Source organism: Bhargavaea cecembensis DSE10 (assembly GCF_000348905.1).
Taxonomy (GTDB): domain Bacteria; phylum Bacillota; class Bacilli; order Bacillales_A; family Planococcaceae; genus Bhargavaea; species Bhargavaea cecembensis.
The window spans coordinates 112,211-221,688 of sequence record NZ_AOFT01000003.1 but is presented as its reverse complement, the minus strand read 5'-3'; the positions used below and the strand labels follow the sequence as shown (position 1 = coordinate 221,688).

Annotated in this window: 129 protein-coding genes, 4 tRNA genes, 1 pseudogene and 3 riboswitches (2 of these 137 running past the window's edge); of the genes and pseudogenes, 95 read left to right on the top strand and 39 right to left on the bottom strand. The window is 54.5% G+C overall.

The features are described 5' to 3' along the window. The 6 genes from C772_RS04670 to C772_RS04645 all read left to right on the top strand — a co-directional run. Window positions 1–34, top strand: partial view of an AAA family ATPase gene (locus C772_RS04670; RefSeq protein WP_008297823.1) — the 3' portion only. It extends 1,124 nt beyond the left edge of the window; 34 of the gene's 1,158 nt are visible here — the last part of the coding sequence; its start codon lies off the left edge, out of view; it ends in the stop codon at window positions 32–34. 11 nt (window positions 35–45) lie between these two features. After that, complete coding sequence (locus tag C772_RS04665; protein ID WP_008297822.1) at window positions 46–1,452, top strand: vWA domain-containing protein; 1,407 nt, start codon at window positions 46–48, stop codon at window positions 1,450–1,452. A 68-nt stretch (window positions 1,453–1,520) separates the two neighbouring features. After that, entirely contained in the window at window positions 1,521–1,955 is a 435-nt protein-coding gene (locus C772_RS04660; protein WP_008297821.1) for a YugN family protein, read from the top strand. 193 nt (window positions 1,956–2,148) lie between these two features. Next, window positions 2,149–2,253: riboswitch (SAM riboswitch) on the top strand. A gap of 250 nt (window positions 2,254–2,503) precedes the next feature. Continuing rightward, window positions 2,504–3,724, top strand: a complete 1,221-nt coding sequence (locus C772_RS04655) for an acyl-CoA dehydrogenase family protein (RefSeq protein WP_008297820.1) — start codon at window positions 2,504–2,506, stop codon at window positions 3,722–3,724. A gap of 31 nt (window positions 3,725–3,755) precedes the next feature. Continuing rightward, window positions 3,756–5,054 (top strand): MFS transporter, encoded by a 1,299-nt coding sequence (locus C772_RS04650; protein ID WP_152419692.1) that lies wholly within the window; start codon window positions 3,756–3,758, stop codon window positions 5,052–5,054. A gap of 72 nt (window positions 5,055–5,126) precedes the next feature. Beyond that, on the top strand, window positions 5,127–6,485 hold the full coding sequence (locus C772_RS04645; protein WP_268743599.1) for an LLM class flavin-dependent oxidoreductase: 1,359 nt from the start codon (window positions 5,127–5,129) through the stop codon (window positions 6,483–6,485). Between the two features lie 208 nt (window positions 6,486–6,693). Here C772_RS04645 and C772_RS16050 read toward each other — a convergent pair whose 3' ends face one another. Continuing rightward, a complete protein-coding gene (locus C772_RS16050; RefSeq protein WP_008297817.1) occupies window positions 6,694–7,581 on the bottom strand; it encodes a restriction endonuclease in 888 nt (295 codons plus the stop codon). 158 nt (window positions 7,582–7,739) lie between these two features. Further along, entirely contained in the window at window positions 7,740–8,126 is a 387-nt protein-coding gene (locus tag C772_RS04635) for an FAS1-like dehydratase domain-containing protein (RefSeq protein ID WP_035001486.1), read from the bottom strand. A 156-nt stretch (window positions 8,127–8,282) separates the two neighbouring features. On the opposite strand from C772_RS04635, the gene C772_RS04630 reads away from it, so the two are divergent. The 8 genes from C772_RS04630 (at window position 8,283) to C772_RS04595 (ending at window position 16,827) form a co-directional block, all read left to right on the top strand. After that, window positions 8,283–9,389 (top strand): D-TA family PLP-dependent enzyme, encoded by a 1,107-nt coding sequence (locus tag C772_RS04630; protein WP_008297812.1) that lies wholly within the window; start codon window positions 8,283–8,285, stop codon window positions 9,387–9,389. A 99-nt stretch (window positions 9,390–9,488) separates the two neighbouring features. Further along, a riboswitch (SAM riboswitch) is annotated at window positions 9,489–9,600 on the top strand. A gap of 70 nt (window positions 9,601–9,670) precedes the next feature. Next, window positions 9,671–9,778, top strand: a riboswitch (SAM riboswitch). An 83-nt stretch (window positions 9,779–9,861) separates the two neighbouring features. Further along, window positions 9,862–10,854, top strand: coding sequence for an aliphatic sulfonate ABC transporter substrate-binding protein (locus tag C772_RS04625; protein ID WP_035001395.1), 993 nt, complete (start codon window positions 9,862–9,864; stop codon window positions 10,852–10,854). 7 nt (window positions 10,855–10,861) lie between these two features. Next, a complete protein-coding gene (locus C772_RS04620) occupies window positions 10,862–11,695 on the top strand; it encodes an ABC transporter permease (protein WP_008297808.1) in 834 nt (277 codons plus the stop codon). 29 nt (window positions 11,696–11,724) lie between these two features. Beyond that, window positions 11,725–12,453 (top strand): ABC transporter ATP-binding protein, encoded by a 729-nt coding sequence (locus tag C772_RS04615; RefSeq protein ID WP_008297806.1) that lies wholly within the window; start codon window positions 11,725–11,727, stop codon window positions 12,451–12,453. A 14-nt stretch (window positions 12,454–12,467) separates the two neighbouring features. Further along, the gene (gene acsA / locus C772_RS04610; RefSeq protein WP_008297804.1) at window positions 12,468–14,162 is read left to right on the top strand and encodes an acetate--CoA ligase; all 1,695 of its coding nucleotides are present in this window, start codon (window positions 12,468–12,470) and stop codon (window positions 14,160–14,162) included. Between the two features lie 120 nt (window positions 14,163–14,282). Then, complete coding sequence (locus tag C772_RS04605) at window positions 14,283–15,098, top strand: MetQ/NlpA family ABC transporter substrate-binding protein (protein ID WP_008297802.1); 816 nt, start codon at window positions 14,283–14,285, stop codon at window positions 15,096–15,098. An 11-nt stretch (window positions 15,099–15,109) separates the two neighbouring features. Then, window positions 15,110–16,159, top strand: coding sequence for a methionine ABC transporter ATP-binding protein (locus tag C772_RS04600; protein WP_008297801.1), 1,050 nt, complete (start codon window positions 15,110–15,112; stop codon window positions 16,157–16,159). A gap of 2 nt (window positions 16,160–16,161) precedes the next feature. Beyond that, window positions 16,162–16,827 (top strand): methionine ABC transporter permease, encoded by a 666-nt coding sequence (locus C772_RS04595; protein ID WP_008297799.1) that lies wholly within the window; start codon window positions 16,162–16,164, stop codon window positions 16,825–16,827. On the opposite strand, the gene C772_RS16630 is transcribed toward C772_RS04595, so the two are convergent. Then, window positions 16,824–16,973: a hypothetical protein gene (locus tag C772_RS16630; RefSeq protein WP_160162834.1), complete on the bottom strand. Its 150-nt coding sequence runs from the start codon at window positions 16,971–16,973 to the stop codon at window positions 16,824–16,826. The two genes, C772_RS04595 and C772_RS16630, sit on opposite strands and share 4 nt — an antisense overlap. Before the next feature lie 109 nt (window positions 16,974–17,082). Here C772_RS16630 and C772_RS04590 point away from each other — a divergent pair, with 109 nt between their 5' ends. After that, window positions 17,083–17,532, top strand: a complete 450-nt coding sequence (locus C772_RS04590) for an HIT family protein (RefSeq protein ID WP_008297796.1) — start codon at window positions 17,083–17,085, stop codon at window positions 17,530–17,532. Continuing rightward, on the top strand, window positions 17,529–18,341 hold the full coding sequence (locus C772_RS04585; protein WP_008297795.1) for a protein phosphatase 2C domain-containing protein: 813 nt from the start codon (window positions 17,529–17,531) through the stop codon (window positions 18,339–18,341). The genes C772_RS04590 and C772_RS04585 overlap by 4 nt, the downstream gene beginning before the upstream one ends. 302 nt (window positions 18,342–18,643) lie before the next feature. On the opposite strand, the gene C772_RS04580 is transcribed toward C772_RS04585, so the two are convergent. Then, a complete protein-coding gene (locus C772_RS04580) occupies window positions 18,644–19,246 on the bottom strand; it encodes an HD domain-containing protein (protein WP_008297794.1) in 603 nt (200 codons plus the stop codon). Between the two features lie 361 nt (window positions 19,247–19,607). On the opposite strand from C772_RS04580, the gene C772_RS04575 reads away from it, so the two are divergent. The 4 genes from C772_RS04575 to C772_RS04560 all read left to right on the top strand — a co-directional run bounded on the left by C772_RS04575 (window position 19,608) and on the right by C772_RS04560 (window position 19,995). Then, window positions 19,608–19,679 (top strand) — tRNA-Glu (locus C772_RS04575). Window positions 19,680–19,687: 8 nt separating this feature from the next. After that, window positions 19,688–19,771 (top strand) — tRNA-Tyr (locus C772_RS04570). Window positions 19,772–19,831: 60 nt separating this feature from the next. Then, window positions 19,832–19,906, top strand: a tRNA-Gln gene (locus tag C772_RS04565). A 16-nt stretch (window positions 19,907–19,922) separates the two neighbouring features. Next, window positions 19,923–19,995 (top strand) — tRNA-Lys (locus tag C772_RS04560). A gap of 46 nt (window positions 19,996–20,041) precedes the next feature. Here the strand turns inward: C772_RS04560 and C772_RS04555 are convergent. Continuing rightward, window positions 20,042–20,731 carry a zinc metalloprotease gene (locus C772_RS04555; protein ID WP_407637183.1) on the bottom strand — a complete coding sequence of 230 codons (690 nt, stop codon included), beginning with the start codon at window positions 20,729–20,731 and terminating at the stop codon, window positions 20,042–20,044. 162 nt (window positions 20,732–20,893) lie between these two features. On the opposite strand from C772_RS04555, the gene codA reads away from it, so the two are divergent. Together codA and C772_RS04545 are read left to right on the top strand one after the other, a co-directional pair. Further along, the gene (gene codA, locus C772_RS04550) at window positions 20,894–22,153 is read left to right on the top strand and encodes a cytosine deaminase (RefSeq protein WP_008297792.1); all 1,260 of its coding nucleotides are present in this window, start codon (window positions 20,894–20,896) and stop codon (window positions 22,151–22,153) included. A 27-nt stretch (window positions 22,154–22,180) separates the two neighbouring features. Further along, a complete protein-coding gene (locus C772_RS04545) occupies window positions 22,181–22,756 on the top strand; it encodes a GNAT family N-acetyltransferase (RefSeq protein WP_008297791.1) in 576 nt (191 codons plus the stop codon). A 48-nt stretch (window positions 22,757–22,804) separates the two neighbouring features. Here C772_RS04545 and C772_RS16720 read toward each other — a convergent pair whose 3' ends face one another. After that, window positions 22,805–22,960 (bottom strand): hypothetical protein, encoded by a 156-nt coding sequence (locus C772_RS16720; protein WP_200858838.1) that lies wholly within the window; start codon window positions 22,958–22,960, stop codon window positions 22,805–22,807. Window positions 22,961–23,058: 98 nt separating this feature from the next. Here C772_RS16720 and C772_RS04540 point away from each other — a divergent pair, with 98 nt between their 5' ends. Then, complete coding sequence (locus C772_RS04540; protein ID WP_008297789.1) at window positions 23,059–23,766, top strand: DNA alkylation repair protein; 708 nt, start codon at window positions 23,059–23,061, stop codon at window positions 23,764–23,766. A 50-nt stretch (window positions 23,767–23,816) separates the two neighbouring features. On the opposite strand, the gene C772_RS04535 is transcribed toward C772_RS04540, so the two are convergent. Continuing rightward, window positions 23,817–24,275 carry a VOC family protein gene (locus C772_RS04535; RefSeq protein WP_008297787.1) on the bottom strand — a complete coding sequence of 153 codons (459 nt, stop codon included), beginning with the start codon at window positions 24,273–24,275 and terminating at the stop codon, window positions 23,817–23,819. Between the two features lie 155 nt (window positions 24,276–24,430). Here C772_RS04535 and rocF point away from each other — a divergent pair, with 155 nt between their 5' ends. The 5 genes from rocF to C772_RS16505 all read left to right on the top strand — a co-directional run bounded on the left by rocF (window position 24,431) and on the right by C772_RS16505 (window position 27,949). Further along, the gene (gene rocF, locus C772_RS04530; protein WP_008297785.1) at window positions 24,431–25,336 is read left to right on the top strand and encodes an arginase; all 906 of its coding nucleotides are present in this window, start codon (window positions 24,431–24,433) and stop codon (window positions 25,334–25,336) included. A gap of 219 nt (window positions 25,337–25,555) precedes the next feature. Continuing rightward, window positions 25,556–26,119 carry an RNA polymerase sigma factor SigW gene (gene sigW, locus C772_RS04525; RefSeq protein WP_008297782.1) on the top strand — a complete coding sequence of 188 codons (564 nt, stop codon included), beginning with the start codon at window positions 25,556–25,558 and terminating at the stop codon, window positions 26,117–26,119. 12 nt (window positions 26,120–26,131) lie between these two features. Then, entirely contained in the window at window positions 26,132–26,776 is a 645-nt protein-coding gene (locus tag C772_RS04520) for an anti-sigma factor family protein (protein WP_008297780.1), read from the top strand. A 290-nt stretch (window positions 26,777–27,066) separates the two neighbouring features. After that, window positions 27,067–27,450 (top strand): hypothetical protein, encoded by a 384-nt coding sequence (locus tag C772_RS04515; protein ID WP_008297779.1) that lies wholly within the window; start codon window positions 27,067–27,069, stop codon window positions 27,448–27,450. Window positions 27,451–27,538: 88 nt separating this feature from the next. Then, window positions 27,539–27,949 carry a hypothetical protein gene (locus C772_RS16505; RefSeq protein ID WP_008297777.1) on the top strand — a complete coding sequence of 137 codons (411 nt, stop codon included), beginning with the start codon at window positions 27,539–27,541 and terminating at the stop codon, window positions 27,947–27,949. Window positions 27,950–28,120: 171 nt separating this feature from the next. On the opposite strand, the gene C772_RS04505 is transcribed toward C772_RS16505, so the two are convergent. After that, on the bottom strand, window positions 28,121–29,707 hold the full coding sequence (locus tag C772_RS04505) for a SulP family inorganic anion transporter (RefSeq protein ID WP_008297775.1): 1,587 nt from the start codon (window positions 29,705–29,707) through the stop codon (window positions 28,121–28,123). 326 nt (window positions 29,708–30,033) lie between these two features. Between C772_RS04505 and cdaA the strand changes: the two genes are divergently transcribed. The 9 genes from cdaA (at window position 30,034) to C772_RS04460 (ending at window position 41,235) form a co-directional block, all read left to right on the top strand. Continuing rightward, complete coding sequence (gene cdaA / locus C772_RS04500; protein WP_008297773.1) at window positions 30,034–30,870, top strand: diadenylate cyclase CdaA; 837 nt, start codon at window positions 30,034–30,036, stop codon at window positions 30,868–30,870. Further along, window positions 30,863–32,254 carry a CdaR family protein gene (locus tag C772_RS04495; RefSeq protein WP_008297770.1) on the top strand — a complete coding sequence of 464 codons (1,392 nt, stop codon included), beginning with the start codon at window positions 30,863–30,865 and terminating at the stop codon, window positions 32,252–32,254. The genes cdaA and C772_RS04495 overlap by 8 nt, the downstream gene beginning before the upstream one ends. 38 nt (window positions 32,255–32,292) lie before the next feature. Continuing rightward, window positions 32,293–33,642 (top strand): phosphoglucosamine mutase, encoded by a 1,350-nt coding sequence (gene glmM / locus C772_RS04490; RefSeq protein ID WP_035001390.1) that lies wholly within the window; start codon window positions 32,293–32,295, stop codon window positions 33,640–33,642. Between the two features lie 110 nt (window positions 33,643–33,752). Continuing rightward, entirely contained in the window at window positions 33,753–34,520 is a 768-nt protein-coding gene (locus C772_RS04485; RefSeq protein WP_008297766.1) for a hypothetical protein, read from the top strand. A gap of 173 nt (window positions 34,521–34,693) precedes the next feature. Beyond that, on the top strand, window positions 34,694–35,788 hold the full coding sequence (locus C772_RS04480; protein WP_008297765.1) for a carbohydrate kinase: 1,095 nt from the start codon (window positions 34,694–34,696) through the stop codon (window positions 35,786–35,788). Then, on the top strand, window positions 35,785–36,702 hold the full coding sequence (locus tag C772_RS04475; protein WP_008297763.1) for a pseudouridine-5'-phosphate glycosidase: 918 nt from the start codon (window positions 35,785–35,787) through the stop codon (window positions 36,700–36,702). Before C772_RS04480 ends, C772_RS04475 begins: the two co-directional genes overlap by 4 nt. Window positions 36,703–36,969: 267 nt before the next feature. Then, window positions 36,970–37,536: a TetR/AcrR family transcriptional regulator gene (locus C772_RS04470; RefSeq protein WP_008297761.1), complete on the top strand. Its 567-nt coding sequence runs from the start codon at window positions 36,970–36,972 to the stop codon at window positions 37,534–37,536. 68 nt (window positions 37,537–37,604) lie between these two features. Continuing rightward, window positions 37,605–40,697 carry an MMPL family transporter gene (locus C772_RS04465; protein ID WP_008297759.1) on the top strand — a complete coding sequence of 1,031 codons (3,093 nt, stop codon included), beginning with the start codon at window positions 37,605–37,607 and terminating at the stop codon, window positions 40,695–40,697. 106 nt (window positions 40,698–40,803) lie between these two features. After that, window positions 40,804–41,235, top strand: coding sequence for a VOC family protein (locus C772_RS04460; protein ID WP_008297757.1), 432 nt, complete (start codon window positions 40,804–40,806; stop codon window positions 41,233–41,235). Here the strand turns inward: C772_RS04460 and C772_RS04455 are convergent. Continuing rightward, window positions 41,213–41,638 carry a hypothetical protein gene (locus tag C772_RS04455; protein ID WP_008297755.1) on the bottom strand — a complete coding sequence of 142 codons (426 nt, stop codon included), beginning with the start codon at window positions 41,636–41,638 and terminating at the stop codon, window positions 41,213–41,215. The genes C772_RS04460 and C772_RS04455 overlap by 23 nt on opposite strands. A gap of 108 nt (window positions 41,639–41,746) precedes the next feature. Between C772_RS04455 and C772_RS04450 the strand changes: the two genes are divergently transcribed. Genes C772_RS04450 through C772_RS04440 form a run of 3 tightly spaced genes read left to right on the top strand, consistent with a single transcriptional unit; the run spans window position 41,747 to window position 43,686 of the window. Then, a complete protein-coding gene (locus C772_RS04450) occupies window positions 41,747–42,613 on the top strand; it encodes a nucleotidyltransferase domain-containing protein (RefSeq protein WP_008297754.1) in 867 nt (288 codons plus the stop codon). Window positions 42,614–42,626: 13 nt separating this feature from the next. After that, complete coding sequence (locus C772_RS04445; RefSeq protein ID WP_008297752.1) at window positions 42,627–43,247, top strand: HAD family hydrolase; 621 nt, start codon at window positions 42,627–42,629, stop codon at window positions 43,245–43,247. 37 nt (window positions 43,248–43,284) lie between these two features. Then, complete coding sequence (locus tag C772_RS04440) at window positions 43,285–43,686, top strand: VOC family protein (RefSeq protein ID WP_035001387.1); 402 nt, start codon at window positions 43,285–43,287, stop codon at window positions 43,684–43,686. A 19-nt stretch (window positions 43,687–43,705) separates the two neighbouring features. Here the strand turns inward: C772_RS04440 and C772_RS04435 are convergent, their stop codons facing one another. Continuing rightward, window positions 43,706–44,137, bottom strand: a complete 432-nt coding sequence (locus tag C772_RS04435) for a hypothetical protein (protein ID WP_008297749.1) — start codon at window positions 44,135–44,137, stop codon at window positions 43,706–43,708. A 206-nt stretch (window positions 44,138–44,343) separates the two neighbouring features. Between C772_RS04435 and C772_RS04430 the strand changes: the two genes are divergently transcribed. From C772_RS04430 to C772_RS04420, 3 genes are all read left to right on the top strand, one after another. Next, on the top strand, window positions 44,344–44,973 hold the full coding sequence (locus C772_RS04430; protein WP_008297747.1) for a LysE family translocator: 630 nt from the start codon (window positions 44,344–44,346) through the stop codon (window positions 44,971–44,973). Window positions 44,974–45,034: 61 nt separating this feature from the next. Then, entirely contained in the window at window positions 45,035–45,445 is a 411-nt protein-coding gene (locus C772_RS04425) for an HIT family protein (protein WP_008297745.1), read from the top strand. Continuing rightward, window positions 45,442–45,966 (top strand): GNAT family N-acetyltransferase, encoded by a 525-nt coding sequence (locus C772_RS04420; RefSeq protein WP_008297743.1) that lies wholly within the window; start codon window positions 45,442–45,444, stop codon window positions 45,964–45,966. The genes C772_RS04425 and C772_RS04420 overlap by 4 nt, the downstream gene beginning before the upstream one ends. Before the next feature lie 146 nt (window positions 45,967–46,112). Here the strand turns inward: C772_RS04420 and C772_RS04415 are convergent, their stop codons facing one another. Both C772_RS04415 and C772_RS04410 read right to left on the bottom strand, forming a co-directional pair. Then, complete coding sequence (locus tag C772_RS04415) at window positions 46,113–46,610, bottom strand: GNAT family N-acetyltransferase (RefSeq protein WP_035001480.1); 498 nt, start codon at window positions 46,608–46,610, stop codon at window positions 46,113–46,115. A gap of 141 nt (window positions 46,611–46,751) precedes the next feature. After that, on the bottom strand, window positions 46,752–47,192 hold the full coding sequence (locus C772_RS04410; protein WP_008297736.1) for a YtoQ family protein: 441 nt from the start codon (window positions 47,190–47,192) through the stop codon (window positions 46,752–46,754). Between the two features lie 123 nt (window positions 47,193–47,315). Here C772_RS04410 and C772_RS04405 point away from each other — a divergent pair, with 123 nt between their 5' ends. Both C772_RS04405 and C772_RS16625 read left to right on the top strand, forming a co-directional pair. Continuing rightward, window positions 47,316–48,209, top strand: coding sequence for a hypothetical protein (locus C772_RS04405; RefSeq protein ID WP_008297734.1), 894 nt, complete (start codon window positions 47,316–47,318; stop codon window positions 48,207–48,209). Between the two features lie 4 nt (window positions 48,210–48,213). Further along, the gene (locus tag C772_RS16625) at window positions 48,214–48,372 is read left to right on the top strand and encodes a hypothetical protein (RefSeq protein WP_008297731.1); all 159 of its coding nucleotides are present in this window, start codon (window positions 48,214–48,216) and stop codon (window positions 48,370–48,372) included. 127 nt (window positions 48,373–48,499) lie between these two features. On the opposite strand, the gene C772_RS04400 is transcribed toward C772_RS16625, so the two are convergent. The 3 genes from C772_RS04400 to C772_RS04390 form a co-directional block, all read right to left on the bottom strand. Further along, the gene (locus C772_RS04400) at window positions 48,500–50,917 is read right to left on the bottom strand and encodes a heavy metal translocating P-type ATPase (protein ID WP_008297730.1); all 2,418 of its coding nucleotides are present in this window, start codon (window positions 50,915–50,917) and stop codon (window positions 48,500–48,502) included. A 52-nt stretch (window positions 50,918–50,969) separates the two neighbouring features. Continuing rightward, window positions 50,970–51,176 (bottom strand): copper chaperone CopZ, encoded by a 207-nt coding sequence (copZ, locus tag C772_RS04395; protein ID WP_008297728.1) that lies wholly within the window; start codon window positions 51,174–51,176, stop codon window positions 50,970–50,972. 188 nt (window positions 51,177–51,364) lie between these two features. Further along, on the bottom strand, window positions 51,365–51,811 hold the full coding sequence (locus tag C772_RS04390; protein WP_008297727.1) for a CopY/TcrY family copper transport repressor: 447 nt from the start codon (window positions 51,809–51,811) through the stop codon (window positions 51,365–51,367). 177 nt (window positions 51,812–51,988) lie between these two features. On the opposite strand from C772_RS04390, the gene C772_RS04385 reads away from it, so the two are divergent. The 4 genes from C772_RS04385 to C772_RS04370 all read left to right on the top strand — a co-directional run bounded on the left by C772_RS04385 (window position 51,989) and on the right by C772_RS04370 (window position 54,610). Beyond that, on the top strand, window positions 51,989–52,216 hold the full coding sequence (locus C772_RS04385; protein ID WP_008297725.1) for a DUF896 domain-containing protein: 228 nt from the start codon (window positions 51,989–51,991) through the stop codon (window positions 52,214–52,216). A gap of 101 nt (window positions 52,217–52,317) precedes the next feature. Then, window positions 52,318–53,217, top strand: a complete 900-nt coding sequence (gene uvsE, locus C772_RS04380; RefSeq protein WP_008297722.1) for a UV DNA damage repair endonuclease UvsE — start codon at window positions 52,318–52,320, stop codon at window positions 53,215–53,217. A 172-nt stretch (window positions 53,218–53,389) separates the two neighbouring features. Further along, entirely contained in the window at window positions 53,390–54,133 is a 744-nt protein-coding gene (locus C772_RS04375) for a class I SAM-dependent methyltransferase (RefSeq protein WP_008297720.1), read from the top strand. Between the two features lie 15 nt (window positions 54,134–54,148). Next, on the top strand, window positions 54,149–54,610 hold the full coding sequence (locus C772_RS04370) for a hypothetical protein (protein WP_008297718.1): 462 nt from the start codon (window positions 54,149–54,151) through the stop codon (window positions 54,608–54,610). A gap of 87 nt (window positions 54,611–54,697) precedes the next feature. Here the strand turns inward: C772_RS04370 and C772_RS04365 are convergent, their stop codons facing one another. The 4 genes from C772_RS04365 to C772_RS04350 form a co-directional block, all read right to left on the bottom strand. After that, a complete protein-coding gene (locus tag C772_RS04365; protein ID WP_008297716.1) occupies window positions 54,698–55,066 on the bottom strand; it encodes a hypothetical protein in 369 nt (122 codons plus the stop codon). Next, the gene (locus C772_RS04360; protein ID WP_008297715.1) at window positions 55,063–55,815 is read right to left on the bottom strand and encodes a class I SAM-dependent methyltransferase; all 753 of its coding nucleotides are present in this window, start codon (window positions 55,813–55,815) and stop codon (window positions 55,063–55,065) included. Before C772_RS04360 ends, C772_RS04365 begins: the two co-directional genes overlap by 4 nt. Next, a complete protein-coding gene (locus tag C772_RS16040; protein WP_008297714.1) occupies window positions 55,799–56,353 on the bottom strand; it encodes a DUF5412 family protein in 555 nt (184 codons plus the stop codon). The genes C772_RS04360 and C772_RS16040 overlap by 17 nt, the downstream gene beginning before the upstream one ends. A 141-nt stretch (window positions 56,354–56,494) precedes the next feature. Beyond that, complete coding sequence (locus C772_RS04350; RefSeq protein WP_008297713.1) at window positions 56,495–57,703, bottom strand: MFS transporter; 1,209 nt, start codon at window positions 57,701–57,703, stop codon at window positions 56,495–56,497. A 328-nt stretch (window positions 57,704–58,031) separates the two neighbouring features. On the opposite strand from C772_RS04350, the gene C772_RS04345 reads away from it, so the two are divergent. The 5 genes and pseudogenes from C772_RS04345 (at window position 58,032) to C772_RS04330 (ending at window position 60,017) form a co-directional block, all read left to right on the top strand. Next, on the top strand, window positions 58,032–58,511 hold the full coding sequence (locus C772_RS04345; protein ID WP_008297712.1) for a DUF2975 domain-containing protein: 480 nt from the start codon (window positions 58,032–58,034) through the stop codon (window positions 58,509–58,511). A gap of 36 nt (window positions 58,512–58,547) precedes the next feature. Then, window positions 58,548–59,039: a DUF2975 domain-containing protein gene (locus tag C772_RS04340; RefSeq protein WP_035001384.1), complete on the top strand. Its 492-nt coding sequence runs from the start codon at window positions 58,548–58,550 to the stop codon at window positions 59,037–59,039. A 12-nt stretch (window positions 59,040–59,051) separates the two neighbouring features. Next, window positions 59,052–59,258 carry a helix-turn-helix domain-containing protein gene (locus tag C772_RS04335; RefSeq protein ID WP_008297710.1) on the top strand — a complete coding sequence of 69 codons (207 nt, stop codon included), beginning with the start codon at window positions 59,052–59,054 and terminating at the stop codon, window positions 59,256–59,258. Between the two features lie 137 nt (window positions 59,259–59,395). After that, window positions 59,396–59,488, top strand: a pseudogene (locus C772_RS16815) (helix-turn-helix domain-containing protein); the annotation flags it as partial. A gap of 52 nt (window positions 59,489–59,540) precedes the next feature. Further along, a complete protein-coding gene (locus C772_RS04330) occupies window positions 59,541–60,017 on the top strand; it encodes a DinB family protein (RefSeq protein WP_008297709.1) in 477 nt (158 codons plus the stop codon). A 191-nt stretch (window positions 60,018–60,208) separates the two neighbouring features. On the opposite strand, the gene C772_RS04325 is transcribed toward C772_RS04330, so the two are convergent. Continuing rightward, on the bottom strand, window positions 60,209–60,775 hold the full coding sequence (locus C772_RS04325; RefSeq protein WP_008297707.1) for a recombinase family protein: 567 nt from the start codon (window positions 60,773–60,775) through the stop codon (window positions 60,209–60,211). 222 nt (window positions 60,776–60,997) lie between these two features. On the opposite strand from C772_RS04325, the gene C772_RS04320 reads away from it, so the two are divergent. The 3 genes from C772_RS04320 to C772_RS04310 are packed head-to-tail and all read left to right on the top strand — an operon-like array spanning window position 60,998 to window position 64,208. Next, a complete protein-coding gene (locus C772_RS04320; RefSeq protein ID WP_008297705.1) occupies window positions 60,998–62,203 on the top strand; it encodes an acyl-CoA dehydrogenase family protein in 1,206 nt (401 codons plus the stop codon). Between the two features lie 55 nt (window positions 62,204–62,258). Then, on the top strand, window positions 62,259–63,320 hold the full coding sequence (locus tag C772_RS04315; RefSeq protein ID WP_008297703.1) for a catechol 2,3-dioxygenase: 1,062 nt from the start codon (window positions 62,259–62,261) through the stop codon (window positions 63,318–63,320). 45 nt (window positions 63,321–63,365) lie between these two features. Beyond that, window positions 63,366–64,208 (top strand): alpha/beta fold hydrolase, encoded by an 843-nt coding sequence (locus C772_RS04310; RefSeq protein ID WP_008297702.1) that lies wholly within the window; start codon window positions 63,366–63,368, stop codon window positions 64,206–64,208. Between the two features lie 42 nt (window positions 64,209–64,250). Here C772_RS04310 and C772_RS04305 read toward each other — a convergent pair whose 3' ends face one another. After that, a complete protein-coding gene (locus C772_RS04305) occupies window positions 64,251–64,628 on the bottom strand; it encodes a VOC family protein (protein WP_008297701.1) in 378 nt (125 codons plus the stop codon). A 36-nt stretch (window positions 64,629–64,664) separates the two neighbouring features. Continuing rightward, entirely contained in the window at window positions 64,665–65,030 is a 366-nt protein-coding gene (locus C772_RS04300) for a VOC family protein (RefSeq protein WP_008297700.1), read from the bottom strand. Window positions 65,031–65,329: 299 nt separating this feature from the next. On the opposite strand from C772_RS04300, the gene C772_RS04295 reads away from it, so the two are divergent. From C772_RS04295 to C772_RS04270, 3 genes are all read left to right on the top strand, one after another. After that, window positions 65,330–65,692: a hypothetical protein gene (locus C772_RS04295; protein ID WP_152419689.1), complete on the top strand. Its 363-nt coding sequence runs from the start codon at window positions 65,330–65,332 to the stop codon at window positions 65,690–65,692. A gap of 774 nt (window positions 65,693–66,466) precedes the next feature. Next, window positions 66,467–66,760, top strand: coding sequence for a hypothetical protein (locus tag C772_RS04280; protein ID WP_008297696.1), 294 nt, complete (start codon window positions 66,467–66,469; stop codon window positions 66,758–66,760). A 281-nt stretch (window positions 66,761–67,041) separates the two neighbouring features. After that, complete coding sequence (locus C772_RS04270) at window positions 67,042–67,296, top strand: hypothetical protein (RefSeq protein WP_035001383.1); 255 nt, start codon at window positions 67,042–67,044, stop codon at window positions 67,294–67,296. Between the two features lie 105 nt (window positions 67,297–67,401). On the opposite strand, the gene C772_RS04265 is transcribed toward C772_RS04270, so the two are convergent. After that, a complete protein-coding gene (locus C772_RS04265; protein WP_235046372.1) occupies window positions 67,402–69,225 on the bottom strand; it encodes a helix-turn-helix domain-containing protein in 1,824 nt (607 codons plus the stop codon). Between the two features lie 293 nt (window positions 69,226–69,518). Between C772_RS04265 and C772_RS04260 the strand changes: the two genes are divergently transcribed. The 6 genes from C772_RS04260 to C772_RS04235 all read left to right on the top strand — a co-directional run bounded on the left by C772_RS04260 (window position 69,519) and on the right by C772_RS04235 (window position 73,990). Then, window positions 69,519–69,998: a flavin reductase family protein gene (locus tag C772_RS04260; RefSeq protein WP_008297690.1), complete on the top strand. Its 480-nt coding sequence runs from the start codon at window positions 69,519–69,521 to the stop codon at window positions 69,996–69,998. Window positions 69,999–70,014: 16 nt separating this feature from the next. Next, window positions 70,015–70,842, top strand: a complete 828-nt coding sequence (locus C772_RS04255; protein ID WP_008297689.1) for an FAD synthetase family protein — start codon at window positions 70,015–70,017, stop codon at window positions 70,840–70,842. Window positions 70,843–70,853: 11 nt separating this feature from the next. Continuing rightward, a complete protein-coding gene (locus C772_RS04250; RefSeq protein ID WP_008297688.1) occupies window positions 70,854–71,630 on the top strand; it encodes a 2-keto-4-pentenoate hydratase in 777 nt (258 codons plus the stop codon). Between the two features lie 115 nt (window positions 71,631–71,745). Beyond that, entirely contained in the window at window positions 71,746–72,558 is an 813-nt protein-coding gene (locus C772_RS04245; protein ID WP_008297687.1) for an undecaprenyl-diphosphate phosphatase, read from the top strand. A 220-nt stretch (window positions 72,559–72,778) separates the two neighbouring features. Beyond that, window positions 72,779–73,111, top strand: a complete 333-nt coding sequence (locus C772_RS04240) for a hypothetical protein (RefSeq protein WP_035001380.1) — start codon at window positions 72,779–72,781, stop codon at window positions 73,109–73,111. Between the two features lie 120 nt (window positions 73,112–73,231). After that, window positions 73,232–73,990 (top strand): M28 family metallopeptidase, encoded by a 759-nt coding sequence (locus tag C772_RS04235; protein ID WP_008297686.1) that lies wholly within the window; start codon window positions 73,232–73,234, stop codon window positions 73,988–73,990. Between the two features lie 260 nt (window positions 73,991–74,250). Here the strand turns inward: C772_RS04235 and C772_RS04230 are convergent, their stop codons facing one another. Continuing rightward, the gene (locus C772_RS04230) at window positions 74,251–74,628 is read right to left on the bottom strand and encodes a VOC family protein (RefSeq protein ID WP_008297685.1); all 378 of its coding nucleotides are present in this window, start codon (window positions 74,626–74,628) and stop codon (window positions 74,251–74,253) included. A 156-nt stretch (window positions 74,629–74,784) separates the two neighbouring features. On the opposite strand from C772_RS04230, the gene C772_RS04225 reads away from it, so the two are divergent. Together C772_RS04225 and C772_RS04220 are read left to right on the top strand one after the other, a co-directional pair. Then, on the top strand, window positions 74,785–75,243 hold the full coding sequence (locus C772_RS04225; protein ID WP_008297683.1) for an SRPBCC family protein: 459 nt from the start codon (window positions 74,785–74,787) through the stop codon (window positions 75,241–75,243). A gap of 18 nt (window positions 75,244–75,261) precedes the next feature. Continuing rightward, on the top strand, window positions 75,262–75,657 hold the full coding sequence (locus C772_RS04220; RefSeq protein WP_008297680.1) for a VOC family protein: 396 nt from the start codon (window positions 75,262–75,264) through the stop codon (window positions 75,655–75,657). A gap of 79 nt (window positions 75,658–75,736) precedes the next feature. Here C772_RS04220 and C772_RS04215 read toward each other — a convergent pair whose 3' ends face one another. Then, on the bottom strand, window positions 75,737–76,663 hold the full coding sequence (locus tag C772_RS04215; protein WP_008297679.1) for a DUF5655 domain-containing protein: 927 nt from the start codon (window positions 76,661–76,663) through the stop codon (window positions 75,737–75,739). 297 nt (window positions 76,664–76,960) lie between these two features. Between C772_RS04215 and C772_RS04210 the strand changes: the two genes are divergently transcribed. Continuing rightward, complete coding sequence (locus C772_RS04210; protein ID WP_008297678.1) at window positions 76,961–77,287, top strand: nucleoside triphosphate pyrophosphohydrolase; 327 nt, start codon at window positions 76,961–76,963, stop codon at window positions 77,285–77,287. Next, window positions 77,280–79,718 (top strand): DEAD/DEAH box helicase family protein, encoded by a 2,439-nt coding sequence (locus C772_RS04205; protein ID WP_008297676.1) that lies wholly within the window; start codon window positions 77,280–77,282, stop codon window positions 79,716–79,718. The genes C772_RS04210 and C772_RS04205 overlap by 8 nt, the downstream gene beginning before the upstream one ends. 31 nt (window positions 79,719–79,749) lie before the next feature. Here C772_RS04205 and C772_RS04200 read toward each other — a convergent pair whose 3' ends face one another. After that, window positions 79,750–80,262, bottom strand: coding sequence for a hypothetical protein (locus C772_RS04200; RefSeq protein WP_008297675.1), 513 nt, complete (start codon window positions 80,260–80,262; stop codon window positions 79,750–79,752). Window positions 80,263–80,501: 239 nt separating this feature from the next. Here C772_RS04200 and C772_RS04195 point away from each other — a divergent pair, with 239 nt between their 5' ends. After that, on the top strand, window positions 80,502–80,690 hold the full coding sequence (locus C772_RS04195) for a hypothetical protein (protein ID WP_008297674.1): 189 nt from the start codon (window positions 80,502–80,504) through the stop codon (window positions 80,688–80,690). 83 nt (window positions 80,691–80,773) lie between these two features. On the opposite strand, the gene C772_RS04190 is transcribed toward C772_RS04195, so the two are convergent. After that, on the bottom strand, window positions 80,774–82,885 hold the full coding sequence (locus tag C772_RS04190; protein WP_008297673.1) for a catalase: 2,112 nt from the start codon (window positions 82,883–82,885) through the stop codon (window positions 80,774–80,776). Between the two features lie 186 nt (window positions 82,886–83,071). Here C772_RS04190 and C772_RS04185 point away from each other — a divergent pair, with 186 nt between their 5' ends. The 6 genes from C772_RS04185 (at window position 83,072) to C772_RS04160 (ending at window position 88,977) form a co-directional block, all read left to right on the top strand. Next, entirely contained in the window at window positions 83,072–84,337 is a 1,266-nt protein-coding gene (locus C772_RS04185) for a flavin-dependent oxidoreductase (RefSeq protein ID WP_008297672.1), read from the top strand. Further along, the gene (locus C772_RS04180) at window positions 84,330–84,623 is read left to right on the top strand and encodes a Dabb family protein (RefSeq protein WP_035001375.1); all 294 of its coding nucleotides are present in this window, start codon (window positions 84,330–84,332) and stop codon (window positions 84,621–84,623) included. The genes C772_RS04185 and C772_RS04180 overlap by 8 nt, the downstream gene beginning before the upstream one ends. Window positions 84,624–84,659: 36 nt before the next feature. After that, complete coding sequence (locus tag C772_RS04175) at window positions 84,660–84,965, top strand: monooxygenase (protein ID WP_008297668.1); 306 nt, start codon at window positions 84,660–84,662, stop codon at window positions 84,963–84,965. A 135-nt stretch (window positions 84,966–85,100) separates the two neighbouring features. Continuing rightward, the gene (locus C772_RS04170) at window positions 85,101–86,660 is read left to right on the top strand and encodes a spore germination protein (protein ID WP_008297667.1); all 1,560 of its coding nucleotides are present in this window, start codon (window positions 85,101–85,103) and stop codon (window positions 86,658–86,660) included. Beyond that, window positions 86,657–87,748: a GerAB/ArcD/ProY family transporter gene (locus C772_RS04165; protein WP_008297665.1), complete on the top strand. Its 1,092-nt coding sequence runs from the start codon at window positions 86,657–86,659 to the stop codon at window positions 87,746–87,748. Before C772_RS04170 ends, C772_RS04165 begins: the two co-directional genes overlap by 4 nt. Further along, a complete protein-coding gene (locus C772_RS04160) occupies window positions 87,745–88,977 on the top strand; it encodes a Ger(x)C family spore germination protein (protein ID WP_008297663.1) in 1,233 nt (410 codons plus the stop codon). The genes C772_RS04165 and C772_RS04160 overlap by 4 nt, the downstream gene beginning before the upstream one ends. 98 nt (window positions 88,978–89,075) lie before the next feature. Here the strand turns inward: C772_RS04160 and C772_RS04155 are convergent, their stop codons facing one another. From C772_RS04155 to C772_RS04140, 4 genes are all read right to left on the bottom strand, one after another. Then, window positions 89,076–89,279, bottom strand: coding sequence for an alpha/beta-type small acid-soluble spore protein (locus C772_RS04155; protein ID WP_008297662.1), 204 nt, complete (start codon window positions 89,277–89,279; stop codon window positions 89,076–89,078). Between the two features lie 73 nt (window positions 89,280–89,352). Beyond that, window positions 89,353–90,279: a DsbA family protein gene (locus C772_RS04150; RefSeq protein WP_008297660.1), complete on the bottom strand. Its 927-nt coding sequence runs from the start codon at window positions 90,277–90,279 to the stop codon at window positions 89,353–89,355. Beyond that, entirely contained in the window at window positions 90,279–90,620 is a 342-nt protein-coding gene (locus tag C772_RS04145) for a winged helix-turn-helix transcriptional regulator (RefSeq protein WP_008297659.1), read from the bottom strand. The genes C772_RS04150 and C772_RS04145 overlap by 1 nt, the downstream gene beginning before the upstream one ends. Window positions 90,621–90,873: 253 nt before the next feature. After that, a complete protein-coding gene (locus tag C772_RS04140) occupies window positions 90,874–92,340 on the bottom strand; it encodes a SulP family inorganic anion transporter (RefSeq protein WP_008297655.1) in 1,467 nt (488 codons plus the stop codon). A 123-nt stretch (window positions 92,341–92,463) separates the two neighbouring features. Here C772_RS04140 and C772_RS04135 point away from each other — a divergent pair, with 123 nt between their 5' ends. The 8 genes from C772_RS04135 (at window position 92,464) to fosB (ending at window position 96,857) form a co-directional block, all read left to right on the top strand. After that, a complete protein-coding gene (locus tag C772_RS04135; RefSeq protein WP_008297653.1) occupies window positions 92,464–93,018 on the top strand; it encodes a recombinase family protein in 555 nt (184 codons plus the stop codon). 193 nt (window positions 93,019–93,211) lie between these two features. After that, entirely contained in the window at window positions 93,212–93,520 is a 309-nt protein-coding gene (locus C772_RS04130; RefSeq protein WP_008297652.1) for an ArsR/SmtB family transcription factor, read from the top strand. A 25-nt stretch (window positions 93,521–93,545) separates the two neighbouring features. Continuing rightward, window positions 93,546–93,968 (top strand): arsenate reductase (thioredoxin), encoded by a 423-nt coding sequence (arsC, locus tag C772_RS04125; protein WP_008297651.1) that lies wholly within the window; start codon window positions 93,546–93,548, stop codon window positions 93,966–93,968. After that, window positions 93,965–94,246: a hypothetical protein gene (locus C772_RS04120; protein ID WP_008297650.1), complete on the top strand. Its 282-nt coding sequence runs from the start codon at window positions 93,965–93,967 to the stop codon at window positions 94,244–94,246. Before arsC ends, C772_RS04120 begins: the two co-directional genes overlap by 4 nt. Then, window positions 94,246–94,464 carry a hypothetical protein gene (locus C772_RS04115; RefSeq protein ID WP_008297649.1) on the top strand — a complete coding sequence of 73 codons (219 nt, stop codon included), beginning with the start codon at window positions 94,246–94,248 and terminating at the stop codon, window positions 94,462–94,464. The genes C772_RS04120 and C772_RS04115 overlap by 1 nt, the downstream gene beginning before the upstream one ends. 4 nt (window positions 94,465–94,468) lie before the next feature. Continuing rightward, window positions 94,469–95,761 carry an FAD-dependent oxidoreductase gene (locus tag C772_RS04110; RefSeq protein WP_008297648.1) on the top strand — a complete coding sequence of 431 codons (1,293 nt, stop codon included), beginning with the start codon at window positions 94,469–94,471 and terminating at the stop codon, window positions 95,759–95,761. 13 nt (window positions 95,762–95,774) lie between these two features. Beyond that, on the top strand, window positions 95,775–96,248 hold the full coding sequence (locus C772_RS04105) for a GNAT family N-acetyltransferase (RefSeq protein WP_008297647.1): 474 nt from the start codon (window positions 95,775–95,777) through the stop codon (window positions 96,246–96,248). 186 nt (window positions 96,249–96,434) lie between these two features. After that, window positions 96,435–96,857, top strand: coding sequence for a metallothiol transferase FosB (fosB, locus tag C772_RS04100; protein WP_008297646.1), 423 nt, complete (start codon window positions 96,435–96,437; stop codon window positions 96,855–96,857). A gap of 44 nt (window positions 96,858–96,901) precedes the next feature. On the opposite strand, the gene C772_RS04095 is transcribed toward fosB, so the two are convergent. From C772_RS04095 to queF, 3 genes are all read right to left on the bottom strand, one after another. Then, window positions 96,902–97,438 carry a VUT family protein gene (locus C772_RS04095; protein ID WP_008297644.1) on the bottom strand — a complete coding sequence of 179 codons (537 nt, stop codon included), beginning with the start codon at window positions 97,436–97,438 and terminating at the stop codon, window positions 96,902–96,904. Then, window positions 97,435–98,136 carry a 7-cyano-7-deazaguanine synthase QueC gene (queC, locus tag C772_RS04090; protein ID WP_008297642.1) on the bottom strand — a complete coding sequence of 234 codons (702 nt, stop codon included), beginning with the start codon at window positions 98,134–98,136 and terminating at the stop codon, window positions 97,435–97,437. The genes C772_RS04095 and queC overlap by 4 nt, the downstream gene beginning before the upstream one ends. 87 nt (window positions 98,137–98,223) lie before the next feature. Further along, window positions 98,224–98,724 (bottom strand): preQ(1) synthase, encoded by a 501-nt coding sequence (gene queF, locus C772_RS04085; RefSeq protein WP_008297641.1) that lies wholly within the window; start codon window positions 98,722–98,724, stop codon window positions 98,224–98,226. Between the two features lie 410 nt (window positions 98,725–99,134). On the opposite strand from queF, the gene C772_RS04080 reads away from it, so the two are divergent. The 3 genes from C772_RS04080 to C772_RS04070 all read left to right on the top strand — a co-directional run bounded on the left by C772_RS04080 (window position 99,135) and on the right by C772_RS04070 (window position 100,871). Further along, complete coding sequence (locus C772_RS04080) at window positions 99,135–99,878, top strand: pirin family protein (RefSeq protein ID WP_008297640.1); 744 nt, start codon at window positions 99,135–99,137, stop codon at window positions 99,876–99,878. 122 nt (window positions 99,879–100,000) lie between these two features. Beyond that, the gene (locus C772_RS04075; RefSeq protein WP_008297639.1) at window positions 100,001–100,318 is read left to right on the top strand and encodes a PadR family transcriptional regulator; all 318 of its coding nucleotides are present in this window, start codon (window positions 100,001–100,003) and stop codon (window positions 100,316–100,318) included. After that, window positions 100,305–100,871: a DUF2812 domain-containing protein gene (locus C772_RS04070; protein WP_008297638.1), complete on the top strand. Its 567-nt coding sequence runs from the start codon at window positions 100,305–100,307 to the stop codon at window positions 100,869–100,871. Before C772_RS04075 ends, C772_RS04070 begins: the two co-directional genes overlap by 14 nt. A gap of 47 nt (window positions 100,872–100,918) precedes the next feature. Here C772_RS04070 and C772_RS04065 read toward each other — a convergent pair whose 3' ends face one another. After that, the gene (locus C772_RS04065; RefSeq protein ID WP_051059396.1) at window positions 100,919–101,272 is read right to left on the bottom strand and encodes a DUF3817 domain-containing protein; all 354 of its coding nucleotides are present in this window, start codon (window positions 101,270–101,272) and stop codon (window positions 100,919–100,921) included. A gap of 128 nt (window positions 101,273–101,400) precedes the next feature. On the opposite strand from C772_RS04065, the gene C772_RS04060 reads away from it, so the two are divergent. Next, window positions 101,401–102,138: an SDR family NAD(P)-dependent oxidoreductase gene (locus tag C772_RS04060; protein ID WP_008297635.1), complete on the top strand. Its 738-nt coding sequence runs from the start codon at window positions 101,401–101,403 to the stop codon at window positions 102,136–102,138. 46 nt (window positions 102,139–102,184) lie between these two features. Here C772_RS04060 and C772_RS04055 read toward each other — a convergent pair whose 3' ends face one another. After that, window positions 102,185–103,141, bottom strand: a complete 957-nt coding sequence (locus tag C772_RS04055) for an arsenic resistance protein (RefSeq protein WP_008297634.1) — start codon at window positions 103,139–103,141, stop codon at window positions 102,185–102,187. 197 nt (window positions 103,142–103,338) lie between these two features. After that, window positions 103,339–103,599 (bottom strand): hypothetical protein, encoded by a 261-nt coding sequence (locus C772_RS04050; RefSeq protein ID WP_008297633.1) that lies wholly within the window; start codon window positions 103,597–103,599, stop codon window positions 103,339–103,341. A gap of 183 nt (window positions 103,600–103,782) precedes the next feature. Between C772_RS04050 and C772_RS04045 the strand changes: the two genes are divergently transcribed. The 3 genes from C772_RS04045 to C772_RS04035 all read left to right on the top strand — a co-directional run bounded on the left by C772_RS04045 (window position 103,783) and on the right by C772_RS04035 (window position 106,901). After that, the gene (locus C772_RS04045) at window positions 103,783–105,357 is read left to right on the top strand and encodes an amidohydrolase (RefSeq protein WP_008297632.1); all 1,575 of its coding nucleotides are present in this window, start codon (window positions 103,783–103,785) and stop codon (window positions 105,355–105,357) included. A gap of 130 nt (window positions 105,358–105,487) precedes the next feature. Next, complete coding sequence (locus C772_RS16035) at window positions 105,488–106,708, top strand: phosphotransferase enzyme family protein (protein WP_008297631.1); 1,221 nt, start codon at window positions 105,488–105,490, stop codon at window positions 106,706–106,708. 4 nt (window positions 106,709–106,712) lie between these two features. Then, on the top strand, window positions 106,713–106,901 hold the full coding sequence (locus C772_RS04035; RefSeq protein WP_008297630.1) for a hypothetical protein: 189 nt from the start codon (window positions 106,713–106,715) through the stop codon (window positions 106,899–106,901). A gap of 128 nt (window positions 106,902–107,029) precedes the next feature. Here C772_RS04035 and C772_RS16300 read toward each other — a convergent pair whose 3' ends face one another. After that, the gene (locus tag C772_RS16300; protein WP_152419688.1) at window positions 107,030–107,185 is read right to left on the bottom strand and encodes a YfhE family protein; all 156 of its coding nucleotides are present in this window, start codon (window positions 107,183–107,185) and stop codon (window positions 107,030–107,032) included. Between the two features lie 87 nt (window positions 107,186–107,272). Here C772_RS16300 and C772_RS04030 point away from each other — a divergent pair, with 87 nt between their 5' ends. Together C772_RS04030 and C772_RS04025 are read left to right on the top strand one after the other, a co-directional pair. Beyond that, window positions 107,273–107,470 carry a YwbE family protein gene (locus C772_RS04030; protein WP_008297628.1) on the top strand — a complete coding sequence of 66 codons (198 nt, stop codon included), beginning with the start codon at window positions 107,273–107,275 and terminating at the stop codon, window positions 107,468–107,470. Between the two features lie 144 nt (window positions 107,471–107,614). Continuing rightward, a complete protein-coding gene (locus C772_RS04025) occupies window positions 107,615–108,232 on the top strand; it encodes a hypothetical protein (RefSeq protein WP_008297626.1) in 618 nt (205 codons plus the stop codon). A gap of 440 nt (window positions 108,233–108,672) precedes the next feature. Here C772_RS04025 and C772_RS04020 read toward each other — a convergent pair whose 3' ends face one another. After that, entirely contained in the window at window positions 108,673–108,861 is a 189-nt protein-coding gene (locus C772_RS04020; RefSeq protein WP_008297624.1) for a hypothetical protein, read from the bottom strand. Window positions 108,862–109,034: 173 nt separating this feature from the next. Here C772_RS04020 and C772_RS04015 point away from each other — a divergent pair, with 173 nt between their 5' ends. Then, window positions 109,035–109,478: the 5' portion of a substrate-binding domain-containing protein gene (locus C772_RS04015; protein WP_008297622.1), read on the top strand. Its footprint extends 702 nt past the window's final position; 444 of the gene's 1,146 nt are visible here — the first part of the coding sequence; it begins with the start codon at window positions 109,035–109,037; its stop codon lies beyond the right edge, outside the window.

The following is a 109,478-nucleotide window of genomic DNA, read 5'->3' as shown; positions in this document are numbered from 1 at the left end:
CCAGGATACGTCCGGGATCTACTACAGAATGTGAGGTGATTCCGGATGAGGGAGACGAAAGCCGAACAGAATGTGTCTGTACTGAACACAGACGCGTTCGACAAGAGGCGATTCAAGGAGATTCTGGAGATGTCACAGGGTCTCCGAGAGCTCAGGGATGAAGCGGTCATGCCGAGTTTCGAGCCGCTGCTTGGGGACATCTGGGCTTCCCTGTACAAAATGAAGCCGGCACTTACTGATGAAGAAGTGACAGGATCCCTTGCGGCCAACAAACAGGTCATGCAGGCGATCATGGCCGATCCGTCCTTTGAGTCGTTTCGGCATTTCACCCGCCTAAATGACTGGGCTTCCGCGATCAGCACGCTCAAAACCGGTGAAAAGGCCCACCAATGGCTCGTCCGGCAGACCGAAAAAGACCGGATCCTGAGGGAGCAGCTCCGGAATGTCCGGGAACAGTTCAACCGGCAGCAAGACCAGCCTAATCCGGAAGCCCTCGCGGAAAGCCTGGAAGAATTCAATGAAAAGCTCAAGCAGACGATTGAATTCAATCTGGAAAGCTTCCGGCAGTCGATGGACCAGGCTCGGGACGAGGCCCAGCAGGGCGGAGAATGGCTGAAGTCCCTTCTTGGCGGAAGCCGCGCGGGAAGCGGCGATGCGGAACTGAGAAAAGTCCCTTTGCGCGACAAGATCTACCTGGCGGAGAAAATCTCAACCGACCGCAGGCTGAAGGAAATCGCGGACTGGGCGGGGCGCTTTAAGCAGACAGCCCGGAAAAAGCAAAAGGCAAAGCAGACCGAGTCGGTGGCCAGGCAGGGCGTCACGACCGGGATTGACGTCGAGAATTTGCTTCCGGTCGAACTCAGCCTCTATACGCATCCGATGACGAAAATGGATTTCCTCCGGCGCTTCTCGGAAAGGCAGACGATGCAATTTGAACTGAAAGGACCCGAACCTCTCAATAAGGGCCCGATCGTCATCTGCCTGGACCAGTCGGACAGCATGAGGGAGCTGGACACACAGTCAAAAGGGTTTGTCCTTGCCTTGATGTCGATTGCGAAAAGACAGAAGCGGGACCTGTGCCTGATCTTGTTTTCTTCACAGGTCCGGCAGTTTGAATTCAGCAAAGGCGACATCGGAGCGTCCCAAATTGTCAAGCTCGCCGAGGCCTTTCTGGGAGGCGGGACAAAATTCGAACTTGCCCTCGGTGAAGCTTTGGAGGTCATCGGCGAAAGCCGCTTTAAAGAGGCGGACCTTGTGTTTGTCACGGACGGTGAAGATCAGGTAACGGATGAATTCCTGGAGCGGTTCAACCAATTAAAACGCGAGAAGGCCTTCCAGGTGCTGTCTATGCTCATCGGCACCAATCCCGAATCGGTCGAACCGTTCACCGACCGGGTGGTCCAGGTCAGTGATTTCAACGAAGAAGGCAGCTTTACTGCCTTTGAAGTGTAAGCTGAACGGGTATGCTCTCCTCTCCTTTTGTAAATGCTGAAAAGGAACAACTCAGAGGAGGAGACAGCATGCTGAAGCTTCAGACACAACTTGAAGGGCAAGTGGCATCTTACGGCATTGTGAGCGACTGCATTCGTGATCTCGGCTATCATATGGGCGGAAACTGGGACTATGACCATGGCTGCTTTGACCATATCCTTTGCCAGGAAGGCGGCGAAACCATCTATGTCCGGCTTCCGTTCGTCGTCGTGGACGGCCAGCTGGACCACCCGTTTGCCACCATCCGGTTCGGAACACCATACGTGATCAAGCACGTGGTGCATCTTGGGCTGGAACATGACGGAAGTTCCCTGCTGGATGCAACCGGTTTTAGCCAGTTCCAGAGTCCGGTGGACAAAGACGGGAACATCACGAATAAAAACAGGTGGATTCATGCGGGAGAAATGGCTGTAGAAGATCTCATGGACTGCATGCATTCGCAGGGATTGCTGAAAACGAGCTGAAAAGCAGTGTCCGTTTTGAACATAGCTTGCAATAGTCCTCGGGTCTGGCTTGGCCATTTTAACCCATACCATTTGAAAATCCGGCAATCTGAATAGGTAATTTGTGCTGAATTTTCAAAAAAGGTTGATTTCCATATTTCACCTTGTTATGATCGGATTATCAACGAACCGACCGACAATTGAATAAATGCCTTTCTTATATAGAGAAGTGGAGGGACTGGCCCTGCGAAGCTTCAGCAACAGACTCAATTTGAGAACTGTGCTAATTCCAGCAGCATCTAATGCTGAAATATAAGAAGAGAATTAAATTGATGACGCTGTAAAACAATCCTCTTCTTATTCTGAGAAGGGGATTTTTGTTTGTTCAATTTGGGGAGGTGCGAATAATTTGGAGGGATTTTTATAATCATAAAACCTACTATTCCTATAGGTTTATAAAATTTTTTTCTCGGGCGTGAAAGGAGGAAATTTGTATCGTTAATTGGCTTGGAGAAGTATTGGGCACTGTAATCTGATCAAAGTAACAACCAACAAAAGGGGGAGTCAACATGAGTTATTTGGAGGGCACAGGGAGTTTGTCAGGTTCTTTAGACTTGGTGAAAGCACCGGACGTGCTGTCGAAGGAGTTTGAAGAATTAATAGGAGCGATTGCGGCGGATTTTCAGAAACGGAATGCAAGTGAAGAGCGTGAGCATCCTTTTGAGGCAATCCGTTTGGTAAAGGAATATCGTTTGGGGGCTATTCAATTACCTGAAAACGAAGGGGGCACTGGTGCTTCGTTTGTCGATCTGTTCAAGACAATTATCAGGGTGGCTGAAGCTGATCCGGACGTTGCCCATATCTTGCGTTCGCATTTCCTATTTGTAGAAAGTTTGCTTCAGGCACCGGATACCGCATTGAAAGAGCGTATGTTACTGGAAGTCCGTCAGGGAGCGTTGTTTGGCAATGCATATACCGAAAACTCCAAGCATGCTGCCGGAGGCGGCATCTATAACACAAGACTGACCAGGGATGGGAACCGCTATGTTTTGAACGGTGAGAAGTATTTCAGTACAGGAACCTATTACTCGGATTATACAGTTGTCCTTGCAATGTTAGGGGAAACACCCCGACAGGTGATTGTTCCTGTCACAAGAAAGGGTGTTTCGATGCTGGATGATTGGGACGGGTTTGGCCAGAAGTTTACAGGCAGCGGAACGACAAGGTTTGAGAATGTATCTGTAGATGAAAGTGAAATATTTGTTACCAGTGGGGAAACAGAAAAATATCAGGCACTGCCACAACTGTACCTACAGGGCATTGTTGCCGGCATCCTAAGAAATATCGTAACGGATTCAGTGGAGCTGATCGGAAAAAGAAAGCGTGCCTTCTTCCACTCCAATTCAGATGACCTTAAACAAGATGTGCAGCTTCAGGAAGTGGTCGGCAGACTTTCAAGCTATGCGTTTGCAGCGGAATCGATTGTGCTTGCCGCAGCAAAAAGTATTGACGACGTTTCGTTGGCGGGTACCGATTCCCTCATTGCGCGGCATTCATCTTCCTTGAAAGCGGCGCAAGCCAAGATCGCGATTGAGGATTTCGCACATAAGGCGGCAACCCTGCTGTTTGAAGCCGGAGGAGCTTCTGCTACCAGACAATCAGCGAACCTCGATCGGCATTGGCGAAATATCCGCACGCTTTCATCCCATAACCCGACTCTGTACAAAGCAAGAGCGATTGGAAATTATCACATCAATCAAGTCCTCTTACCGGAAAATGTTTATTTCTGAGCAGGTCGGAGTTGCAGGTTAAAACAATTGATTGGAGGCGAAGGCTATAAAACCAAAAACCGCATTATCTGGCCGCCGTTTATTCGGTTATCCCGTCAGGCTGTTGATCGGATTGCTGGCCATCCTCATATTTATGGCAGGGGATGGAGTTGAACAGGCGTTTCTATCCAAATATATGGTCGACTTAGGTTTTAGCATTGACCAGTCGGCTTTGGTCTTCAGCATTTACGGTATTACTCTTGCGCTCGGTTCCTGGCTGGCAGGCGTTCTCTCAGAAGCCTACGGACCGAGACGGATTATGTTAGCAGGATTGGTAATTTGGGTTTTGTTTGAAATCGGCTTTCTCGTATTCGGTCTGGGACAGCAAAACCTTCTAATGATTTTGCTGATGTATGGCATACGTGGTTTTGGATATCCATTGTTTGCTTTCGCGTTTATCGTTTGGGTGGCCTACATTACCGAGGAGCATAAGCTGGCAACAGCAATGGGATGGTTCTTCTTTATGTTTTCCGGAGGTATCGGATTTTTGGGCGCGTTTTATCCCAGCATCGTGATAGATGTATTTGGATATATGGGTACCCTGTGGTCGTCGCTCATATGGATCATTCTTGGCGGAGTGATTGGAATCTTGGCTGTTGATGATAAGGACATTGACGGTAACCCGATCGGGGGAAAAGATTCAAGGCAAACCATTTCAGTACTTTCCAAAGGCATCACGATTTTGTGGAAGCGGCCGAAAGTGGCTGCGGGCGGAATTTTGCGCACGATCAACACATCGGCATGGTACGGGTATGTAGTCATTTTACCGGTGTTTTTCACCTCTGTTTTACAATTCGAAACCTCGCAGTGGTTACTGATCTGGTCGGTCTGTTCTCTCAGCAACATGGTATTCAACGTGATTTGGGGAATGATTGGGGATAAGGTCGGATGGTTGTTTGTAGTGAGATGGTTTGGGTGTGTCGGATCGGCAATTGCTTGTGTTGTCTTTTACTATGTTCCGCTCGCATACGGAAATCATTTCGGTGTGGCCATGGGCGTTGCTGTTTTCTTCGGTTGCGCAATCGCCGCCTTTACCCCATTGTCGGCGATTTTGCCTTCATTGGCTCCTGAAGACAAAGGGGTCGCCATGTCTATTTTGAACTTGGGGGCTGGGCTCAGTTCGTTTGTCGGACCAGTCATTGTTGGAGTGGCCAATGCCGCATTTGGAATGGAGGGAGTGGCTTGGGCATTTGGAATCCTTTATCTCACAAGTTTTGCCTTGACACCGATGTTGAAAACGGATGCCCAGGTTCAGTCGAAATCTGCCGGCCGGACGGCCATTGCCCGATAAATAAGGAACTGTGAATCATTGCGTATAAATCATATCGGAGGAGATCTTTTGACGACAAATAAGAGGATATACTTGAATGCTTTTGACATGAATTGTGCCGGTCACCAATCCCCTGGACTCTGGAAACATCCGGATGACGAGTCACATCGTTATACCGACATGGACTACTGGATGGAACTCGCGCAAATTTTGGAACGCGGACGTTTTGATGCCGTTTTTCTCGCTGATGTATTGGGAACTTATGATGTTTATCAAAATTCTCGGAATGCAGCTGTGCGGCAGGCAGCACAAGTTCCATTAAATGACCCAATGTTTGTGGTCCCGCTGATGGCGAGCGTGACCAAACACCTGGGGTTCGGAGTAACAGCCTCCACAAGTTATGAACATCCGTACAGCTTTGCCCGCAAGATGTCCACGTTGGACCATTTGACAAATGGCCGAATCGGCTGGAATATCGTGACTTCATATTTAAACAGCGCTGCGGTCAACTTAGGATTGGATCGACAAATCAGCCATGACGAACGCTATGAAATTGCTGAAGAGTATTTGGAGGTATGCTACAAATTGTGGGAGAGTAGCTGGGAGGACGACGCTGTCATCCGTGATGCAGAAAAAAATCTCTACACGGACCCCGAGAAGGTTCATGATATTCAGCATGAAGGGAAACACTTCAAAGTGCCTGGCGCACATCTGAGCGAGCCTTCTCCGCAGAGGACCCCCGTAATTTATCAGGCCGGCGCATCTTCACGGGGCCGCAAATTTGCAGCACAGCATGCGGAATGTGTATTTATCAGTGTACCGACTATTTCAATTGCAAAAAGTTACGTCGAAAAACTTCGTGCGGAAGCAGCAAGCTTCGGTCGGAATCCCAACGAAATCAAGGTGTTGTGTCTGTTTACCCCGATTGTCGGAAAGACACAAACTGAAGCTGAAGAAAAGTTTTTATCTTATCAGAAGCATGCAAGCTACGAGGGGGCACTTGCCTTATTTGGAGGCTGGACGGGGATCGACTTCTCGGATTACGAACCCCAAGAAAAACTTCGGTTTGTCAAAAACGATGCGATACACTCTGCGATCGAGACATTCACCAAGATCGATCCGGATAAGCAATGGACCGTTGAAGAGGTAGCCAAGTTCGTCGGTGTGGGCGGCATCGGCCCGGTTGCGGTAGGCACACCTGAAAAAATAGCCGACACGATGGAACAGTGGATCAATGAAGCCGGCGTCGACGGATTCAATATTGCCTATGCAGTGACACCCGGAACATTTAAAGATTTTGTCAACGATGTGGTTCCTGTTCTGCAAGATCGTGGCCTGGTTCAAAAAGAGTACGGAGGCCGTACACTACGAGCCAACCTCACAGGAAAAGACCGGCTCCCTAAACATCACCCGGGCAAATCCAACCTGAAAGAAACCATACCGGCACAATAAATCGGACAAGTGATGCCAGCTTGAAGGTGATTAAGAGATTGCCTGTTTAATGTGAGCTTACTAAAAAACGCCCGTCCCGAGAGGACAGGCGTTTTTTATGCTTTTCGGGCGTCCTTAGTGTACTTTCCCGAGACGATGGTGTACTTTCACAATCAATGTTTGCAAAAACCATATCGCACAGTTACTGCGCGTTAATATGGTGGTGTTTTCAAGCGCTCTTATCTTTGTCTCGGTAGTCAAGCCGGAGGAAACGAGGAGTTTTCCTTCGGGCTTTTTTATTATGGTACTCCTGAATTAATTTCTGTAGGCCATCACGGTCAACCAATTCAACTTGATTTGATTTTGCGGATATCTCTGCTTTTTTGCTGAAATAGCGATTAGTGATTACTATCTTTCTTTGCACTTTCCATTGCCCCGCTCCTCCACAAACTTCATTAACTGCCGCAACCCCAACGGTTTTCCCTTCACCATAACACTTTGCCTGAATACCGGTTTTAACCTTTCCTTTTATAGTGATTAAGTCAATTCCATAATCAGTATGGGGAGTGATTTCAACATAATGGTCCAAGCCATCAAATAATTCGGAAAGGAAGACTTCAAATTCTGTTCCTGACATCTGGTCGATTTCTACAAGGGAGAAATGTTCAATCTTTTGGTTTTTATTGGAGAAGAGTGATGATGGAAGCATTGATTTCATGTTCTTAATGGCCATTTTTACTTTGTTAACGGCTACGTAAAGCAGACAAATGAAGTATACGGGAATTAACAACCACAATAATTTAAATGCTATTCCCACCATCGTGGTTGCCAAAAAGGTATAAAGGGCCAGGATTGATTTTTCTCTTAATTTCCAGTACTCAACATGGCGTGTACGACGAAAAGATTTGTGTAGCCCGAATAAGAAAAATAACACAACATTAACTGAAACCAAGGCAATACCAAATACAAGGAGTTGGATTATTTCATATTGGCTGATTCTTATTTCATAAGCTACCCACATACCAAATATCATAATGAAAACTCTTTGAAGGTTTGTCATCTGAATTTTGGATGTAAAAGCATCTGTGCTCTTTCTTCTTCCACGTTTCTTTTTCATTTTTGGACTCCCTTCCCTCTGTTGTTAATAGGGTGTCCAAAATGAAATGCTGACCGTACAAGTAAAGTTCTGGAAAATGAACGGGTAAGATAGGGGCTCGATCGCAATCAAAAAACTCCGGTGCATTTCCGGAGTCACCTTGTTATCGAATGTTCAATTTAATCCCCCGTCAAAATCACTCCACCAAAACTCCCGCCGAGTACCTGCTTCCCATGCTGGTTTTCGCAGCGGAATGTCGCGTAGATCGTGGTTTTCCGTTCATCCTTCTTTTCCAGCTGCTCGATGGTGACGTCACAGACAATCGTGTCTCCGGTGAATACGGGCCGGAAGAATTCGAAGTTCATCGTGCGGGCGAGCACGTTATTGTCGCCGCCGACTTTCGTGGGCAGTGTCGCAGTCAGCAGTCCCTGGACGATGAGCCGATCGAGCTCATCGGGCTGGACGTGGTGGTCGCCTTCATCCTTCGAGACTTTCGTGAACAGCTCCACGTCTTCCTTGGTAAATGTCCGCTCGAATCGGATCACATCCCCCGCTTTGATCCCCATCTTTGTTTCCCCGATCTCCCTCATGCATGATTCCCCCTTCAGTTTACTGGCGTTCCTTGTAAAGAATTGTAGCAGTCCGGGGCGGTCCATTGCCAAGGGCTACATGTTTGCGAGACAATGTTAATAGACTATTTTAAATAAAAAGGAGGAAGGGACATGAATGTCAAGGAGCTGGACACGCCGGCACTGCTGATAGACCAAGAAATTCTTCTCGAAAATATCCGCTCGATGCAAGCATATGCCGATGCAAACGGAGTGAAACTGCGGCCCCACACGAAGACGCACAAGATGCCGGTTGTGGCCAAGATGCAGGAAAAAGCGGGTGCATCGGGCATTACTGTCGCCAAGACCGGAGAAGCGGAAGTGATGGCGGCGCGGGGTCTGAACAATATTTTCATCGCCAACCAGGTCGTCGGCAAGACGAAGCTCGAGCGAGTCCGGAAACTAGCGGAGACCATTGATATCTCATTCGGGGTGGACAGCCCGGTCCAGATCAGACAGATCGAAGAGGTGTTCCGGGGCGCACAAAAGCCGGCACAGGTGCTTGTGGAGATCGAAGTAGGCGAGAAGCGATCGGGGGTCATCGAAGAGGCTGATTTTCACGAGCTCCTAAAAGAAATCCGCAGCAGTGAACACGTCCGTTTCCGCGGCGTCTTTTCTCATGACGGCCATACGTACAAGGCGGAAAGTGCGGAACAGTGCCGGGAACTGTTCGAAGAAGCATCGGCACGGACGCTGCGGTTCGCGGAGATCGCACGGGAAGCGGGGATGGAGCCGGAAACCGTGAGCATCGGTTCGACGCCGCCGTTCCTGCTGGGTTTCAACATCCCCGAGGGCATTACGGAGATCCGGCCCGGCACGTATGTGTTCATGGATGCCTCCCAGTCGAATGTGCTCGGTGACTACGGCCGCTGCGCTGCCACAATCCTGACAACCATCATCAGCAAACCGACCCGCGAACGTGTGATCACCGACGTCGGGGCGAAGGGCATCACCGCCCAGACCCGGACAGCCGGCATCACGGCCACCAAGGGACTCGGGAAAATCAAAGAGTTCGACGATGTGTTCGTCGACGGCGTATTCGACGAGCATGCCATCATCTACAATGAAGGCTTTAGCCGCCAGGTGGAGATCGGCGACAAGGTCCGGATCATCCCGAACCATATCTGTCCGGTCTGCAACCTGCATGAGCGCGCCTGGCTCGTCTCGGGGGACGGAGTTGTCGACGAAATACCGGTCGAGGCCAGAGGAAAGTTAAACTGACTGGTCCAAAGGCCTAAGTTTCCGACTATTTTACCATTTTAGAAATCTCGAGTTGACCGATGAAGATTCTTCCTGTAAGATGGCAATCAAATCAAAATATTCTTATCCAGAGCGGCGGAGGGAACTGGCCCGATGAAGCCCGGCAACCTTCAGGCGATGCCTGAAAGGTGCCACATCCAGCCGGACATCCGTTTGTCCGGGAAGATAAGAGAGAACGGGACATTCGGCCTCTCTGATCATTCAGGGAGGCTTTTCGTATCCCATCAAAACTGAATAACGAATTCTTATCAAGAGCGGCGGAGGGACTGGCCCGACGATGCCCGGCAACCACCAGACAATGTCTGGAAAGGTGCTAATTCCTGTGGGAAGCAATTCCCAAGAGATAAGAAGAGAACGGGAAACCCGCGCGCTCTTCTTAGAAGAGGGCGTTTTTTTTAATCCATACATACACAACGAAGGGGAGAGGACACACATGAAAAACACGAAAATCAAACTGCTCGGACTGGCAGCGGCGGCACTACTGGCACTGGCGGGATGCTCATCATCAAACGCGGAGGAAGACGGCAACCCGGAAAAGATCCGCGTGGACTACGCGCATTACTCACCGACAAGTCTGGTCCTGAAAAAGTTCGGCTGGCTGGAGGAGGAATTTGAGGAAGACGGAATCAAGGTCGAGTGGGCGTTCAGCCAGGGCAGCAACAAGGCACTGGAATTCCTGAACAGCAACAGCGTCGACTTCGGTTCGGCGGCCGGAGCGGCATCGCTCATGTCGAAGGCGAACGGCGCACCGATCCAAAACGTCTACATCGCCTCGAAGCCGGAATGGACGGCACTCGTCACAGACCCGGAATCCGGCATCGGAAGCGTGGAAGACCTGAAGGGCAAGAAAATCGCAGCGACGCTCGGCACGGACCCGTACATCTTCCTGCTGCGGGCGCTGGATGAGGCCGGCCTGTCAGCTGACGACGTGGAAATCGTGAACCTGCAGCACGGCGACGGCGCAAGCTCCCTTACGACGGGAGCGGTCGATGCCTGGGCAGGCCTTGACCCGCACATGGCGCGGCTCGAAGTCGAGTCCGGATCGGAGCTGTTTTACCGGAACGAAGACTTCAACACTTACAGCTTCCTGAACGTCCGCGAAGAGTTTGCGGAAAAGTATCCGGAGCATGTCGAGCGGGTGATCGGGGCTTACGAGAAGGCGCGCCAGTGGGTGCTTGAGAACCCGGAAGAGGCTGCTGAACTGCTTGCGGAAGAAGCGGAGATCCCGCTTGAAGTCGCGGAAATCCAGATGGAACGCAACGACTTCTCCGAACCGGTTCCGGGAGATGCTCAGCGGGAAGCCCTGATCGAAGCGGGACGGATTCTGCAGGAAGGTGAAGTCATCAAGCCGGACGCGGATGTGGAGAAGCTGACGGATGAACTGATCGACCCGGCCTTCGCGGAGAAGGCGATCGGAGAGGAGTGACCGGAAAATGGTGAAACAGGCGATATCGATCCCCGGCACAAGCCGGCAGACAAAGGATAAAGCGAACGCCAAAAAGGGCGGTGCCCAAAAGGTCTTGCTCGGCGGCATCCTGCCGCTCGCCCTCGTCATCGTATGGGAAGCGCTCAGCCGGGCAGGAGTCTTTCCGGCCTACCAGTTGCCGGCACCGAGCGTGATTTTGTCGACCATCACCGGAATGGCGCAGGACGGTTCCCTCTGGAGCCATGTCGGCATCACGGTCTACCGCGTATTCGCAGGCTTTCTGATCGGGGCACTTGTCGCGGTCGTGCTCGGTTCCGTCGTCGGGTTCTATAAAAAGGCGGAGCATGTGCTCGACCCGACCATCCAGGCTTTCCGTTCGATCCCGTCGCTGGCATGGGTGCCGCTGTTCATCCTCTGGATGGGAATCGGCGAACCGTCCAAAGTGACGATGATCGCGGTCGGCGTGTTTTTCCCGGTTTACCTCAATACGGTGAGCGGCATCGCCGGAGTCGACCGGAAGCTGATCGAAGTCGGCCGCATGTACGGCCTGAACGCCTATCAGCTTGTCACGCGGGTCATCCTGCCGGCGGCGCTCCCGTCGTTTTTGACAGGGCTCCGGAGCGGGCTCGGACTCGGCTGGATGTTCGTCGTCGCAGCGGAACTGATGGGCGCAAGCCAGGGGCTCGGCTACCTGCTCGTCGTCGGCCAGAACACGCTATCCCCGGAGACGATCATCGCGAGCATCATCCTGTTCGCCGTCATCGGCAAGCTGTCCGACTGGATTCTGAAAATCATCGAAGAGCGCGCCCTGCACTATCAGGACCGCGCGGTTAAACCATAAATCGTAAAACGTGAAAGGGGGCCTCGGCCATGGCACTTGAACTGAAAAACGTCGGCCGCACATTCGACGGCCAGACAGCGGTCCGGAATGTCAATCTGTCCGCAGGGGAGGGCGAGATCATCGGTCTTCTCGGCACGAGTGGCTGCGGGAAAAGCACGCTGCTCCGGGCGATTTCGGGCCTGGACGGAAACTATGACGGAGAGATTCGGCTGAACGGCAAATTGGTGGACGGCGTGCAGGAGTCCGCGGGGTTTATCTTCCAGGAGCCGAGGCTATTCCCCTGGCTGACCGTTTTGGAAAACGTCACATTCGGATTGACCGGCAAGGCCGGGGAGAAGGAGAAAAAAGGGCGTGAGATTCTCAGGAAAGTCGGGCTCGGGGACAGCGAAAATCTGTATCCGAAGGAGCTGTCCGGCGGCATGGCGCAGCGCGTCGCGATTGCCCGGGCGCTCGTCACTTCTCCTGAGGTCCTGCTGCTGGACGAACCGTTCAGCGCATTGGACGCCTTCACGAAGATGCAGCTTCAGGACCTCCTGCTCGATATCTGGAAAGAGGCGGGCACGACGATGGTGCTCGTCACCCATGACATCGACGAAGCGCTATACCTTTGCGACAGGATCGTCATCCTGCGCGGACGGCCGGGAGAGGTCGTGCATGAAATCAGCGTCGGGGAGCCGCGGCCGAGACCTCGCGGCAGCACCCGTCTTGCGGAACTGAAGACCGACATACTGGAGAGTCTGGACCTGAGCCGGTCCTGAGAGGAGGAAACAGCATGACAATCGTAAAAGAAAAAATCTTGGCACCGCTGCCGGGCAACTATAACCTGGAGAACTATGATGAGATCCGCCGAACATTCACTTGGGAGGACGCCTCTTCCGAACTGTTCTGGAAGGCCGGCAAGGTGAATGCGGCCTATGCCACGGTCGACCGCCATGTCGACGAGGGCTACGGCGACAAAATCGCCCTCCATTACGCCAACGGGGACGAACGCCGGTCGCTGACTTTCCGCGAGGTGAAGGAAAAGACCGACCACTATGCGCGTGTGCTGAAAAAGCACGGCGTCAAAAAAGGCGACCGGGTCTTTGTCTTCCTGCCGAAAACACCGGAATGCTACATCGCGATTTTGTCGGTCATCAAGATTGGCGCTATCGCAGGCCCGCTGTTCGAAGCGTTCATGGAAGAAGCGGTCAAGGACCGGATCAACGATTGCAGCGGCACGCTGCTCATCACCGACCGGGAGCTCGGCAAGCGCGTCCCGCGTGAAGAGATCCCGTCGCTCCAAACGGTTTTGTACGACGATGAGATCGAAGCGGAAGATGTCGAAGCGGTTCCGGGCGAGGAACTGACCGAGTGGGTCGGGCCGGAAGACGGGATGCTGATCCACTACACGAGCGGTTCCACCGGCAAGCCGAAAGGCGTCCTCCATGCGCACCGCGCCGTTTCCCACCACTATGTCTCCGGCAAATGGGTGCTTGATGTGAAGGATGACGACGTCTACTGGTGCACGTCCCACCCGGGCTGGGTGACAGGCAGCGTCTACGGCCTGTTTGCGCCGTGGCTCAACCGTGCGACGGTCATCATCCAGGGCGGCCGCTTCAAAGCCGAAGACTGGTACCGCCTCATCGAGGAATTCGGCGTGACAATCTGGTACAGCGCACCGACCGCTTTCAGGATGCTGCTGTCAAAAGGAGATGCACTCAAACAGTTTGATCTGTCCTCGCTCCGCCACATCCTGAGCGTCGGCGAGCCGCTGAATCCGGAAGTCATCCATTGGGCATGGAACGAACTCGGCGTCCGCATCCACGACACATGGTGGATGACCGAAACCGGCGGGCACCTGATCGTGAACCTGCCTGCCGAGCCGATCAAGCCCGGCTCGATGGGCCGCCCGTTCCCGGGCATCACCGTCGGCATCCTGGACGAAAACGGGCAGGAACTGCCGCGCGGCGAAGTCGGCCAGCTGGCGATCAGGACCCCTTGGGCCGGCCTCATGAAGGAAATCTGGGGGAACAAAGACCGCTTCGACGCCTACTTTAAATACGAAGGCTGGTATCTGTCCGGCGACCTCGCCTACCAGGACGAGGACGATTACGTCTTCTTCCAGAGCCGCGATGACGACATGATCAACTCCTCCGGCGAACGCATCGGCCCGTTCGAAGTCGAAAGCAAGCTGATCGAGCACCCGGCGGTTGCCGAAGCAGGCGTCATCGGAAAGCCCGACCCGGTCCGCGGAGAAATCGTCAAGGCATTCATCACGCTCCGTCCGGGCTTCAGAGAGTCGGCAGAGCTGCTCGAAGACATCCGCGTATTCGTCAAGCAGGGCCTCGCCGCCCACGCCGCTCCGCGTGAGATTGAAGTGATGGAAGAGCTGCCGAAAACAGTGATCTCCGGCAAGATCCTCCGCCGCGAACTGAAGGCGCTGGAAGCGAAGCGGGCGGAGGAATCATCTGTTGCAACAGGGAACTGAACTCCCTAAGTAAGCTGTCCGGAAAGTGTACTGATTTGTTGATGACCCTATTCCTGAATCAAGAGACGCGGGAACAATATCAATAGTCCAGCTTGGACTGAATAGAAAGAGGGCCATATCATGAGAAAAAAATGGTGGACACTTATTGCAGTTTCACTTTTCCTTGCCGGATGTTCAAGCTCAAACGCTTCCGAAGATGGCGGAGACCGGACGATAAAAATTGGAGTAACCGGCGGGCCTCCGGAGGAAATCACAGAAATTGTGAAGGAAGAAGCGGCAAAGGAAGGCATCGATTTGGAAGTCGTCAAATTCAATGACTATATCACACCGAATCGGGCTTTAAGCGGCGAAGAGCTGGATTTGAACATGTTCCAGACCAAACAGTTCTTGGAGAATTATATCGAAGATCGCAATGACCCTCTCGCGATGGTAGGTACAACTTACAATAGTACGTATGGAATTTACTCCGAAAAATACGACAGTATTGATGAAATACCTGAAGGTGCCACATTGGGGATTATTAATGATCCTGTGAATATTGGACGCTCCCTCCTGCTGTATGAAGAGGTGGAATTGCTCCAGGTCGAGCAGAAAGACGGACTTCCGAAACTGAATGATATTAAAGAGAACCCGAAAAAATTTAAGTTCACGGAAATAGAAGGGCCACTCATGCTGCGTACGCTGGGCAGCATTGATGCAGGCGTAGTAGCGAGTACACATGCGATCGATCAGGGGATCAATCCATTGGAAGAAGCCATCTATTTGGAAACCGGCATGGAATTTCCGATGGTTGTAGCTTCCAGGGAAGAAGATAAAGATCACCCGGATTATAAAAGAATAACGGAACTGTATCATTCCGAGGCGGTGAAAGAGTTTATTGAAGAGAGATATGAAGGTGTAATTGTTGTGACAGATGACCCTTTCCAGGATGAGTAAGGGGGATGACAATGATTGAACTGAAGAACATCACCAAGACTTTTTATGGCCGGAAAACAAAAGTGGAAGCCTTAAAAAACATCAATATTGAAATCAAAGAAGGCGAAGTTTTCGGGATTATCGGGTTCAGCGGAGCAGGTAAAAGTACACTTCTCCGGGTCATTAATCTTCTTGAAAAACCGACATCCGGAGAAGTATTGATCAACGGCAAAAACTTACTGACTCTAAAGGAAAAAGAATTGCGGAATGTCAGGAAAAAGATCGGCATTATCTTTCAGCAATTTCATTTGCTCTCCTCCTATAACGTATTTGATAATGTAGCTGAAATCTTGAGGATGAATGGAGTCCCAAAACAGGAAATCAATAAAAAGGTGAAAGAGTTGCTTTTGCTTGTTGGTCTGGAAGATAAGGCGAACCAATATCCGGCCAATCTTTCAGGCGGGCAAAAGCAGCGTGTCGGTATTGCCCGCGCATTGGCAATGGATCCGGATATCCTCCTATGCGATGAAGCAACATCCGCTCTGGATCCTCAAACGACGGATTCCATATTGAAATTGCTGCTGGATATCAATAAAAAGCTTGGTTTGACCATCGTTTTGATTACCCATGAGATGGATGTCATCAAAAAAGTCTGTGACCGGGTTGCTGTCATGGAAAAGGGAGAAATCATTGAACAGGGGACTGTGCTCGATATTTTCAGCAATCCTGTGGAAGAAACAACCAACAACTTCGTTGGGAACGTCTACGAAAACTTGATTACAGAGGAAATGCTGACTGCATTACGGGGAGATGATCCATCTTTTATTCTGCGTTTGGCATTCCGGGGAGACTCGGCTCTGAATCCTGTTTTGAGTGAGGTGGCTACCAGCTACTCCGTCACCTCGAACATTGTTCATGGTTCCATCACGTATTTGAAAGGAACACCTTTGGGCATTTTGTTCGTACACCTTTCTGGTGATCCCGACAAACTAAGTCAGGCCATTTCTTACCTCGAAGAAAAGGTATACCGTGTGGAAGTCATCAGGGAAATCAGCGGGAAACCTAAGGAGGTATTGGTATAGCCATGTTGGATCGAATGGATGAGCTGGCTCCGCTGTTTGGCATCTCTTTATACGAGACGCTTGTCATGGTCATTGTTTCGCTGGTCATTGCGACCATCATCGGAATTCCTCTGGGGGTCCTGCTGGTCGTTACAAGACCGAATCATTTATACCCCAATAAGTGGATCTTCCAATTGTTAAATACAATCGTCAACATTATCCGGTCGCTTCCCTTTATCATTCTGATGCTTGCCATTATCCCGTTCACGGAGCTGATTGTCGGTACTTCTATCGGAATCCGCGGTGCCATTGTACCGCTCATCGTCTATATTGCCCCATACATTGCCAGACTCGTGGAAACAGCTTTCCTGGAAGTCAATTATGGAATTATCGAGGCATATAGAGGGATGGGGGCTTCCCGTTTTCAAATCATTATGAGGATCATGCTGAGGGAAGCACGGCCTGGGATTTTGCTTTGCATGACCATTGCCTTGATCGGTTTAATCGGCGCCACTGCCATGGCAGGTGTGATTGGGGCAGGCGGTCTTGGTGACCTGGCACTCAGATACGGCTATCAGCAATGGGATTTGCCGGTCATGTTCGGCACCGTCATCATCCTGATCGTACTCGTGCAGATCATCCAGTCCCTGGGGAACTATTTTGCAAAGAAACTGAAGATGTCCGCTTAATCGAACCCGGCAGCAATGAGATGGGCATTCGTCACTTTCAGGACGTGAATCGTCACTTTCATGGGCCGATTCGTCACTTTCGAGCAGCCAATCGTCACTTTCACGGGGCGAATCATCACTTTCGAGCTCCGATTCATCACTTTCACTCAAAGCCATCATCCGAACCGTATCGGATGATGGCTTTTCATTTCATGGGAGGAAACCCGCTCTCATAAAAAGAAGGATACCCGTACTACAAATGAGGGGGCAGGGAAGATGGGGGAATGCTTTATTTGCGACAAGCACGCAGGGAACATTGAAACGTCCGGAGCGGTGATATATGAAGATGAGCATGTGTACGTCGGACATATCGACAGGGGCGGCCAGCCGAACTACTTGGGACACATCATGATCGATTTAAAGCGGCATGTCCCCACGCTGGCAGACCTGACCATTGAGGAGGCCAAGACGTTCGGGATCACGATGGCCCGGGTAAGCAAAGCCCTGAAGGAATCGGAAAACGCCGAGCACATCTATTCATTCGTCTCGGGCAATGCAGTTCCTCACCTTCATATGCATCTGGTGGCACGTTATCCGGGCACGCCGCGGGAATATTGGGGACCGTCAGAAGTCTACGACTGGGAAGGCGCGCCGATGGGAGATGGAGAAGAGGTTGTCCGCCTTTGCGGTCGTCTGAAAGACTATATGGAGCAACACGCGGTATGACCGCTTTCAGCTGGGTGGGGAGCCAGGATGATTTTGTCGACTGCCCCGATGTTATTCAGTTAAATCATATCGTGGTGGGACGGTACGGAGGCAATTCAACGGCCGGCCAATCCAAGAATGAAGACGGCTGTCTGGTCTGGTTCAGCCGAGAGGAAGACTGGGAGCTTGCAATGGTTCTGGATGCCCACTATTCGGCTGAAAGTGCCGAGATCGTCCTGGAATTATTCAGGCAAGAGGAAAATGCCATCCGAACGCTGCTCGCATTGCCGGCTGTCCATGATGCATTCAGAGCCCTGGAAGAAAAAGTGCTGGACATGTTCCGCTCAGCTGAGTTCCTTTCCATTTGCCGGAAGGTCAAAGGGGAAACTGCATGTTTGATCACGGCAAGAAAAGGACGGTATGTATGGTGGCTGTCCGTCGGGGACTGCCTGCTTTACCTATTCCATCCCGAACTCACACGTATGGGGCAATATCAGTTGAATCAAAGGCAGTTCTATGAATGGATCGGCCAAGTGAACACGTTTGCACAGGAAGTTCCCTGCTACTCGATCGGCAGGAGGGAACTCCGTAAAGGGGAAAACCGGCTGTTCCTGACAACTGACGGCTTGATCGAATGTCCCGGTGCTCCTTACCCTGATCCTGTCCGAGTCGATCAGGCATTTTATGAAGGAGTTCCGGCTGCTGATACCGTCCATTCCATATTGGAAACCATTCAGAAAAGCGGAGTCAGGGACAGCACGACAATCATCACTTGGAATATAGAAGTGACCCGCGATGCTGTTTTGCCGAGTGATTTTGGTAAAGAATGATGGGGAATCGAGGGGCTCATAAAAAGAGGCATCATCCGGTTTTCCTGGATGATGCCTTTTATTCATTTGCCAGATGGAGTGTATCGGAGTAGGTAGTGGCGGCAGAAGACGAATTGCCGGTGTGGGATGTGTGAGTGCTCATGGACGGGGCTCAAGTACCTCCCTTAGGACCCTGGGTGCTTCTTTATTCCCGACAAGGTCCTGAAGGAAATTGGCGGTCCAGCTCAATGTCATAGTATAGGAATGGCTTTCTGAATCAGATTTGATATTCAGGCTCCCTCTTTCAGTAGCTTGGTGGCTGTTCAGCGGACGCCATCCCATTCATCATGAAACTCTGAAAGGAACGCCTCCATATACCGGTGTCTTTCTTCCGCGATCCGCCTGGCTTCCTCCGTGTTCATCAGGTCCTTCAGCTTCAGTAGCTTTTCGTAAAAGTGGGCGATCGACGTGCCGGTTGTGCGGTCCGGGTCATGGATCGCCTGACCGCGGCTGCCGCCGAAGGCGAAGGTGCGGGCAATGCCGATGGCGCCGATTGCATCCAGCCGGTCGGCGTCCTGGACGACCATTCCCTCGATTGTCGAAGGTCGCTTCGATCCGTTCTTGCTGAAGGAAACCTCTCCGATCATGGTGCAGACAACATCTGCCTGTGCGGGCGAAATCCCTTGCTCCTCCATGAATGCTTGTGCATTCGGCAGGCCATCGCCGCTGCCGAACAGTTTCGGGTCGTCCGCGTCGTGGAGCATTGCCGCCAGCCCCACAAGTTCCCGGTCGGCGCCTTCCGCTTCAGCTAGCCGCATCGCCATTCGGTACACCCGGAGGGTGTGGTGGACATCGTGCCCGGTCGCATCCTCGCCGAAGAGCCGGCTGATCCGCTCCAGAGCTGCCTCGTATAAAGCCGGATTCATCTAATCTCCCCCTTGTGAGCAGTTCGCTTCATTCTATCATTACGGAATGGGCAGGCAGGAACCTCAGGGAGGGATACCGATGAACATTCCCGGTGGGGGTTTTTGCCCAGCGAAAAACGGTTATAGTGAAACACGGCGTTCGTAAGCTGACACATTTCCGTATCAAAGTGAACCGTTGCCTCAACAGAATGATCCGTTGCGTAATCACCTTAAAGCCGCTTGTGATCACGTCAAATTCTGAGCTGATTCCACTGAAACCTCACTTGATCGACACCATCCAAAAATAAATATTCCGACTTCAAAAAATGGGTTGCATGGGTCATTTTTCTCTGCTAATATAAACGTTGTCCGATTGAGACACGGCCCCTTGGTCAAGCGGTTAAGACACCGCCCTTTCACGGCGGTAACACGGGTTCGAATCCCGTAGGGGTCATATATTTTGGAGGGGTAGCGAAGTGGCTAAACGCGGCGGACTGTAAATCCGCTCCTTCGGGTTCGGCAGTTCGAATCTGCCCCCCTCCACCACTTTTTATGTTTAAAACACCCGATCCCGGGTAACATTAAAAGGGCAACACTTCATAGCGTTGGGGTATAGCCAAGCGGTAAGGCAACGGACTTTGACTCCGTCATTCGTTGGTTCGAATCCAGCTACCCCAGCCATTTTTTTATTGTTCTTGAGCCATTAGCTCAGTTGGTAGAGCATCTGACTTTTAATCAGAGGGTCGCAGGTTCGAGCCCTGCATGGCTCATACGGAACGCCTTCCCGGCAGCGGGAAGGCGTTTTTTCATATTTCCTTATGAATTTTCCATCCCGCCCGTCTTGCGCTCCTTGCGATCCTCTTCATCCTCCTTGCCGTCACGCCTGATGTCCTGCTCCTCATTGATCTCCTTTTTGTCTTCAGCCGTCTCTTCCAAATCCTCCATCTGCTCTTCGATTTCCTCCATCTCCTCCTGATACTCCTCCTCGACCTCGGTGGTGGAGGGGATGAATGGATCCGTATTGTAATCCACTCGCTTGCCGTAGCGGAGCATCTCATAGATGACCATGCCGTTGTTCGGCATGCCGTTGATCGTTTTCATCGGAACCACGTCGAACAGCACATAATAAAACTGATAAAACAGGAAGCGGTTCCAGAAGGTCACGTATTCATTGATGATATCGTTTGCGATCAAGGCATTCAGAATTAATGCAGGGACCAGGTTGATCAGGATCGGCCCCGCGTAAATAAGGACGTAAACGAATTTGCCTTTGCGTTTAAGGTCATCATAGGAGAACCAGCTGTACAGGTGATAGTACCTTCGGACGTCGAAAATCCAGAATTTGAAGACGCGCGGCCCCGACCCGATTGTGAGGCGCGGATTCACCACGCCAAAGACCGCACTCGTGATCACATAGCCGAGCTCGCGCAGGAAGATGACCACCGGCAGGATGATAAATGCCGAGATGACCAATGAAATGAGATCCTGAAGTCCGAACACCGGCATCCCCTCCTATCCGCCCGTGGCTTCTACCCCATTGCTATACCCTTTAAACAGGCGGTGTATGGCTGCCACTTTATGGGGATGACTGTCCGTAAGGGGGACAGCGGGATTCCGCGGGGGAGATTGATATAATAGACATGGAATAATTGAGAGGGGGATTCGACGTTGATTCTGAATAACGCGAAACTGTACGGCCGGGAAGGCCTATGGACAATCGATATTGAGGATGGCCGGATCCGGTCGGTAACCGCTGCCGCAGAGACGGACGTGTCAGGGAAGGACGTAAGGGACCTGGAAGGCAAACTGGTCCTGCCGCCCTACGTGGAGCCGCATATCCACCTGGACTACGTATTCACCGCAGGCACGCCGCGCTGGAGCAAGTCGGGATCCGTCTTCGAGGGGATCGAGATCTGGGCAGAGCGCAAACAGCTGCTGAATGAAACGAAGGACGACCTCAAAAAGCGGGCGCTCCGGGCGATCGAACTCCAGGTAAAGAACGGCATCCAGCATGTCCGGACGCATGTCGATGTGAGCGACCCGACACTAAAGGGCATGGAAGCGCTGCTTGAAGTGAAGGAGGAAGTAAAACCGTGGGTGGACCTTCAGCTCGTGGCGTTTCCTCAGGAAGGGCTATACACGAAGCCGGACGGTGAAGAGCTGCTGATCCGCGCGATCGAAATGGGAGCGGACGTCATCGGCGGCATTCCGCATTATGAGCTCACCCGTGAAGAAGGCGTGAAGTCGGTGATCCGCGCGCTTGACCTTGCAGAGGAATACGGCAAGCTCGTCGACATCCACTGCGACGAGATCGACGACGACCAGTCGCGCTACCTGGAAGTGCTCGCGGGCGAAGCGCTCCGCCGGGGAATGGGCGACCGTGTGACGGCAAGCCACACAACCGCCATGGCTTCCTACAGCAACGCCTACACCTACAAGCTGTTCCAGACGCTGAAGCAGGCGGGCATCCATTTCGTGTCGCTGCCGAAGGCGAACCTCCATCTTCAGGGCCGCTTCGACGCACACCCGGTCCGCCGCGGGGTGACCCGGGTCAAGGAGATGCTCGCGGAAGACATTAATGTCTGCTTCGGGCTGGATTCGATCGTGGACCCGTGGTACCCGCTCGGCAACGGCGAACTGATGAGTGTGGTCGATGCCGGCCTCCACGCCTGCCACATGACCGACTACGCCCATATCGTCAAGGCGCTCGACCTGGTGAGCGTCAACGGTGCGAAGGCGCTCCATCTCGGTGACGATGAATACGGCGTCAGGGAAGGCAATCCGGCCAACCTGATCGTCATCCATGCCGACTCGGAGTACGAGGCGGTCCGCACACAGGCACCGGTTCTCCTGTCGGTACGGAACGGCAAAGTGATCACGGAGACGCAGCCGGCAGTGACAGAGACGACATTCCGGACGGAAGCATAAGCGTTACCTAATGAGGGAGGTGGACCCGTGCCGGTCCTCGAGATGAATGGCGTCAGGCTCAGGCCGCTTGAGCGCGGAGATTTCGAAGCGCTCTGGAATCTGTATTCGCCGGATATTTTCTTTTTTATGCTGAACCAGGTCGAGACGAAAGACCGTTTTGACCAATGGCTTGAAACGGGAATCACCGCGATGGAAACCGGGGACAGCTGCCTGGCGTTTGCGGTGGAAGACGCCGGTACGGGAGCCGTGATGGGGACGACCCGGATCTTCGGCATCGACCCGTTCAACAAGCTGTGCGAAATCGGCTCCACGTTCTACGGCAAGGAATACCAGCGAACCCATGTGAACACCACATCGAAGTATCTGCTGCTCCGCCACTGCTTTGAAGAAATGGACATGATCCGCGTCCAGTTCAAGACCGACTCGGAAAACAGGCGGTCGCAAAAAGCGCTCGAGCGGATCGGGGCGAAGCTGGAGGGCGTCATGCGGAACGAACGCATCCGATCCACCGGCAAGCCGCGCGACGTCCACCTCTATTCAATCATCGACCGCGAATGGCCGGAAGTGAAACAGCATCTGGAACGGCTGATGGACAGGGGTTAAAGAAGAAAAAAATCGGCATGCCGTCCGTAAACAGGAGGCATGCCGGTTTCATTTCCCGGCGAGGTCATTTAATTTGGCTTCAATCCTGTCCAGCTGCTCTTTCTGTTTTCTGCGGGAGCGGCTGAACAGCACAACAGCAGCGAAGATGCCTGCTGCAACCGTCAGATAAAAAATGATGACGAAAAGGTCGCCCAGGTTTGCCAATGATCCCATCTCCTTTATCCTAATAGTTATAGCTTAACTTAGAAAAAGGACATGGAAAAGACTAGAAGAAATTAAGTGACGGAAGGAAGTCATCCATAATGGATTTTGAAACTGTCATGCAGGAGCTTGAATCCCTGGGCAAGGAACGGACGAAAAAGATGTACCTGTCCAATGGCGCGCATGAGCCGCTGTTCGGCGTAGCGACGGGTGCGATGAAGCCGATGAAGAGGGCGATCAAGATCAACCAGCCCCTGGCGGAGGAACTGTACGCGACGGGCAATTATGACGCCATGTACTTTGCAGGGGTCATCGCCGACCCGAAGGCGATGACGGAGGCCGACTTTGACCGCTGGATGGATGCGGCGTATTTCTATATGCTGTCCGACTATGTGGTGGCTGTGACCCTGTCCGAGTCGCCCCTGGCACAGGACATCGCAGACAAATGGATTGCGAGCGGCGAGGAGCTGAGGATGTCGGCGGGATGGAGCTGTTATTGCTGGCTGCTCGGCAGCCGCCCGGACCACGAGTTCTCCGAAAGCAAGCTTTCAGGGATGCTGGAGGCCGTGAAAAACAGCATCCATGATGCGCCGGAACGGACAAAGTCGGCGATGAACAACTTTGTGTATACCGTCGGGATCTCGTACAGTCCGCTCAGTGAACAGGCGGTCGAAACCGCACGGGAAGTCGGCACCGTCGAAATAAAGCGGCCCAACAAGAAAAGCAGTTTCCTGAACGCTTACGAAAACATCCAAAAAGACCTGGACAAAGGAAGGCTCGGGTTCAAACGACGATATGTACGGTGCTGAGTTCAAAAAAGCCAGGGTCAGGGGGAACAATCTTCCCCTGATCCTGGCTTTTATTTGGTGTTCCGTTTTTCCCATTCGCCCAGCGTCATCCGCTCCGTCAGCTTATTCGGGTTGTCCATCTTGCAGATGAACTCCAGGCTGTTGCCGTCCGGGTCGTTAAAATGGATCTTGGCATGGGCGTAGTCGTCCTGCGGCATCACGAACGGTTCGTCCGGACCGAATCCGAATGCCTCCCTCGGCTCATAACCCCTTTCCCTTAGCCAGCTGACGGCGCCTTTCAACCCTTCAAGTGACACCTGGAAGGCGATGTGCCGGATGGAAGGGTGATAGTCCAGCTCCACCTTGTCGGTTTGCCAAAGCCCCAGCCAGCTTTTGTCTTTTTCGATCCACAAAAAAGCCAGCCCCTCTCCGTGGGTGTGCGCAATCTCCAGCCCGAGGCCGGTATAAAACTTGAGCGAGCGTTCCAGGTCACTGACCGGCAGATGGGCTTCATACAGTCCCATGATCATCTTGGAATTTCCCCCTTATTCCATGGTGTATACGGCCATTATAACGGAACAGACTGACTCTTCCGATGAATAATTATCCTAATCTTTGTCCGGTTGAGCCATCTGCCTTTTTCGATTCATAATAGTAGCCAAGATCGGAAAAGGGGGAAGGCAGCATGAACAGTCATAAAGAAATTTCAATCATCGGGGTTCCGGCGGATTTCGGCCAGAGCCGGCGCGGGGTCGACATGGGGCCGAGCGCAATCCGCTATGCGGGCGCCGTGGAGCGCATCCAGGCATTGGGGCATATCGTAAGGGATGAAGGGGATATCCCGGTCGACATGGATGCGCCGCGCGAAGTGTCGGGCACGAACCTGAAAAACCTGAAGGCGGTCACCGAAGGGAACCGGAAACTTGCCGATCAGGTCTCGGAAACGGTCCGCGACGGGCGTTTCCCGCTTGTCCTCGGCGGCGACCACAGCATCGCGATCGGCACATTGGCCGGGCTGAACGAGCATTACAGCAACCTCGGGGTCATCTGGTACGACGCACACACCGACCTGAACACGGCGGAGACATCGCCTTCAGGGAACATCCATGGGATGCCGCTGGCCGTCGCGATGGGGCTTGGGCACGGGGACCTGACATCGATCGGAAGCGGTCCGAAGGTGAAGCCGGAAAACATCGTCGTCATCGGCGCACGCTCGATCGATCCGGGCGAGCGCGAACTCGTCAGGGAAAAGGGCATCCGGGTGTATACGATGCATGAGATCGACCGGGACGGGATGACCGCGATCATGCAGGACGCCATCCGCTATCTGGAAGAGCGCGGTGTGGACGGCGTGCATCTCTCGCTCGACCTGGACGGCCTCGATCCCCTTTATACACCGGGTGTCGGCACGCCGGTGCAGGGTGGCCTCAGCTACCGGGAAAGCCACCTGGCGATGGAGATGCTTCATTCGACCGGACGCATCACTTCGGCCGAATTTGTCGAGGTGAATCCGATCCTTGACGAGCGCAATAAAACAGCAGACGTCGCCGTCGGCCTGATGGGCTCATTGTTCGGCGAAACCTTGATTTAAAGGCGTTTTGGCCGGTTTCCGAATAAGGGGGCCGGTTTTGTGCTTTTTCAAGATTTTTAGATTTTCCTTTGATACAATGAAGTCAATAAGTGGAATTGTAGCCGTACGGCCGAAAAAAGGGTAATCTGAATTCAAACTTTTTCACGGAAAAAGTGAAACCCTTTGGTGCGCCCGTCCGTATACCAACTAGCCGCATGAAGCGGGGGGAAATCGAGAAGAATGGAAGACATCGTCAAAAAACGAATCAAGCAAGTCCTGAAGGGGGACCAGTCGGCGTTCGAAGAAATCGTTTCCCTCTATCAGAACCGGCTGTACCAAGTATGCTATCGGATGCTGGGCAATCGGCATGAAGCCGAGGATATCGCGCAGGAAGCGTTCATCAGGGCTTACATCAACCTGCACACCTTCGACCAGAAGCGGAAGTTCTCGACGTGGCTGTACCGCATCGCGACCAATCTCTGCATCGACCGGATCCGCAAGAAAAAACCGGATACGTTCCTTGACGCGCCGGTGCCGGGCACCGACGGGCTGGACCACTATTCCAGCCTCGCCCACGATTCGCCGCTGCCGGAAGAGGAAGTCGAGAAGATGGAACAGCAGGAGCGGGTCCAGTACGAGATCAGCCGCCTGCCGGACAAATACCGGTCGGCGATTGTTCTGCGTTACATCGAGGAACTGCCGCTCCAGGAGATCAGCGATATCCTCGAGCTGCCGCTGGGCACAGTGAAGACGCGCATACATAGGGGCCGAGAAGCCCTTAGGAAACAAATGAAGAAGTTGTAGGAGGGAATCGGGATGAAACCGTGTCCGGAAGAAATCGTCCAGTACATGCATGATTATCTGGACGGGGAAATCACCCGCCGGGACGAGCAGATTCTGAAAGAGCATCTCGAGAAATGTCCGGCATGCCAGGAACATATGGACCAGCTCAGCCGTTCGGTCGCCTTCCTGAAAAGTGCCTCGCATATCGAGGCGCCGGAAGGTTTCAGCAACCGCGTCATGGCTTCGCTGCCGAAGGAGCGACAGAGCGCAGGCGTGCGCCGCTGGTTCGGCCGCCATCCGATGCTTGCCGCCGCGGCCATGTTCATGCTCCTCGCCGGGCTCGCCCTTTTCTCGAATTTCAATACATCCGACCAGCAGCTGGCCGTGTCCACCCAGCCGAACCTCGTCGTCGAAGGGAACAAAGTCACCGTTCCCGAGGGCGAGACCGTCAAGGGTGACCTCGTCGTGAGGAACGGCGAACTGCATATCGAAGGAGAAGTCGAGGGTGACGTCACCGTCATCAACGGCTCCAAATACATGGCCTCCACGGCCGTCGTCACCGGCCGGATCGAAGAAATCGACCGTGCCTTCGAGTGGCTATGGTACACGATCAAGTCCGGCGTCAAAGAAGGCCTCTCCGTCTTCGAAGGACCGGATGCCGGTGATGAGGAAGAATAAGGGGAGACCCCGCTGCCGGGCGGGTGCGAGGACTGCAGGGGAAAGGGGATTTCACCTTTTCCTGCCTCAATAGAACAGGCTTGGAAGAGCGACATCTTCCAAGCCTGTTTTTTTATTGCGGTCAAGATTTTGCCGTCCAAGCAAAATGGGAATGGAGACATCTCCCAAATTGGGGAACATTCTCTGTGCGATTGACTCAAACATTGAATATGACGAGTAAAGGCGATTGTCCAAAGTTAGATTTACCCAAATGAATATATTACAGAAGCATAGGGAAAGGGGGGAAAATGATGAGTAAAGTTTGGAGAAACGATTCGTTCTTCGGAAATCGTGACCGAAAAAGATGTGATGACAGGGACCGACGCGGGAATCGTTCGTTCTTTGACAATGACGACGACCGACGCCGGAACCGTTCTGGCAGAAACGACAATGATGTAGACATTGACATTGATTTCGATAACGAAGCGCGCTCCCGTTCCCGGGCAGATGCGGACAATGACACCGATGTCCGCCTGAGCGACCGGAACACCAACAGTGCAAGAGCCCGTGTCACGAACAGCGGTAATGCCAGAGTCGATATCGATATTGACGTCGACTCCGACTCCAGGGCAAGGGTACGATCCCGTGCTGATTCCGACGCTGATTCCGACCAGGATCAGAGCATCGATTTCTAACAATACCTTTCAGGCCATGGGAGGGTACTAGTCAGCTCCTAGTACCCTCCCTGTTTTATTCTGATCAGGGCGAGGAGGGAGGATGGATATGGAGAAATCCCAGAGAGATAAGATTGTGAAGAGAGATCGATTCGAAAATAGAGATCGGGTCGAAAAAAGGGAGAAGGTTGAGAACCTATCCAAAACAGTGGTGGGCCACAGCGGAAATTCCGATGTGGATCTGACCGTCAATATTGAAATCGATACGCGATCAATCGCTTATGGCATGCTTTGCAGCCTGTATGCCAGGGGAGAGCTGTCTGATTTTGAACTGGAAAAGGGCCTTCGGAAACTTGAGGACCTAATCGAAAGGGACAGAAGGGACAGGAGAAATAAGACACGCCATTCAAATGCAGGAACAAAACCGAAGTTATTTGAATTTCCCCGTTCTGATGAAAAAAAGGACGATCACCACCGGTCTGATAGAAAAAGGGCCGGCAACAAAAGAAACTGGCTTTAAAACAGCGGCAGGCTGGTGCCGGCAGGGCCCGCGAGACCAGGCGTGGACAACGAAAGACCAGGCACACGCCCTAAGAGTCTAGGCGTAGACAACAAAAGACCAGGAACCACTGCCAGAATCCGAAACCCACTTCAAAAAATCCGCCGCCCCATTCCCGGGACGGCGAATTTTTTACTTAACCATATTTTCTGCGCCGATCTTCTCATACAGGCCGCTTTTTCTCACCAGGATCTTTTTCTCTTCGGGGATGCCCTGGATAAGGAGCCGGATTCCCTGGCGGTCGGCGAGGTCGTGGGCAAATGACAGGGCGGCGACGCCTCCGGCATCCAGTGCGGAGAGTCCCTGGAGCCGGAGCATGAGGACGTCGGCAGGCGTCTCGAGCTGTTTCTCGATCTCCCGCTCGAACTGCTGGGCGGTTCCGAAAAAGAGCGGTCCGTCGACCCGTACGGTGCGGAACACCGAACCTTTCGGAACCCCGCCATAGATATAATCGTCGGCGGTGGCCTCGCCCGGCTGCATCTTCAGCTTGCCGCTCATCTTCCTCAGGAAGACAAGGACCGCGAGAAGGAAGCCGACCTCGACGCCGACGGTCAGGTTGACGAAGACGGTCAGGAGGAACGTCACCCACAAAACGGCCGAATCTCCCGTCTTCAGGTGAGAAATCTTGATGAACGACCGCAGCCCGCTCATGTTCCATGCGACCAGCATAAGGATCGGAGCCATGCTGGCGAGCGGTACATGCGAGGCGAATGGCGCGAACAGCAGCAGGACAAGCAGGACGAACAGACTCTGGACGCCGCCGGACAGCGGGCTGACGGCCCCCGCCCGGATATTCGTCGCCGTGCGTGCGATGGCGCCGGTTGCCGGGATCCCGCCGAACAGGGGAGTGGCCATGTTGGCGATACCCTGTCCGAACAGTTCACGGTTGGAAGAAGACTTTTTGCCGCCGGCCATGTTGTCGGCGACGACCGCGGACAGCAGCGACTCGATTGCACCCAATGCCGCGATGATGAGTGCCGGCTGCCACAGCTCGAGGACCTTGCCGCCCGTGATTTCCGGCAGGCGGAACTCCGGCAACTGCTGCGGGATGCCGCCGTAGGCTGTCCCGATCGTCGGGAGCTGGCCCGGATAAAAAAGAACCGACACGACTGTCGGGATCAGAAGTGCAGCGAGAAAAAGCGGTACGCGCGGCGCGATGCGGGGCAGAATCACGATGACGGCAAGCCCGATCGCTGCCGTCAGGAAGGCATACCCGTTGAACGTGCCGATGTTGCGGAGCAGCTCCCACATGTTCTCATGGAAGAATTCCCGGCGCTCCACGCCCTCGAGGCCGAGGAAATTGCCGATCTGTCCGGTAAAGATCGTGACGGCGATTCCTGCGGTGAAGCCGATCGTCACCGCCCTCGGGACGAAATGGATCAGGTCCCCGATTTTCAGGAACGACATGATGACGAGGAACACCCCTGCCAAGAAGCCCGCGACGAGCAGGTCTTCATAACCGTACTCCAGGACGATGGCGAGCAGGATCGGAATGAACGCACCCGTGGGCCCCGCAATCTGGAAGCGGGAACCGCCGAGAAGTGCCACAAGCAGCCCGGCGATCACCGTCGTGTAGATGCCGTATTCCGGTTTGACGCCGGAAGCGATCGCAAAAGCCATGCCGAGCGGGATGGCGACGATCCCGACCGTGATGCCGGCGAGGATGTCCTTCCTTGCCGTCCGGCCATTCAGTGACTCGAAACGGCCCAAATTCCTCATGTTGATTCACACTCCATGATGTTGATGCGGACCGGGAAGTGAGAAAAAAGACCCGGTCCCCTCTACAGATGATTATAAGTCAAAATGAGGAAATAGGGTATAATGTTATAGGGAAATAGTTTTAAAGAACACATGGGCTGAATCATCAAGGTGCTTTCCGGAAGGGAGTTTGTCCGTGTTTCCGGCCCGCCCTGATTCCGTCCTGTTCCGCCCGTCTCCCGGGAACCCATTCCTGTATCCAGAAGCCTCCATTTAGCCGAGCGGTGAAGCGGGCCGATATGGTATACTATCCGATATGCAAGCGTTAAGAAAAGGCGGGGATGCCTGTGGCGTTCTTTGAGCGTTTTACGGACCTGACATGGGTGGAAGCCCTGGTGAATATCCTGGACATTCTCCTGGTCTGGTACGTTCTTTATAAACTGATTACCATCATCAAGGGCACGAAGGCCGTCCAGCTGCTGAAGGGCGTGTTCGTCGTCGTCATCGCCTGGTTCGTCACGAAACAGCTCGGCCTGACGACGATGTACTGGATCATGGAGCAGGTGCTGACGTGGGGGTTCCTCGCGGTTATCATCATCTTCCAGCCGGAGCTGCGGCGTGCGCTTGAGCAGATCGGGCGGGGGAAGCTGTTTTCCCGAAGCAGCATGGCTGAGGAAGAGGAGCGTGACCGGCTTGCCGAAGCCGTCACGAAATCGGTCGGCTATATGGCAAAGCGCCGCATCGGTGCCCTCATCTCGATCGAGCGGGAAACCGGGCTGTCGGAGTACATCGAAACCGGGATTCCGATGCATTCCAATCTGACGTCGGAGCTCCTGATCAACATCTTTATCCCGAATACGCCGCTCCATGACGGGGCGGTCATCATCCAGCAGGACCGGATCGCGGCAGCGGCCTGCTACCTGCCGCTCTCGGAAAGCCCGTTCATCTCGAAAGAGCTCGGCACGCGCCACCGTGCGGCGCTCGGCCTGAGCGAGGTGACCGATGCCATCACGATCGTCGTTTCCGAGGAGACCGGGGCGGTCAGCCTGACGCGCAACGGCGATCTTCACCGCAACCTGCCGCCTGAGGAGTTTGAGACACTGCTCCGGAAAATGTGGTTTGGTCCTGCGCCAGAACCGCAGGCCGCCTCGAAGCGGAAACGGGGAGGGAAGAAGAATGGATAAGTTCATGGACAATCCGTGGTTTATCCGCGGCATCGCCCTGTTCTTCGCCGTCCTGATGTTCCTCGTCGTCCAGTCGGATGAGGAGCAGGGAAGCCGCGCCGCAGGCGGGACGGATATCGCCGTCCTGCAGGATGTGCCGCTTGAAGTGTATTATGATGATGAAAATACGGTCGTCACGGGTGCGCCCGAGACGGTCAGCGTCACCATCGAAGGGCCGGGCAACCTCGTCCGTACGACAAGGACGCTAAAGGACTTCACGGTGTTCGTCGACCTCCGCACGCTCACGATGGGCTCGCATGAGGTCCGCGTGCACACGGAGAACCTCTCAGAAAAGCTTGAGGTCTCGATCGATCCCGAAACGGTCGATGTCGTCATCGAAGAACGGATCAGCCGGGAATTCCGGGTGGATCCGGAGATGAACGAACGGCTGCTCGCGGAAAACCACGTCATCAACTCGCTTGAGGCGGAGCCGTCGACCGTCATGGTCACAGGCGCCAAGAGCGTCATCGAGTCGATCAGCTTCGTCAAGGCGTCGGTCACGGCCGACCCGGGCGTGGACGGGCCGCTCGAGCAGCAGGCCAGCGTCCGCGTCCTTGACCGTGACCTGAATAAAATGAACGTCATCATCGAGCCGGCCGAAGTGACGGTCAAGGCGGACATTACCGAGTATTCCCGGTCGGTGCCGGTCTCGCTGCAGACATCCGGCACGCCTGAGGAAGGCGTCACCATCGACGCCGTCAACACGGCTACAGAGACCGTCAAGCTGTTCGGGCCGAGGAACGTGCTGGATGAAATCGGCGAGCTTCCCGTCGCGGTCGATGTTTCGAAAGTGACCGCCAGCGGGAAATTGACCGTGGAACTCAAGAAACCGGCAGGCGTGACCAAGGTGTCGCCGGAATCGATCGATGTGGACGTCCGTGCCACAGTCAACGACAATGACGAAGAAACGGCGGAAGCGCCGGACGAGGCGGAGGAACAGGTCGCCGAAGCCGATCAGCCTGAGGAAGAAGCCGAAACGGAAAGCCCGGCAGGCGGACCGGCCGGCAGCGGGGACACCGCCCAGAGCAATGAAAGCGGCACGGGAGACGGCGAAGCTGCCGACGAAGAGGCCTCCGGCACCCTAGACGGACTTGCAGTGGAAGTCCGGGGCCTTGAGGAAGGGCAGACCGGAGAGGTCATCCAGCCGGACGGCCCGCTCTCCCTCAAGATCCGGGGACCGAAAAACGCCGTGGACAGCGCCAAATCCGGCGATTTTACGCTATTTGTCAATGCAGGCGGCATCAGTGAAGGAGAAGCGTCACTCGTGGTGCATGTGGACGGGCCATCCGGCATCAAAGCCGAACCGGCTCCGGGACGGGTCACTGTCCGCATCGCCGCCGCCTGAACACTAACTGAACGTCAACAGTGAAGGAGAGAGTCATGATGGGAAAATACTTCGGAACAGACGGGGTGCGCGGTGTCGCCAATGAAGGCCTGACACCGGAACTCGCATTCAAGCTCGGCCGCTACGGCGGATATATCCTCACGAAACATGCATCCGGCAAGCCGCAGGTCCTGATCGGCCGCGACACACGGATCTCCGGCCATATGCTGGAAAACGCACTTGTTGCAGGACTTTTGTCGATCGGGGCGGACGTCATGCTGCTCGGCGTCATCAGCACGCCGGGCGTCGCCTACCTGACCCGCGCGATGAGCGCGGATGCGGGCGTCATGATCTCCGCATCGCACAACCCGGTTGAAGACAACGGCATCAAGTTCTTTGGCGGCGACGGATACAAGCTGAGCGACGAGCAGGAAGCGGAAATCGAGGAACTGCTGGACAAGGAAACCGACGAACTGCCCCGCCCGACCGGTGCCAGCCTCGGCACGGTTACCGATTACAAGGAGGGCGGACAGAAGTACATCCAGTACCTCAAGCAGACGGTCGATGAAGACTTCACGGGCATCCACGTCGCGCTTGACTGCGCACACGGTGCAACGTCGTCCCTTGCCACGCACCTGTTCGCCGACCTGGATGCGGACATCTCGTCGATGGGCTCCTCGCCGAATGGCCTGAACATCAATGACGGCTGCGGCTCCACCCATCCCGAAGTGCTTGCCGGCTTCGTGGAAGACAAGGGCGCCGATATCGGCCTCGCCTTCGACGGCGACGGCGACCGCCTGATCGCGGTCGACGAAAACGGCCGTGTGGTCAACGGCGACCAGATCATGTTCATTCTCGCGCGCCACCTGAAAGATGAAGGCCGCCTGAACAAGAACACGGTCGTCTCCACGATCATGAGCAACCTCGGCTTCTACAAGGCGATCGGCGAACACGGTCTGGATAGCGTCAAAACTGCCGTCGGCGACCGCTATGTCGTAGAAGAAATGAAGAAGAACGACTACAACCTCGGCGGCGAGCAGTCCGGCCACATCATCATGCTCGACTACAACACGACAGGCGACGGACTGCTGACCGCGCTCCAGCTCGTGAATGTCCTGAAGATGACCGGCCGCACGCTGTCGGACCTGGCTTCGGACGTCCAGATGTTCCCTCAGGAACTCGTCAACGTCCGCGTCACCGACAAGCATGCCGTCACGGACAATGCCAAAGTCGCCGCCGTCATCTCGGAAGTGGAGAAGGACATGGCGGGCAACGGCCGCGTCCTCGTCCGGCCTTCGGGAACCGAGCCGCTCGTGCGCGTCATGGTCGAAGCGCCGACCGAGGAGGAATCCTCCCGCTACGTCAACCGCATCGCGGAAGTTGTCCGCGCAGAAATGGGCACCGAATAATAAAGTGAAGGTCCGTCCGGAAAATTCCGGGCGGGCTTTTTGATTGCGGAGGCGGGCGGGTAAATAAGATGGTAAAGAAGGGAGAACTTCCCGGGAAGGAGCGGATACAGATGGCGCGGTTTAGCTGGCTTCTATTCCCCGCGGCACTGTTGCTGATATTCGGGGCGTGCGGGCCGTCGGACGTGGAGGAACCGGAAGCCGGTGAGGAGCAGGCGAAAGCCGGGAATAACGGGCAGAACGATTCCGAGAGGGTGAAGCAGGATGTCCTGGCGGACGTGTGGGAGACTGTCATGCAGGATTCGGATGCGGAACCGAAGCTCCCGCGCGATCTGGAGACCGGCGACCGTTACCTGACCGCCAGGGTGACCGCGAACGCCGACGGGTATGAAGTGTTTTATTACCTGATGGAGGAGCCGGTTCCGGTGAATGCCCCGGAACTGGAGGAGGAAGCCCCTTATCTCACAGCGGGCGCCATTGTCTATGATTCTGCGGAGGGCGCGCGGGCCGGCGTCAACTATGAACCGGAAATGGAGACGGGACAGCCGTCGGACCTCGGCCAAGGCATCACCGGCTACATGGATAGTGGCGCGGGAAGCGCGCGCATCGTCTGGCATGAAGAAAACTGGTCGTTCCTGGTGCACCGGAGGAACGGTGAAGGCGCCGGCGAAGAAATCACCGGGCAGGCACGCACCATTGCCGGGAAGCTCAGGTATCTTCATCTTCCCTCAACGGAGGAAGTCGGCGCCGGCACATTCGATATGAGCGGTTACGGTTCGGCGGCGAACACACTCCAGTGGCAGGCGGAACATGTCGTATATTCCGTACACTTCAGCGATCCGCTTGAGCTGATCGATATCGTGGCCAAGATGAATGAATAGGGAGAAACCGTCCGGTTACATGAGCCGGACGGTTTTTTCATGAAGAGTCGGGGAAAGATAAAAAAGAATGTGAATGCTCTCTTTAAACATTTGTATAAAATATAAACACTTGACGATAACTCAATCAAAAGTTTATAATCAAAACAAATGTTAGCGGGAAGGAGTGCCGGAGGATGAATGAAAAAGAAGCAGCCATCGTCGAGCTGATCCGGCGGAATCCGTACCTCTCCCAGCAGGAGATGGCGGAATCGCTTGGCATCTCCAGGCCTGCACTGGCGAACCTGATTTCCGGGCTCATGCGGCGCGGGATCATTCGGGGGCGGGCATACATCCTCGCCGAGGAAAACCGGGTTGTCGCTATCGGCGGGGCGAATGTCGACCGGAAGTTCCACCTGAAGGCATCCGCCCAGGCAGGAACATCCAACCCGTCGACGGTGAGTTCGTCTGTCGGCGGCGTCGCGAGAAACGTCGCGGAGAACATCGGACGCCTCGGCCATCCGGTGAGTCTTCTGACGGTCGCGGGCAATGATGCCGACTGGCAGCGCATCGAGCAGGCGACGGCCCCCCACGTGGAACTGTCGCATGCCGCGCTTCTGCCGGGACGGACGACGGGCTCGTATTCCGCCGTCCTGAATCCGGACGGCGAGATGGCCATCGCGCTCGCGGATATGGACGTGTATGACGACCTTTCTCCGGATTACATCGATGCGCACGCGCCGGTGATCCAGGGAGCGGCGCTCGCAGTGATTGACCTGAACTGCCCGAAGGAGACGGTCAGCCATGTGCAGGAACTGTCCCGCCAGAGCGGCACGGAATTGGCGGTCGTCCCGGTGTCCTCTCCGAAGATGGACAGGATGCCGGATGATCTCGATGGCATCACCTGGCTGATCTGCAACCGGGATGAAACGGAAACCTTTACCGGCATTCCGGTGGAAGACGAGTCTTCCTGGAAAGAAGCGGTCCGGTTCCTATTGAAAAAAGGGGTCCAAAATGCGGTCGTGACGGCCGGTGCAAAGGGCGTCATGGCGGGGAACGCGGATGGGATCCGCCACTTCCCTGCAATCAGCGAAGTCCGCGTGGAAGATGTGACCGGTGCGGGCGATGCGTTCGTCTCCGGCTTGCTCCACGGGCATCTGTCCGGACTCGGCTTTGATGAAAAAATCCGCTGCGGACTCGTGAACGCAGCGAAAACACTGGCTTCGGACGCAACCGTGCGCCCGGAACTCTCGGCACAACAACTTAAATCTGAAATGGAGGAACTCCGATGAAACAATATCTCGAATTTTCCAAGGAAGTCCAAGAAGCGATTGAAGCAGGCAAGCCGATTGTGGCGCTTGAGTCGACGATCATCTCCCACGGCATGCCGTATCCCCAGAACGTACAGACTGCCCGTGAAGTCGAGCAGATCGTCCGAGATGGCGGCGCGGTCCCTGCGACAATGGCACTGATCGACGGCAAGATCAAGATCGGCCTGTCCGATGACGAGCTTGAAATGTTCGGCAACGCGGACAACGTCGCAAAAGCATCCCGCCGTGACATTGGGTACCTGCTTGCAACGAAGCAGCTCGGCGCGACAACGGTCGCAGCCACAATGATCTGCGCGGACCTTGCCGGCATCCGGGTGTTTGTCACAGGCGGCATCGGCGGCGTGCACCGCGGCGCGGAAACAACGATGGACATCTCCGCGGACCTCGACGAACTCGGCAAGACGAATGTCGCCGTCGTCTGCGCGGGCGCGAAGTCGATCCTCGACATCGGCCTTACACTCGAGTACCTGGAGACAAAAGGCGTTCCTGTCGTCGGTTACGGCACAGATGAGCTCCCGGCGTTCTTCACACGCAAGAGCGGCTTCCCGCTCAGCATCAGCACGGACAGCGCGGAAGACGTTGCCGGCATGCTGAAGGCGAAGTGGGACCTTGGCCTCGAAGGCGGCGCGGTCATCGCGAACCCGATTCCGGAAGAGGACGAGCTCGACCCGGCCTTCATCAACGGCATCATCGAAAATGCCCTGAAGGAAGCGGAGGAAAACGGCATCTCCGGCAAGGAAACCACACCGTTCCTGCTGGGCAAAGTCAAGGACCTCACAGAAGGCAAGAGCCTGGTCGCCAACATCGCGCTTGTGAAGCACAACGCAAAAGTCGGCACGCAGATTGCGGTTGCCTACAACGAACTGAACAACTGATTGAGAAAAGCCGTCCAAGATGGGCGGCTTTTTCTGATGGATCGATGAAGCCGGTGCTTCCCAAAGATGGGCGAGTGCCCTCATTACTAGGCGGAGTGCTTCCTGAAATCAGATGAGTGCTCCTGAACCGGTGCTGAGTGCTTTCGGATGTATCATAATAGACATCACTCAATAGATCTTCCTCCTTGCAATCCGGATGATGCGGATTATAATAATGGAATGAACGTTCATTCCGGATTTGCCTCCGGGAGAACAGGAGGGGTCTTAGTGGCAGAGAACAAGCATGAAAACATCCTGAGGGCTGCGCAGAAGCTGTTTGCCGAGCGCGGGTATGATGGGACGACGGTGCCGATGATCGCGGAAGAGGCGAAGGTCGGCGCGGGGACGATCTACCGGTATTTTGAGAACAAGCAGAAGCTCGTAAATGAGCTGTTTCGCGGATCCGTGGCACAGTTTGCGGCCACGCTCCGGGACGGTTTTCCTGAACATAAGGATTTCAGGGATAAATTCCGTCATGTGTTTTACCGGCTGGTCCGCTATTCCCGCGAGCAGCCGGAAGCCTTCCGGTTCATCAATGCGACGGTGAACGCCTATTTCCTTGATGAACAGAGCAAGTCGGATTTTGAAGGCTTCATGGATTTTATCGAGCGCCATCTTGATGAGGGCAAGGAAGCGGGACTGTTGCGCGATCTGCCGGCCCAGGCCTTTATCGCGATTGTTTACGGGACGATCTTCCATCTTTCCCGGATGTTCGAAGACGGGACGCTTGAACCGGCAGACGAACTGCTGGCCGGCATCGAGAAAAGCTGCTGGGACGCCGTCAGCGCAGTCTGACGGTACGCCCCGGACCAAACGGAATGAACATTCATTCCTCATGCAGAGACAAGATGAAAGGTGATCCAATGATGAAATCTAAGACAGCAAGAATCACGGCACTCATTCTCTGGCTGGCGGCCACGGTGCTGGCAGTCGTCACGATGCCGGACATGGAACAGCTGGTCCGGGAAAAGGGACAGGTCACGATCCCCGATTCGTTCCAGAGTGTCGTTGCGGACGAGATGGCGAAAGACCTGAGCGGGGAGGGGGACCGGTATGAGCTGATCGCCGTCTTTAACAGCGGCAATAGTGAGGCGCTGACCGAAAGCCAGAAAGAAGAGATCCGGTCGGTCATTGAAGGACTGGAATCGGACCGGGGAAAACTCGGTATCACGGATCTTCTGACACCGTTTGACAGCGAGCAGGCGGAAGCACAGCTTGCATCCGAAGACGGAACGACCTACCTGACCCAGATTTCTGTCGACCAGGCACAGGGTGAGCTGAAGGACGTCCGGAAAGACATCCGGGAAGCGGTTCAGGCGGACGGCATCGACACGTACCTGACCGGGGCCGGTCTCATCTCCGATGACTTCTCGAGCTCGACGCAGGACGGCGTGAAAAAGACCGAGCTGATCGCGGTCGTCTTTATCGTGCTGATCCTGATCGCGGTGTTCCGCTCCCCGGTCGTGCCGTTTATCTCGCTGCTCGGAGTCGGGGTGTCGTACCTCGTCTCGCTCGGCGTCGTCACACAGATGGTCGATAAGTTGGACTTCCCGTTTTCGAACTTCACGCAGGTGTTCCTCGTCGTCATTCTGTTCGGGATCGGGACCGACTATAACATCCTGCTGTTCACACGCTTCAAGGAAGAGCTGAGCCGCCAGGAAAGCAAGGTCTCAGCCGTTCTTGAAACGTACCGGACCGCAGGGAAGACCGTGCTTTACAGTGGCATCGCAGTCATGATCGGTGTGGCGGTGCTCGCGCTCGCCGAGTTCTCGCTGTATCAGTCGACGTCCGCGATCGGCATCGGCGTCCTTGTGCTGCTGCTAGTTCTCATGACACTGAATCCGTTCTTCATGGCGCTGCTCGGCCGCAAGATGTTCTGGCCGTCGAAGAAGTTCGAGGGACACGGCGACAGCAAACTCTGGCACTTTCTGTCCAGACAGTCGGTGCTCCGGCCGTTTCTCGCGCTGCTGTTCACGCTCTCAGTCTGCGTGCCGTTCATCCTCCTGCATGACGGGACGCTGAACTACAACGACCTTTACGAAGTGGACGACAAATACGAGTCCAAGCAGGGCATCAACGTGATCGAAAAGCACTTTGAACCGGGCTTTTCTTCTCCTGCGACTGTGATGATCCAGACGGACGAACCGATGGATTCACAGGAAGCACTCAAGACATTGGATGAGCTGGCAGGCAAACTCGGCAAGGTCGACGGGGTCTCCAAGGTGCTGTCCCCGACCCGTCCGGCAGGCGAACGCATCGGGGAACTTTATATCGATGACCAGTCGAGGACCTTGAATAGCGGGCTCGGGGATGCGAAAACGGGCGTCGAGGAAATCCGCGGTGGTCTCACGGATGCGGAAGGGCAGGTCGGCAGCGGAAGCAGCACCGACCTCTCCAATGTCCAGCGCCTGATTGACGGCACCGGCGAACTGAAAAGGGGCGCGGCTTCCCTTCAGGACGCGCTCGGCCAGGTGACGTCCGGCATGCAGGACGGGGCGGCTGGTGCCGGCGACATCCGGAAGGGCCTCTCATCGGTCAATGAAAACGTGCAGACCCTACAAAATGGGGTCGCAGAACTTCAAGACGGCTATACGGCGATTGAATCGGGCCTCGGCTCGTTCACACAGTACTTTAATGGCATCCGCGAAGCGGTGGCCGGTGCACAGGGAGCGTTCGGCCAGATCGAGGCTTCGCTCAACGCACTGATCGAAAGCAATCCTGACATGGCGCAGGATCCAAATGTCCAGCAGGCACTCGGAACGGCCAAAGCGGCTCAGGAACAGCTCAGCGGACTGATTGCGCAACTGGACGAGATGACGCCGCAGTATGAGGGCGCACTTGCCAAGTTCCGCGAAGCGAATGCCTCGCTTCAGTCCGTGGAAGACGGCCTTGCCGCCCTGCAGACAGGGGTCGGCCAGCTTCAGTCAGGCGCTTCCGAACTGGAGTCGGGCCTTAGTGATGGGGCAGCCGGCGCCGGTCGGATCCAGCAGGAATCCGGCGGGCTCTCGACCGGTCTGGATACGGTCAATGACGGACAGCGGCAGCTGCTGGCCGGGCTCTCCGACCTCCAGGAAAAGATGGGGCAGCTTCAGTCCGGACTCGCGGCGAGTACGGAAGGTCTCGGCCAGGTCAGCGAAGGGCTGGAAGAGGCCCAGAGCTACCTCGGCGGCCTGAGCGACTCGGAAGCTTCCGGCGCGTTCTTTGTTCCGGAAGACGTCCTGGAAGGCGAGGACTTCCAGCAGGCGCTCGACATGTACATGTCGCCTGACCGCAAGACTGCCCAGATGACGGTCATCCTCGAGGTCAACCCGTTCTCAGCTGAAGCGATGGATGTCGTCCAGGTGGTCCGTGACCAGGCACAATCCGCAGTGAAGGGAACGGAACTCGCGGATGCGGACATGGCCGTCGGCGGCAAGTCTTCGCAGAACGCGGACCTTCAGGAGATGTCGGCCGGCGATTTTAGCCGGACGGCGGCCATTATGCTGATCGGCATCGCGATCGTGCTGATCTTTATCACGCGCTCCGTCCTCCAGCCGGTTTTCATCATCATCTCGCTGATCCTGTCGTACGCTGCGGCGCTCGGCGCCACCGAAATGCTGAGCAGCTGGTTCCTCGGCATGAGCGAGCTTGGCTGGAACGTGCCGTTCTTTAGCTTCATCATGATCGTCGCATTGGGTGTCGACTATAGCATCTTCCTCATGATGCGCTATAAGGAAACCGACGGCGATCCGATGATTGCGATCATCGACGCCGCCCGACACATCGGCAGCGTCGTCATTTCGGCCGCGATCATCCTTGGCGGCACGTTTGCCGCACTGATCCCGTCCGGCATCCTGACACTGATCCAGGTCGCGATTGTCGTTATTGTCGGACTTGTCCTCCTGTCGTTTGTCATGATGCCGATTCTGCTTCCGGCACTGATTGCGCTGTCAAACAGGACGAAAGCAGAGAATTGATCAAGAAAGCCTCCGAACCGATCATGGTTTGGAGGCTTTTGCTGTCTGGAGGAGAACCGGAAGGGGAAAGAGAATGTTACTAAACAAGGTTCAAGGGGGGATGCACATGAGCGGAAAGTTAATGAGAGTCGGGACGGTGTACGTTCCGGTGACGGATGTGGAACGTTCGGCCAGGTGGTATGCGGATCAGTTAGATGCGGAAATCAGCTACCGGGATGAAGACAAAGCGATCGCCAACCTTGCGGGCCAAAGTTTCTTTCTCGTGAAAGCGGCGGAAGGCGAGCGGTCGAATTTCATCGATGTTCATGGCGAGGAGCGGTTTTCGCTGACCTTCGAAGTGGACGGACTGGATGCGCTCCAATCTGTCCATGCAGAATTTAAGGCTAAAGGGATCCGCGTCGGTGAAATCGAGAACAGGGGACACGCGGGCCGGAATTTCGTGTTTGCCGATCCGGACGGCAACCGTTTTGACGTATGGAGCGAACTGAGTCCGGCTTATAAAGAACTCATTAGAACTAAGTCCAAATCCAACGCTTGATGAGGCTGCCGACCACCCAGCCGAATACAGCGTGGCCGAGCGTCCACCAGACCCAGGCCTCGCCGTCCGAGAAGTCAGGCGGCTGATCGGACAATGCGGTCAGCGAAAACAGCAGCCCGCCGCCGATGGAATAGACCGCGACATACGGCAGTATCTGCTTTTCCATACCGAACGGCCTAAGCATGTAATACAGCACGACAGCGCTCACGATGCAGGTGAGGTTATGGAACATGAACCCGACCAGCCAGACAGGCTCCCAAGTGTTCACGACCGGTATGTAGTCAAAGTTGAACAAAAGCACATAGGCTGGGCTCCCGGTCACCCATTGGACCACCTTCATGACCGCGATCAGCACCAAACCCGCGATAAAACCGATGAGCGCAAGTTTCCCGATGAGTTTCATTGTCTGCCACCCCGGAATCCTAAGAATAGTTTTCTATTCCCGGGCCAGGGCCGGACAAACAGAATCGGAATGTAAAGTGAGAGTCAATCAGGAAGGGAGTTGGGGAGGATGGACCACCAGACGGAATGGAGACTGGAAGCCGCCCGAACGCTTACAGAGAAACTGAAAGATAAGACCGGCATCCGGGCAGTCATGGTCGGGGGATCCGCGGCGCGGGGCTATGCGGATGTGTATTCGGACCTGGAACTGATCGCCTACTGGGATCGCCCGCCTGGCACGGAAGAAAAACGGGCCATTGCCGGGGGGCTGGGTGCGGTCCGCCGGTATCCGAAAATCGACCACGGCCATGAGAGCGCCCTCGAGATTGAAGGATTTCCGGTGGACCTGTGGCATAAGTCTGTATCGGAGGAAGAGGGCGTCCTGGACAGGGTGCTCAATGGCTTCAGCACTGAACTCGGAGACAACAATGTAGTCGACACGGTGCACACCGGCATCCCGCTTTACGGGGAGGAGCTGGTTCAGAGTTGGCAGACACGGACAGAAGAGTACCCGGACGAACTGGCCCGCAGCTTCCTGGACGGCTACCTGCCGCATTTCCACCTGCGCCAGCTCGACTTTGCGGCCCGCCGCAATAACCCGGCGGCTCTCTATAATATCCTCAGCAATATCCAGTCCAGCCTCTTCATCGTCCTGCTCGCGCTGAACGGCTCCTACTTCCCGACCTATAAGTGGATGTTCAAGCGGCTTCACGAGTTGCCGGCCAAGCCGGAAAACCTGGAGTGGCGGCTCAGGGAGATGTATAAGGAGTCCCCGACAAAGGCGGCTGCTAGACTGCGGGAAGTGCTCGAAGAAACGCTGCAGCTAGTGAAGGACCGGTACCCGGACCTCGACACCGAGTTTGCCAGGTACGGCATTGACCAGCCGCTGCCGGAACGTTTTTCTGACAGTCCGTTTAAACCGGATCAACATGGATAAGGAGAGGGTTCAAGTGTACAAGACCATCATTTTCGACGTTGATGGAACACTGATTGATACGGAAAAGGCCGTCCTGGGTTCGCTTCAGAAAATGCTGAAGGAAGATTACGGCAAACAGATGCCCCTGGAGGAGTTGACGTTTGTTCTCGGAATCCCGGGCTCCAGTTCACTGCCCCAACTGGGGATCGGGGATATCAATCATGCGAACGAGCGCTGGAATCATTTCATGAAAGATTTCTTTCAGGAAATTAAAGTGTTTGACGGCATGAAGGAAGTACTGGGGACCTTGGAGGACAGAGACCTGGTCCTGGGCATCGTAACATCAAAAACGAACCAGGAAATCATAGATGACTTCGAGCCGTTCGGACTTTCGGGTTTTATGACGCACACCGTTTCTGCGGACGACACCGAAAAACACAAACCCAACCCGGATCCTTTATTGAAGTTTCTTGAGATTTCAGGCGCTGATCCGAAAACCGCAATCTACATAGGGGACACGGTCTACGATTATGAATGCGCAAGAGATGCGGGAATCGACTTTGGATTGGCCCTTTGGGGCTGCAAGAATCCGGAGGGGATTTCCGCGACATACAACTTTGAGAAACCCCGGGATATCATTCGCATACTTGGATAAGAGGACTCTTTAATGGGAGAGTTGGGGGATGACTAAAATGGCAAAACGATTAGGGTTCACGTATTTGTTTTGCAACGACTTGGAGAGGATGAAGTGGTTTTATACTGAAATCCTTCATCTAAATCTCATATGGGAAAGTGAAAATTCGATTGCTTTTAAGATAGGTGAGCATCAATTAAGCATTGATTTCCATAAGGATTTTGATCCATCAACTTCTTTATTTGCAATTCAACCGGGATGGGAAGGAGGTACAGTTCCTAGGACAAGCTGGTCGATCGAGTGTGATCAAGAGAATTTTAGTGAAATTGTACGTTCAGTGATCAATCATGATATAACGAGCTATTTTAATGAACCCGAATGGAAAGGGTATTGGAGCTTTCCCATATTAGACCCTATGAATCATACAATAGAAATTACCTGCACAGAAAATATGGTTTAGGGTTTGAAGAAAGCCGGATTTAATCTTTTTCCTGGAGAAGCCACCCCAGCACAGCGCCATAAAGCGCATGCCCCGCCAGCCACCAGGCGAACGATGCCCAGTCGCCGGGTGCCGGCGTGCGGTCAGACAGGGAAGTGACCGGCCAGATCAGGGCACCGATCAGGGTGTTCACGGTGACGAGCCAGACGATGACGCGGTTGCCGAGCATCCGCATCCGTCTGACGAGCCACAAAAGGACGGTCGCGAGGATGACCGAGACAATCAGATGGAAAAGGAATTCGACAGGAGCGGGATAGGTGAAGGCGTTCACGACCGGGATATAGTCGACATTCATGAGGAGCGTGTACACGCTATGGCCGCTTTGTTCCTCAACCGCCCACAAAAACGCACCAAGCAACATGCCGCTGATGATCCCGGCTCCGATGCCATGCAAAATCCATTTCTGTTTCATCCCGGTCACCTCCCATCTTTCTCCAATTGTACAGGATTAGGAGATTAATGTTAATCGGTGGAGGGGACCATGCCATCTTCCCTATTTCCAAAAAGTTGTGTGGAAACGTATTCTTGAATAAATATTAATAGAAATGTTTTTTATTACAACCATTTCTGATGAATTAGTGTATGATGATTTCAATTCATAGAAATCAGGTGGTCTTCTTGGATCTGTTTTTTACATATGTCTTGGCTGGACTGGCTGTGGCGATGCCGGTAGGTGCAATCACGGTGGAAATGACGAAGCAGGGATTGAAAAATGGGTTTATTCACGGATGGGCTGTTGGCTTGGGCGGAATGACCATTGACTTGATTTTGATTGTGGCTCTCTACTTTGGATTGGCTTCAATCCTGCAGATTCCGTTTATTCAGGTGCCGATGTGGCTGGTCGGTGCGATATTTTTATTCATGATTGGTGTTGATTCCATCAAAAACGCAGATGCAGATATCACACAGGCCGGAGAGAAGCCCAGCAAGTCTTTCTTCTCCTCTTACCGGAATGGTTTCCTGGTTGCCGTATCTCCAGGAAACATTGTCTTCTGGTTAAGTGTATTTGGGACCGTTTTGTCGAGTTCGTACGATACTTCAGAGCCGGCCATGTTTTTCATTATTGCTGCAGGTGTTTTGACGGGGATCTTGCTGCATGATGTAGGCTTATTGGGGATCGTGGCCTACACAAGGAAACTGATGAGCAGAACGATGATTAAGGGTTTTTCCATTGTTTCTGGTCTAGTGTTAATCAGTTTTGCGGGTTACTTTTTGTATGAGTTTGTGATGGGAGTTAGGGGACTCTGATGCACCATCAAGCGGCCATGCTTTCGTTTCACTAATGAAGCGGTTTAAAGGGGGGTAGCCAATGCCGGCCTGCATCTTTTGCGACATCATCAATAGAAAAGCCGACGCCCATATCCTCTACGAGGACGACCTCGTCTGCTGTTTCCTGGACAAGTTTCCGATCAATCCGGGGCATGTTCTCGTCGTGCCTAAGCGGCATGCGGCAGAGTTCACTGAAGTGGACCCGGAAAGCCTGCAGGCGGTGATTCTTGCCGCCCAAAAAGTCGCGAAGGCGATTCAATCAACCTTCGGGCCGGATGGCATCACCGTCATGCAGAACAACGGGGCGTTCAAGGACGTGGAGCACTATCACATGCACATCGTTCCGCGGTACAGAGGAGACGGGTTCGGCTGGACGGAGCCGGAGATCGACGTGGCTTCGATCGATATTGATTCTGTGAAAAAGAAGATCAGAGGAGCGATGGGACAATGAAGATGCAGACTGCGAGATGTGTATTGGAGCCGCCGGCAGCCGGAGACTTGGATGCCGTCAAATTGCTCTATGGGAGTGAACCGGTGCGCGCCTTTCTCGGTGGAACGAGAACCGGCGCGGAAGTGGAGCGGGCCTTCGCAGGCATGCTCCAGAACGCCGACAGCTGCTGGATCATCCGGCAACTGGAAGACGGGGCATTCATCGGCTCTGTCTCACTGGACCTCCACCACGACGGGGAAGCGCTGGAGATTTCCTATCAGCTCCTGCCCGAGTTCTGGGGCAGGGGGTACGGGACGGAAGCGGCAACAGAAGTCATCCGCCATGCCTTCAGCAACCTTGGGCAGGAGCGGCTGCTCGCCGAAACCCAGGCCGCCAACACCGCTTCCCGGCGCTTGTTGGAACGGCTGGGAATGAAAGAGGAGCGGCGAGTGGAGCGTTTCGGGGAGGAGCAGGTGATCTATTCGCTGAGCAGGGAGCGTTTCATGACGGGCAGTCTGTCGGTTTCGCCATTCGGGCTTTAGGTTTCGTCATTCAGCGGTTCGGTTTCATCATTCGCGGCTGTATTCAGGGCGAATGACGAAACTGGAGAGTGGAATGACTAGATTGCCGTCCCGAATGACGAAATTGGCCACAAAGAAGCCGTCCGGCACCCGCCGGACGGCTTTCCTCATTCGATCATCTTCGCCATGTAGTATTCATCCACGTACCTGCCGTCAACGAAGAGCGAATCACGCTTCACGCCTTCGACGTCGAAGCCCATCTTTCGGTAAAGGGCGACGGCGGTCTCGTTTTCAGTCATCACCGTCAACTCAAGGCGTCGGATCCCGCGTCTTCTGGCCCAATCATCAAGCCGGCGGAAGAGTGCAGTGCCGGTGCCTTTGCCGCGGGCAAGGTGGTGCACGCCGATGACAACATAGGCACGGTGGCGGGTACGGCCTGTATCTTCGCCGCGCGCGATCAGGTAGCCGGCAATGCCGGCGTTGTGTTCCGCGATGAACAGGGCGGATGCAGAATCTTCCCGGAAATTCCCGATCATACGCTCCGCCTGCTCCTGAGTGAGCCGTCGCTCTCCCGGGCCAAACAGCATCATCCCGGAATCTTCAGCGCTGGCAATCGCCTCCGCAAGACCCGCCGCATCAGTCGAGACGGCTTCCCGTACCTTCATCTCCATTACAACCAATCATTCACATAAGCAAGTAGCCCCAGAACTGCTCCTCCCACGGCGCCGAAAAATACGTAATAGCCGGTGTGGATATCAGCGAGACTGAAAGACTTGTTCTGATGCTCCATATTTGAATCACTCCGCTCAATCAAAGATGTACTTCAGTGCCTTGATCGCCTGGTCGCAGTTTTCCACGGTGGCGTTCGCCTTGCGGGAAAGTTCCTTAAGCGCGTGGATATGCTGCTCCGGACGGATCAGGATGAGCGGCTTGCCGAGTGCGACCGCTGCACTTGCATCCATTGCGGTGTTCCACTGCTTGTATTTCTCGCCGAACAGGGCGATGACAAGGTCGGCCTTCTGCATGAGCACTTCGGTGCGCAGGTTGTTGAAGCTCGACGCCGCCCAGTCCTTGTAGAACGGGCCCGGCTGCTCGCCGATGATCTCTTCGCCGATGTTGTCGGAGCGGTCATGGTTCTCCTGGGGGCCGACAAAGTCGATCGGCAGTTTCAGGGCAGCCGCCTTCTCTTTGATTTCATCCCGCCAGGACGAGTGGATCTCCCCGGCCAAATAAACAGTCAAACGCATATCTATCCCCTCCGCAGAAAATTCAGTCTGCTTCATTGTATCATGAGTCGCGGGACAATTGCTAAAATGGAACCAGGCACAGAAGGCGATACGGGGGAGCCGTTATAAAGAGGGGGGAACTGCATGGCGGTTAACATCAGACCTGCCGAAGAGCAGGTGGAGCAGTGGATCGATCAATATATACCCGAAAAGGATCTGTTTTTCGTGGATGAAGCCATGCTGGAGAATCTGGATAAGCATCTGGACGGGGTCCTCATCATGCCGCGGAAAGAGTTTTCCGGGCACTCTGCGTACAGCCAGATCCAGATGAACAACAGCTATATGTATTGGACGCTCTCCAAGCAGGCCACGTCCGTGATCGTGGCTCCGCCGGACTGGCTTGATCAGTTGCCGCGACAGCAAAGGCGGACCCTTCTGTTCAATCAGTGCAGGATGGGCAGGGGAATGATTTTTCCGATGGGATTATTCCCTTCTGCAGAAGAGGTCCTTGGCGACCATGTCGTGGAAGTGGAAGCAGGAACATTTGTCGTCATCCGGAAAGGGATGTGGAATCGGTTGCCGTATCCGGTAAAGGCGCATGCGATCCAGGCGTATGCCCGGATGTGGGACACTTGGGAAGCGGCAGAAGTACCTGAAGAGACGCCGGCCCATATCAGGAAGTATGCCAACCGGTTCACGGCCATACCGGGCAGCAATTGCTTTGCTTCCGCCCTGTACGCCGTGACGGGCCAGGAATGGATGGTCCATGAATGGATCCATCCCGAAACGCTGATGAACGGACTGCGGCGGGCCGGTTATTCACCGGATGACGGAGAACTGATGCCGGGGGACGTCATTACATACGTGAATCAGTCCGGCGAGGTCCGGCACGCGGCCTATCACATCGGACAGAATCTGATCTTTAATAAGAACGGCCAGACATTCTTTAATCCTTGGAAGATCGTGAGTTTGGAGGAACTGAACGGGGAATGGGCCCAGTATGAGATCAGAATCCATCGGAGAGCTGAGAGGAGGTAGTGACGTGAATAAACTAAACTATAGTCATCCGGTGGTGGCAAGCTTTCTGTTGCTTGGAGTCATCTTCGTGATTATTGGGTTTTCCAGAGGATTTTTCTTCTTCCTCTTGGGAGCCCTATTGATCTTTGGCGGTATCAGGGCAAATCGTAAACTTTCAAAGTAAAAGGGACATGTCCAATCCCGATTAAGAACAGTGCCCCAGCTATTTTATCGGATTTTTCATCATCAATGATACGAAAGTAGCCCCCTGAAACAAGATGCGTTTCAGGGGGCAATTGACTGGAAAAGTCTTATTTGGTGAGCTTCACTCTCTGCAGCCGAAGCGCGTTCAGGACGACCGACACGGAGCTGAATGCCATGGCGGCGCCTGCCACCCAAGGGGCGAGGAGGCCTGCCGCGGCAATCGGGATGCCCGCGCTGTTGTAGGCAAATGCCCAGAACAGGTTCTGCTTGATGTTGCGCATGGTTTTGCGGCTCATCAGGATGGCGTCTGCGATGCTGTTCAGATCGCCGCGGATGAGTGTGATGTCGGCGGCTTCCATCGCGATGTCCGTGCCTGTGCCGATCGCCATGCCGACGTCGGCGGTGGCGAGGGCGGGGGCGTCGTTGATGCCGTCGCCGACCATGGCGACTTTCTTGCCTTGCTGCTGGAGTTTCTCGACTTCCTTGGCTTTGCCTTCCGGAAGCACTTCGGCGATGACGGCGTCGACACCGACCTCTTTTCCGATCGTCTGTGCCGTGCGTTCGTTGTCACCGGTCATCATGATGACCTGAATGCCCATGTCTTTCAGGCGTTTGATGGCTTCAACCGATGTTTTCTTGATGGTGTCGGCAACGGCGACCATCCCCGCGTATTGGCCGTTGATGGCAGCGATCATGGCCGTCTTGCCTTGGCGTTCGAGTTCTTCCATGACAGGAAGGACGTCCTGCACATCGATGCCGTATTCCTGCATCAGCTTGCGCGTCCCGATGATAATTCCTTGTCCGTCGACTGTCGCAATGACGCCATGGCCAGGAACCGCTTCGAAAAATTGGACGGCACCGAGTGCGATTCCTTTTTCCGTGACGCCCTCGACGATGGCTTCCGCCAGCGGGTGTTCGGACTGCTTCTCGGCCGCACCGATCAGCGAGAGGAACGCTTCTTCAGCCTGGCCGTCCGCAACCCGGACATCCGTCAGAACAGGTTTGCCGTGCGTGACCGTACCGGTCTTGTCGACGACGACCGTATTGATGCCTTGTGTCTGCTCAAGGTGTTCGCCTCCCTTGAACAGGATGCCGTATTCCGCTGCCCGGCCGGATCCCGCCATGATGGAAGTCGGGGTCGCAAGTCCGAGGGCACACGGGCATGCGATGACCAGGATGGCGATCAGCACTTCAAGGGCCGGCGTGAATTCGCCCGGCTGGACGAAGAAGAACCAGACGAGAAATGCCAGAACGGCGATGCCGACGACGATCGGGACGAAGATGCCCGAAATCTTATCGGCCATGCGCTGGATCGGTGCCTTCGAGCCCTGTGCATCCTCGACGACTTTGATGATCTGGGCAAGCGCGGTATCGCGCCCGACCTTGGTCGCGGTCATCTTGATGAACCCGTTTTTGTTGATCGTGGATCCGAAGAGCGCGTCTCCGGCCTGCTTGTCGACCGGAAGGCTTTCGCCGGACAGCATTGATTCGTCCACAGCAGTGGCGCCTTCCAGCATTTCACCGTCGACCGGGATCTTTTCGCCCGGCTTCACGAGGATCGTGTCGCCGACAATGACTTCATCAAGCGAAATCTCTTTTTCCGTTCCGTCTCTCAGGACGGTCGCGGTCTTGGCCTGAAGGCCCATCAGTTTCTTGATCGCCTCGGAAGAACGGCCCTTGGCTCTCGCTTCAAACAGTTTCCCGAGAACAATCAGCGTGATCAGCACCGCACTTGTCTCAAAGTACAGGTGCGGCGCATGATCGGTTCCCGCAGTCGCAATCGCCTGATAGACGCTGTAGAAGTAAGCGGCTGAGGTACCCATTGCGACGAGAACGTCCATGTTCGCGCTGCCGTTGCGGAGCGCCTTATAGGCGCCCACATAAAACTGTTTCCCGATGATGAACTGGACCGGCGTCGCAAGCGCCATCTGCACCCACGGATTCATCAGGATCTCCGGCACGTACATGAACGACGTGAAGGAGAAGTGTGCAAACATCGTCCAGAGCAGCGGCAGGGAAAGGATCAGGGAAGCGATGAACTTGCGCTGCTGGTCTTTGATGTGCTGTTCCCGGTAGTCATCCGGCTCCTCGCCGTCCTGCTTCTGATGCGCCCCGTAACCGAGCTTTTCAACTTTCTCAATGATATCCCGGATGGATACTTCAGAAGGGTTGTATTCAACGGTTGCCCGTTCAAGGGCCAGATTGACGTTTGCCGACGCCACACCGTCCATCTTGTTGAGCCCTTTCTCGACGCGTGTCGAGCATGCGGCACAGGTCATTCCGGTAATTTCAAATTCCGCTTTCTGTTTGACGACCCCGTAGCCGAGCGCTTCGATCTTCTGTTCAAAATCAGCCTCGCTCAGTTTGGACGGGTCATACGTGATCAAGGATTTTTCGAGGGCCAGGTTGACGGACGCCTGCTCGACGCCCTCCATCCTGTTCAGCCCTTTCTCGATACGGGTTGCACAAGCCGCGCACGTCATCCCGGTGATCTGGATGTTGGCTTCTTTAGCTGAAACAGTCATCTTCGTTCCACCTTTCCGATACCGCACAGGGGTATATTTTCGATAAAAAGAATCAGGCTACGCCGTAACCCTGCTCTTTAATGGTCTCCTTGATCGTTGAAGGGGAGCTCGTTGCTTCGTCGTAGGAGACGGACACCTGCGCGTTCTGCAGATCCACCTTCACCTTCCGGACACCCGGGAGTTCCCGGACGCTTCCTTCAATAGTCTTTACACAATGGCCGCACGACATGCCGCGGACGTCAAGAGTCATTTCTTTCATTATAAATCCTCCCTTATTGTTTTCAAACTTGTCGGCTTCCGAGCCGTTGTTTACGATTGTAGTCTTTCTACCCTAAGACTACATTTGTAAACAAATAATGTCAAGTGCTATCTTACATACGGTGTGGGGGTATATAAAAGGCGAAAAAGAGGTCCTATTACTCAACACGTAATAAGACACGATGGAACTCAATGATGGTCCACATTGCAATGGCACTGACCCGGAACGCAATTGCATGGAACCTCTTCCACGGCGTGCTCCTTCTTCGCCTCGAGAACCTCCTGGAGAAGGGCGATGTCCCGATGGCTCAGCGTGGCCGCTGACAGAACATCCGCCATTGTCTTTCCGACTTCCTTATTGCAGACGTGGCTGAAAAACTCGCCCAGCGAATGGCGGACAAATTCGTTCTTACTGACCTTCGCGGAATACAGGTACCGCCTGCCTTCCTTTTCTGTATCCAGCATCCCTTTGCTGACGAGCCGTCCGATGAAGGTTTTGGTCGTGCCGGGCTTCCAGCCCATCTTCTGCTCCAGGACGTTTATGATCTCTTTGCTGGATACCTTGCCATGTGCCCAGACGACCCGCATGACTTCCCATTCGGAATCGGTCACTTTGAAATCTGTTTCGGTGGTCATCGGCAACGCTCCTTTCAAGAACTTGCAGCTTTGATTTAAGTTTACGTTTGTAAACAGAAGATGTCAAGGATATGTGCCCATGTGGAGGGAAGACATAAAGTGATGGTTCGGATGATTTTGGGATGGTTAAAGACATGCTGCAACGCAGGGTGATCAACATAAAGGAGGATGATCGACATGATGGATAAGCTGCAGCGGATCAATGAATTGGCGAAAAAGCAGCGTGAAGTCGGCCTGAACAATGCGGAGAAGGTTGAGCAGCAGGTGCTCCGTGAGGATTACCTGCGTGAGATCCGCGGGCAGGTGCTCCATACGTTTTCGGGGATGAAGGTGATGGATCCGGACGGGAATGACGTCACGCCAGAGAAAGTCCGGGAGCTGAAGCAGACGGACGAAGAAGAATAAAGGCTTCCAGACTTCCTTTATTTCGGGAAATCCTCACGTAAAAACCTGCAGATGGGGTAAAGATACGGAAAGAGGCGAAGACCCGGAAGGAGGCGGAACCCATGAAGGTCGGCTATGCCTGCATTAATACGACATTAAAAGGCGGCTTCCGCACGTGCCGGGTGGCGACGGCGGAGCGGGAGGGCGAGCGTACCCTGAAACAGCTGACGCTCGACAACCTGCGCCATACGAAGAAAATCATCGGCTGGAATATCGTCCACGGCATCGGTTTTTACCGGCTGAGCAGTGATCTGATCGTGCTCGCGACGCATCCGGTGAACACGTGGGACTGGGCGAATGACCCCGATGTGCAGGAAGTCTGCGGGGAAATCAAAGCCCTGCGGGACAAATTCAATCTCCGCATCTCGATGCATCCCGGCCAATATTCTGTACTGAACTCGCCCAACCTCGAGGTCGTCAGGAAGACGCATGAGGACCTGGCGCACCACGCGACACTCATGGAGCTGACCGGAGCGGAAGACATGATCCTTCACCTCGGCGGGAAATACGGCAATCCGGAGGCCGCGCTCGAACGGCTGATCGATGAGACGGAGCGGCTCCCGGAATGGATCCGCACCAAACTGAGATACGAAAATGACGACCGTACTTATAATCTGTCTGAGGTGCTGTATGTATGCGAAGCGGCCGGCATCCCGGCCTGCTTCGACATCCATCACCACCGCTGCCATCCGGCGGACGAGCCGCTGGATGAGCTGCTGCCTCGCGTCTGGAAGACATGGGAGCGGGTGGGCATCCCGAAAATCCACATCAGCTCCGGCCGTGACCGCCCCGACGACCGCCCGCACCATAACTACATCGTGCCCGAAGACCTCGACTGGCTGCTTGAGGAGCTGGACGGAAAGGACGTCGACATCATGGTCGAGGCGAAGATGAAGGAACAGGCGGCACTTGGCGTGATTGAAATGCTGAAGGAGCGGGGAATCGAGGTGGACGAGCCGTAAGTGGAGAGAGGGACCGCGGAGACTGGCAGCTTAGTGTACTCTCGCTAAAATAGTTGATCAGGAAAGGGACCATTAATGGCGATGGTCCTTTTTGCATTGCCCTTCATAAAGTGGTGCAGGGATCTTGGGAATCGTAAGATAGACGTAAACCATATGCGAAGGGGGGATCCAGATGAGTCGTGATGAGCGTTTTTACGACAAAGTCGGGAAGGTCAATGGATGGGATTTTGGTGATTTGAACGTGTTCTCCGAAGGCGTGGAATGGGACTTTGTTCAAGAGGTGAAAAGCAGATGCAACCAGGCTGATGTGCTATTGGATCTCGGCACCGGCGGCGGAGAAAATCTGTTGAAGCTTTCACCTTCACTGCTTTTGGCAATTGGAATTGATTTATCCAATGAAATGATTCAAACAGCCAAAACGAACCTTAAGAATTCATCTGTTTCCAACATCAGGTTCTTTCAGATGCCGGCTGAGGCGCTGCAATTCCCGGATGGATTGTTTGATGTGGTGACGAGCCGCCACGCTCCATTCTCTTCGAAGGAAGTGTTTCGTGTGTTAAAGGCGGGCGGACTTTTTATGACACAGCAGGTAAGTGAATTCGATAAATTGAATATCAAAAAGGCATTCGGCCGTGGCCAGTCCCTGGAAGAAAAAGATGGGACACTGAAGGAACGATTCATACACGAGTTGCGTGAGGCCGGGTTTTCCAATGTTCAGGCATTTGAATATGATGCGACAGAATACTATGAACGGCCTGAAGATCTTCTTTTCTTATTGAAGCATACGCCCATCGTTCCGGACTTCGGCCGGGATCAGAATGACTTCAACACCTTAAATGATTTTATTAAAACGAACACAACTGACAAGGGGATCCGGACAAATTCCAAGCGCTTTTTAATCATCGCGAAAAAGTAAAGGAGGGGGAGAGAGATGGACGTCAGGAAAATAGGCGGAGTGCTCCTGATCATCCTGATCATCCTGATCATCGGATACATTATCTATGATTTTTCCAAGAACACAACCTATGAAGAACTGGTCACCAATCTGATTGCTGAGAACGAAACGGTCGAGCAGATCTCGTTTTATAGCGATGTGCCCTATATGACGAACACGGTACATACAGAAATTCATGATCAGGACCTGATCAGAGAAATTATGACAACCGATATGAAGATGAAAAGAATCTCACCCTATGATTTCCCGGCAATCACCAGTACGATGGTGATCCAAACCGACAGGCAAGATTACAAGGTAGGCTTTGATGCAAACAGCATCATGATCGGTTCCGATCGCTACATGGTGACGGACGACTATTTGAATGCCATTGAAAGAGTTTTAATAAGAGAAGATCTGGAGTGGGAGATCATCGAATACACACCGTTCGCATGGTAAAAGAGGACAGGACTGCCTGTCCTTTTATTTATGATATTCATTTGCGATGGGATTCCCATTGTTATGATTTGCAGGCCCCAAATGAATCTAAAACGTATCCCTGCTGGCCGGATCGTCCCGTTTAAATAAACGATATAGAAAAGTTAATAGAGCGAGGAGCGCAGTGATTCCGGTCGAAATAAGAATGCCGATATCCCGGTAGCTCCAGTACACCCCGACCAATAGTACACCCATTAGGACAGTGTCCAAAAATTTGAAGCTTTTATGGTCAAAGACGGTATCCAGGTCTTTTGCAATCGTCTTGTTTAAGATCTCCCGGACAATGCCAAGGGCGAGCAACACAAGAATCGCTTCCAACTCTGAAGTGCGTTGGAACACCATGACGATTGCGGAGACCGCTGACAGGTAAAACAAAAGCTCTAAGGTGATTTTCCATTGATTGGCGGAGATGATCATGGCTCATCCCTCCGGCAGATACACACCATCTGCCCACTTTGTGCTTGGAAGGGGCGCCCGCTCCAGTCACCGTACCTATTCTCCAGCCGGAAGCCATGCTGCTGGAGAAGCCGCTCCAGTTCCAGTGGATAGGTGTAGCGGAGCGAGATGGCATCCTGGCCGAGCGGTGTACCGTCTTCGGTGAACTTCTCTGTCATGCAATGAAGAGTCTGCGTGGTGGGGTCATAGGTTTCGGTGTGCACCTCACGGATCCGGCGCTCGTCAGTTTCCGATGTCTCTTCATACCGGTCCGGTATGGCCAGTTCCGCAAGCACGGGATTCCGCGTGTCAAAGATGAACCGGCCGCCCGGCTCGAGATGCCTCCGGACGCTTTCCAGCATCCGGTCCTGGTCCTCATTCGTCAGGAAGTGCTGGAATGAGTTGCCGGCCATGACGATGAGGGGAGCGGAAACAGGCAGGTCAAGTTCCCGGCAGTCCTGCCGAAGGAAGCGGATAGGGAGGCCCTGTTCCGCTGCTTTTTCCCGGGCACGTTCGAGCATCCCTTCGTGCAGGTCGACGCCGGTCACCTCATAACCGGCATCTGCGACCGGGATCGAAATTCGGCCCGTGCCGCAGGCGAGGTCGATGACCGCTGAGCCAGGCGGGGGCAAATGCCCCAGGATGAACCGGGTGTCTGCGTCGTAACCGCCGTACTGCCTGTCATACTGAAGCGGATCATTATAAATGTCCAGGTTATCCGTTGTATTCATGGAACCCCTCCCCCTCAATGCAAGATTCGTAGTTTTTCTTCACCCAAAAGCTGCCGCAAGCTTTTCCGGTGTCATGATAGATTTCTTTCCCGACCTTAAGTTCGGTGCTGCGGTCGGATTCGGGATAGCCCGGCTCTTCATTCGTGACGAAAAGGAGGCCTTCATCCGCCCATTGGACATCAAAGCGGCTGTTGGCTTCCGCATAATAGACCGTTTTTGGTTTGCCGCCTTCTTCCGTGACATCCACCCAGACCGTGATCCCGCCGGCCGCTCCGCCATACGGACGATAATAGGCGCTTGCGGTGTATCGGCCGGAAGGCGAATCGAGCGGCTCCATGTAGGAACTACCTCCGCTGCGGCCGAACGGATGGAACTGTGTTTCATAAATAGAAAGACCGATGGCGACTGCCGAGAGTCCCAGAACTGCAGCAAGCATGCCTTTTGGAACCTGCTTTCGCGAAAGCAACCGGATCAGCAGGAAGATACCGGCCAGGGCGGCACCGAGTATGAATAGTGAAATCAGCAGAAAGCTTCCCATCTTTATCCTCCAAATCCCCCTGTTATTTCCACTATACTGTAAAAAAGGAGTTGGATGTAGGGTGAATTTGGAAATGTCCAAAAAAAGCCCCTGCCGAATCGCTTCATTGCGATCGGCGGGGGCTTCACTGTTTTTGGGTCCTCATGCACTTTCCGCTTCAAAGTATCCGGCCTTCTTGCGGTCAAATACCGATACGGAAAGGGCAATGGCAAGCACAATTGCAATTAGCGCAAAGACGATTGCGGCCCCTTGCACACTGAACCATTCCGCCAAAAGGCCAAGAAGGAGGGTGAAGACAATCTGAAGGACATTCTGGAAGATGGCTGCCAGGCTGCCGACTCTTCCCATGAGCGCGGCCGGAACATTGCGCTGGTAGAACGTATCGTATCCGGCGTTACTGAAGGCCATGAAGATGCCGAGCAGGATAAAGGCGATCATCGCCGGGTAAAAGCCGGCAGAGCTGTAGAATGCCGCATACGCCGCCATCGTCAGCACAGTTCCGAATCCGAGATAGGCCTGCAGGGACAGCTTTTTCGCAAATGCGGCGGAAAGCGATGCCCCGATCAGCGACCCGGCTCCGGCAATGCTTACGAGCAGCCCGTACTTTTGATCACCAAGTGCCAGGTCCTGCTTGATGAACGTTACTTCCTGGGAGTCGAGGGCGAATGCCAGCATGAGCGCGATCTGGAATATCAGATAGATGCGGAAGAAAAACGGCTCCGATCGGATAAATTGGACGACTTCACCATAGTCATTACGCAATATGCGCCAATCAAAACGTCCGGCGGGGGCACCCGTTTCTTTAGGTACAGGCAAAAGCGCGATGGCTGCGGCACAGATGAAAAACGTGACGCTGTTCAGAAAGACGGTCCATGTCGTCCCGACAGTTAAGATCAGCACGCCGGCAAGTGCCGGGCCGATCAGGAACGCACCGGAGTTCATCATCCCCATGAACGAATTGAACCGCTTGCGATCACTGTCCGGGACAAGCTTCGTGATGACGAAGGTGGAACTGGGCCCGAAAAATGTCCCCGTCGCGTTTGTAAGGAAGACCAGCAGATAAACAATCCAGATCGATCCGGCAAACGGCATCATGAAGACAAGCAGGCCCCGGATGATGTCGGAGGCGATCATGAGCCGCTTCTTGTCGGAGCGGTCTATGACCGAACCGGCAAACAGACTCATCACCACCCGTGCGGAAGGGCCGATGACATAAAGTAGCGCGACGGCCGCCGCCGAACCGGTCATGTCAAACACGAGGAGATTCAGCGCGATCAGATAAATCCAGTTGCCGAACTGGGACACCCCGATGCCTCCGATCAGCAACCCGTATAACGAACTCCGCCTCATCCGCATCCCCCCGGAATAACGTGTTACCCCAACTATACTGCAAGGACAGAAGGATAAGGAGAGGGAATTGTTGCAATCCGAATGTGAAATCTCGGAGGCTGAATATGTAATCTCGCGGCTTCAACGTGCAGACTCGCGGCCCCAACGTACAATCTCAAGCGCCGAACGTGCAGACCCGTCCGTCAGCCCAAACGTGCTGCTGCCCGCCCGGGTTGCAGCACGTTTCTTGTGTGCAGAAAAAGTTTTTTCGTTTTCCAATCATTATTTATTGATATTCGATATAAATTTATCTATAATCGAGAAGAATCAACGGAAAGAGGTGTGCTTGATGAAGAGGGGATCGACGTTATTCCTGAAGCTCACTTTGGTGGTGATGGGCCTGCCGGTGCTTGCGGTTGCCCTTCAGCTTAGCATCGAAGTATCGCTCGCCCTGATCCGCGGGGAAGCATTGCCGTTTGCGGAATGGGGACTGTTCGCTGTATTGGCCGGATCGGCAGTGCCTTACCTCAAAGCGTTGCGCGAGGCGTGGCGGCTGCTGGGGCTGATCGACAACAGGGAGGCGTTCTCAGAGCCTGCCATCCTGGCATTGCGGAAGATCCGTCGCTGTGCCGCAATCGTCGCCATCCTGTTTGCGCTCGGCCTTCCCGTATTCGCCGAGCTTGCCCGGATTGAAGAAGCCCCAGGCCTCATCGTCATCGGCATGGGAATCTCCGGAATTTCAGTCGTAATCGCCGTTTTCTCGGCGGTGCTCGGGCATCTTCTGAAGCAGGCCATCTCCATCCGGGCGGAAAATGAATTCACGGTCTGAAAGAAAAGCCCACTATTAAGAAACGAGGTGCACATGTTGAAAAAAGGTTCTACATTGCTTTTGAAGCTCACGGTCATCGTGATGGGCATTCCGGTGCTCCTGATTGCGGTCCTGATCCTTCCGAAGATTGTCCTGGAAGCAATGGGGTTTATCGGCGAAGGGATGCAGCTTCCTTGGATCGTCCTCAGCCTGATGGCCATCATGTACATTTCGGCCATCCCGTTTTACATGGCCCTTTACCAGGCGTTAAAGCTCCTGGGCTATATCGACCGCAACGAGGCGTTCTCGGAGCTGTCGGTCGGGTCGCTCAAGAAAATCCGCAACTGCGCCTTCACGATCAGCGGCCTGTATGCGGTCGCGCTGCCGTTCATCTTCATGATCGCAGAATGGGATGACGCCCCGGGCCTCGCCCTGATCGGCCTGGTCATCGTCGGCGCGTCGCTCGTAATCGCCGTCTTTGCCGCGGTGCTGCAGCGGCTGCTGAAACAGGCGATCGACATCAAACAAGAAAACGATCTGACGGTCTGAGGAGGGAGCCAAATGCCAATTATTATTAATCTCGACGTCATGCTCGCCAAGCGCAAGATGAGCGTCACCGAACTCTCCGAAAAAGTCGGCGTCACGATGGCCAACCTGTCCATCCTGAAAAACGGCAAGGCCAAGGCCGTCCGCTTCTCGACGCTCGAAGCCATCTGCAAAGCGCTTGATTGTCAGCCAGGGGATATTTTGGAGTATCGGGAAGAGTAGGCGGGCGGGGCATTCATACAAGTGTTTTGGATGGGTTTGAAGATTACTGTCATGAGTTTGAAGATTAGCGAGCGGAGTTTGAAGATTACACCCGCGAGTTTGAAGATTAGCACACACCAACCGAGCCAGATCACTCCGCAGCCGCCGTCCGCTTCTCGACGCTCGAAGCCATCTGCAAAGCGCTCGACTACCAGCCGGGGGATATTTTGGAGTATAGGGGAGAGGAATAGCCTGAAAAAGGGCGAATGTGTACGTTGACACAAAAAACAGGAGCGTGTCCACATGATCCTTTTCTTTGAATACAACTGGCAGGTAAGAGATGAATGGTTTGCATGGTGCAGCCAGCTGCCTGAGGAAGAACTGGCCAAATCTAGGACCGGCGGGGTGGGCAGTATCCTAAAGACGCTGTTTCATATCATTGACGTCGAACACAGCTGGATCCGAGGAATTCAGGGCAAGGAAGATATTGTGTTCGACTTTGCCGACTGCGATACGCTTGTGAAGGTACGGTCCCTCTCTGACCGATGCAGAAATGAGGTCGTAGAATTTCTGAAGGTTAAAGGAGAGGGGCGGAATGAGGATGTAGTGCGTGTCCCGTGGGATGATCAGGAGTATACGCTGGATGAGGTGCTGCATCACCTCATCGCTCATGAAATCCATCACATCGGCCAACTCTCGGTCTGGGCGAGGGAACTGGAGCTCGAACCGGTCCCTGCACATTATGTGGGGCGCTCATTAAAGTCGATCTTTTCGTATTAGATATTGAAAGGGACCATCCGCTGCGGATGGTCCCTTTTAAGTACGTTTGAGGCCGAATGACAAAACTGGCAGGCGGAATGACGAAATCGGCGTCTCGAATGACGAAACTGCGGCCACGAATGACGAAATCGGCGTCTCGAATGACGAAACTGCACGCCTGAATGACGAAACCGATGTCCTTAGTCCTTGAATTAAGAAGTCTCTCCCGGTAGCCCTTCCCGCCCGGACACCCCCGGAAACTGGATCACCTGCGCAGAAGCCGGCCGCTCGTACAAACTCATGAGCTCCACCGGTGTCTTCCTGAGGCGGTAGCTCATCTTCACGCGGTCCCACTCCGCCCCGAACTTGATCTCGTATTCATCCCGGAGCGCTCGCATCATGAATTCCAGATAGGTCATGTCGTTCCGGTTTTCCCTTGAATACACCTTCTCCGGAGTGATGATGCGGATGCCCCGAGCCATCATGAGGCCCATCATTGTGTCCCAGTCGAATTTGATGCCGAGCCCGAATGAGTGGATGTGCCGGGTGACGATGGCGTCGAATTCGCCCAGGTCGGCCCAGCGCAATAGTTCCATTGCGGCTTCGTTCCGCTTGTAGCTGCTGGCTTCGTAAAACAGGTCATAGTCGCAGCGCCCCTCGACCACGCGCAAGAGGAGCTCTTCGTTGTCATCGGCCGAGGCATGGAGCGGCGCGCGCCCCCAGTATGTCGAGCGGACATATACGGCAGCTTTCCGCATCGGCGGCAGTTGGATGGTCATGGCGGATCTCCTCCAATAGATTCTGAGATGAACCTAGTGTGGGAGATTCGGCAGGGGATTATACATGGACGGACACACGAGGGCGGCTGACCACTTTCGTACTTTTCGTGCGAAAATAATCCGAATCTTCATACAACCAGTAGGTACACGCACTTCCGGCCGGCACCTATACTATGACATAAGCTATTCGGTTGATAGCGCTTACAAATGAGGAGGGAACGTATGAGACAACCTAATGTACTTCAGAAGCCCTTGGAACGTGAAGAGCTATTGCGCAGAGCAAAGGAACTTGGTGAACTGGCGGAACAGCATTCCCTGCAATCGGATCAAGACGGAAAACTTCCTGATGTTGTCATAGAGAAAATGAAAGAAGCGGAATTCCATATGCTGATGCGGCCGAAAACATACGGCGGCCAGGAACTGGACTTCAAGACGTTCGGCGACATTATCCGGACGGTGGCGTATCACAGTGTGCCTGCCGCATGGATCACCTACTTTGCGATCATCCATGAAACATGGCCGGCATTTCTCCCGAAAGAGGGCCGGGACAAGCTCTTCGGCAGAGGGGAACTCATGGCAGACGTGTTCGCGCCGGTCGGGCAGGTCGAGGATGCGGATGACGGGGAAGGGTACATCGTCAGCGGGACCTGGAACTTCTGCAGCGGCGTGCTCTGGTGCGACTGGATCGCGCTCGGTGCCATCCACAAAATGCGGGACGGCGAACAGCCTGAGCTGAGCCTCTTCATCGTCCATAAAGACGACGCCGAAATCATCGAAAACTGGGATACGCTCGGCCTCCGTGGCACCGGAAGCAACGCCGTCAAATTGGACAAGGCCTACGTAGCGCCGCACATGGTCTTCCCGATCAGCCGGGTTGTCCAGGGCGCAACCGCCCCGGACGGAAACTATGAGCCGGACTACCAGATCTTCAACGTCCCTTACCTCGCGTACTTCCTGTCCGGATTCGCACAGGTGGCCATCGGCGGCCTGAACCGCCTCGTCGACGACTACATCGAGAAGACGAAAGGCCGCGTCCGGATCTACAACAACAAGAAAAACGAGAAAGACGGAAGCAGCGGCCAGCGGAACATCGGCGAGATCAAGATGGAATTCAATGCGCTGAAAAACATCGCGGATGAGCTCCTTGAAAAGCTCCAGGGCTACCGGGCAGATGGCACCCGTGTCCTCGAAGAGGAAGAGCGCGAGCAGTTGTTCGCGATGCGCGGCTATGTCGCAAAGAATTCCGCGGAACTGGCTACAAGAATCATCATCAACCTCGGGGGCAACGCACTCTACAGGAATGGCCAGTCCGAACGGTTTGTCCGTGACCTGATTGCGGTCGCCGCACACCCGACCCACCTGTACGAAGATGCCATGGTCGGCTACGGCAAGACGATCCTCGGCTTCGACGGCCACCCGATGTGGTAAGCCGCAACCGTTTATCCTGAATCAAATCCAATCAACCAAAATAGGGGGAGTTCACATGAAACGAGAAGAACCATTGTTTGATGTCGCGCAACTGGCGCACCTGGAGATCTACAGCCCGAAAATCGAGGAGTCCGTGGCATTCTTCAGAGAGATTCTCGGGATGAGCGTTGCGGCGCGCGAAGGGAAGTCCGTCTACATGCGTGCCTACGAGGACCACTACCACAACACGCTGAAGATCACGGACCATCATGAAGCGGGCCTCGGCCACCTGTCGCTGCGGGCGACTTCGCCGAATGCACTGGAGCGCCGGGTGAAGGAACTCGAGGAAAAGGGCTATGGCATCGGCTGGATCGACGGGGATGTCGGGCACGGCCCGGCCTACCAGTTCAAGTCGCCGGACGGGCACCTCATGGAGATCTTCTATGAAGTGGAATACTTTGAAGCACCTGAAGAAGAAAAGACGAAGCTCTTGAACCGTCCGCAGCGCCGCCCGAACATCGGCGTGCCGGTCCGCCGACTGGACCACATCAACCTGCTGTCCAGCAACCCGCGTGAAACCGTCGAATTCCTGGAAGCACTGCTCGGCTTCAAGGTCAACGAGCGGATCCTGGACGAGGACAACAACGACATCGCGGCTTGGACGAGCGTCACGAACCTCGCGCATGACATCGCGGTCATGGGCGATGCGCTCGGCGAAAAAGGCCGCCTTCACCATATCTGCTACTGGTACGGCTACCCGCAGTCACTGACGGACGTCTCGGACCTGCTCATCGAACGCGGATTCGAAATCGAAGCAGGACCGCTCAAGCACGGCGTCTCCCAGGCTTCATGCCTCTACGTCTGCGAACCGGGCGGCAACCGTGTGGAACTGTTCGGTGACGCGGGCTACCTCATCTTCGACCCGGACTGGAAAACAGTCGAGTGGAAAGGCGAAGACCTCCAGAAAGCCATCATCTGGCAAGGTGCAGCAGAGCTGCCTGCTGACTTCTTCCGTTACGGTACCCCAGTACGTGAAGAGAAAGTGCCGGCCATCGCCGGACAGGCACCAATCGAGGAAGAGACAGAAGACGTCCGCTCCGTGACTGTAGAAGAGTCTAAAGAACAGGCGAAAGTCTAATAAACGCAATAACCAAAGCAGCAAAAACAGAAGGAGGATGTTCTCTTGGTCGCAACTGATGAACTCAAAGCAACCGAAAAACGCATGAAAGTAAATGGCATCGAGACGAATTATCTCGAGGCGGGCTCGGGCACGGAAACGATGATTCTCATCCACGGCTCCGGCCCGGGGGTCTCTGCCTACGCCAACTGGCGGCTCGTCATCCCTCGCCTGAGCGAATCGCTTCACGTATTCGCACCAGATGTGGTCGGATTCGGCAAAACCGCCAAGCTGGAAAAGGACCAGTATTCCCTCGACAACTGGGTCAACCACCTGATCGGCTTTATCGAGGAAGTCGCGGACGGCCCTGTGTACCTCGTCGGGAACTCGTTCGGCGGCGCGATGGCGCTCCATATCGCCCACAGGCGCCCGGACCTCGTCAAAAAGCTGATCCTGATGGGCTCCGTCGGGGTGAAGCATAAGGTCTCCTACGGCCTCAGCAAAGTATGGGGATACGATCCGAGCATCGAAAACATGCGCGAGCTGATCCAGCTGTTCTCCCATGATGAAGCCGCGGCCAAGAACGAAGAGCTCGTCCGGCTGCGCTACGAAGCGAGCATGGAGCCCGAGACGAAGGAAGCCTTCCACGCCATGTTCTATGAGGATCAGCAACAGCGGGCGGATGAGCTGGCACTCTCGGATGAGGACCTCAAGAACATCAAGACGGAGACGTTGCTGTTCCACGGGCTCAACGACCAGGTCATCCTGTTCGAGGACACAAGCTACAAACTTGTGCAGCTGCTGCCCAACGCGGAGCTCCACCTCTTCAACCAATGCGGCCACTGGACGCAGATTGAGAAAACCGAACCGTTCATCAACCACATCCTTGCGTTTGTGAACGGCAAATAAGCAAATGCAAAACCGCCAAATCGGCTATGATTTGGCGGTTTTCTACAGGTTGAAATCGTGCTCTCGTCCTGCCTTATTCACGTATTCAAAGAAACCTAGTCGATTTCCCCACGGATCTGAGAAAGTTCCCCACTTAACAGGAACTTCTGGTCTTGAATGGATTTCAAAACGATCAATCTTCAATTCATTTACCAATCGTTCTCTTTCAGATTCAATGTCTGCAATCCCCAAACGAAATGGTCCGTTCCCCTCGGTAAGGGTACCTTCTGCAACCTGCAGCCAACACCCGGGAATAAGCTCCCACTCTGCAAATCCATCATGCGGAACAAAATCGGGCTTCTTATTGAGCAGGATTTCATACCATTTTTGCCCTGCTTTAATATCGGAAACACGAACCTGAACGGTCATTTCAAAAATCATTCCATACCTCCTGAGTCCTTCAGATCGCTTTCGCTGTTACACATGTTCAAATTGGAGGTATTCTAAGATATTTCCGAAGGGGTCACTAAAGCTAATATATTTTCCGGGAGGGCAATTTGTGGGTTCCTCTACAATAAATTTCACGTCTTTTTCTTTTAAGGAATTCACCGTCTTATAAATATTTTCTGTTTGAAGGCCTAATACGACTCTTGTGGTATTTACATCCTCATTATGCGTTGTTTGATCGTTCTCTTCTAGAATGATGGGTAACTCGCCGTGTACAAGCGAGGCAATTTTCGGCCCATATTGCTTGTTTAGTTCAAACCCCAGGGTATTGGTGTAGAAGTCAATGGCTTGGTTTAAATCTGGAACGTAAATACTAATTACACAAATCTGATTCACCGTTTCAGCTCCCCTTGTTAGAATGTTTTGGGAACATTCGATATCTGCGACTTGGAGACCTCTTTTTAACTGCTTTTGTATATTCTGTTGTTTACATGAGAAGTCGTGATCTTAGCGTTTGTGAACGGCAAATAAGCAGAGGCAAGACCGCCAAATCGGCTATGATTTGGCGGTCTTTTCAATGGGAGGGGGATGGGTGAATCAATCAACTATGGTAAAATTATGGAAAGAAGGCGTTTCCTTTGTTAAGGCTTCTTTCTGCTACAGTATCCGCAATTATATTCACGGCATTGCTGTGCTTGCTTCAATACACACCAAAAGACGAGGTGGAGCCCGGAGTCTATCATTTCGGGCTGGGCGAACTGTTTACGATCTATCTGATTTATATCGCACCGATCTATTTAACGCTGGGAATCGGCGTGTCCTGGACGGCTGATCAGTATATCCGCGGCAAGTTCAGGAAACTGCGGGCATATGTTCTGAGTGGAGCCGGAATCACGGGGCTGATCGCGATTCTGGCGATGCAGGATGACTTCATTCTTCCGGCACTCCTGCTCTCTGTCCTGCTTGGAGCTGCCGCTGCGCTGGTTTACTGGCTGACCGAATTATGGGTGGGTCGGATATGTAAGAAGAGCCGACACGTGCATCGTGTTCGGGCATAGCCAGGTGATTGGGAAGGGGGAAGAATAGATGGGCGCTGATCGCAGGAACCGGAGAAAGTGGCCATTCAGCTTTATCGGTTTAGGTATGTTGGTTGTGGGAACCATCTTAAATTTGGTGTTCGGGCCGGGCCCATTTGTACCTTCCATATGGTCTTACTTAACCGTAGCCATCGTAGCGGTGTTGATAGATACTGTGATCTTCCTCTATAAAAAAATCAAATCAGCAAGGAAAAGCCCTAAGGAGAGATGAGAATTGGATTTTTTAATCACAGTCGCTGCAATTGGAGGAATAATGTTTATTGTGTTTATTGTTGCTTACGCAAATGCAATAAAAAGTACTAACAAGGAGAAATAAACCATGGGCAAAGTTCTCATATAAGGGAGTGTGGGATAAAAGCCGGCAAAAAGCCGTCTTTTGTTCTTAAAGGCAAGGTGCATTCGACATGGTAATGAGGACGTGGGGATGGTGGCATGAAGAAGGAGTACAAAATTTTCTATTGGGAGCTGGATGCCAAAGGAAAGTTCATCCGATCGCTTTGGAGTGGCTTTTTAGCTCTGCTATTTCTGTACTGGGCTGTTTGGTTTGTACCTGCACATCCTGCGTTTGACAATGAGTTTTTTAAATTATGGGTTCCGATTGTATTTACGCTGCTTTATTTCGCAAGCTTAGTCTATAAGTACAGAAAGTGGAAAAAAGAATCTTAAATCAAGTTCAAACGTCCAGTTGACCAGTACCCGTATTTGGGGGAGTACATAAAAAATGGGGATGAAGCGATGTGGATCATATTAGGGGTTCTTGCAATCGCCGCAACATTTACGAATCTTTATTTGTACAGAGCAGGGAAGGATTATAGGCTGGCCATGGCGATGGGGTTATCGCTCACTGCTCTTACACTTTGTGCAGAATACAGCTTGGTATCTCAATGGGTAGATGCTGAAGACTGGGCAGCTCTGATGGACGTTGTGCCTGGTATGGAACGGGCATTGTGGGTGTTGACCATCATTTCGATTTTGCTGAATATCTCACCGATTCTTTTGGAACGAAAAGGTGAGAGATCATGGGGGTGAGGGTATCAAGAAAGAGATCAAGATTGGCTATGGGGAACTGGATGCCAGAGGGAAGTTTATTCGAACGCTTTGGGGCGGCCCTCTAATCCTTGCGTTTCTGTATTGGGCAGTTGCAGAAGCGAAAGGCCATCCGGATTTCGATAATGTGTACTTTAGGTTCTGGATCCCATTTATAGCCACTCTGGCCACTCTCGGTGACATCATGTATGAGTATTTAAAGTGGAAAAAAGACGAGAAATCCAAACAATAAGACCCTGAGTCCAGGGCGAAGGGGAACTGCAATGAGGAAACACTTGGGTATCTTATCTATTGTCATTTTGTTTGTCACATATATCATTTTACAATCGCTTGTCGGGAAAGATATCGGGTCCTCATGGGTCATTATGATTTTAATTGGATACTCGGCGGCAATTCTGGCTTCTTGGTATAGCGAAAGCGGTTTTTGGCGGAAAGTATCAGCCGCTATCTTGATTGTGCTTCCGGCAGGATTTCTGGTCATCATTGCGATATTTGTGCTCGGATTGAATGGTTTTTAACCTCGCTCAATGTTAGAAGGCATACTGGCGAAGATCTCCTTTTCGGCAGTCATACTCCCAATAATCAAAAGCCTGCCGATCTTCACGATCGGCAGGCTTTCATGTTCAGATTTTTCCTTTCGCCTTCAGCACGTTCAGCGCCATGTAGACGGAAAACAGCCGTTTGGTGTCGTCGAGTTCGACGTCGAGGAGTTCACTGATTTTGCCGAGGCGGTAGCGCAGGCCGCTGATCGACATGGAGATGGCTTTGGCGGTGGCGTTGATGTTCATGCCGTTTTCGATGTAGTCGCGGAGGGTGGTGATCAGCTCCAAACTCTTGTCTTCCTCCAGCAGGACCCCCAGCTGGTTGTTGACGAACCGGTCCAGCGTTTTTTCGTTGGAGATCTGGAAGAGGATGCTTTCCACGCCGAGTTCCTCATAGTACAGGATCCATTTGTCATCGCTTTTGGCGTTCAGCGCAGTCAGCGTCTCGCTGTACAGGACGGGCAGTTCCTCGAGGCTGTCTGCCACGGAGCTGGCGCCGACATAGAAGGACAGGCCCTTAAAGCGTTTTTCGCAGTGCTTCAGAAGTTTGTTGATGAAGGTCGTCCGGTCGGCAAAGCAGTTCAGGCAGCTGGAGTAGTCGATGACGATGAGGATGTTCCCGGACCGGTGGGAGACGATCGCGTTGATGCCCCGCTCCTTCAGGAACAGGTTCAGGTGGCGGAAGAGCTTTTCGCTGATTTCCACTTCCGAGCTCAGATCGGTCTGGTCGATGTTCCGTTCGAGCGTCAGCATCCAGTAGTCCGACTCCAGGTCCAGTTCCAGGTAACGGGCGACCTGATACAGTTCCTCTTTGTCCATCTTTTCATCCAGGATATCGCTCAGGAAACTCCGCCTGATGTTCTGTTCGGTCTGGAGCTTGATGTTCTCGTTCATCAGGATGATGGAGGAGGTGAGCGATGCCTGGTCAATGATCATGCGTTCCAGTTCAGTGGGTTCCTGGCCGTTATGGTAGAGGAACGAGCAGAATCCCTTGATCTCGTTTTCGAACAGGATCGGGGTCCTGAGAATCCCCCGGCCGTGGGAAAGCCGGGTGAAGCAGGTCGTGTCCGTGCCGAGCGTCTTCAGGTCCAGGTTCAGGTCAATGTCCCCGGAGCTGGCGATGATCCGATGCTTTTCGTCTTCGATGAAGGTCGGCAGCCCGGCCTTTTCGCAAAGGAGGTCCGTGATTTTCTGGAGCTCCTGCGTGGACAGCAGCTGCTCAATCAGCTCCTTATGGATGCCATGGGCCTTCGTCAGGTAGTCCCGCTCGGTCTTCAGCTTGGCCGTGACCTCGTCGAGTTCCTTGATCATGCTGGAGGACTGGTAATAGCGGTGTTCGTTCCGGTCCTCTTCATCCCATTTCTCGACCGGCATGCAGACAATCTCGCAGCGTTCGTGTCCCATCGCCTCGCACTTCGTCTCCTTCACGAGGATCGGCTTCTGCAGGGCGGTGGACAGATAGCCGCTCGCGTACCCGCAAAGCGTATGGCAGACGGGCTCATCGCTCAGCCGGTTCGTCTGCTTGTATTCATCCGCCTCGTACGACTTGGACCAGAGCGCCTTGATGTAGTCGACATGGCCGTCTTCATCGAACCGTATGTCGTCCACGATGACCTCGTCCAGGTAGCCGTGGATCACATGGAACTTGGGTCCGGCTTCAACGAGTTCGGTTTCATCCTTCCATTCGAAATTCCTGACCTTCTCGCCCTCGCTTACGCCCGTGTGCCAGCCGTATCGGATGAACACGCCTTTCGTCCGGTCTTCGCCGATGCTTGCGACGAGTTCCCGCTTCAGGGCGGACAGCGCCGTCACGGGAATGCTGATCAGGCGGTCATGGAAAATCTTCATCGTCTGTTCCGTGGGCAACTCAAACACATCACGAAGCTTCGCCTTGTTCGCCATCATTTTCAATCGGATACACTCCTTTGATCTGATCGTTCTGACTGGCCGTGCGCGGGGGAATTCGTGTCTTTCATACGAAGAATCCGGCCAACTTGGTAGTTTTCGTGGGTAAACGACGACTGCTTGAGGTGGTAGGATGTATGTAATCGATTCAGAGTCCTAAATCTATCGGAGTTATTGGTAGCGGTTACATGATTATAGTTCGGGGGATATTTTTTTACAACGGTTTGTCTGTATATTTGGAATGTTGAGTATTTATTCGCATGGGCTCTGACCAAACCAAGGAGGGAATCGTAATGGATGATCGTCAGTTCAGAAATGCAATGGGGAAGTTCGCCACCGGAGTCAATGTGATTGCGACCGAAACGGATGGGGAGGCATACGGGATGACCGCCAACGCGTTCATGTCCGTGTCGCTGGACCCAAAGCTGATCGTGATCTCGATCGGCCATCAGGCCAAGATGCTCGAGCGAATCCGCCAGAGCGGCAAGTTCTCGGTGAACGTCCTTTCCTGTGAGCAGCAGGACGTCTCCATGATCTTCGCCGGCCAGAAAAAGACCGAGGAGAAGTTCGAGTTCGAGCGCCTCGGGGACACGCCGGTCGTGAAAGACGCGCTTTGCCAGCTGTCATGCGAAGTCTACAACGAGCATGTCGAAGGGGACCATGTGCTATTCATCGGCAAGGTGAATGACATGACTTTGGCGGACGGGGATCCGCTCATCTTCAACTGCGGCAAGTACCGTCGGCTGGAAGAATTCGCCGAAGCCGTCCAGTAAGGAAGGGGTGGGAGGAATGGAAATCATCTTTCTGAACGAGGCCAATCTTGCGGACTGGCAGTCCAAGGCGCGGCCCAACGTCATCGCGCTCGGCTTTTTCGACGGCGTGCACAAAGGGCATCAGAAAGTCATCGGGACGGCGAGGCGCGAAGCGGAGCGGACAGGGCTTCCGCTGGATGTGATGAGCTTCTTTCCTCATCCCAAGACGGTGCTGTCCGGTGGGAAAGTGAAGGTGGATTACCTGATTCCGCTCGAGGAAAAAGCGCGTCTCCTGGAAAAGATGGGCGTCGACCGATTCTATATCGTCACGTTCACGAGAGCGTTCGCCTCGCTGAGCCCTGAAGATTATGTGGAGCAGTACTTGCTGAAGTTCGGAACGGTCCACGCGGTCGCGGGCTACGACTTTTCCTACGGGTTCAAGGGGAAGGGGACGATCGACCGCCTGCACGCAGACTCGGGCGGCCGGATCGGGGTGTCCAAGGTGGAGAAAGTCCAGTACCGCCGCGAGAAGATCAGCTCGACCCGCATCCGGTCGGCAATCCTCGGAGGACGGATTGCAGAAGTGAGACAGCTGCTCGGCAGGTGCTACACAACACGTGCAGAAGTGGCAGGAGGAAGCCTCTCGCTCAAGGAGTATTACATGCTGCCGCAAAGCGGCATCTACGACGTCCGGATCGGCACGGGGAGCACGTGGCACGACGCGCAGATCTACGTGGACAGCGACAGACAGACCATCTCGTTCATGAAACAGTGCTTGCTGAAGCAGATCGACCAACAGGAAATCGCTATTGAGTGGCAGAGGCGGGTGGCCAACCATTCCCTCTACCACTCCGTGGCGCAATAGGGGGCAGAAACATGCTGGCTACAGAAGAACTCGGGAACCAGATCTACCGCGCGGAGAAAACGTCGCAGCCGATTTCTCCGCTGACGGAAACCTATCCGGACCTCACGCCGGACCAGGCGTATGCCGCGCAGCTGGAATACGTGCGGAAGCGGCAGGTGGACGGAGCGGTCGTCAAGGGCAAGAAGATCGGCCTTACGAGCAAGGCGATGCAGGACATGCTCGGTGTGGACCGGCCGGACTACGGCCATCTGTTTGACGACATGATCTTCACGGAAGGCGAGCCGGTCGACACAAGCAGGCTGATCGCACCGAGAGTGGAGTTCGAGATCGCCTTTGTCCTGAAGGCGGACATCGACGGCGAAAACGTGTCGCTGGAGACCGTTGCGAAGGCCATCGACTACGTCGTCCCGGCAGCTGAGATCATCGACAGCCGGATCCGGGACTGGAAGATCAAGTTCGAGGACACCGTCGCCGACAACGGGTCATCCGCCGGAGCGGTGTTCGGCAAGCAGCAGGTGAAGCCGGACGACATCGATCTTCCGTCGGTGAAGATGGAGGTCTTCAAGAACGGCGAGAAGCTGGACGAAGGCTATGGCTCCGCCGTGCTCGGCAACCCGCTCGAAGCCGTCGTCTGGCTGGCCCGGGCCCTTCATGAGTACGGCATCCCGCTGAAAGCAGGGGAAGTGGTGCTGGCCGGGGCGCTCACCAAAGCGGTCGACGTCAAGCCGGGTGACAGGTTCAAGGCGACGTTCGAGAATCTGGGCGAAGTGGACGTCTCGTTTTCCTGAAAAGTTTCAATAAATAGTCTCAAGAAAAAGCCTTCGAATGAGGAAGGCTTTTTTATCATTTCCCCCATCCGGCCAAGTTGTATAAAATGGGGGGAGGCTTTTCAAGGAGGACAATATGGAAATAGATTTGATACTCATCATTAAAATGATCGTCATCGGGCTTGTCCAGGGCTTTACCGAACCGATTCCGGTATCGTCCAGCGGGCACGTCATGGTGGCGAGCGAACTGCTCGGGCTGGGGGAGCAGGGGTTCACATTTGCAATCCTGACCAACACCGCTTCACTGCTGGCCATCCTGTTCATCTACCGTCGGGACATCGTAAGGCTCGCGGTCAACTCGCTGAACTACCTGAAAACAAAAGATGACCGCTACAAAAGCGACTTCCGCTTTGTATGCTTTATCGTCATCGGCACCATCCCGGCAGGGGCCCTCGGCTTTTTGCTGAACGACTACATCGCGGAAAACGTCAGCATGACAATAATCGCCATCATGCTGTTCGTCACGGGGATCGCCCTGTGGCTGATCCGCAACATGAAAGGCACCAAAGGCGAAAGTGACATCACGGCAAAAGACGCCATCCTCGTCGGTCTGGGACAGGCCGTTGCACTGACACCGGGAATCAGCCGATCGGGCGCAACGATCATCTCGGCAATCGCCGTCGGAATGAAACAGGAAACCGCGCTCCGCTTTTCGTTCATGCTCTACATTCCCGTAAGCCTCGGCGGCCTGGTCCTCGGCGTGGGTGACTTCATGGATGAACCGAACAAAGCGGACCTGATGATCCCTTACCTCGCCGCATTTGTCGCCACACTGTTCATGACCTACTTTGCACTGAAGTGGTTCATGGGCGTCATGAAGAGCGGGAAGCTCGTGTACTTTACATACTATTGCTTTATTGCTGGGATTTTGCTGCTGATCTTTTTCTGATAGGTGAAATAAAAAAGGAAGTCTCTTCGAACGCCTGATTATCAGGCGTTTTGGAGGGACTTCCTTATTCTTTAGTAATCACTTTCTCTATCAAGAGTAACTGTCTTCATTGTAGATCGGCTGTCGTAGGCTGTGTGTATCGAGAAGGGTTAACGCTATTTATGTAGAAGGTATTTTGCAAAAGAAGGTGAGATGAAAAGATTCATTAGAGGGGGATATCATGCAGCCTATTAAAGAAAGAATAATGGATCATCTGAACACTTTGTCGTGTGAGATAGGGTGTCGTCCAGTCGGAACAGAAGCGAATCACTCTGCATCAGTTTATATTGAAAATGTGTTTAGGAAATCCGGTTTAGACATAGAAATACAAGAGTTTGATGTTCCCGTTTGGCAACTGGATGAAGCGTTTATAGAGTTTAATGGTGAAAGACTGGAGGCAAAAGCGAATAGCTTTTCACAAGCCTGTGAGGTTTCGGGTGATATCATACCATTTTGTACGTTGGAAGAACTGGCTGCTTCACCTGATTTAGAAGGGAAAATAGTCTTTCTATAAGGAGAATTATCGAAGGAGAATTACATTCCGAAAGGTTTTACAATTTATAATCCAGACTACCATCAAAAAACGATTCAACTCCTTGAAGACAAAAATCCATCGGTAATCGTATTTGTACGAATGGAAACAGAAAAAAATCTGCCGATCATCAACGACTGGGACTTTTCTGTTCCCTCATTGACGGTAACCCCGGAAATAGGCTTGAAGATCTTGAACAATTATTTGTCCTCATCGGCAATCTGCACCATAAAGAGTCATCGTGAGAAAGGAAGTACAAAAAATATAATTGGGAGAATGAAGAGGACTCAGAAAGAGAAGATCATACTTGCTGCACATTATGATACGGTATTTGGAACGGATGGAGCATTTGACAATGCTTCAGGGGTTGCTGTTCTCCTCACTTTAGCAGAGGAATTATCCAACAGAAATGATTGGAAGAGCGGATTCGAATTTATCGCATTCAGTTCTGAAGAATACCTTGGCCTTGGAGACGAATATTATCTAAAAGAACATAAAAGAAATCTCCAAAAGGCGATGTTCGCTATGAATTTTGACGGGGTAGGACAAACACTTGGGACAAACACGATCACACTTATGTCTGGTTCTAATGAGTTAGAAAAATGCTTAAAAGAAATCAAAAAGGGGTTCCCTTCATTTCAATGGACAAGCCCTTGGTACGAAAGCAATCATTATACTTTTTTCTCAAATGGTGTTCCAAGTATTCCTTTCAGTTCCAATGGTGTTTCTGATTTATTACATACAAAAGATGATACGATCCAATGGCTTAGTATAGAGAAATTATATGAAGCCTACTCAATCGCTTTTGAGATTATAACCAGTCTGCAAGGTAAAACAAGTAAGTGGACAAGGGAGTCCTAGGGAAAGCGTTTTCGATCGGAATTCCGCTTTTCCGACTCGAGCTGTGTTTCGCCGCATTTGTCGGCCAACAATAGCCATTGTAACTCTGCTGATTTTATTGCTGTTTTACACGTCGAAATAACATAAAAACATGATGCATCAACAAAAATAACCTCCGAAAGCAATGCTGGTTTGGAGGTTACTTACGGGTTAAAAAACTTCTTTTGTACGACTGAACTGAACGGGTTACGTTTCGAAGGGACTTCTTTATTCGTTAGTAATCACTTTTTCTCCATGACGGCAAAATAGTTGTCTTCATTGTCGGCGAAGTTAAAGACCCTGCCGGACGGCATTTCAACAATTTCCCCGACGGTCGTCTTATCCTTCAGGTCACTGTGTAATTGGTCGAGATTGTCCGTGAAGAACATCAGGGAAGGCGTGTCCAGGTTTAAGCCGGGTGACATCTTGGAAATGAACTCCTTATCGTGGAGAATGATGCTCGTTTCTGCGTCTTTGGTTGGCGCGATTTCAATCCATCTCAAGCCCTGCTGGTTGTCTTCTTCCGCAATCATGGCAAACCCGAGTTGCTCTGTCCAGAATTTCACCGACTCGCCTTGGTCATTGACATACAGCATGATCTGGCCGACTTTACTGATCATCAATCATTCACCCCTTAAGTAGGAAGACTGTGGATGACATTCTGGATTGGAAAGTAAAATTCCTTCTTATTAATCTTCCTCATACTGAAAGGGCTTCACCGGCAGGAAGTAGAATTGGTTACCAGGTAAGGACTGGCTTGGACAGGAGGGACTGCGTTGAGTATTGAGTTCGAAGTGGAACGGGACTTCCGTGTGCCGAAGGAGCGTCTGTATGACGCGCTGCTCGACCTGGAGGCCGCGGAGCATTGGATGCAGGGATTGGTCGGAATCGAGCGGAAGGACGCCGGACCGATGCGTGAAGGCAGCACGTGGATCGAGACGAGGAAAATGTACGGGTCAAAGGCGTCCGAGCATTTCGAAGTCGTGGAACTCGTGCCCAACGAAAAGATCGTGATCAGGGTCGACGGGACAAAAGGCACGACGGGGAAGGGCGAGTACCTATTCACGTATCGGATTGCCGGGACAGGCGGGAAGTCCAACGTCCGCCTGCACGGCGAGATCGGAGGGCTCACCGGCCTGACAAAGCTGTTCGGCAAGATGATGGCCGGCCCATTCAAGAAAGCCACCGCGAAAGATCTGGATGCACTAAAGGATTACCTGGAATCCAATCAGTGATAGGAAGGGGAATGCAGGATGGGGAAAGTCGTACACTTTGAGATCCACGTCGATGACATGGAGCGCGCGAAGAAGTTTTACGGGGAAGTATTCGGCTGGATATTCGAGGACTGGAGCGAATACGCCGGCATGCCGTACTTCGGTGCTGTTACCGGAGACAAGGATGAAATGGGCATCGACGGAGCCCTCATGCAGCGCCAGAGCCCGCCTCCATCCGCGGGCCAGCCGCTCAACGGATTCGCCTGCACGATGGGCGTCGAAAACTACGACGCCACTGAAGAGAAGATCCTCGCAAGCGGCGGCACCATCGCCCTCCCGAAATACGCCCTCCCCGGCATGGCCTGGCAAGGCTACTACACCGATCCGGAAGGCAACCTCTTCGGGGTCCATCAGTCCGATGAGAATGCGAAATAAATACAATGAAACCGCCGAGGGGATCGGCGGTTTTTCTGATATAAGTCATCATGAATTATAGTCTTTACTTCGAATTTAGTTAGCTAACATCGTATGCCATATCTATAAGTCGTTTAGCCTTTTCAATATCCTCATCGTCAGAGATAACGACTTCCAAATCACCTGTACCGTAATGCCCAATATTTGTTACATCACGGGTAAAGCCTTCTTCTAACGTAATAGTATCGGGCTTAACCTTTAAATAAAGTAGAATCTTTGCTGAATGAGGATGAATTTCTACACAAGCAAAGTTCTTGATGCGTTTAAAAGCAATATAATGTTTAAGAATTTTAATTTGTACATCATCGCCTAGTGCCAGCATATATGCTTTTATCGTTTCAAATCTATCACTTAATTCCATGTTAGCTTGCTCCAAATAATCAGACACTGTTTTTACTCTTGTACTTCGGTTAGTTGTGCTTGTTGCCTTATTAACCTCTTCACTTATATGAACTGTTTGTGCAGTTGTAGCATTCACGAGATCAAGTAAAATAAAGCCATCGTTGTAGTGCTTGTATTGGTAAAGCTCAATGTTTCTGTTTATCTGTTGCACAGCGTGTTCATCGTATTTAGTAAAGCCGCCAGCAATACAAAGTAGACGAGGACTGCTCCAATCAATAGAATCTGCAACGGCATCCCCGTACTTACGTAAAGTCATAAGTTCAAATTCAGCTTTGTGATCAAGCAACCAATCTAAATAGAAAAGTCCTTGATTTATTACGTTTTCATTAACCGAACGCTTGTATTCAATAATTACTGGTGAATGATTTTCATCTATGCCAAGAGTATCTATACGTCCAGCATGACGTTTTCCCGTACTATATTCAGAAGCTAAAAAACGTACACCTAGGAATGTTTCAAGATGCCGTTCAATTAAATGCTGTAATGATTTCTCTACCGCGACTGATTGTCCTTCTAACTCATCTACGGATTCCCCGTTAAACCTAAACAATTTAATATCTCCCAAAATAAAACACTCCCTATGGGATAGATTATAGCATTATCAATTTGCGATTATAACTTGAGTGCTGGCATTAAACTATAAATTCTATTTGAGAGAAGAGCTTATTATTTTGCTATTGAGCATTTGCTCCCCCGCCTATATAAGATAGATAATTTATAGACACAAAACATTAAGAGGAAGTCGTTGTTTTTAATGTTGGGGCGTATGAATACAGAAGGTACAAGGCCTTTTTCCGGTCCCGTTCATGAAAACCCTCTATAATGGAAGAAAAGCACCAAATGATGTGAGGAGGAACCAAACATGCCCATTCACAACAAACTCGTACGTGACCGAATTCCGGATATCATCGAACTGGCAGGGAAAGAATCAAAAACACGAATATTGAACGACGACGAATACATGCAGGAACTCAGGAAGAAACTCGGCGAAGAATACGAGGAATACCTCGCAGCTGAGAATGCCGTCGCAGCCGTCGAGGAGCTCGCGGACATGCTCGAACTCATCTACGCAACCGCCGCAGCACACGGCGCTACCCCCCACCAACTGGACATGATCCGTGAGGAAAAGGCCAAGAAGCGGGGCGCGTTTGATGAGAAGATCTTTCTGATCGAGGTCGTTGATGACTAACCTGCAACTCATCACGTCCGAGCTCATCCGGCATCTTGAAAGGCTTTCAGGTAATGCCAAGGAAATTCATTGGATGACCGCCTTCACCATGAAGTCGGGCGTCCAGAAGGTTTTGCCGTTTCTGAAGGCTGCTTCAAATCAGGGGTCTTCAATTAAACTTCTGACGGGTGATTATTTGTACATCACTCAGCCGGAGGCATTGGAACTATTGCTAAAGGAACTCCCTGAAGCAGAGATCAGGCTATGGAAGAGTGGCGGAGCCAGCTTTCATCCGAAGGCCTATTTGTTCCGCGGGACAGAGAATCAACATCATCTGATCGTCGGCTCTTCGAATCTGTCGAAGTCTGCGCTGACTTCAGGGGTCGAGTGGAATCTGCTTGCCCCTTCACAAGCGGATGACCAGGCGTTCGAAGAGGCGGAAGATCAGTTTCTGAAGCTGTTTTATCATGACTCTACAATCTCGCTTAACCCAGAGACCCTCGCGGAGTACAAGCAGAACCACCGGGAAGCCAATCGCCAGCGGCCATTCAGTATGGCTTGGTCAGCGGAAGAAGAGACCGAGATGATGCTCGGACCGGGTGAAGCGCAGGAGATCGCGGAAGGCGGCGTTGACTATGAAACAAAGTCTGCCTCCGCCGAACCGCTGCAGCCCCGTCCCGCTCAGCAGATGGCACTGGATGCGCTAGAAGCGACGATGGACGAGGAGTATGACCGGGCAATGGTCGTGCTCGCGACCGGACTCGGCAAGACGTACCTTGCCGCATTCTTTGCCAGGAAGTTTAAAAGAGTTCTTTTCATTGCGCACAGGGAAGAGATTCTCAGGCAGGCCAAGCAGTCATTTATGCATGTGCATTCGGAAAAGACGGCAGGTTTCTTCAATGCTGCAGTAAAAGAGACGGAAGCGGACTTTGTCTTCGCTTCCGTCTATACGCTCGGCAGCCGCCATAACATGGAGCGGTTCAGCCCGGATGACTTTGATCTAATTGTCGTAGATGAGTTCCATCATGCCGCAGCGCCTACATACGAACGTGTAATCGAGTACTTCCGTCCGAAGTTCCTGCTTGGCATTACAGCCACGCCGGACCGGATGGACAACAAGGACGTCTATGCGATCTGCGGCGGTAATGTTGCTATCTCGATTCACTTCCTGGAGGCGATCGAGCGCGGATGGCTCTCGCCGTTCCGGTATTACGGCGTCTACGATGACACCGACTACTCGCAGATTACCTGGCGGGGGACCCGTTATGACGAAGAGGAATTGCTCGCGATGCATCTCCGGGAAGACTTTGCGCAAAAGATCTTCGAAGGATACATGGAGCACAGGCAGACCCGGACGATTGTGTTCTGCTCATCTGTCCGCCAGGCCACTTTCATGAATGACTATTTTCGCAGGCAGGGAATCCGCTCGATGGTACTGCACGGGACGACGCCTGCAGAAGAGCGGCGAAAAGCAACCGCCCGGCTTGAATCCGGTGAACTAGAAGCCATCTTTACCGTTGATCTATTCAATGAGGGCGTCGACATACCGAAGGTGGATACACTGCTCTTTATCCGCCCAACCGAATCGCTCACGATTTACACCCAACAGATCGGTCGCGGGCTGCGGCTGGCTGACGGGAAGTCGCATTGCACCATCATCGATTTTATCGGCAACTACCGGAACGCGGATGTGAAACTCACGGTCTTTGATGAAACAGGAGAGTACGGAGAAAAACGTGGCCGCTTTGCCGAACCCGCCGTGCCGGAAGTCTGTGAGTTCAATCTGGATTTACAGGTCATCAACCTCTTAAAGGAAATGGCACGAAAACGCGCGCCCCGGAAGGATGCGCTCATTGCAGCCTACTTTGATCTGAAACGGGAGCTCGGCAGGCGACCGGAATACCTGGATTTTCACCTGCTGGCAGATGCCGACTCTAAGGCCGTCAAGCAGGAATTCGGAAGCTACTTCGGCATGTTGGCCCATGCCCGAGAGTTGAGGGAAGAGGAACTCCAAGTCTGGGAGACGTATAAGGACTGGTTCATAGAAGTAGAGAAAACGGGTATGAACAAAAGCTACAAAATGGTCGTTCTGCTCTATATGCTCTCAAGAGGACCAGAGAATTGGACAGACCCAATTACACCTCAAGAAGCCGCACCCTTCTTCCACCGATACCTGACCGAGAAGGAGTACCGGAGAAGGGCAGACCTGAGCGATAAAACAGGCAGACGGCTCATCGAGTATGACGAGAAGAGAACGGCCGATCTGATAGCGAAAATGCCGATGACGAAGTGGAGCGGGAGTGAAAAGGAAGGAAAGGTTCTGTTCGAGGAGAATCGATTCTCGGTACAACTGCCGCAGCCTTCCGGAGAACAAACAGTTCTCCTCCATGGATGGACCGCTCAGATCGCGGATTATCGGCTACATGAGTATTTTGAGCGAAAGACAAGATAAAGCGGGTGTCCAACAATTTGGATGCCCGCTTTTAATCGATTTCCGGCCGTATTCCCCAAGCATCCACAATGCTCGAATAGAAAAAGAGAGGGTTCTTTGAGTTGGGATGATACGTAGAGTTCTGGAGCAAGGTCTCTCTGATTTCATTCGTTGTATCCTTGCCCGGCACATAGAGCCTCGGATAGTCTAGCATCAGGTGTTGCCTGATTTCCTCGACCGTGGCAAGTCCGCCGCGGTGCTTGAGAATTTCGATCAGGATGCGGAGCGGCAGTTCGTCGGGCCAGATACTCCAGAGGCCTGAGCCGATTCCTTTGGGTGCATAGAAGAGGTCATAGCTGTCCCATCTGAACGTGCCCCTGAAGATCTCGCAGTCGCTTGAATGGCGGTAGATTATGTTGCGGATGATGGCCTCCTCGTCCTGATAGTGCCGGATGGCCGGTTCGTGGTTGCGGACATATGTATAGATGTCATCCAGGTGGCAGATGGGGCCATTTGTACGTATGGCATCTTGGATGGCTGTCAGGATGGCTTGCTGGTTCGACATTCGAGTTCCTCCTTTCCTATAAAGGAAATTCTGCTTGAACGTTATTTCCATTATATCTGAAATCTCCGAACGCTTCCTGGTCATGCAATCGTGTCACTGATATAGAGTGCCTGACTAGATAGAAACGATGAATATGTGGAGAATAAATGAAACGACTTTGCTTCAAGCCCATAAAGATAAAGAGTAGGATGGACCGCTTGGTCCGATTTTTTCATTCTAATCTTTAAGGGGGTGGGCAGGTGATTACCCGAAGGTTCTCACTCACGTATTTGTTGGTCTACTTTCTGGTCGCCAGTGCTTTTCAATACGTCAGGGAAGGCAGTGTCCGGTGGCTGGACAACTTGGGTATCATTCTGATCATGTTCATCCTGTTTATGCTCCTCGGATGGACCAAAACCAAGAAGCAGAGGGAAACAAACGTCTCGTGAAGTTCACATAGTACCTTGTTCCGGTAATCAATAAACGACAAAAGCGGCTCCCGCGCGAGGGGCCGCTTTTCATATACACACATTTAAGTCCTATTCCAGAACCTCATCGTCCCGATTGCCTTCACGAACTCTTCCTCGAAGTACTCGTTGTCCGCCGCGTAGACGACTCCGGCGAGGTTGTTCTGCGGGGTGGCCTGGACGTAGTGCTGGCCGGAGGTGGCGACGCCGATCGGTTTGAAGTGGGTGTAGGCGACGCGGACAAACTCGACGATGTCGCGGTCGAATTTCTCCTGGTTCCTGGCGCTGCCGCCGACGACGTAGAGCGAGTCGACGAGGTACGGGCTGTACGTGATGAACGTTTCGTCCACCTTGAGCGTCGAGCCGTCGGATGCCCGGACCGGGTTGAGGGTGTCGGAGATGATGGCGACAAAGACGCCGTTTTCCTTCAGAGTCGCCAAGGTCCGGCCGACTTCCTGGCTATCATAGCCATCGCCGATCAGGACGCCGACTTTCTGGGTGGCCGCGTATTTCGGTGTGCTGTACTGGCTCAGCGAGTTGTAGCGTTCCTCGGCGTCCACCTGGAAGTTGTTCGAGCGCCGGACGCCGATGTTGTCGGCGACGACGGCGGCCATGCCTTCGTCGACCTTGGCAAGGATATCGACGTTCTGTTCTCGGACGGAGACGTTCCGGCACCTGCCGAGCTGGTAGCTGAGCGCCTCAATCGTGTGCTGCTTCTCGATCGGGGTGAGGGAGTTCCAGAAGATCCTCGGCTGAGAGAACCAGTCATTGAACGACTCGCTCCGCTGGCGGATCTTGTGGCCCTCGACCCACTGCGGATAGTATTCGTAGCCGCCTTGCTCGACCGGAACGGTGTACGGGGTGTTGTCGGCAAGCGAGTTCTGGTGGTAGTTCACCTGGTCGGTGTCGATCCTGTAGCGCATGTAGCCGCGCCGGGTGTTGTTCGTGAACGGACAGAGCGGCCTGTTGATCGGGAGGTCCTGGAAGTTGTTGCTGCCGAGCCGGTGGTACTGGGTGTCCTGGTAGGCCATGAGGCGTCCCTGCAGGACCGGGTCGTTCGAGAAGTCGATGCCCGGCACGACGTTCCCCGGATTGAAGGCGACCTGCTCGGACTCGGCGTGCTCGTTCGAGATGTTGCGGTTCAGCGTCATCTTGCCGATCAGCTTGACCGGAACGATTTCCTCCGGCCAGAACTTCGCCGGGTCGAGCACGTCGAAGTCGAATTTGAACTCGTCTTCCATCGAGATCAGCTGGACGCCGAGCTCGTACTCCGGATAGTAGCCTTTGTCGATCGCTTCGCGGAGGTCGCGGCGGTGGAAGTCCGGGTCGATCCCGCCGATCTTGATCGCCTCGTCCTGAAGCAGCGAGTGGACGCCGAGCACCGGCTTCCAGACAAAGCGGACGAATGTCGCGACGCCTTCCGCGTTCACGAACAGGTACGTGTTGATCGACCACGACTCCATCATCCGGTAGCTGCGGAGGATGCCGCGGTCGGACATGACCCAGAGTGTCATGTGGAGGGCTTCCTGGTTGTTCGCGACATAGTCCCAGAACCGGTCGTGGGCGCCGGTTGCGGTCGGGATGCCGTCATCCGACTTGGCCTGGTAGGCGTGGATCACATCCGGGAACTTCATCGCGTCCTGATTGATCAAGACCGGCATCGCGATCGTCGTCAGGTCATAGTTGCCTTCCTCGGTGTAGAACTTCACGCCCTTGCATCGGAGGTCGCGCGCGGTGTCGTACGATCCACGCGGCCCCTGCACGGTGGAGAACCGGACGAACGTCGGTGTCTTCTTGCCGGGCTTCTGGAGGAACCCGGCCTTCGTGAACTCGGCCATCGACTCATAGCACTCGAACTCGCCGTACGCCCCGTAGCCCCGCGCGTGGACGACCCGCTCCGGAATCTCCTCCCGCAGGAAGTGGCTCATCTTCTCGAAAAACTGATAGTCCTGACGGAGCGCCGGGCCGCGGACACCTGCCTTCAGCTGCTCGGAGTCTCCGGCCCGCTTCACGGAGCCGTTCGTCGTCATCGGGTTGCCGGTATTCTTGATGCGGTACTCGTCTAGCTGCTCCTGCTTGGGATTGTCGGGACCTTCGAAACCTTCCAGGCCTTTGTAGTCATCACTGCCTTCGCCGCCTTGGCCTTCGTTTTCCGGCCCTGGTGGAAACCGATTCATGTCATCACCCGTCCTTTCTTTTCCATTCCATTCGCCTGTAAATGTATGCGTAAGGGAAGGGGAACATTCCCTTCGTGGGAAGGCTTTCCAATCCATTGGCGAACAATTCAGGAAAAACGGGCACCCGGGGATGTATAATGAAGTCGGGGGAAATCAAACCAGCAAGACGTCAGGAGAGATCAGATTATGACGAATGTGAAAACAGCCATCATCGCCGGCGGAGGCATAGGCGGGCTCGTCACCGCGCTCCAGCTGCACCGTGCCGGTGTGGACGTGAAGGTATTTGAGAGCGTCTCGGAGATCCGCGCGCTCGGTGTCGGCATCAACCTGCTGCCGCACGCGGTACGCGTGCTGACCGAGCTCGGTCTTGAAGAAAAGCTGGAAGAAACAGGCCTGCCGACGAGGGAACTGATTTATGTGAACAAATTCGGAAGCCGGATCTGGCAGGAAGACCGGGGAAAGCATGCAGGCTACGAGTGGTCGCAGTACTCGATCCACCGCGGGCGCCTTCAGATGCTGCTCCTGGACGCAGTGAAAAAGCGTCTCGGGGAGGAAGCGGTGCGGACCGGGCACCATCTCGGGTCGTTCGAAGAAACGGCGGACGGCGTCACCGCAAGGTTTGTGGACAAGAAGACGGGAGAGCCGCTCGGGGAGCATTCCGCAGATGTGCTCATCGCGGCGGACGGCATCCATTCCGTCGTGCGCCGGCATTTCTATCCGGACGAGGGGCTGCCGAAGTACGGCAAGCGGATCCTCTGGCGTGCCGTGACGGAAGGCGAGCCGTATTTGAGCGGCCGGTCGATGATCATGGCGGGACACCAGAACCAGAAGTTCGTTGCTTACCCGATCGGGCCGGAAGAAGAGGGGCGTGGCCGCTCGCTCATCAACTGGATCGCCGAGCTCTGGGTGGACGACATGCCGGAGCCTGCGGATTGGAACAAGTCGATCGACAGAGAAAAGTTCGCATCCGCATTTGCCGATTGGGACTTTGGCTGGCTGAATGTGCCAAAACTGATCGAAGGGGCGGAGGCCGTCTATGAGTTTCCGATGGTCGACCGCGACCCGCTCCCGCAGTGGTCGTTCGGGCGAGTGACGCTTCTCGGCGATGCGGCGCATCCGATGTACCCGATCGGCTCAAACGGGGCGTCACAGGCGATCCTCGATTCCGAAGCGCTCCGCATCGCGATCGAGGAACAGCCGGACGCGGAGTCCGCACTGAAAGCGTATGAGTCCGTGCGGCTCGCGCCGACTGCGCAGATTGTCCGGACGAACCGGCAGAACGGTCCGGAAGTCGTCATGCAGATGGCCGAGGAACGGGCGCCTGAAGGGTTCGACCGGATTGAAGACGTCATCCCGCGCGAAGAACTCGTGGCGGTGGCCGACCGGTACAAGCAGATCGCCGGCTTTGACAAGGAATCGCTAAACCGGAAAGCGGTTGGCGTCCGTGATTGAGCACATCGCGCTCCTGAAATTCTCTCCGGAAACGACACGGGAACAAAAGGACGAACTGATCCGCCGGACACTCGGACTAAAGGGCAAAGTTCCGGGTATCGTGGACATCCGGCAGGGGATGAACTTCTCCGACCGCAGCAAAGGCTATGAGATGGGACTTACCGTCCGCTTCAGAGACCGCGCCGCGCTCGACGCATACGGCACCCATCCTGACCACCTGGAAATCGTGGCGTACTTAAAGGAAATCGGAATCGAAGACAGCATCTTTGTCGATTTTGAATGTTGAACCTATGTAGATGCTAATAAAAAGGAGGAGTTTTACATGCCAGTACTGCTTCAAGTCGATTTCAAATCCGAAGGGCCATTCGGCCAGGAAATGTCCGAAGCCTACGCGGACCTCGCGAAAAGCATCAACGGCGAACCGGGCTTCCTCTGGAAGATCTGGACGGAAAACGAGGAAACCCAAGAAGCCGGCGGCATCTACCTGTTCGACACCAGACAGCACGCCGAAGACTACCTCACGATGCACACCGCCCGCCTGGAAAGTTTCGGCATCACCGGCATCCGCGGCCGCATCTTCGACGTGAACGGCCCGCTGACAGAGATGACATCGGGGCCGGTTAAATAATAGAACAGTCATGGGTGATTCCGGCAGTTTGCCGGGGTCACTTTTTTTATCCGAAACTCTAAGAACATGGTTAACTCAAAGAATTTCAGTCCATCCTTCTTCTATGAATCCATCCCTTTGAGGGAGGTGCAGAAGATGAGTGATTTCCTGAAGCGGCTGTTCAGCGGGAATTCGGCTGAGGACAAGTCGTCCTTGGGCAAGGTGCCGGACGACCCGTTTTCGGAACGGCTTGACGACAATGTAAAGCAACTGGAGGAACTGTTCCTCTATCCCACCAACGATACCCTGAAAGTCAGGGCGCTGAATATACCATCCATCAACCGCAGCGCGAAGGTGCTGTTTATCGCGGGCGCCGCAGACACGGACATGATCAACGACCATATCATCCGGCCGCTCCTGGCTTCCCAGCCGGCCGAAGAGGGGAACGAGCCGTCGGTCGACGGCATCAAAGACAATATCCTGACAGTCTCGGGCAGCGAAACGATCGCCGACTTCCGTGAAGCGGTCCGGAGGCTGATCAATGGGAACACCGTGATCCTGATCGACGGCGAGAAAACCGCCATTGCGGCAGATACCGCCGGATTCGAGACTCGCTCCGTTGCCGAGCCGACAAGGGAAATCGTCATCAAAGGGCCCAACCACGCCTTTGTTGAAGCGGTCGACGTCAATAAATCACTCATCCGCAGGCAGCTGAAGGACCACCGGCTCGTGTCGGAGACGGTGTCCGTCGGGAACGAATCCCCGCAAAATGTATCGGTCCTGTATCTGGATAACATCGCCGACAAGGCACTGGTCCGGAACGTCAAGGACCGTTTGGAAAAAGTGGACAAGGACGCCATCCTGACGCTAGCCGCCCTTGAAGAACTGATTGAGGAGCGGCCTTATTCGCTGTTCCCGTCGACGATGACGACGGAGCGTCCGGACAGGGCCAGTTCGTTCCTGCTGGAAGGGCATGTCGTGCTCCTCATGGACAATTCGCCCGATGCACTGATCGCACCGATCACGTTCTGGTCGCTGTTTCATACGGCGGAGGATCAGTTCCTCCGCTGGGCATACGGAAACTTTGCGCGGATCATGCGCCTGATCGCCCTGTTCATCGCCCTGTTGGTGCCTGCTGCTTATCTGGCCGTCATCACGTTCCACCCGGAGATGATCCCGACCGACCTGCTGCTCGCCATTGCCGGGACGCGGGAACGGGTCCCGTTCCCTTCCTTATTGGAATTGCTGCTGCTGGAAATCACGTTTGAGATTTTGAGGGAAGCGGGGGTCCGGGTGCCGACTCCGCTCGGGACAACGATCGGGATCGTCGGCGCACTGATTCTCGGCCAGGCTGCCGTGCAGGCCAATCTCGTCAGTCCTTTGCTGGTCGTTGTGATTGCGATCACCGGCCTGTCGAACTTCGCACTTCCCGAGGTGGGCCTCAGTGTCATGGTACGTATCCTGCGTTTTGGCTTTCTGATCGCAGCCCATCTGCTGGGGTTTGTCGGCATCGCCCTGGCCTTTGCGGCCCTGCTGGCTTATGCCGCGTCGATCAAGTCGTTCGGCGTGCCGTTCTTCTCGCCGCTTTCCCCGCATTTTCCGTCTTCCCGGGATCTGTTTATGCGTCCCGTCTTGAGGAAACAGCAGCTCCGTCCCCAGTCCATGAGTCCGCAGGAAGACCAGCGGGCTGAACCGGAAGGAGGGGGCGGCTCATGATCCGGGTATCGGACGGGAAGATCGGAGCCAGGGAATTTTTCGCCATCCTGTACGCGATGATGGCGATCCGCATCACCAATTCCACGCCCAACCTGCTGCTGGACGCGGGCCTCACGGCGGCCTGGGCAATGCCCTTGCTATCGGCGGCATTTCTTTTCGGGCCTTTGCTCCTGCTGCTCCCGCTTCTGAAAAAATACAATGCCGGGCTGCTCGGGCTGCTTGATACCCTGACCGGGAACACGGTGGGGCGGCTGATCACGTTCGCCATGTTCGTGGCCATCTTTTCCTCGACCTCGCTCAATAGCCGCAACTATGCCGACATCGTCACCACGATGTATTATTCGGAGACTTCCGTTCTACTGATCTTGGTGGTGCTGATCCTGGGCGCGTCGTTCTATATCGCCCACAGGGGACTTGAGGCGATCGGCAGGACGGCCCTGCTGGTCGTTCCCGTCTTCCTGCTGACTTCGGTCCTGCTCGTCATTGGCGTGGCAGAGCAGCTGAACATCTTATACGTGTTCCCGATTGCCGGATCGGGTCCCGTGGAATTGGTCAAGAACAGTGCAGCATACAGCGCATTCTACGGGGACATCATTCTCGTCGCCATTTTATATGCCCATGTGAGGACCCATAACGCATTCCGGAAAGCGGCGATATGGGGCCTATGGGTGCCTGCGGTGAAGATGGCGGTGTTTCTCGCCGTCTACGTGATGATGTTCGACTATCCGGCCGTGATGAACATCGCATTTCCGTACCATCATCTGACGCGGATGGCGATGCTCGGCTCTCTGGCCAACCATGTGGAGGCGCTTTTCCTGGCTCTCTGGTTTGTCGGGGCGGCGCTCCACTTTGGCATTTATCTGTACCTTTCCGCTTATCTGCTCGGCAAAGTGGTCAACTACAAGCAGTTCGAGCACCTCATCTTGCCGCTCGCGGGTACCGCCGTCGTGCTCGGCATGATTCCGGATAATCATCTTCAGGGAGAGCTTTGGAGGATGCTCCTTCTCGAGGTCAGCTCGGGGATGTTCCTGCTGCTGCCCGTGCTGTTATGGACGTTGGACCGGTTCAGAAAGAAGGCGAAGCAATGACGAGGATCGGATGGAAACTCGGGATTCTGCTGGCGGTTTTGTTCCTGGCGGGTTGCGGGGAGCGGCTGGAACTGGAGCAGCAGGCGTTCGTCGTCGCGATCGGCCTGGACAAGGGGGAGAAGGGGAATCTCATCAAAGTGACTTTCCAGATCTCCAACCCGCAGGTCAATACGTCACAGGCGGCTGAATCGCAGACGGAACCGCCGGCGGACATCGTCACGATCACCGCACCCGATCTGCTGGCAGCCAAGGAACTGGCGCAGTCCTCCCTTTCCAGGAAGATCACCTTCAGCCATCTGGAGACGATCATCATCGGTGAGGAGCTTGCGAAAGATGAACTGTTCAACAACGTGATCGGCTCAGCCATCATCGATCCTGAAATGAGGCGGGAAGCGATGATGATCATCTCGAAAGAACCGGCCCAGGACTTTATCCATGCAAACAAGCCGACGATGGAAACGCGTCCGCACAAATATTATGCGTTCATGGAAGGGAACTGGGAGCATACCGGCTACGTGCCGCTTTCCAATCTGAACACCTTCTATCAGAGGACGGATGACGAACTGTTTCTGGCGGCATATGCGTCAGCCCAATCGGAGCCCGAGGAACATGAGGATGATGACACGTATCTGGCAGGCGAGGTGCCGCAGGCTTCCGGAGACCCTGTCCAGATGATCGGCTCGGCCATTTTGCAGCGGGGCCGGATGGTCGGAACCTTGAACGGGGAAGAGACCCGGTTTTCGCTGCTGCTCAGAAGAAAGAACCTGATCGAGTCCATGACTGCCAGCTTTCCCGACCCCACCAAAGAGGAATACCGGCTTTCCGTTGTATTCAGCAGAACGGAAAACTCCAAGATCCGCATCGATACGGACCGGTCTCCGGCCAAGATCGATGTGACCGTTCCGCTGAAAATGCGCATCAACTCCAATCTCTCCCTTCAGGATTTTACACAGAACAAGGATCAGCAGAAAAAACTGGTCAAATCCGTCGAAGAGCGATTGGAGAAAAAGTCTGATGAGCTGATCGAGAAACTGCAGGAAGAATATAAGGGAGAGCCGTTTGTCTGGTACGCCGCCGCCCGGAAAAACTTCTGGACGATGAAACAGTTTGAAGATTACGGCTGGGACCGGCAATTTGCCGAAGCCGATGTCGACATCAACTTTGTCATTGAAATCGAAAGCTTCGGCGAACAGATCCGTCCGCCGACCCTGGAAAAAGACGAAGGCTGATAGGAACAATAAAAACAGAACCGCCGGAAGGGTTGAAGGCCCTCCGGCGGTTCTTTTGCATGGCGGATTGGGATACGGACATACTGAGTCCGGGCGGGTTATTGGCCGCCGTTTTTCATTTGCTGCTGGGCTTGGGCGATCAGGCGCTTAGTGATTTCTCCGCCGACGGAACCGTTGGCACGCGCTGTCGAGTTTTCACCCAGTTGTACGCCGAATTCACGTGCGATTTCTTCCTTCATCTGGTCGAGTGCCTGGCGTACGCCCGGTACAACGAGTTTGTTGGAATTGTTGTTGTTTGGCATGTCGTTTCGCCTCCTTTGTGCAGTTAGAATAACCGCTGGAGACGGAACGATTCGATGTGATATTTTCCAGTGCTTACTTCTGCAGGAAACTCGTTTCGCCGAGCACGTCTTCCGTTTCGAACGAACCGTCCTGAAGCTCACGGGCGACGAAGGTTTCCACTTCTTCTTGAGGAATTCCGTAGAGCACTTCGATCTCTTTGGAGAAGAGCCGCTTTTCTTTCCCCAAAACGTCCCGGAGTTTTGGTGTGTCCGCGGCGACCGGCTCGCCTTTAGTGAGGACCTGCTTTAAGGCTTCCTCGTACGCCTCGAGCGGGCGGGCGCCGACGATTTTCACGCCCTGCTGTTCTTTGTTGACGAGGACGATTGTCGGGAAGCCGCGGGCTCCAAGGCTTGCGGTCGTGCGGAAGTCTTCTTCGAGCAGCTGCTGGGCTTCCGGTGTTTCGGATTCTTTCACAATCGCGTCTCCGTCGAGTCCGAGGCCGTCGACGATTTCCTTCAAGACGCCGGCGTCTGAAATGTTGCGGTTAAAGGCGAACAGCTCCTCGCGGGCGCGGCGCAGGAAAACGGGTGCGAGAGAAGGATCGGTTTTTTGAACGACCTTGAACACGCGGGACGGGATAAACGACGAGGTGACGGGATCCGTGTGCCAGAGCGTGCCGTCGATCGGCATCCGGCTGTGCTCGCCGACTTCGCGCCAGTGCGACGCGACGTCCTGCGGCCCTGAAATGCCGTTGGCGCGGTCGGCGAATCCGTCCCATTTCTCGAGCAGGCCGCCCATGACCGTATGCACGTTCAGGTGGTCAGCGTAGCGTTCCGTGAATGCGCGGAACTGCGGTTCAAGCGCCCAGCAGTGCGAGCAGATCGGGTCAGTCACGTAATACAGGTCGACTTTTTCCTTCGGCTTGCTGAAGTCGAGCATCTGGAAGCCGGTCGTGTTTTCCTCTCCCGGCACGCCGCATACGCCGGTCTCCATGTCACAGATCAGATTGTTCTTGTTCATCATTCTTCCTCCTTTGTTTGGGTGAGTGGGACGTCGAGATTCTGTTGGGCCCATTCCTGGATGGGCTTCAGGCTTTCGGCCAGCGCCGCGCCTTTGTCGGTCAGGCGGTAGCGGATGCTGACAGCCGGCTCCTGGTGGACCGTCTTTTCGATGAGGCCGGCCTCCGCCAGTTCGGTGAGCTTGAGTGAAAGCGCACGGGGCGTCATGCCCGTGAGGTCTTGCTTCATCTCCGAGAAGTGGGCGGCATGGTTCTCGCGTGACCACAGGTAGTGGACCAGCTGCCCGTTCCACTTCTTGCCGAGGATCTGAAAGGCCGCTTCCATATAGGGACAGGTCTGCAAGGGCACGCCTCCTTTTGTGTGTTTGGGATGTTGTATACTTATTATATCAAGTATAAAAAATATATCAAGAGGTGTGATTGCGAAAGATCATTGTTGGTGTGGCGGGTGAGTTTGCACATTCGCCCCTTGAGACTGCACATTCACACCGCGAGACTGCACGTTCCTCTTGCGAAATTGCACGTTCACACCGCGAGATTGCACGTACACAACAAAAGAAGCATGCAGCCCGGCCCGGCTGCATGCTGTTTAGCGCTTATTCGGTCGTGGCCGCGATGGCCGTTTCGTTTGTATAGACGGCCTGCCTGTCGATGATCCGCCGGCTGGAGGCGTTCAGGCCCTGGATGGTGACGTCGTTGCCGTTTTCCCTGAGCTTCAGGACCGCCTTGTCGATGGCGCCGACCGCCGAATCATCCCAGACATGGGAGTTGGTGAAGTCGATGCGGATCTCCCTGTCTTTGACTGTCAGGTCGATGCCGGCGAGAAAGTCTTCAACCGAGGCGAAGAACAGCTGGCCCTGGACGCTGTAGAGGATTCCGTCGTCCGTCAGCTTTTTCTCCACTTTGATCTTGGAAATCTTGACGACGAAGAAGATCGCGCTCAGGATGACGCCGGCGATGACACCTTTTGAGAGGTCATGTGTCGCGACGACGATTCCCATCGTGACGACCATGACAGCCGCGTCTGATTTAGGGGCTTTCCTGAGGTACGTGAACGAACCCCAGTCGAATGTGCCGATCGACACCATGATCATGATGCCGACCAGTACCGGCATCGGGATCTGGACGACGAGATCGCCGAGGACGATGATCAGGAACATGAGCAGGAGGCCTGCCGTCAGCGTGGACAGCCTGCCGCGTCCGCCGCTTTTCACGTTGATGACCGACTGGCCGATCATCGCGCAGCCCGCCATGCCGCCGAAGAATCCGTTGATGACGTTCGCGATGCCCTGGCCGCGCGCTTCTTTGTTTTTATTGCTTCCCGTATCGGTCATGTCGTCGACAATCTGAGAAGTGAGGAGCGACTCCAGGAGCCCGACGATCGCGAGGGCGAGCGAGTACGGGAAAATGATCGCGAGTGTCTCGAGGTTAAACGGAACGTTCGGGATCAGGAAGGACGGAAGCGTCTGTGAGATCGTGCCGAGGTCGCCGACCGTGCGCAACTCAAAGCCGGAGAAAATCGCCACCGCCGTCAGGACGACGATCGCAATCAGCGGAGCGGGAATCGCGCGGAAAAACCGCGGGACGATATAGACGATCGCGAGCGTGATCGCGACAAATACATAGGTCATGTTGCTGATGCCGAGGAAATGCGGAACCTGCGCCATGAAGATCAGGATCGCCAGCGAGTTGACGAAGCCGATCATGACGGCGCGCGGGATGAACTTCATCAGTTTCGCGATCTTCAGCACACCGAAGACAATCTGGATGACCCCGGTAAGGATCGTCGCGGCCAGCAGGTAGTCCAGCCCGTGCTCGCGGACGAGCGGCACCATGAGCAGCGCCATCGCACCAGTCGCCGCAGAAATCATGCCGGGACGGCCGCCGACAAAGGCGATGATGACCGCGATGCAGAAGGAGGCATATAAGCCGACCATCGGGTCTACGCCTGCTATGATGGAAAAGGCGATCGCTTCGGGGATGAGGGCAAGGGCGACGACGGTCCCTGCCAGGATATCCCCGCGGACGTTGCCGAACCATTCTTTCTTTAGAGTATCTATCAATCTGTACACCTCTTCATTTTATCTGACTGACATATTCTAACACCGAACGTTCCAAAAGGGAACCCTTTTGGACCTTGTTTTGGTCTATAATGGGATGAAGCTTTTCCGGAAAGGAAGTCTATCATGAACTACGCATATATCCGCTGCCTGCCGTCCGACCGTGACATGGCGGCGCAAAAGGAGACGCTCGGCACCCACCCGGTCGATGAATGGGTGAGGGAAGAAGAGTACCAGGAGAACGAGGCGCTGGATGCGCTGCTTGAACGGCTAGGGGCAGGGGACGTGGTCTACGTCCAATCGCTCGTCACGCTCGCCCACTCGCCGGCGCACCTCATGGCGATCCTCGAAAACGTCTCGGAGAAAAAAGCCGTGATCCGCTTCCACCGCGAAGAAATCGACTCCGACCAGCCGCTCTCGCTGAACCTGGAGCAGATGGTGCGCATGTTCACGGAGTTCCAGTCCGAGACGGTCAGCCTAGCGACCAAGACGGGCATCGACCGGGCTAGGGAAAAAGGCGTCTCCACCGGACGGCCCAGGAAAAAGGACAAAAACGTCCGGGAAGCGCTCCGGATGTACCGATCGAATCTGTACACACTGGCGGAAATCCGCGAGAAAACGAACATCTCGAAAACGACACTCTACCGTTATCTCGCGCAGGAAAAGAATGGGGACGAATGAGGAAAGCACGCGGACTGCCGCGTGCTTTTCGTTTTGGGGCAGGAGGGGCGGCGAAAGTACACAAACGGGCGATGAAAGTACACAATGGCTTGTTGAAAGTACACAACCTCAATATATAAGCATTTAATTATTTACAAGCGAATGCTGCACGTGTATTCTGAACATAAGCAAACGGTTATATAAGGAGGTCCACATGGATATTCAGCTGATGGAGAAGCAATTGAAGGCGCTTGCCGACTGCAACCGGCTAAAGGTGCTGTCCTGCCTGAAGAGCGGGGAAGTGTGCGTTTGTGACTTTGTCGATGTGCTCGGCATTTCCCAGCCGGCTGTCAGCCAGCATCTGCGCAAGCTGAAGGAAGCCGGCATTGTCACGGAGCGCAAACGGGGCACGTGGAAGCATTATCGGCTGGCGGAAGGGCTGACGCCGATTGTTCAGACAGTCATCGATGAGCTTGAAGCGACCGTGACCTGCGAGTGCGGCTCTGCTGAAGTTTCATGCTGAGCCGATATCTGAGGAGGAACTGACCATGAAGAAAAAATTGCTTTATTTCCTGTGCACGGGCAACTCGTGCCGCAGCCAGATTGCCGAAGGATTCGGCAAGAAGTACCTCGGAGAAGAATGGGAAGTGAAAAGCGCGGGTGTAGAAGCGCACGGGCTGAACCCGCGAGCGGTCAAGACGATGGCCGAAGCGGGAATCGATATCTCCGGACAGACTTCCGATATTCTCGACGAGGAAACGATGAACCGTGCGGACTTTATCGTGACGCTGTGCAGTGATGCCGCGGACCGCTGCCCGATGACGCCGCCGTCGATCCGCCGGGAGCACTGGGGCTTTGACGATCCGGCAAAAGCATCCGGTACGGAAGAAGAGATCATGGCGGAATTCCGCCGCGTGCGCGATGAGATCGGCGAACGCATCCGGAAGTTCGCGGAGGAGGAATCGAAATGAACGTCTCACCCGAAGGAAAAGCGTATTTGACAGAGGTACTGGCCACACAGCCGGACAAGACGATCCGGTTCTATGGCGTCCCGGGGTGCTGCGGCGTCAACATGGGCGCTGAGCTCGCGGTGCCTGCCGACGGAGATGAACAGGTGGAACTGGAAGGGATCCGGTTCGCCGTCGACCCGCAGGTGAAGCAGATGCTGGCGGACGTGACGGTCCATGCGGAAGAAAACGAAGGGGAGATGGGTCTGATGCTGATCGGCTATCAGCCCGGGAGCTGCTGATGGTCGTCAAGAATGCGGGTGCGCTGTCGCCCGACTACTTCCTGTCGTACCTGCGGCTTCTCCTGTCCACCCGGGCAGGCTCCCTGGAAGAAGCGAAAAAGCTGACCGAAGAACAGTTGTTCCGCGGCGACCTGAACCGCTACGGCGCCTATACGAAAGCGGCCTATGAAGAGGCCCTGAAACGAATCTGCAACGACCCTATCCAAGAAGAGGTGTAGACGTATGGAACTGAAAATCATCCAACCCGCTGCCTGCTGCGACCCGTCCACGGGATGCTGCGAGCCGGATCTGCCGGTCGCGATCATCGGAGCAGGCCCGATCGGCCTTGCGGCTGCCGCCCATCTGAAAGAGCGCAGCGTGCCATTCTTTATCCTGGAAAAAGGGAGCATTGCCGCAAATGTGCGCACGTGGGAGCACGTTACGCTGTTCTCGCCGTGGCGGTACAATGTCGACAAAGCGGCGGGACGGTTGCTTGAAAAAACAGGCTGGCAGAAGCCGGAACCGGAAAAGCTGCCGACCGGAGCGGAACTGATCGGGGAATACCTCGCGCCGCTCGCAGAGATGCTCGCGCCGGACATCCATGAACATCATGAAGTCGTCGCCATCACCCGCGATTCAATCGACCGCATGAAATCGGCCGGCCGCGCTTCGAAGCCATTCCTGATCTATGCGGAGACACCTGACGGCACGAAGGAAATGAAAGCCGGAGCGATAATCGACGCCACCGGTACCTGGGGCAATCCGAACCCTGCACTCAGCAGCGGCGTGTGGATAAAGGCCGAGAAGGAATTGGCGGACCTGATCGATTACGGAATCCCGGACGTTCGGGTGAATGAGGAACGGTATGCGGGCCGCCGCATCGCCGTGATCGGCGGTGGACATTCGGCGATCAATTCCCTGTTGAACCTGGCGGGTCTGAAAGAGAAGCATCCGGAAACATCGGTCACCTGGATTCTCCGCAAAAGTAGTGTGGAAGACGCGTTCGGCGGCGGACAAGATGACGAGCTGGAAGCCCGCGGAGAACTCGGCAACAGGATCGCCGGATACGTGCGGGACGGCCGTGTCGAAGTGGTCACGCCGTTCCGGATCACGGAAATCCGGGAAGCGGACGGCATTGTGTTATCATCCGGCGACAAGGACCTTGCTCCGTTTGACCGGCTGATCGTCAACACGGGAAGCCGTCCGGAATTCGGTTTCCACCGCGAGCTCCGGTTTGAAGCGGAAGCGATCACCGAGGCCGTGCCTGCACTTGCGCCGCTGATCGACCCGAACCTCCACAGCTGCGGGAGCGTCCCGGCGCACGGCGAGAAAGAGCTCCGCCAGCCGGAGGAAGGCTTCTACATCGTCGGCTCGAAATCGTACGGCCGCGCACCGACTTTCCTGATGGTGACCGGCTATGAGCAAGTTCGATCTGTTGCGGCTGCGCTTGCCGGAGATAGGGAAGCGGCGGATCATGTTCAGCTTGTCCTGCCAGAAACTGGCGTCTGCCACAGCGGTGCCGGCGGCTGCTGCTGAGGGGAGCGGGAGCATGATCCGGAAAATGACCTTTGAGGATCTAGACGAAGTGCTGGCGATTTACCAGGAAGGCATGGATACAGGCATCGCGACTTTCGAGACCCGGGTGCCTTCCAATGAAGGCTGGGATCGGAAGTTCCATCCCGAGCTCCGGTTCGTGTATGAAGATGGCGGAATTCTTGGGTGGGCGTCACTTACATCATTCTCTATGCGTGATGTGTACCGCGGTGTCGGTGAAGTGAGTGTGTACGTAAAGCGTGAGGCGGGCGGATCCGGAATCGGCACGCGTCTGTTGCGCCATCTCGAAGAAGAAGCGCACCGTGCCGGATATTGGACACTTCAGGCTGCCATCTTCGAAGAGAATGTAGCAAGCATCCGCCTGCACGGGAAGTGCGGATTCCGCATCGTCGGCGTGCGCGAGAAAATCGCGATGCGCGACGGCGTCTGGCACAATAATGTGCTCATGGAGAAACGGATTGTGGAATGAATGGAAGAAGCATGCCGCCCAGGGGGGCTGCATGCTTCTTTTTGGTCAGGCTGAAATTTGCGAGATTGCACAATCGTGTCTCGAGTTTTCACGTTGGCCTCGTCAGACGACACGTTCGAGATGTAAGATTGCACGTTCACACTGCGAGTTCACACATTCATAATGGAGACAAGGAGGGGAGCGAAGATGACGATCAAGGGGATCAATCATTTCTTATTTTCGGTGTCCGACCTGGAGCGGTCGATTAAGTTTTACAGCGATGTGTTCGGGGCGAAGCTTCTTGTGAAGGGAAAGAGCACCGCCTACTTTGTCCTGAACGGAATGTGGCTGGCGCTTAATGAGGAACCGGATATCCCGCGGAAGGAGATTCATGAGTCTTACACGCACATCGCCTTCACGGTCGACGAAGCCGATTTTGATGGACAGGTCGCCAGGCTCCGGGAGCTCGGCGTGAACATCCTGCAGGGCCGTGAACGGGATGAGCGAGACCGGAAGTCCGTTTACTTTACCGACCCGGACGGCCACAAGTTTGAGTTCCATACCGGAACGCTGGAAGACCGGCTGGAATATTACCGGCAAGAAAAGCCTCATATGACGTTTTATGAATGAAAATAAGCATGCAGCCCGGCCCGGGCGGCATGCTTCTTTTCAATTTAAGACTGGACGGGCACCGTACGGAAGCTGCGCATCTGGCCGAGAATCAGCGCGCCGACAGTCTGGACAGCGGATTTCGCGATCACCTGGCTGAGGATGGCGACGGGGACGGCTTCCCAAGGGATGAATCCGGCGCCGATCGGGCTCATGCCGACGATGACGAAGACAGCCGAGTCCAGGATGCCGCCGACGATACCGCTGTAGAACACGCGCCAGACGAACGATACTTTGAGGCGGCTGTAGATTTCCGTATCCGCCGACTCCGCGATGATGAACGCGAGCGCGGAAGCGGCGACGATTGCGAGCGTATCCCCGAGGATAAAGGAGACCGTTGCGGACAGGACAAGCGCGATCACAATAAACATGTAGGTCTTTTTGCGGCCGTACTTGTTCTGGACGAGGTCGCGGAAGATGAATGTCGCCCCGGCAAACAGGGTGCCGACCGGGATGATGAAGATCCCGAACTCAAGCGGCATGAGCGCGGCGGTGGCGACGTTGGCGATGACAATGGAAATCAGGTAAAGGAAGATTCTCATGGCAGCGCCACCTCCTCAGCCGATCCGCCATCGGGGAGGACGGTTCCGCCCTTCTTCCCAACGTAGGTTTCTAGGCCTTTCCTGCGCAGGCGGCACGCCGGGCACTCGCCGCAGCCGTCGGCCTGGATACCGTTGTAGCAGGTGAGCGTCTTCGTGCGGACGTAATCGAGCTTGCCGAGTTGGTCCGATAGTTCCCAGACCTGCGATTTGTCGAGCCACATGAGCGGCGTGTGAATGACGAACTGGCCGTCCATCGCGAGGTTGAGCGTGACGTTCAGCGATTTCACGAATGCGTCACGGCAGTCCGGGTAGCCGCTGAAGTCGGTCTCGGAGACGCCCGTCACGATATGCTTCGCGCCGATCTGGCGGGCGAGGATCCCTGCGAATGAAAAGAAAAGCAGATTCCGGCCCGGTACGAATGTGGACGGAAGCCCCCCGTCCTCGCCGTCCGCGACCTCGATCCCGGTGTCTGTCAGCGCATTCGGTGCGAGCTGGCCGATCAGCGACATATCAAGGATGTGATGCTTCACGCCGAGCTCTTCGGCGATGTCTTTCGCGCATTCCACTTCGAGGGCGTGGCGCTGGCCGTAGTCGAATGTCACGGCCTCCACTTCCGAGAAGTTTTCCATTGCCCAGAACAGGCAGGTCGTGCTGTCCTGGCCGCCGCTGAATACGACGACCGCTTTTTCTTGTTTCACGATGAATGGTCTCCTTTGGTTGGAAACAGCGGCACTGTTTCCCTTAGTTTTTTAGAGAAGGTCGCTAAGAACTTCTTCCGTGGCGGTTCAGCGGTTTGTGATTGTTTCCGGATTCATGTCGTGGTTCATCAGCCGGTAGCTGGCGATTTCCTCATACTTCGTTCCCGGGCGGCCGTAGTTGCACCACGGGTCGATCGAGATGCCGCCGCGCGGGGTGAACTTGCCCCACACCTCGATGTAGCGCGGGTCGAGCAGCTTGATGAGGTCGTTCATGATGATGTTCACGCAGTCCTCGTGGAAGTCACCGTGGTTGCGGAAGCTGAACAGGTACAGCTTCAGCGACTTGCTTTCGACGAGCTTCTTGTCCGGAATGAAGGAAATGTACATCGTCGCGAAATCGGGCTGTCCCGTGATCGGGCACAGGCTCGTGAACTCGGGGCAATTGAACTTCACGAAATAGTCGCGGTTCGTATGGAGATTATCCACCGACTCCAGCACTTCCGGCGCGTATTCGGTCGAGTATTGGGTATTCTGGTTTCCCAGCAGGGTCAGGTCGTTCAATCCTTGTTCTTGGCTTCTGCCAGACATCATAAAAGCCTCCTTGTGGTCATGCGCCCGGCATGCACAAGAGAGGCTTGGTGAGTCCCATAAAAAAACAAAAAGCCGTGTCCGGCATGGACATGGCTGAAATCGTCATGAATCCATAGTTTTTTATAGAGGGTATCCGCTATGAACCTCTCCCGGCGTGGCCGGACATTTAGTTGTCGTTATTATAATATAGAAATTTTCCGGGGTGGTCAATGGTGGGCGGCGGGGGGCGGAAATCATTCGAGTGCCCAAGATAGCGGACGAGTGCCCATGTTTGCTCCGCGAGTGCCCACAATCGGGCGGTGAGTGCTCCCGTTTGTCCAGCGAGTACCCTCACGCTCCGGGCAAGTTTGTTTTGCCCGCGCGCTTCCTGAGATACACTTCATCTAACAACGTCAGGGGGGAGAACGATGGACATTTACCGGAGCAGCCAGGCATTTCCGGCGGGCGGCAAATTTTTCAGCCTCAAGGTGAACCGCCCCGGCCTGGTCAATCAGGACAAGGACAGCGATGACTATTCATTCGGGCCATTGGCGCGGTTTGACCATGCCACCATCAAGAAAGGCACGAAGATCAAGATGCATGAGCATGTGAACGATGAGATTCTGAGCTACATCGGATCGGGACAGCTGCTGCACCGGGATTCGGGCGGGCAGGAAGAGCTGCTGGCGCCCGGCCGGCACATGATGATGAATGCGGGCAGGAGCTTTTTCCACGAAGAGTCGGCGCCGCACGGGGATGTCGAGATGCTGCAGATCCTCATCCGGCCGGAAAAGGCGGATCTGGAACCGCGCGTCCGTTTCTGGGAAGCAGAAGAGCCGGGAGACGGCGGCTGGACGCTCATCGGCGGACCGTCGGATTCAGGCGCGCCTCTTGAGATCCGCCAGCGGGTGGCCGTTTATGAAGCGAAAGCGGATGCCGGAGCGGAACTTACCGTACCCGACATGGACGGCTATACGCCATGGCTGTATGTGTTTGACGGCAGCATCCGGGTCGGCGGGGAAGTCCTCGGGAAAGGGGACGGGGTAAGCGGCACGGCAAAGGAGCTGACGGACCTGACGGTGATCGAGCCTGGCGTGCTTGTGCTGTTCCTCGCAGATGTGAATGCGGAAATGACGAGTTCAGGGACCATCAGTGGAATCAAGCGAATGTGAAAGCAGGCAGCCAGCCCATAGGGTCCGGCTGCCTGTTTTTTCTGATAATGGGTTGACTATTCAGTTGAACTGAACTATTATTAAGTCAGACTATATAGTTGGACTGAATAGAGGTTGAAGTGATGAAACATCCATTATTGCCGTTGTCCGAAACGATGCATTACATTTTACTGGCTCTGCGGGAACCGCTCCACGGTTATGCCGTCATGCAGAAGATTGAAGAGATGAGTGAGGGTTCCGTTGTTTTGGCTGCCGGCACGTTATATGGCGCAATCGAGAACCTGAACAAACACGGCTGGATCGAGCCTGTGGGGAAATCAGGACGGAGAAAGATTTACGGAATCACTGCAGAGGGACTCAATGTCTTGAAGGTGGAGCAGGAAAGGCTGTTGCACATTTTATCCTTGTACAAAGGAAGTGATTCGGATGAAAAGGTTTAAGGTGTTCTTTGATATTGAGAAAGAAGAGCGGTGGCTGAACGAGCAGCTGCAGCAAGGTTATCGCTGTACTGCAATAAGCGGACTTGGCATTTACACCTTTGAAAAAACGGATCAGCGCTATGTGATGCGGCTTGATTACCAGGGTCGTTTAAACAAAGGGGAATTCGATGATTACAAGGCGATGTATGAGGATTTTGGCTGGGAATATCTTAGCGGGCCCGCCCTCAGCGGCATCCGGTATTGGCAAAAAGAAGCGGCTGAGGGCCGGGATGTGATTTTCTCTGACCGGCAATCCAAGGGCAGTTATTACAAACGGCTGATGAACTATTCGTTGTGGCTGGGCATGCTCTGTCTGTTTTATTCGCTGATGCTTTACCAGGATTCGAATCTGTACCACGAAGGTCTTTGGAGCATGGAAGGCGCGCTGTTTTGGAAAGCATTTTTGTTTGAAACTCCGTTCGTCCTGCTGAAGTTGCTGCCGGCGCTGATGGCTGTTCTGTTGGGGATCAGCTACTATCAGGCCTACCGGAAGTATTCGTTGTTTAAGGTTTAAAAAAAGGCAGCCTGTCCACGAGGGACGGCTGCCTTTTTGTATATGGATCACGAGATTGCCTGAATACCGGCCTCTTCTTCGCGTTCCTTCTGCATCTTCTTGAACTTCCGGTCGAGGAAGAAGTTCGCGAACGGCACGAAGGCGGCCGCGACGCCGAGCACCGACCAGATGATGTTCCAGCGGACTACAATCTGCGCCAGGAGGAGGGCAAGGACGTACGTGACAAAGATGCCGCCGTGGATCGCACCGACGATCGAGACGGCCAGCGGCATGCCGGCCATATATTTCATCGGCATCGCGATAAACAGCAGGACGATCAGGGACACGCCGTCCGCAATCCCCACGGCCCGCACAAATTTCAGTGCAGTAATGGACAATGGATACTCCTCCTTTCGTTTCATTTCTTTCAGTATAGGGGAAACTCAGAAGGGTGTCCTATTCGGGATGCTCCGTGTTGAGCAGAGTTTTTGACGATTTGGTGAAAATGAGTTATCTTGAATTCGAGAGATATACAAAGGAGTGTTGTGTGATGGGTAAACTTGAAGGCAAAGTGGCCGTTGTAACAGGTGGCGCTTCCGGTATCGGGAAGGCCTCTGCCCTTTTGTTTGCACAGGAAGGCGCGAAGATCGTCATCGCCGACCTGAACGAAGAAAAAGGACAGGAGGTCATGGAAGAACTCAACAATTCCGGCACGGAAGCACTGTTCGTGAAGACGAACGTCACAAGCGAAGACGACGTCCAGAACCTGTTCAAGGAAGCGGCAGGCCAGTTCGGCCAGGTCGATGTCGTCTTCAACAACGCGGGCATCGGCGTCAACAAGCCGTCCGATGAGCTGACTTTCGAAGAGTGGCGCCGGACAGTGAGCGTCGACCTCGACGGAGTCTTCCTTGTGGCTCGCGAAGCGCTCCGCGGCTTCCTGAAAACAGGCGGCGGCGTTATGGTCAACACGGCATCGATGTACGGACATGTCGGTGTCGCGCAAAATGCGCCGTATGCCGCATCGAAGGGCGGCGTTGTCAACCTGACCCGCGGCCTGGCGGTCGAATACGCGGACCGCAACATCCGCATCAACGCCATCTGCCCGGGCTTCATCGACACACCGATCATCCCGGAAGAAATGAAAGATGGCCTGAAGGCGGCAACACCGGTCGGACGTCTTGGCCAGGCGGACGAAATCGCGAAAGCGGTCCTGTTCCTCGCATCCGACGACTCCAGCTTCATGACCGGTTCCAGCCTGATCGTCGACGGCGGATACACAGCACAGTAATAGAATGGAAACAAGCCCCCGAACCGATTTGGTTTGGGGGCTTGTCTCATTTCACCAGCCTGGGCACCCACCGGATATAGACGAGTTCACCGGCAAGCTCCACAATGGTCTGCGTCACGATGACCGCCGCAACCAATGTGCTCGACTCACCGGGAAGTGCCAGGGCGAGCGGAAGGACGACGAGGGAGTTCCGTGTGGACCCGCTAAAGACCAGCGCCCGGCCGGCCCCGGTGTCGAGGCCCAGCCGCCTGGCGACCCATCGGGAAATCACGGGCATGACGGCCATGAAGGCGATATAGAGCGGAATGACTCTGATGATCTGGTCCATAAAGGCCGGGACCTTGCTGATCTGGGACGCGACGACGACGAATAGAGTCAGCGCCATGAACGGGACGGGAAGCCATGCCGAGAGGTCGATCAGACGTTCACCAGCTGATGATCTGCGCGCCAACAGCTGGACGGCAATGGCGATGCCGAGCGGGATCGCAATCAGGCCGACAAACGCCTCCAGAAACGGACCGGATCGGACGATGCCAGTTGGGGCCTCGCCCATGAACAGCCAGAGGTAGACCGGCAACAAAAGCAGTTGTGTGATGAAGAGGATCGGTGTCGACATCAGGACCAGCTTTTCGTTTCCCCTGCCGAGTGCCGTGAACACAATGACGTAATCAATGCAGGGCGTCAGCAAAACGAGGAAGAACCCGAGCAGAAGCGGCGTGTTGTCCGGCAGGAATCCCGAAAGAATCCACACCACGGACGGGACGGCAATATAATTCGTGAGCAATACCGCCTGAAGATAACGCCGGTTCCCGAACGCATCTCTCAGCGACACAAATGGGATCTGCGAAAACATGCTGTACATGAGAATCGCGATGATGATGGGGATCGAGCCGCCGATCATTTCGGCAGGGCCCGGTGCCATGAGCCCGAAACCGAACGCCGCCGCCAGGACAACGACGTAGAGCAGCACCTGGTGATTTTCTAATTTTTCTCTGTTCAGCATTCGTGATGATCCCCCAGTGGTGATGGTCTACTTCAACTGTATCATAAGATCGCTAGATCGCTTTTGAGCATGGGGACAAAAAAGAGCCTCCGAAATCCTTCTTGAACGGACTCGGAGACTCTCCACTTCAGGCACATTTCACGTACAAACCACCCGGATTCATGCGTGAACCCAATTGGAACCTTTGAACACGCGATTTATTTCATTTCCCTGTTCGTCCGGCGGTTCATCATTTCACCGGACTGCACATCGAACCGTTCGACGGTCCGCTCCCCGGTTGGGCGGTGGTAGACGACTTTCATGAGGCATGCCTTGTTCTGGCTGAAGGCATGGATGGTCACGCGGTTCGATTCTTCATAAATGTGTATGGGAACGTAGCCGGCGCTTGCTTCCTGCTCATCCATCCAATCCGCCAGCACGGTGTCTGTCACCCTGGCCAGGGGTCTTGGGTCTTCCATGGACCGTCTTCCTTTCAATTTAAACTCAAGTAAACTTATATGCTTTATTTGAAATATGAAAGGGTCAGTTCTCAAAGAAGTGAAAGGGCCAGTTGCGAGTTGAATTCGCCTTAATCCCTTCACACTTTACCTGACTGAAAAGTGCTACACTAAAAGAAAATTCGGTTCATTGGAGGAATGGGAATGAAGACGCTCTGGCACGGGGGAACGTTTGTGACAATGGAACAGGAAGGGCACTCGGTCGAGGCGGTGCTCGTGGAGGACGGCCGGATTGCTGCGACCGGTACATATGAAGAACTGAAGGACCGGGCAGACCGGGAGGAGAATGTCGGCGGGGCGGTTGTGTATCCGGGATTTGTCGATACGCATATGCACCTGATCGGACACGGCCGGCAGCTGCTCAGCAACAATTTGTCCGCGGTGACGTCGTCGGAAGAATTGCTTGCAATCATGCGGAAAGCGGCAGAGTCGGTGCCGGAAGGCGAGTGGGTGCTTGGAGAAGGCTGGGATGAAAACCTGTTCCCGGATCGCCATGTGCCGACGCTTGCGGAACTGGATGCCGTGACGGACAAGCCGATGATGCTGAAGCGGACGTGCCGGCACATGCTCCTCGCGAACTCGGCTGCGCTGCAGCTTGCGGGGATCACGAAAGAGACACCCGACCCGGAGGGCGGCGTCATTGTCCGTGACGCGGACGGGCACCCGACCGGTTTTCTGAAGGAAGATGCGCAGGATCTGGTCGAAGCAATCATCCCGCATCCGTCAGAGGAAGCACTCCGCCTTTCCCTGGAAGCGGCAGTCGACGATCTCGTATCGATGGGACTGACGGGCGGCCATACCGATGACCTCGGCTACTTTGGCGGCTATGAGAACCCGATGAAGGCATTCCATGAGGTGCTTGGCGAGGGCAAGCGGAAGTTCCGCGCCCATCTGCTCCGCCGCTCCACGGTATTCGACCAGATGATGAAGGCAAACGTGGAGTACAACGAGCCGTGGGCGGAGCCCGGCGCGATGAAGTTCTTTATCGACGGGGCACTTGGCGGCAAGACCGCGGCGCTGTCGGAGGACTACTCGGACGACCCGGGCAACCGCGGCACGTTCGTCGTGACCCAGGAAGAGACGGAAGAGCTGGTGCGCCTTGCGCGCAGCCACGGCGAGGCCATCGCGGTACACGTGATCGGCGACGCCGCAGCAGAGATGGCGATCGAAGCGATCGAGAAGTATCCGTGCCCGAAAGGCAAGCGCGACCGCCTGATCCATGTGTGCGTGCTGCGCGAGGATCTCGTCGACCGCATGGAGAAGCTCCCGATCATCCTCGACATCCAGCCGATCTTCGTCGGCTCGGACTTCCCATGGGCGGAAGACCGCCTCGGGCTTGAGCGGCTTGAGTGGGCTTACGCCTGGAAAAAACTCATGGACCGCGGATTCATCTGCGGAGGGGGCTCCGACACGCCGGTCGACTCCCCGGACCCGCTCCTCGGGATCTACACGGCTGTTGCCCGGAAGCTTCCGGACGACCCGAAAGAAGGCGGTTACCTGCCCGAAGAAAAGCTTTCCCGCTATGAGGCGCTCCGCCTTTATACGACGGAAGCGGCAAAAGTGCTCGGACAGGAAGACATCCGCGGCAAGATCGCCCCGGGCCACTTCGCCGACTTCACCGTTGTCGACGCCGACCTGGAGCGTGTATCGGAAGACGATATCGTGAAGGCGAATGTCGTCATGACCGTGGTTGACGGTGACGTGCAGTTCAGGAAGTGAGTAGGTGCGGAGTAAGCGGCTGAGCGTTGTTTAATATTCACGTATTGCCGGTTCCGTTCCCCCAACTTAGAGGAACGGCATTCAACCACAGCTCACCCTTTCCGGCCGCACATCCATAGGAGGGATGGCCATGGCCTCAGCGGCACGGCCGATCCGCGATTATCTGCCGGGGCTCCTCGTCTTGGCGGGCGGGCTGTATACGGTGTATTACTACTATATGTACTGGATCCGCGTGTACGGAGCACTCTGCCTTCCGGGGTACGGCGACCCGGTGAAGGTGGAAGTGACGCAGGGAATCTGGATCCGGCTGGACGCGATCCTGTTCCCGACGGTGTTCGGGGTGATCCTGGCGCTGCTCGGGGTCATGCTTGTCTGGAAAAAGAAGTTCGGGGCAGCGGTCGTGGCGCTTGTGTTGAGTGCGACGGTCATCAACTGGCCGGCTTTCATCATGATTGCCGGCGGTGCCCTGCTCGGCCTGCTGTTCTGGCGGAAAACCCTTTTGCCGACCATCGATCTTCCCGATGAGACGATGGAATGGGTGGATGCCGAGGCGGGGCTGTCCGTCCTGAAATCGTTCAGGCGCCTGCCGTCGGAACGGCTCGCGTACTCGTTCCACAATGAAGGCGGCGGACGCTTCGTCGTGAAGGAGACGTCCTCTGCCGAATCGGCAGAACGGGAAACACGTGTTCTGAACGCTGCCGCCGAAAATGGCCTGCCAGCGCCGGAGGCAAAAGCCACCGACGGCCGGTTCCTCCTGATGCCGCAGCTGGACGGGTTCCCATTTTTGCAGCCGCTCGATTTTGAGGCTTGGACCGATGAAATTGCGGGTATATTAACCACCACCCACTCGGCCCCAAAGCCGGACATGAAAGCGCGCCGGCGGCCGGCGGAACCGGTCATTCCAGACCGGGCATTCGACCGCGCCAACTGGGAGCGGGCCGCCCGGATCTTCCGGGAGGAAACTGCGGATGCCGTTCCGGTCTTTGTCCATGGGGACTTTGAGCCGGCCAATGTGCTGTTCAGCGGCGGCCGGGCGACCGGTCTTACCGGCTGGGACCATGCCGGAAGCGGCCCGGCCCAGCTGGATGTCGGCCGGATGCGGGTCGCGCTCGAGCTGATCCACGGCGGAAACGTGGCGGACCGCTTCCTTGCCAAGTATAAAAATTTGTCGAAAGACCGAAGCTTCAGATACAGCAGGTATTGGGACCTTCTGGCGGTGTACGGCTGGCTGGAACAGGATCCGGGGAGCATCGCCTCCCACTGGAGACGGTTCGGCATCACGACCCTTTCGGAGGATGAAGTGATGCGCCGCCTTGAACGGTTCGTGAAAACCCTGACAGACAAGGAGTGAGGCAATGAAGGATATCGGGATCCTTCTCCTGTTTATCGTCCCCGGCGCCATCATTGCCGTGACGGGGGCGGGCGCTGAATCCATGACCCTCAAGATCGGTTCCATCCTGCTTGCAGCGGGGCTCGGGGTCGTGGCCCTAATTGCGGGAATTCAGGCGCTCGCCCAAAGCAGGGAGAAATACAGCAAACGGTAAAATATTCTGTTTATTTTGGTTATTTCTCCGGTGATTAGGGAATGCTTCACGATAAGTCGTTCCGCTGGTGCGGGGCGGCTTTGCTGTGCCGCGAAACAGCCGCCATCCTGCACGGATGGCGGCTGTTTTCATTTTTCCTGATGGCGGCTGCCCGGCTGGCTGTTCTTTTTGCCAGCGGCGTCCGCACGCTTGAATTCGTCCTGGTAAAGCACTTCCTGCGTGTCGCGGAGGCCGTTGTTCGTCTCGGCCATACGCTCATGCGGCTCCCGGTTACCTTTCTTCATCCCAAACACTCCCTTCGAATCCATAGGTTCTCCCGTTACAGAACCGGTTAAACGTGGTACAACGTAGTAAGGAAGGAGCGGATTTGGATGAAAGACGGCAAAACCCGCGCGGACGTGAAGCCCGGCCAGCGCGTGAAGATCGTACTCAAAAAAGACCAGCGCACGGGCGCGCTGACCGAAGGGGTCGTAAAGGACCTCCTCACGAATTCACCGACCCATCCCCATGGCATCAAGGTGCGCCTGGAGGACGGGCAGGTCGGCCGGGTCAAGGAAATCAGCGAATAAAGGAATGGGCGCATGCGGACAGCCGCATGCGCTTTTTTGATCCTTAACAAACTCCTTAAATGCGCTTCATATGGCCTTCATACGGGCGGGGTATGGTGGGGGCAAACGGGGCGGAAGGAAGAGCGGACACAGGGAGGCTGCGCGATGAGACGGCTGTTGGTGATCGGGCTTGCAACGTTGTTCTTTTCGGGATGCATGATGGATGTGACCGCACCGGTGGAACAGGCACCGCCGGAGCGACAGGTGGAGGCCGCTGCCCTGCAGGCGGACAGGCTGTCGGAGGTGCCGGCCTATTACGGGGGCTACAAGCCGAATCCGAACGTGACGGATGACCGGAGGCTCACGAGGCCCGGCGAGAGGATGCATGACAGCCGGGGCGAGATGGAAGTTCTGAAGGCGTCCGGCGAGCAGAAGCGGGTGGTCGCGGGCCAGGGTGAACTGACAATCAGGGAAACGAAAATGCTTCGCTACGAGCCGGCGTCCGGTCGATTCACCGGCGGGGAGGCATTTAAGTTCATCAAGCTGTTCGTCGAAGTCCGGAACACCGGCGAAGAGCCCATTCAGTTTGATCCGGTCTCGGCAATCGGCACCGACACGGGGGAGACGCTCCATTGGGAAGACGATATTTATCGGGAAGAGCTCGGCGGCATGATTGCCCCGGGCGAAGTGAAGGCCGGGAACATTGGGTTTATTTTGCAAGAGACTGACGCGGACGTGCTGACCCTTCGCACCGGCGATAGTGAATTCGAAATCCGGTTCTAGGGGAAGACGGACGGAGCCGGCCCGGGTTCGGATGGGCCGGCTGGAGAAGCGCTGCAAAAATTGAATGGAGGAGGCGCAGCCAGTGAGCTTCTTACGGCGATTCCTGTTCCGCAGGATGGCACCGGAAACATGGGAACCTGCCCGCTTTCGGAAAAAGAAAGTGGGCGTCCCGATCAGGCGCAGAGGATGACGGAGGCGGACGCATGCACGCGGCATGCGTTTTTTGTTGTCATTGGGCTGCCGTGGGTATGCGCGATGCGCGGGGACGCGAAAGCATGGGGTGCGGCCGCGAAATAGCATGCTGCCGCCGCGAAATCGCGAGTTGCGGTCGCGAACTCGCGGGTTGCGGCCGCGAACTCGGTCATTGCGGTCACGAACTTGCGGGTTGCCGACACCAAAACGAAGACACAAAAAAACACGCCTGCTCAAAGCACGCGTGTTCAGGCCGTCTGCTGCTTCCGGATTTTCCGTTCGGTGATCCAGTTGCCGATGATTCCGGTCCAGAGAATGCCTGTGAACCACCAGCGATAGTCATTGTAAAAGCTCCGTCCGATATCGAAAAACGCCAGAGCCACCGGAATCACACCGAGGATCATGAGCGCAAAAAAGAAATTGCTCAGTTTCTTCATGACTTCACCTGCTTTCAGGATGGGGGACCGGGTGCGCACATAGTATTCTGTGCGTGCTAATCATACCCGACCGACCCCTTCATCATGACTTTATTCTACACGAAATAAGGATTGCGGGTCACCGGGGTTTATGCAATAGTTGGAAATAACAAGAGACAATGGGGGTGCCTGACATGAAGCGGGCCGGGCAGGTGTTGGGGTTTGTCGGGATTGTGGTCTTTGTAATGTTCCTGTCTGCGCCTTTGCTGTTCATGGTGCTGTTTGCCGGCGGGCAGGCGTGGCTGCCGGTGACGGTGGCGGGTGTGCTTGCGGTGATCTTATGGTTCGGCTTCGCCATATTTGGAGTCCGACGGAAAAAGATTGTGTTCGGCATTCCGCTTGGGCTTCTCGCCATCGGGTTTCTCATCGCCTCGCCTTCGCTGTATAAGCTGACGAAGCCGGTCGTGCATGCGGACGGCGTCGCGCTGTACGAGTATTCACCATTCGCGGAGGGAACAAAAGCGGTTTCACTGGATGGACCGGGAACCTTCAGGATGGAAGGCGACCTGCCCGTAATTGACGGAGCGACGGCGCTTTATCCGCTCTACGCCGCGTTCGCGCAGGCGGTGTATCCGGAG

What these genes read in the sequence shown, in the direction of transcription:
- C772_RS04520 (WP_008297780.1), top strand. Translation starts at nt 26,132, where the DNA reads ATGAAACCGTGTCCGGAAGAAATCGTCCAGTACATGCATGATTATCTG.
- C772_RS04150 (WP_008297660.1), bottom strand. Translation starts at nt 90,279, where the DNA reads ATGAACAAGAACAATCTGATCTGTGACATGGAGACCGGCGTATGCGGC.
- C772_RS04655 (WP_008297820.1), top strand. Translation starts at nt 2,504, where the DNA reads ATGAGTTATTTGGAGGGCACAGGGAGTTTGTCAGGTTCTTTAGACTTG.
- C772_RS04230 (WP_008297685.1), bottom strand. Translation starts at nt 74,628, where the DNA reads ATGATCAGTAAAGTCGGCCAGATCATGCTGTATGTCAATGACCAAGGC.
- C772_RS04415 (WP_035001480.1), bottom strand. Translation starts at nt 46,610, where the DNA reads ATGAAGGTACGGGAAGCCGTCTCGACTGATGCGGCGGGTCTTGCGGAG.
- C772_RS16050 (WP_008297817.1), bottom strand. Translation starts at nt 7,581, where the DNA reads ATGAAAAAGAAACGTGGAAGAAGAAAGAGCACAGATGCTTTTACATCC.
- C772_RS04535 (WP_008297787.1), bottom strand. Translation starts at nt 24,275, where the DNA reads ATGATCATGGGACTGTATGAAGCCCATCTGCCGGTCAGTGACCTGGAA.
- C772_RS04190 (WP_008297673.1), bottom strand. Translation starts at nt 82,885, where the DNA reads ATGAATCGGTTTCCACCAGGGCCGGAAAACGAAGGCCAAGGCGGCGAA.
- C772_RS04315 (WP_008297703.1), top strand. Translation starts at nt 62,259, where the DNA reads ATGAAACGAGAAGAACCATTGTTTGATGTCGCGCAACTGGCGCACCTG.
- C772_RS04305 (WP_008297701.1), bottom strand. Translation starts at nt 64,628, where the DNA reads ATGATTTTTGAAATGACCGTTCAGGTTCGTGTTTCCGATATTAAAGCA.
- C772_RS04665 (WP_008297822.1), top strand. Translation starts at nt 46, where the DNA reads ATGAGGGAGACGAAAGCCGAACAGAATGTGTCTGTACTGAACACAGAC.
- C772_RS04600 (WP_008297801.1), top strand. Translation starts at nt 15,110, where the DNA reads ATGATTGAACTGAAGAACATCACCAAGACTTTTTATGGCCGGAAAACA.
- C772_RS04110 (WP_008297648.1), top strand. Translation starts at nt 94,469, where the DNA reads ATGGAACTGAAAATCATCCAACCCGCTGCCTGCTGCGACCCGTCCACG.
- C772_RS04075 (WP_008297639.1), top strand. Translation starts at nt 100,001, where the DNA reads ATGAAACATCCATTATTGCCGTTGTCCGAAACGATGCATTACATTTTA.
- C772_RS04450 (WP_008297754.1), top strand. Translation starts at nt 41,747, where the DNA reads ATGGACCACCAGACGGAATGGAGACTGGAAGCCGCCCGAACGCTTACA.
- acsA (WP_008297804.1), top strand. Translation starts at nt 12,468, where the DNA reads ATGACAATCGTAAAAGAAAAAATCTTGGCACCGCTGCCGGGCAACTAT.
- C772_RS04585 (WP_008297795.1), top strand. Translation starts at nt 17,529, where the DNA reads ATGACCGCTTTCAGCTGGGTGGGGAGCCAGGATGATTTTGTCGACTGC.
- C772_RS04385 (WP_008297725.1), top strand. Translation starts at nt 51,989, where the DNA reads ATGATGGATAAGCTGCAGCGGATCAATGAATTGGCGAAAAAGCAGCGT.
- C772_RS04360 (WP_008297715.1), bottom strand. Translation starts at nt 55,815, where the DNA reads ATGAATACAACGGATAACCTGGACATTTATAATGATCCGCTTCAGTAT.
- C772_RS04460 (WP_008297757.1), top strand. Translation starts at nt 40,804, where the DNA reads ATGAGCGGAAAGTTAATGAGAGTCGGGACGGTGTACGTTCCGGTGACG.
- C772_RS04095 (WP_008297644.1), bottom strand. Translation starts at nt 97,438, where the DNA reads ATGAGAATCTTCCTTTACCTGATTTCCATTGTCATCGCCAACGTCGCC.
- C772_RS04390 (WP_008297727.1), bottom strand. Translation starts at nt 51,811, where the DNA reads ATGACCACCGAAACAGATTTCAAAGTGACCGATTCCGAATGGGAAGTC.
- C772_RS16300 (WP_152419688.1), bottom strand. Translation starts at nt 107,185, where the DNA reads ATGAAGAAAGGTAACCGGGAGCCGCATGAGCGTATGGCCGAGACGAAC.
- C772_RS04255 (WP_008297689.1), top strand. Translation starts at nt 70,015, where the DNA reads ATGGAAATCATCTTTCTGAACGAGGCCAATCTTGCGGACTGGCAGTCC.
- C772_RS04045 (WP_008297632.1), top strand. Translation starts at nt 103,783, where the DNA reads ATGAAGACGCTCTGGCACGGGGGAACGTTTGTGACAATGGAACAGGAA.
- C772_RS04630 (WP_008297812.1), top strand. Translation starts at nt 8,283, where the DNA reads ATGAATGTCAAGGAGCTGGACACGCCGGCACTGCTGATAGACCAAGAA.
- C772_RS04115 (WP_008297649.1), top strand. Translation starts at nt 94,246, where the DNA reads ATGGTCGTCAAGAATGCGGGTGCGCTGTCGCCCGACTACTTCCTGTCG.
- C772_RS04025 (WP_008297626.1), top strand. Translation starts at nt 107,615, where the DNA reads ATGAGACGGCTGTTGGTGATCGGGCTTGCAACGTTGTTCTTTTCGGGA.
- C772_RS04465 (WP_008297759.1), top strand. Translation starts at nt 37,605, where the DNA reads ATGATGAAATCTAAGACAGCAAGAATCACGGCACTCATTCTCTGGCTG.
- C772_RS04330 (WP_008297709.1), top strand. Translation starts at nt 59,541, where the DNA reads ATGATCCTTTTCTTTGAATACAACTGGCAGGTAAGAGATGAATGGTTT.
- C772_RS04625 (WP_035001395.1), top strand. Translation starts at nt 9,862, where the DNA reads ATGAAAAACACGAAAATCAAACTGCTCGGACTGGCAGCGGCGGCACTA.
- fosB (WP_008297646.1), top strand. Translation starts at nt 96,435, where the DNA reads ATGACGATCAAGGGGATCAATCATTTCTTATTTTCGGTGTCCGACCTG.
- queF (WP_008297641.1), bottom strand. Translation starts at nt 98,724, where the DNA reads ATGTCTGGCAGAAGCCAAGAACAAGGATTGAACGACCTGACCCTGCTG.
- C772_RS16505 (WP_008297777.1), top strand. Translation starts at nt 27,539, where the DNA reads ATGGAGAAATCCCAGAGAGATAAGATTGTGAAGAGAGATCGATTCGAA.
- C772_RS04265 (WP_235046372.1), bottom strand. Translation starts at nt 69,225, where the DNA reads ATGATGGCGAACAAGGCGAAGCTTCGTGATGTGTTTGAGTTGCCCACG.
- C772_RS04320 (WP_008297705.1), top strand. Translation starts at nt 60,998, where the DNA reads ATGAGACAACCTAATGTACTTCAGAAGCCCTTGGAACGTGAAGAGCTA.
- C772_RS04540 (WP_008297789.1), top strand. Translation starts at nt 23,059, where the DNA reads ATGGATTTTGAAACTGTCATGCAGGAGCTTGAATCCCTGGGCAAGGAA.
- C772_RS04050 (WP_008297633.1), bottom strand. Translation starts at nt 103,599, where the DNA reads ATGGAAGACCCAAGACCCCTGGCCAGGGTGACAGACACCGTGCTGGCG.
- C772_RS04505 (WP_008297775.1), bottom strand. Translation starts at nt 29,707, where the DNA reads ATGAGGAATTTGGGCCGTTTCGAGTCACTGAATGGCCGGACGGCAAGG.
- C772_RS04410 (WP_008297736.1), bottom strand. Translation starts at nt 47,192, where the DNA reads ATGCGTTTGACTGTTTATTTGGCCGGGGAGATCCACTCGTCCTGGCGG.
- glmM (WP_035001390.1), top strand. Translation starts at nt 32,293, where the DNA reads ATGGGAAAATACTTCGGAACAGACGGGGTGCGCGGTGTCGCCAATGAA.
- C772_RS04425 (WP_008297745.1), top strand. Translation starts at nt 45,035, where the DNA reads ATGCCGGCCTGCATCTTTTGCGACATCATCAATAGAAAAGCCGACGCC.
- C772_RS04485 (WP_008297766.1), top strand. Translation starts at nt 33,753, where the DNA reads ATGGCGCGGTTTAGCTGGCTTCTATTCCCCGCGGCACTGTTGCTGATA.
- C772_RS04270 (WP_035001383.1), top strand. Translation starts at nt 67,042, where the DNA reads ATGAGGAAACACTTGGGTATCTTATCTATTGTCATTTTGTTTGTCACA.
- C772_RS04065 (WP_051059396.1), bottom strand. Translation starts at nt 101,272, where the DNA reads ATGAAACGAAAGGAGGAGTATCCATTGTCCATTACTGCACTGAAATTT.
- C772_RS04660 (WP_008297821.1), top strand. Translation starts at nt 1,521, where the DNA reads ATGCTGAAGCTTCAGACACAACTTGAAGGGCAAGTGGCATCTTACGGC.
- C772_RS04370 (WP_008297718.1), top strand. Translation starts at nt 54,149, where the DNA reads ATGGACGTCAGGAAAATAGGCGGAGTGCTCCTGATCATCCTGATCATC.
- C772_RS04080 (WP_008297640.1), top strand. Translation starts at nt 99,135, where the DNA reads ATGGACATTTACCGGAGCAGCCAGGCATTTCCGGCGGGCGGCAAATTT.
- C772_RS04175 (WP_008297668.1), top strand. Translation starts at nt 84,660, where the DNA reads ATGCCAGTACTGCTTCAAGTCGATTTCAAATCCGAAGGGCCATTCGGC.
- C772_RS04160 (WP_008297663.1), top strand. Translation starts at nt 87,745, where the DNA reads ATGACGAGGATCGGATGGAAACTCGGGATTCTGCTGGCGGTTTTGTTC.
- C772_RS04435 (WP_008297749.1), bottom strand. Translation starts at nt 44,137, where the DNA reads ATGAAACAGAAATGGATTTTGCATGGCATCGGAGCCGGGATCATCAGC.
- C772_RS04605 (WP_008297802.1), top strand. Translation starts at nt 14,283, where the DNA reads ATGAGAAAAAAATGGTGGACACTTATTGCAGTTTCACTTTTCCTTGCC.
- C772_RS04595 (WP_008297799.1), top strand. Translation starts at nt 16,162, where the DNA reads ATGTTGGATCGAATGGATGAGCTGGCTCCGCTGTTTGGCATCTCTTTA.
- C772_RS16035 (WP_008297631.1), top strand. Translation starts at nt 105,488, where the DNA reads ATGGCCTCAGCGGCACGGCCGATCCGCGATTATCTGCCGGGGCTCCTC.
- C772_RS04020 (WP_008297624.1), bottom strand. Translation starts at nt 108,861, where the DNA reads ATGAAGAAACTGAGCAATTTCTTTTTTGCGCTCATGATCCTCGGTGTG.
- C772_RS04135 (WP_008297653.1), top strand. Translation starts at nt 92,464, where the DNA reads ATGAACTACGCATATATCCGCTGCCTGCCGTCCGACCGTGACATGGCG.
- C772_RS04615 (WP_008297806.1), top strand. Translation starts at nt 11,725, where the DNA reads ATGGCACTTGAACTGAAAAACGTCGGCCGCACATTCGACGGCCAGACA.
- C772_RS04375 (WP_008297720.1), top strand. Translation starts at nt 53,390, where the DNA reads ATGAGTCGTGATGAGCGTTTTTACGACAAAGTCGGGAAGGTCAATGGA.
- C772_RS04155 (WP_008297662.1), bottom strand. Translation starts at nt 89,279, where the DNA reads ATGCCAAACAACAACAATTCCAACAAACTCGTTGTACCGGGCGTACGC.
- C772_RS04210 (WP_008297678.1), top strand. Translation starts at nt 76,961, where the DNA reads ATGCCCATTCACAACAAACTCGTACGTGACCGAATTCCGGATATCATC.
- C772_RS04260 (WP_008297690.1), top strand. Translation starts at nt 69,519, where the DNA reads ATGGATGATCGTCAGTTCAGAAATGCAATGGGGAAGTTCGCCACCGGA.
- C772_RS04030 (WP_008297628.1), top strand. Translation starts at nt 107,273, where the DNA reads ATGAAAGACGGCAAAACCCGCGCGGACGTGAAGCCCGGCCAGCGCGTG.
- C772_RS04185 (WP_008297672.1), top strand. Translation starts at nt 83,072, where the DNA reads ATGACGAATGTGAAAACAGCCATCATCGCCGGCGGAGGCATAGGCGGG.
- C772_RS04130 (WP_008297652.1), top strand. Translation starts at nt 93,212, where the DNA reads ATGGATATTCAGCTGATGGAGAAGCAATTGAAGGCGCTTGCCGACTGC.
- C772_RS04515 (WP_008297779.1), top strand. Translation starts at nt 27,067, where the DNA reads ATGAGTAAAGTTTGGAGAAACGATTCGTTCTTCGGAAATCGTGACCGA.
- C772_RS04480 (WP_008297765.1), top strand. Translation starts at nt 34,694, where the DNA reads ATGAATGAAAAAGAAGCAGCCATCGTCGAGCTGATCCGGCGGAATCCG.
- C772_RS04055 (WP_008297634.1), bottom strand. Translation starts at nt 103,141, where the DNA reads ATGCTGAACAGAGAAAAATTAGAAAATCACCAGGTGCTGCTCTACGTC.
- C772_RS04250 (WP_008297688.1), top strand. Translation starts at nt 70,854, where the DNA reads ATGCTGGCTACAGAAGAACTCGGGAACCAGATCTACCGCGCGGAGAAA.
- copZ (WP_008297728.1), bottom strand. Translation starts at nt 51,176, where the DNA reads ATGAAAGAAATGACTCTTGACGTCCGCGGCATGTCGTGCGGCCATTGT.
- C772_RS04495 (WP_008297770.1), top strand. Translation starts at nt 30,863, where the DNA reads ATGGATAAGTTCATGGACAATCCGTGGTTTATCCGCGGCATCGCCCTG.
- C772_RS04120 (WP_008297650.1), top strand. Translation starts at nt 93,965, where the DNA reads ATGAACGTCTCACCCGAAGGAAAAGCGTATTTGACAGAGGTACTGGCC.
- C772_RS04620 (WP_008297808.1), top strand. Translation starts at nt 10,862, where the DNA reads ATGGTGAAACAGGCGATATCGATCCCCGGCACAAGCCGGCAGACAAAG.
- C772_RS04325 (WP_008297707.1), bottom strand. Translation starts at nt 60,775, where the DNA reads ATGACCATCCAACTGCCGCCGATGCGGAAAGCTGCCGTATATGTCCGC.
- C772_RS04220 (WP_008297680.1), top strand. Translation starts at nt 75,262, where the DNA reads ATGGGGAAAGTCGTACACTTTGAGATCCACGTCGATGACATGGAGCGC.
- C772_RS04070 (WP_008297638.1), top strand. Translation starts at nt 100,305, where the DNA reads ATGAAAAGGTTTAAGGTGTTCTTTGATATTGAGAAAGAAGAGCGGTGG.
- C772_RS04245 (WP_008297687.1), top strand. Translation starts at nt 71,746, where the DNA reads ATGGAAATAGATTTGATACTCATCATTAAAATGATCGTCATCGGGCTT.
- C772_RS04475 (WP_008297763.1), top strand. Translation starts at nt 35,785, where the DNA reads ATGAAACAATATCTCGAATTTTCCAAGGAAGTCCAAGAAGCGATTGAA.
- uvsE (WP_008297722.1), top strand. Translation starts at nt 52,318, where the DNA reads ATGAAGGTCGGCTATGCCTGCATTAATACGACATTAAAAGGCGGCTTC.
- C772_RS04345 (WP_008297712.1), top strand. Translation starts at nt 58,032, where the DNA reads ATGAAGAGGGGATCGACGTTATTCCTGAAGCTCACTTTGGTGGTGATG.
- C772_RS04200 (WP_008297675.1), bottom strand. Translation starts at nt 80,262, where the DNA reads ATGTCGAACCAGCAAGCCATCCTGACAGCCATCCAAGATGCCATACGT.
- C772_RS04240 (WP_035001380.1), top strand. Translation starts at nt 72,779, where the DNA reads ATGCAGCCTATTAAAGAAAGAATAATGGATCATCTGAACACTTTGTCG.
- rocF (WP_008297785.1), top strand. Translation starts at nt 24,431, where the DNA reads ATGAACAGTCATAAAGAAATTTCAATCATCGGGGTTCCGGCGGATTTC.
- C772_RS04580 (WP_008297794.1), bottom strand. Translation starts at nt 19,246, where the DNA reads ATGAATCCGGCTTTATACGAGGCAGCTCTGGAGCGGATCAGCCGGCTC.
- C772_RS04405 (WP_008297734.1), top strand. Translation starts at nt 47,316, where the DNA reads ATGGCGGTTAACATCAGACCTGCCGAAGAGCAGGTGGAGCAGTGGATC.
- C772_RS04440 (WP_035001387.1), top strand. Translation starts at nt 43,285, where the DNA reads ATGGCAAAACGATTAGGGTTCACGTATTTGTTTTGCAACGACTTGGAG.
- C772_RS04365 (WP_008297716.1), bottom strand. Translation starts at nt 55,066, where the DNA reads ATGATCATCTCCGCCAATCAATGGAAAATCACCTTAGAGCTTTTGTTT.
- C772_RS04455 (WP_008297755.1), bottom strand. Translation starts at nt 41,638, where the DNA reads ATGAAACTCATCGGGAAACTTGCGCTCATCGGTTTTATCGCGGGTTTG.
- C772_RS04105 (WP_008297647.1), top strand. Translation starts at nt 95,775, where the DNA reads ATGATCCGGAAAATGACCTTTGAGGATCTAGACGAAGTGCTGGCGATT.
- C772_RS04280 (WP_008297696.1), top strand. Translation starts at nt 66,467, where the DNA reads ATGTGGATCATATTAGGGGTTCTTGCAATCGCCGCAACATTTACGAAT.
- C772_RS04335 (WP_008297710.1), top strand. Translation starts at nt 59,052, where the DNA reads ATGCCAATTATTATTAATCTCGACGTCATGCTCGCCAAGCGCAAGATG.
- C772_RS04400 (WP_008297730.1), bottom strand. Translation starts at nt 50,917, where the DNA reads ATGACTGTTTCAGCTAAAGAAGCCAACATCCAGATCACCGGGATGACG.
- C772_RS16040 (WP_008297714.1), bottom strand. Translation starts at nt 56,353, where the DNA reads ATGGGAAGCTTTCTGCTGATTTCACTATTCATACTCGGTGCCGCCCTG.
- C772_RS04035 (WP_008297630.1), top strand. Translation starts at nt 106,713, where the DNA reads ATGAAGGATATCGGGATCCTTCTCCTGTTTATCGTCCCCGGCGCCATC.
- C772_RS04590 (WP_008297796.1), top strand. Translation starts at nt 17,083, where the DNA reads ATGGGGGAATGCTTTATTTGCGACAAGCACGCAGGGAACATTGAAACG.
- C772_RS04635 (WP_035001486.1), bottom strand. Translation starts at nt 8,126, where the DNA reads ATGGGGATCAAAGCGGGGGATGTGATCCGATTCGAGCGGACATTTACC.
- C772_RS04350 (WP_008297713.1), bottom strand. Translation starts at nt 57,703, where the DNA reads ATGAGGCGGAGTTCGTTATACGGGTTGCTGATCGGAGGCATCGGGGTG.
- C772_RS04170 (WP_008297667.1), top strand. Translation starts at nt 85,101, where the DNA reads ATGAGTGATTTCCTGAAGCGGCTGTTCAGCGGGAATTCGGCTGAGGAC.
- C772_RS04060 (WP_008297635.1), top strand. Translation starts at nt 101,401, where the DNA reads ATGGGTAAACTTGAAGGCAAAGTGGCCGTTGTAACAGGTGGCGCTTCC.
- C772_RS04420 (WP_008297743.1), top strand. Translation starts at nt 45,442, where the DNA reads ATGAAGATGCAGACTGCGAGATGTGTATTGGAGCCGCCGGCAGCCGGA.
- C772_RS04165 (WP_008297665.1), top strand. Translation starts at nt 86,657, where the DNA reads ATGATCCGGGTATCGGACGGGAAGATCGGAGCCAGGGAATTTTTCGCC.
- C772_RS04205 (WP_008297676.1), top strand. Translation starts at nt 77,280, where the DNA reads ATGACTAACCTGCAACTCATCACGTCCGAGCTCATCCGGCATCTTGAA.
- sigW (WP_008297782.1), top strand. Translation starts at nt 25,556, where the DNA reads ATGGAAGACATCGTCAAAAAACGAATCAAGCAAGTCCTGAAGGGGGAC.
- C772_RS04555 (WP_407637183.1), bottom strand. Translation starts at nt 20,731, where the DNA reads ATGCCGGTGTTCGGACTTCAGGATCTCATTTCATTGGTCATCTCGGCA.
- C772_RS04235 (WP_008297686.1), top strand. Translation starts at nt 73,232, where the DNA reads ATGGAAACAGAAAAAAATCTGCCGATCATCAACGACTGGGACTTTTCT.
- arsC (WP_008297651.1), top strand. Translation starts at nt 93,546, where the DNA reads ATGAAGAAAAAATTGCTTTATTTCCTGTGCACGGGCAACTCGTGCCGC.